General features: G+C 68.6%; 83 protein-coding genes, 2 tRNA genes, 3 rRNA genes and 3 pseudogenes (2 of these 91 only partly in view). 26 read left to right on the top strand and 65 right to left on the bottom strand.

The window, feature by feature from the left end:
* The 3 genes from ftsR to secA2 form a co-directional block, all read right to left on the bottom strand.
* On the bottom strand, positions 1-302 hold the start of the coding sequence (ftsR, locus tag CFREN_RS07470; RefSeq protein WP_035123683.1) for a transcriptional regulator FtsR. The gene continues 448 nt to the left of window position 1, outside the view; 302 of the gene's 750 nt are visible here — the first part of the coding sequence; the start codon lies at positions 300-302; its stop codon lies off the left edge, out of view.
* Positions 303-342: 40 nt separating this feature from the next.
* Entirely contained in the window at positions 343-771 is a 429-nt protein-coding gene (odhI, locus tag CFREN_RS07475; RefSeq protein WP_070522107.1) for an oxoglutarate dehydrogenase inhibitor Odhl, read from the bottom strand.
* Between the two features lie 83 nt (positions 772-854).
* Positions 855-3,131, bottom strand: a complete 2,277-nt coding sequence (secA2, locus tag CFREN_RS07480) for an accessory Sec system translocase SecA2 (RefSeq protein WP_209652791.1) — start codon at positions 3,129-3,131, stop codon at positions 855-857.
* 167 nt (positions 3,132-3,298) lie between these two features.
* Between secA2 and rraA the strand changes: the two genes are divergently transcribed.
* Entirely contained in the window at positions 3,299-3,775 is a 477-nt protein-coding gene (gene rraA / locus CFREN_RS07485; RefSeq protein WP_035123760.1) for a ribonuclease E activity regulator RraA, read from the top strand.
* Positions 3,776-3,777: 2 nt separating this feature from the next.
* Positions 3,778-4,467 (top strand): glycoside hydrolase family 25 protein, encoded by a 690-nt coding sequence (locus tag CFREN_RS07490; RefSeq protein WP_209652789.1) that lies wholly within the window; start codon positions 3,778-3,780, stop codon positions 4,465-4,467.
* Here the strand turns inward: CFREN_RS07490 and CFREN_RS07495 are convergent.
* From CFREN_RS07495 to CFREN_RS07505, 3 genes are all read right to left on the bottom strand, one after another.
* A complete protein-coding gene (locus CFREN_RS07495) occupies positions 4,464-5,027 on the bottom strand; it encodes a DinB family protein (protein WP_209652787.1) in 564 nt (187 codons plus the stop codon). The two genes, CFREN_RS07490 and CFREN_RS07495, sit on opposite strands and share 4 nt — an antisense overlap.
* 337 nt (positions 5,028-5,364) lie before the next feature.
* Positions 5,365-5,441 (bottom strand) — tRNA-Pro (locus CFREN_RS07500).
* Positions 5,442-5,495: 54 nt separating this feature from the next.
* Positions 5,496-8,216 carry a DEAD/DEAH box helicase gene (locus CFREN_RS07505; RefSeq protein WP_209652785.1) on the bottom strand — a complete coding sequence of 907 codons (2,721 nt, stop codon included), beginning with the start codon at positions 8,214-8,216 and terminating at the stop codon, positions 5,496-5,498.
* A gap of 80 nt (positions 8,217-8,296) precedes the next feature.
* Here CFREN_RS07505 and amrB point away from each other — a divergent pair, with 80 nt between their 5' ends.
* Together amrB and amrS are read left to right on the top strand one after the other, a co-directional pair.
* Complete coding sequence (gene amrB / locus CFREN_RS07510; RefSeq protein ID WP_209652783.1) at positions 8,297-9,838, top strand: AmmeMemoRadiSam system protein B; 1,542 nt, start codon at positions 8,297-8,299, stop codon at positions 9,836-9,838.
* Positions 9,835-10,989 carry an AmmeMemoRadiSam system radical SAM enzyme gene (amrS, locus tag CFREN_RS07515; protein WP_209652780.1) on the top strand — a complete coding sequence of 385 codons (1,155 nt, stop codon included), beginning with the start codon at positions 9,835-9,837 and terminating at the stop codon, positions 10,987-10,989. The genes amrB and amrS overlap by 4 nt, the downstream gene beginning before the upstream one ends.
* Positions 10,990-11,023: 34 nt before the next feature.
* On the opposite strand, the gene CFREN_RS07520 is transcribed toward amrS, so the two are convergent.
* The 5 genes from CFREN_RS07520 to CFREN_RS07540 form a co-directional block, all read right to left on the bottom strand.
* Entirely contained in the window at positions 11,024-11,998 is a 975-nt protein-coding gene (locus CFREN_RS07520; protein ID WP_209652778.1) for a PASTA domain-containing protein, read from the bottom strand.
* Between the two features lie 180 nt (positions 11,999-12,178).
* The gene (der, locus tag CFREN_RS07525; RefSeq protein WP_209654633.1) at positions 12,179-14,422 is read right to left on the bottom strand and encodes a bifunctional cytidylate kinase/GTPase Der; all 2,244 of its coding nucleotides are present in this window, start codon (positions 14,420-14,422) and stop codon (positions 12,179-12,181) included.
* An 83-nt stretch (positions 14,423-14,505) separates the two neighbouring features.
* Complete coding sequence (locus tag CFREN_RS07530; RefSeq protein WP_224369705.1) at positions 14,506-15,396, bottom strand: pseudouridine synthase; 891 nt, start codon at positions 15,394-15,396, stop codon at positions 14,506-14,508.
* 150 nt (positions 15,397-15,546) lie between these two features.
* Positions 15,547-16,272 carry an ATP-dependent dethiobiotin synthetase BioD gene (bioD, locus tag CFREN_RS07535; protein ID WP_209652774.1) on the bottom strand — a complete coding sequence of 242 codons (726 nt, stop codon included), beginning with the start codon at positions 16,270-16,272 and terminating at the stop codon, positions 15,547-15,549.
* A complete protein-coding gene (locus CFREN_RS07540) occupies positions 16,269-17,576 on the bottom strand; it encodes an adenosylmethionine--8-amino-7-oxononanoate transaminase (protein WP_209652772.1) in 1,308 nt (435 codons plus the stop codon). The genes bioD (CFREN_RS07535) and CFREN_RS07540 overlap by 4 nt, the downstream gene beginning before the upstream one ends.
* Before the next feature lie 100 nt (positions 17,577-17,676).
* Between CFREN_RS07540 and CFREN_RS07545 the strand changes: the two genes are divergently transcribed.
* On the top strand, positions 17,677-19,224 hold the full coding sequence (locus CFREN_RS07545) for a peptide MFS transporter (protein WP_244979518.1): 1,548 nt from the start codon (positions 17,677-17,679) through the stop codon (positions 19,222-19,224).
* Here the strand turns inward: CFREN_RS07545 and bioD (CFREN_RS07550) are convergent.
* Positions 19,202-19,879 (bottom strand): ATP-dependent dethiobiotin synthetase BioD, encoded by a 678-nt coding sequence (bioD, locus tag CFREN_RS07550; RefSeq protein WP_209652770.1) that lies wholly within the window; start codon positions 19,877-19,879, stop codon positions 19,202-19,204. The genes CFREN_RS07545 and bioD (CFREN_RS07550) overlap by 23 nt on opposite strands.
* A 180-nt stretch (positions 19,880-20,059) precedes the next feature.
* Complete coding sequence (scpB, locus tag CFREN_RS07555; RefSeq protein ID WP_209652768.1) at positions 20,060-20,617, bottom strand: SMC-Scp complex subunit ScpB; 558 nt, start codon at positions 20,615-20,617, stop codon at positions 20,060-20,062.
* Positions 20,618-20,656: 39 nt separating this feature from the next.
* Between scpB and CFREN_RS07560 the strand changes: the two genes are divergently transcribed.
* Positions 20,657-22,294, top strand: coding sequence for an aspartate:alanine exchanger family transporter (locus CFREN_RS07560; RefSeq protein ID WP_209652766.1), 1,638 nt, complete (start codon positions 20,657-20,659; stop codon positions 22,292-22,294).
* A gap of 82 nt (positions 22,295-22,376) precedes the next feature.
* Here the strand turns inward: CFREN_RS07560 and CFREN_RS07565 are convergent, their stop codons facing one another.
* The 7 genes and pseudogenes from CFREN_RS07565 to CFREN_RS07600 all read right to left on the bottom strand — a co-directional run bounded on the left by CFREN_RS07565 (position 22,377) and on the right by CFREN_RS07600 (position 31,225).
* On the bottom strand, positions 22,377-22,883 hold the full coding sequence (locus CFREN_RS07565; protein WP_342356254.1) for an ATP-binding cassette domain-containing protein: 507 nt from the start codon (positions 22,881-22,883) through the stop codon (positions 22,377-22,379).
* Entirely contained in the window at positions 22,766-23,731 is a 966-nt protein-coding gene (locus CFREN_RS07570) for an ABC transporter ATP-binding protein (protein WP_209652763.1), read from the bottom strand. The genes CFREN_RS07565 and CFREN_RS07570 overlap by 118 nt, the downstream gene beginning before the upstream one ends.
* A 100-nt stretch (positions 23,732-23,831) precedes the next feature.
* Positions 23,832-24,548 carry an energy-coupling factor transporter transmembrane component T gene (locus CFREN_RS07575; RefSeq protein WP_290250648.1) on the bottom strand — a complete coding sequence of 239 codons (717 nt, stop codon included), beginning with the start codon at positions 24,546-24,548 and terminating at the stop codon, positions 23,832-23,834.
* Positions 24,545-25,191: pseudogene (locus CFREN_RS12830) on the bottom strand (MptD family putative ECF transporter S component). Before CFREN_RS12830 ends, CFREN_RS07575 begins: the two are co-directional and overlap by 4 nt.
* A 42-nt stretch (positions 25,192-25,233) precedes the next feature.
* Positions 25,234-26,958, bottom strand: a complete 1,725-nt coding sequence (locus tag CFREN_RS07590; RefSeq protein ID WP_246580206.1) for an ABC transporter ATP-binding protein — start codon at positions 26,956-26,958, stop codon at positions 25,234-25,236.
* A 17-nt stretch (positions 26,959-26,975) separates the two neighbouring features.
* A complete protein-coding gene (locus CFREN_RS07595; protein WP_209652759.1) occupies positions 26,976-28,763 on the bottom strand; it encodes an ABC transporter ATP-binding protein in 1,788 nt (595 codons plus the stop codon).
* Entirely contained in the window at positions 28,760-31,225 is a 2,466-nt protein-coding gene (locus CFREN_RS07600; RefSeq protein ID WP_209652757.1) for a thioesterase domain-containing protein, read from the bottom strand. The genes CFREN_RS07595 and CFREN_RS07600 overlap by 4 nt, the downstream gene beginning before the upstream one ends.
* A gap of 796 nt (positions 31,226-32,021) precedes the next feature.
* On the opposite strand from CFREN_RS07600, the gene CFREN_RS07605 reads away from it, so the two are divergent.
* Entirely contained in the window at positions 32,022-33,545 is a 1,524-nt protein-coding gene (locus CFREN_RS07605) for an MFS transporter (protein ID WP_209652755.1), read from the top strand.
* 95 nt (positions 33,546-33,640) lie between these two features.
* On the opposite strand, the gene CFREN_RS07610 is transcribed toward CFREN_RS07605, so the two are convergent.
* From CFREN_RS07610 to infC, 37 genes and pseudogenes are all read right to left on the bottom strand, one after another.
* A complete protein-coding gene (locus CFREN_RS07610; protein ID WP_420889138.1) occupies positions 33,641-34,468 on the bottom strand; it encodes a segregation and condensation protein A in 828 nt (275 codons plus the stop codon).
* 75 nt (positions 34,469-34,543) lie between these two features.
* Positions 34,544-35,416, bottom strand: a complete 873-nt coding sequence (locus CFREN_RS07615) for a ParA family protein (protein WP_246580207.1) — start codon at positions 35,414-35,416, stop codon at positions 34,544-34,546.
* Between the two features lie 92 nt (positions 35,417-35,508).
* Positions 35,509-36,462 (bottom strand): site-specific tyrosine recombinase XerD, encoded by a 954-nt coding sequence (locus CFREN_RS07620; protein ID WP_209652753.1) that lies wholly within the window; start codon positions 36,460-36,462, stop codon positions 35,509-35,511.
* The gene (locus tag CFREN_RS07625; RefSeq protein ID WP_209652751.1) at positions 36,443-37,189 is read right to left on the bottom strand and encodes an NUDIX domain-containing protein; all 747 of its coding nucleotides are present in this window, start codon (positions 37,187-37,189) and stop codon (positions 36,443-36,445) included. Before CFREN_RS07625 ends, CFREN_RS07620 begins: the two co-directional genes overlap by 20 nt.
* Positions 37,190-37,199: 10 nt before the next feature.
* Positions 37,200-38,174 (bottom strand): copper transporter, encoded by a 975-nt coding sequence (locus CFREN_RS07630; protein WP_209652749.1) that lies wholly within the window; start codon positions 38,172-38,174, stop codon positions 37,200-37,202.
* Between the two features lie 14 nt (positions 38,175-38,188).
* Positions 38,189-39,373, bottom strand: coding sequence for a putative cytokinetic ring protein SteA (gene steA / locus CFREN_RS07635; protein ID WP_209652747.1), 1,185 nt, complete (start codon positions 39,371-39,373; stop codon positions 38,189-38,191).
* A gap of 83 nt (positions 39,374-39,456) precedes the next feature.
* Complete coding sequence (recN, locus tag CFREN_RS07640) at positions 39,457-41,196, bottom strand: DNA repair protein RecN (RefSeq protein WP_209652745.1); 1,740 nt, start codon at positions 41,194-41,196, stop codon at positions 39,457-39,459.
* Positions 41,197-41,203: 7 nt separating this feature from the next.
* The gene (locus tag CFREN_RS07645) at positions 41,204-42,121 is read right to left on the bottom strand and encodes an NAD kinase (protein ID WP_083291100.1); all 918 of its coding nucleotides are present in this window, start codon (positions 42,119-42,121) and stop codon (positions 41,204-41,206) included.
* Positions 42,122-42,135: 14 nt separating this feature from the next.
* Positions 42,136-42,972 carry a TlyA family RNA methyltransferase gene (locus tag CFREN_RS07650; RefSeq protein ID WP_070518961.1) on the bottom strand — a complete coding sequence of 279 codons (837 nt, stop codon included), beginning with the start codon at positions 42,970-42,972 and terminating at the stop codon, positions 42,136-42,138.
* A complete protein-coding gene (locus tag CFREN_RS07655) occupies positions 42,965-43,222 on the bottom strand; it encodes a hypothetical protein (protein ID WP_209652743.1) in 258 nt (85 codons plus the stop codon). Before CFREN_RS07655 ends, CFREN_RS07650 begins: the two co-directional genes overlap by 8 nt.
* A gap of 8 nt (positions 43,223-43,230) precedes the next feature.
* Positions 43,231-44,274, bottom strand: coding sequence for an HAD-IIA family hydrolase (locus tag CFREN_RS07660; RefSeq protein ID WP_070518959.1), 1,044 nt, complete (start codon positions 44,272-44,274; stop codon positions 43,231-43,233).
* Positions 44,275-44,353: 79 nt separating this feature from the next.
* Complete coding sequence (locus CFREN_RS07665; RefSeq protein ID WP_209652740.1) at positions 44,354-45,544, bottom strand: tetratricopeptide repeat protein; 1,191 nt, start codon at positions 45,542-45,544, stop codon at positions 44,354-44,356.
* 191 nt (positions 45,545-45,735) lie between these two features.
* Positions 45,736-46,680 carry a ribonuclease H family protein gene (locus CFREN_RS07670; RefSeq protein WP_209652738.1) on the bottom strand — a complete coding sequence of 315 codons (945 nt, stop codon included), beginning with the start codon at positions 46,678-46,680 and terminating at the stop codon, positions 45,736-45,738.
* Between the two features lie 72 nt (positions 46,681-46,752).
* Complete coding sequence (locus CFREN_RS07675) at positions 46,753-47,598, bottom strand: Rv0361 family membrane protein (RefSeq protein ID WP_209652736.1); 846 nt, start codon at positions 47,596-47,598, stop codon at positions 46,753-46,755.
* 268 nt (positions 47,599-47,866) lie between these two features.
* Positions 47,867-47,983 (bottom strand): 5S ribosomal RNA (gene rrf, locus CFREN_RS07680).
* A 166-nt stretch (positions 47,984-48,149) separates the two neighbouring features.
* Positions 48,150-51,230, bottom strand: a 23S ribosomal RNA gene (locus tag CFREN_RS07685).
* 370 nt (positions 51,231-51,600) lie between these two features.
* Positions 51,601-53,121: ribosomal RNA gene (locus tag CFREN_RS07690) — 16S ribosomal RNA — on the bottom strand.
* Together the 16S, 23S and 5S rRNA genes form the textbook arrangement of a ribosomal RNA operon.
* A gap of 641 nt (positions 53,122-53,762) precedes the next feature.
* Positions 53,763-55,037 carry a tyrosine--tRNA ligase gene (gene tyrS, locus CFREN_RS07695; protein ID WP_209654627.1) on the bottom strand — a complete coding sequence of 425 codons (1,275 nt, stop codon included), beginning with the start codon at positions 55,035-55,037 and terminating at the stop codon, positions 53,763-53,765.
* A 110-nt stretch (positions 55,038-55,147) separates the two neighbouring features.
* Complete coding sequence (locus tag CFREN_RS07700; RefSeq protein WP_070522509.1) at positions 55,148-55,825, bottom strand: DNA-3-methyladenine glycosylase; 678 nt, start codon at positions 55,823-55,825, stop codon at positions 55,148-55,150.
* 11 nt (positions 55,826-55,836) lie between these two features.
* Positions 55,837-56,010, bottom strand: a complete 174-nt coding sequence (locus tag CFREN_RS07705; RefSeq protein ID WP_070522507.1) for a Trm112 family protein — start codon at positions 56,008-56,010, stop codon at positions 55,837-55,839.
* Between the two features lie 11 nt (positions 56,011-56,021).
* Positions 56,022-56,702 carry a hypothetical protein gene (locus CFREN_RS07710; protein WP_070522505.1) on the bottom strand — a complete coding sequence of 227 codons (681 nt, stop codon included), beginning with the start codon at positions 56,700-56,702 and terminating at the stop codon, positions 56,022-56,024.
* On the bottom strand, positions 56,689-58,308 hold the full coding sequence (locus tag CFREN_RS07715) for a VWA domain-containing protein (protein WP_070522501.1): 1,620 nt from the start codon (positions 58,306-58,308) through the stop codon (positions 56,689-56,691). The genes CFREN_RS07710 and CFREN_RS07715 overlap by 14 nt, the downstream gene beginning before the upstream one ends.
* A 26-nt stretch (positions 58,309-58,334) precedes the next feature.
* On the bottom strand, positions 58,335-59,561 hold the full coding sequence (locus CFREN_RS07720; RefSeq protein ID WP_209652734.1) for a hypothetical protein: 1,227 nt from the start codon (positions 59,559-59,561) through the stop codon (positions 58,335-58,337).
* Positions 59,562-59,633: 72 nt separating this feature from the next.
* Complete coding sequence (gene argH / locus CFREN_RS07725; protein ID WP_209652733.1) at positions 59,634-61,088, bottom strand: argininosuccinate lyase; 1,455 nt, start codon at positions 61,086-61,088, stop codon at positions 59,634-59,636.
* Positions 61,089-61,184: 96 nt separating this feature from the next.
* Entirely contained in the window at positions 61,185-62,384 is a 1,200-nt protein-coding gene (locus CFREN_RS07730) for an argininosuccinate synthase (protein ID WP_070522493.1), read from the bottom strand.
* Between the two features lie 41 nt (positions 62,385-62,425).
* Entirely contained in the window at positions 62,426-62,908 is a 483-nt protein-coding gene (locus tag CFREN_RS07735; RefSeq protein WP_035119575.1) for an arginine repressor, read from the bottom strand.
* Positions 62,909-62,914: 6 nt separating this feature from the next.
* Positions 62,915-63,886: an ornithine carbamoyltransferase gene (gene argF, locus CFREN_RS07740; protein ID WP_209652731.1), complete on the bottom strand. Its 972-nt coding sequence runs from the start codon at positions 63,884-63,886 to the stop codon at positions 62,915-62,917.
* Positions 63,887-64,001: 115 nt separating this feature from the next.
* Positions 64,002-65,219, bottom strand: a complete 1,218-nt coding sequence (locus CFREN_RS07745) for an acetylornithine transaminase (protein WP_209652728.1) — start codon at positions 65,217-65,219, stop codon at positions 64,002-64,004.
* A gap of 196 nt (positions 65,220-65,415) precedes the next feature.
* A pseudogene (gene argB / locus CFREN_RS07750) lies at positions 65,416-66,310 on the bottom strand (acetylglutamate kinase); the annotation flags it as partial.
* A gap of 15 nt (positions 66,311-66,325) precedes the next feature.
* Positions 66,326-67,507, bottom strand: coding sequence for a bifunctional glutamate N-acetyltransferase/amino-acid acetyltransferase ArgJ (gene argJ, locus CFREN_RS07755; RefSeq protein ID WP_209654625.1), 1,182 nt, complete (start codon positions 67,505-67,507; stop codon positions 66,326-66,328).
* A gap of 44 nt (positions 67,508-67,551) precedes the next feature.
* Positions 67,552-68,595: an N-acetyl-gamma-glutamyl-phosphate reductase gene (gene argC, locus CFREN_RS07760; protein ID WP_209652726.1), complete on the bottom strand. Its 1,044-nt coding sequence runs from the start codon at positions 68,593-68,595 to the stop codon at positions 67,552-67,554.
* A 150-nt stretch (positions 68,596-68,745) separates the two neighbouring features.
* Entirely contained in the window at positions 68,746-71,247 is a 2,502-nt protein-coding gene (gene pheT, locus CFREN_RS07765; protein ID WP_209652724.1) for a phenylalanine--tRNA ligase subunit beta, read from the bottom strand.
* A gap of 35 nt (positions 71,248-71,282) precedes the next feature.
* A complete protein-coding gene (gene pheS / locus CFREN_RS07770) occupies positions 71,283-72,332 on the bottom strand; it encodes a phenylalanine--tRNA ligase subunit alpha (RefSeq protein WP_209652722.1) in 1,050 nt (349 codons plus the stop codon).
* A 213-nt stretch (positions 72,333-72,545) separates the two neighbouring features.
* Positions 72,546-73,367, bottom strand: coding sequence for a TrmH family RNA methyltransferase (locus CFREN_RS07775; protein ID WP_209652720.1), 822 nt, complete (start codon positions 73,365-73,367; stop codon positions 72,546-72,548).
* A 28-nt stretch (positions 73,368-73,395) separates the two neighbouring features.
* Positions 73,396-73,779 (bottom strand): 50S ribosomal protein L20, encoded by a 384-nt coding sequence (gene rplT, locus CFREN_RS07780; protein ID WP_070522567.1) that lies wholly within the window; start codon positions 73,777-73,779, stop codon positions 73,396-73,398.
* An 89-nt stretch (positions 73,780-73,868) separates the two neighbouring features.
* Entirely contained in the window at positions 73,869-74,063 is a 195-nt protein-coding gene (rpmI, locus tag CFREN_RS07785) for a 50S ribosomal protein L35 (RefSeq protein WP_035119589.1), read from the bottom strand.
* A 125-nt stretch (positions 74,064-74,188) separates the two neighbouring features.
* A complete protein-coding gene (gene infC, locus CFREN_RS07790) occupies positions 74,189-74,740 on the bottom strand; it encodes a translation initiation factor IF-3 (RefSeq protein WP_035119595.1) in 552 nt (183 codons plus the stop codon).
* Positions 74,741-75,220: 480 nt separating this feature from the next.
* On the opposite strand from infC, the gene CFREN_RS07795 reads away from it, so the two are divergent.
* The 3 genes from CFREN_RS07795 to CFREN_RS07800 all read left to right on the top strand — a co-directional run bounded on the left by CFREN_RS07795 (position 75,221) and on the right by CFREN_RS07800 (position 79,113).
* On the top strand, positions 75,221-76,339 hold the full coding sequence (locus tag CFREN_RS07795) for a YeeE/YedE family protein (RefSeq protein WP_209652719.1): 1,119 nt from the start codon (positions 75,221-75,223) through the stop codon (positions 76,337-76,339).
* A 109-nt stretch (positions 76,340-76,448) separates the two neighbouring features.
* Positions 76,449-76,676, top strand: coding sequence for a sulfurtransferase TusA family protein (locus CFREN_RS12870; protein WP_070522562.1), 228 nt, complete (start codon positions 76,449-76,451; stop codon positions 76,674-76,676).
* A gap of 184 nt (positions 76,677-76,860) precedes the next feature.
* Positions 76,861-79,113 (top strand): DUF2339 domain-containing protein, encoded by a 2,253-nt coding sequence (locus CFREN_RS07800; protein WP_209652717.1) that lies wholly within the window; start codon positions 76,861-76,863, stop codon positions 79,111-79,113.
* Positions 79,114-79,920: 807 nt separating this feature from the next.
* Here the strand turns inward: CFREN_RS07800 and uvrA are convergent.
* The gene (gene uvrA / locus CFREN_RS07805) at positions 79,921-82,776 is read right to left on the bottom strand and encodes an excinuclease ABC subunit UvrA (protein WP_209652715.1); all 2,856 of its coding nucleotides are present in this window, start codon (positions 82,774-82,776) and stop codon (positions 79,921-79,923) included.
* A gap of 172 nt (positions 82,777-82,948) precedes the next feature.
* Here uvrA and CFREN_RS07810 point away from each other — a divergent pair, with 172 nt between their 5' ends.
* The 3 genes from CFREN_RS07810 (at position 82,949) to CFREN_RS07820 (ending at position 87,211) form a co-directional block, all read left to right on the top strand.
* On the top strand, positions 82,949-83,674 hold the full coding sequence (locus CFREN_RS07810; protein WP_070522551.1) for an MBL fold metallo-hydrolase: 726 nt from the start codon (positions 82,949-82,951) through the stop codon (positions 83,672-83,674).
* Positions 83,675-83,785: 111 nt separating this feature from the next.
* Positions 83,786-84,655, top strand: coding sequence for a DoxX family protein (locus tag CFREN_RS07815; protein ID WP_209652713.1), 870 nt, complete (start codon positions 83,786-83,788; stop codon positions 84,653-84,655).
* 246 nt (positions 84,656-84,901) lie between these two features.
* Positions 84,902-87,211, top strand: a complete 2,310-nt coding sequence (locus tag CFREN_RS07820) for a HelD family protein (protein WP_246580208.1) — start codon at positions 84,902-84,904, stop codon at positions 87,209-87,211.
* Positions 87,212-87,364: 153 nt separating this feature from the next.
* On the opposite strand, the gene CFREN_RS07825 is transcribed toward CFREN_RS07820, so the two are convergent.
* Both CFREN_RS07825 and uvrB read right to left on the bottom strand, forming a co-directional pair.
* Entirely contained in the window at positions 87,365-87,805 is a 441-nt protein-coding gene (locus CFREN_RS07825) for a universal stress protein (RefSeq protein WP_070522544.1), read from the bottom strand.
* A 306-nt stretch (positions 87,806-88,111) separates the two neighbouring features.
* On the bottom strand, positions 88,112-90,226 hold the full coding sequence (uvrB, locus tag CFREN_RS07830) for an excinuclease ABC subunit UvrB (RefSeq protein WP_070522542.1): 2,115 nt from the start codon (positions 90,224-90,226) through the stop codon (positions 88,112-88,114).
* Between the two features lie 165 nt (positions 90,227-90,391).
* Between uvrB and CFREN_RS07835 the strand changes: the two genes are divergently transcribed.
* Positions 90,392-91,474, top strand: a complete 1,083-nt coding sequence (locus tag CFREN_RS07835) for a hypothetical protein (protein ID WP_083291564.1) — start codon at positions 90,392-90,394, stop codon at positions 91,472-91,474.
* A gap of 30 nt (positions 91,475-91,504) precedes the next feature.
* On the opposite strand, the gene CFREN_RS07840 is transcribed toward CFREN_RS07835, so the two are convergent.
* On the bottom strand, positions 91,505-92,788 hold the full coding sequence (locus CFREN_RS07840) for a hypothetical protein (protein WP_209652711.1): 1,284 nt from the start codon (positions 92,786-92,788) through the stop codon (positions 91,505-91,507).
* A 69-nt stretch (positions 92,789-92,857) separates the two neighbouring features.
* On the bottom strand, positions 92,858-93,991 hold the full coding sequence (locus tag CFREN_RS07845) for a YeiH family protein (protein ID WP_246580209.1): 1,134 nt from the start codon (positions 93,989-93,991) through the stop codon (positions 92,858-92,860).
* 70 nt (positions 93,992-94,061) lie between these two features.
* Between CFREN_RS07845 and CFREN_RS07850 the strand changes: the two genes are divergently transcribed.
* Positions 94,062-95,057 (top strand): LysR family transcriptional regulator, encoded by a 996-nt coding sequence (locus tag CFREN_RS07850; protein ID WP_209652706.1) that lies wholly within the window; start codon positions 94,062-94,064, stop codon positions 95,055-95,057.
* Between the two features lie 52 nt (positions 95,058-95,109).
* On the opposite strand, the gene coaE is transcribed toward CFREN_RS07850, so the two are convergent.
* On the bottom strand, positions 95,110-95,976 hold the full coding sequence (gene coaE, locus CFREN_RS07855) for a dephospho-CoA kinase (protein ID WP_209652704.1): 867 nt from the start codon (positions 95,974-95,976) through the stop codon (positions 95,110-95,112).
* A 660-nt stretch (positions 95,977-96,636) separates the two neighbouring features.
* Between coaE and CFREN_RS07860 the strand changes: the two genes are divergently transcribed.
* Positions 96,637-97,863 (top strand): IS30 family transposase, encoded by a 1,227-nt coding sequence (locus tag CFREN_RS07860; RefSeq protein ID WP_141742971.1) that lies wholly within the window; start codon positions 96,637-96,639, stop codon positions 97,861-97,863.
* A gap of 144 nt (positions 97,864-98,007) precedes the next feature.
* On the opposite strand, the gene rpsA is transcribed toward CFREN_RS07860, so the two are convergent.
* On the bottom strand, positions 98,008-99,465 hold the full coding sequence (gene rpsA, locus CFREN_RS07865) for a 30S ribosomal protein S1 (RefSeq protein ID WP_035122564.1): 1,458 nt from the start codon (positions 99,463-99,465) through the stop codon (positions 98,008-98,010).
* Positions 99,466-99,646: 181 nt separating this feature from the next.
* Here rpsA and CFREN_RS07870 point away from each other — a divergent pair.
* The 3 genes and pseudogenes from CFREN_RS07870 to CFREN_RS07880 form a co-directional block, all read left to right on the top strand.
* Positions 99,647-100,381 (top strand): annotated as a pseudogene (locus tag CFREN_RS07870) (class I SAM-dependent methyltransferase); the annotation flags it as partial.
* A 194-nt stretch (positions 100,382-100,575) separates the two neighbouring features.
* Complete coding sequence (locus CFREN_RS07875; protein WP_070522530.1) at positions 100,576-103,338, top strand: PD-(D/E)XK nuclease family protein; 2,763 nt, start codon at positions 100,576-100,578, stop codon at positions 103,336-103,338.
* Positions 103,335-106,514: a UvrD-helicase domain-containing protein gene (locus CFREN_RS07880; RefSeq protein WP_209652702.1), complete on the top strand. Its 3,180-nt coding sequence runs from the start codon at positions 103,335-103,337 to the stop codon at positions 106,512-106,514. The genes CFREN_RS07875 and CFREN_RS07880 overlap by 4 nt, the downstream gene beginning before the upstream one ends.
* Before the next feature lie 48 nt (positions 106,515-106,562).
* Here CFREN_RS07880 and polA read toward each other — a convergent pair whose 3' ends face one another.
* On the bottom strand, positions 106,563-109,292 hold the full coding sequence (gene polA / locus CFREN_RS07885; RefSeq protein ID WP_209654621.1) for a DNA polymerase I: 2,730 nt from the start codon (positions 109,290-109,292) through the stop codon (positions 106,563-106,565).
* 280 nt (positions 109,293-109,572) lie between these two features.
* Here polA and CFREN_RS07890 point away from each other — a divergent pair, with 280 nt between their 5' ends.
* From CFREN_RS07890 to CFREN_RS07920, 7 genes are all read left to right on the top strand, one after another.
* Positions 109,573-110,193, top strand: coding sequence for a TetR/AcrR family transcriptional regulator (locus tag CFREN_RS07890; RefSeq protein ID WP_141742973.1), 621 nt, complete (start codon positions 109,573-109,575; stop codon positions 110,191-110,193).
* Positions 110,194-110,350: 157 nt separating this feature from the next.
* Positions 110,351-111,352, top strand: a complete 1,002-nt coding sequence (locus CFREN_RS07895) for a DUF368 domain-containing protein (RefSeq protein WP_083291288.1) — start codon at positions 110,351-110,353, stop codon at positions 111,350-111,352.
* Positions 111,353-111,406: 54 nt separating this feature from the next.
* Positions 111,407-111,480: transfer RNA gene (locus CFREN_RS07900), tRNA-Leu, on the top strand.
* A 208-nt stretch (positions 111,481-111,688) separates the two neighbouring features.
* Positions 111,689-112,459, top strand: a complete 771-nt coding sequence (locus CFREN_RS07905) for a hypothetical protein (protein WP_209652700.1) — start codon at positions 111,689-111,691, stop codon at positions 112,457-112,459.
* Between the two features lie 122 nt (positions 112,460-112,581).
* Positions 112,582-113,862, top strand: coding sequence for an NAD(P)-dependent malic enzyme (locus tag CFREN_RS07910; RefSeq protein ID WP_083291289.1), 1,281 nt, complete (start codon positions 112,582-112,584; stop codon positions 113,860-113,862).
* A gap of 11 nt (positions 113,863-113,873) precedes the next feature.
* A complete protein-coding gene (locus CFREN_RS07915) occupies positions 113,874-114,770 on the top strand; it encodes an ABC transporter substrate-binding protein (protein WP_070520442.1) in 897 nt (298 codons plus the stop codon).
* Positions 114,767-115,343 carry the 5' portion of an amino acid ABC transporter permease gene (locus CFREN_RS07920; protein ID WP_035122556.1) on the top strand. 401 nt of this gene lie beyond the right edge of the window, so the window shows 577 of its 978 coding nt (coding positions 1-577); it begins with the start codon at positions 114,767-114,769; its stop codon lies beyond the right edge, outside the window. Before CFREN_RS07915 ends, CFREN_RS07920 begins: the two co-directional genes overlap by 4 nt.

Consider the following 115,343-nt stretch of genomic DNA (forward strand, 5'->3'; position numbering starts at 1 on the left):
CCGGCGTCGATATTGTCCAGCTGCTCCTTGATGACCTTCAGCGGCAGGTAATTGTCGCGCTGGACGGTGAGGATGTAGCGGAGCCGGTCGACGTCGGCACGGGCGAAACGCCGGTACCCCGACTGGCTGCGGGACGGCGAAATGAGGCCCTCGGACTCGAGGAAACGGATCTTCGACACCGTCACGTCCGGGAACTCCTGCTGGAGCTCCGACAGAACGGCGCCGATGGACATCTTCCCCGCGGAACGGGTCCGCGGGGAAGTTGCCCCGGAGTCGGGGGCGGAAGCGGGAACTGCTGCCACGACGTGGTACTTCCTGGTGGTTTTGCTTCGGGCTGGGGGTTTACTTCGGGGACGTGAGGAAGACCAGACGGAACTTGCCGATCTGGACCTCGTCGCCGTTGGACAGGACGGCCGAGTTCTTCGGCTCGCGGTTGACGTAGGTGCCGTTGAGCGATCCCACGTCGACGACCTCGAAGGTGTCGCCCTCCATGCGGAACTCCGCGTGGCGGCGGGACACGGTGACGTCATCGAGGAAGATGTCGCTGTCGGGGTGACGACCGGAGGTGGTCACCGGCTGATCCAGCAGGAAACGCGAGCCGGCGTTGGGGCCGCGCTTCACCACGAGCAGCGCCGAACCTTCGGGCAACCCCTCCACGCCGGGCACGGCGGGATCCTGGCCCGCGCCGGACTCCATCTCCTTGAGCAGGTCGGCGCGGAAGACCGAGGTGGTCTCGACCGAAGCCTCAGGCTTGCCGGTGTTGTTCGTCATTGCACATCCTCCGGATAATCGTCCGATTTCCTGTAACGCCATAAATCATAGCCGTTGGGGCGGACCCATGTGGTGCGACTCCCTCAACGGAACAAGGCCGCAACCGCCCCGATCGCCGAGTCGCCGCCGGACAACGGGTTGTCGTTGACCATGTACGTCCAGGTCGAACTGGGTCGGCCCATTCCCTCGGCGTCCAGGTCGACGCCGTCGGCGGTGATGGTCACCTCGCGGAAACTCTCCGCCGCCCGATCGACCGCCTCGGCGGCGAGATTCTTGAACGCCGCGATCGCCGCGCGGTGGAACTCGTCGATGGGGCTTTCCTTCGCCAACGCGCGCAAATGCACCGACTCCCGCAGGTCGTCCAGGTCCGCCAGATGCTCCGACCACCCCAGGTCCAGGTGGTGCAGCGCGATCTCGCGGGCGGCGACGACGGCGACGTCTTCGGGCACGTCGGCGAGGATCTCCTTCGCGCGCTCGGGCTCGCGCTCCGACAGCTCCCGCCACGCGAGATCCGTGGTGAGCAGACGCTCGCGACGCTCGTCGAGGATCGCCCGCTGGTCGCCGATGAGCTTGTTGTACTTCCACGTCGTGGCGTGGATGGACAGCATCGTCGCCTCGGTGACGCGCTGGGCGCGATCGACGAAGGCGGCGGCACGGGCGTCGCGGATGCGGCCGTCGGCCTCCGGCGTGACGGTGAGCTCCTCCCCGGCCCCGCCTTCGACCACCATGTCGTCGTCGAGGGCGACGAAGAACACGCTGGAACCCGGATCCCCCTGGCGGCCGGCACGTCCGCGCAGCTGGCCATCGAGACGGGCGGTGCGGTGCCGGGCGACGCCGATGACGCACAGGCCGCCGAGCTCGACGACCTCGTCGCGGTCGGCCTCGTCGCCGCCGCCCAACCGGATGTCGGTGCCGCGGCCGGCCATCTGCGTGGACACGGTCACCCGCCCCGGGGCACCGGCCTCGGCGATGACGGCGGCCTCCGCCTCGTCGTTCTTGGCGTTGAGCACCGCCGCCTCAATGCCGCGTTCGGCCAGCGCGTCCGCCAGCCGCTCGGACTCCGCGACGTCGCCGGTGCCCACCAGCACCGGGCGGCGGCGCGAATTGACCTCGATGACCTCGTCGACGACGGCGGCGAACGCGTCTTCGTGCGTGGCGTAGATCCGGTCGGGTTCATCGTCGCGGATGCAGGGTTCATTCGGGTCGACCACGGAGACGCGCATGCCGTAGAACTCGCGGAACTGGTCGCCGGCGGCGACGGCGGTGCCGGTCATGCCGCAGGTGATGTCGTAGCGGCCGATCAACTGCTGGATGGTCAGCGTGTCCAGCACGCGACCGCCGCCGGAGACGTCCAGGCCCTCCTTGGCCTCCACCGCCGCCTGGAGCCCGTCCGGCCAGCGCTGCAGGTCGGCGATGCGGCCCCGCGAGGAATCCACCAGCGCCACCTTGCCGTCGCGGACGATGTAGTCCACGTCGCGGCGCAGCAGTTCCCGGGCGTGCAGGGCGACGTTGACCTGCACGAGGGTCGTCGAGACGTTGTCCTCGTCGTAAAGCGATTCGATGCCGAGCAGCCGCTCGACCCGCGCCGCGCCGATGTCGGTGAGAAACACGTTGCGGCGCCCGGCGTCGACGGTGAAGTCATCGCCCTTGACCAGCCGACGGACGATGTCGGTGATGCGACCCGCCGGAGCATCCCCCTCCGCCGAACCGGCCAGGACCAGGGGAACCAGCGCCTCGTCGACGAGCACCGAATCGGCCTCGTCGACGATGGCCACGCGCGCCGGCTGCTGCACGCGGTCGGCGACGTCGATGGCGCAGCGATCGCGCAGCACGTCGAAACCGAGCTCGTTGACGGCGATGAACACCACGTCGGCCGCATAGGCACGGCGCCGGGCCGCGGCGTCGTCGGACTCGTGGACCGACGCGGCGGTCAGCCCCAGAAACTCGAAGATCGGCCCCATCCACTCGGCGTCGCGGCGGGCGAGATACGAATTCACCGTCACCGAATGCACGCGCTCGCCGCGCAACGCGAACCCGGCGCCGGCCAGCGCACCGGACAGGGTCTTGCCCTCGCCGGTGGCCATCTGCACCACGTCGCCCTCCAGCAGACGCAGCGCGCCCTGCAGCTGGACATCGAACGGACGCAGACCGATGGCGCGTTCGGCGACCTCGCGCAGGCAGGCCAGAAGCTCGGGCGCATCATCGCGATTGTCGCGGGCACGGGCCACCAGGTCGGCGTCGGAAAGCCCCTTCAGCTCGGGCTCGAGCTCCGCGGCCCGCGCCACCAGCGACACGCTGCGCTTCTGGTCGCGGCTCTGCTTGCCGCCGAGTGCCTTCCAAAACCAGTTCATTCCGGCCACGTGAGCCTCCATCCGCTCGACATCCGCGCGACGACGACCGCGCGACCGACGCACCCGGCACGGGTCCTTACTCCGCCCCACCCTAACGCACCCCGCGGATCGGCCGGTCTGGCAATCTTGGGGGGAAAGACACCCGACGACTCAACGATGAGAAAGTGGAGGCCACCATGGGCGACGCCCAGTTCATCCCCACCGCCGACCTGGTCGACGAGATCGGCGCGCACGTGCGCAGCTGCGATACCCAGTTCCGCGACATCGGCGGCAAGCGCGAATTCTGCGGCCGCATTTCCACCGTCCGCTGCTTCCAGGACAACGCGCTGCTCAAGGCGGTGCTGTCGGAGGACTCCGACGGTGGCGTGCTGGTCATCGACGGTTCCGGTTCGCTGCACACCGCCCTGGTCGGCGACGTCATCGCCGGGCTGGGCCGCGATCACGGCTGGGCCGGCGTCATCGTCCACGGTGCGGTGCGCGACTCGAAGCTCATCGGCGAGATGGACTTCGGCTGCAAGGCGCTGGGCACCAACCCCCGCAAGTCCACCAAGACCGGCTCCGGCGAGCGAGACGTCGTGGTCAGCTTCGGCGGCGTCGATTTCGTGCCGGGCGACATGGTCTACGCCGATTCCGACGGCATCGTGGTGCGGTAGGCATGCGCGGCGTCGGCACCGGTTTCGTCACCGGCGTCGACGTCAGCCAGTGGCAGGATGGGCTGCGCCTGTCGCGGGCGGCGGAGGCCGGGCACCGGTTCGCGATCGTCCGCGCCTGCGACGGCACGTACCCCGACCCGGTTTTCGCCTCGCACGTCGCCGACGCGCGGGCGTCGGGGCTGGTCGTCGGGGCGTATTGGTATGTGCGCCATCCCCGGGAGGGGACGTCGTTCCGGCAGCAGGCGCGGGTCGTCGCGGGCCAGCTCGGGTCGGTTTACGGTTCCTTGCTTGACGACGCCCCGGCCGTCTGGCTCGACGTCGAAACCGCGCCGCATCGCCTCGACGCCGATGATGTGGCGGAGGCGGCCCGGGCGCTGGACGAGGTTGGGGTGCGGTGCGCGGGGATTTACACGACGCGGTCCTACTGGCGTCTGCGCAGCTTCCCCGACATCGGCGGTGGACTGTGGTTGGCGCAGTGGCCCGACGACGTCCGCGATGTCTCGGAGGTCGGCGACGACCGTGGCGAGGGAGCCGCCGGGTACCCGGGCGACGATCACCGGGCGTGGCGGCCCTTCCGGGGCCGAACCCCCGACCTGTGGCAATTCACGGATCGGGGGTCGGTGGCGGGGTTCGACGTCGACGTCAACGCATTCCGCGGCGATGTCGACGACCTCAAACGGCTGCTCGCCTAGTTGGCAGCCGAGACGGACCACTGCGGGTCGCGGCCGATGAACGCCATGAGACGATCAACCGGATCGTCGGAGTCGGTCTCCACGGCCGGGCCGAAGTGGCCGGACTCCCGGAGGCCGTCGCCCATCGCGGCCAGGCCCTCGCGCACGCCGGTGGCGTAGGGGCCGGAAAGGTGAATCTCGACGTCGGCCGAGCGGGCGAGGTCCCACGTGTGCATGAAGATGTCCGCCGTGTACAGGCGGTCGATGGCCTCGTCGAGACGCATGCCGGCGAAATCGCCGGACTCGATGATGGCCCCGGCCCGGTCACGGTCATCGAGAATGGCCTGCACCTCGACGGTGCGCAGACGCCAACGCTCGGCGAGACCGCGCGACGGAATGTCCGACAGGGTCGGGCCACCCCAGGACTCGAGCGCCGCCGGGAACCAGGCGAGCAGGTGCTCGACGATGTCACCGGCCGTCCACTCCGGCACGGGAGTGGGCGCGCCCCACTTGGTGACGCGGTCGGCGACGGCGGCGAAGTCGCGCGCGACGTTTTCGTGGCGGGTAGAGATCTCGGTCAACTGTGCCTCCTATGATCGCCGGGACGGGCTGGTGCGTGACCGGTCGCGATGGGTGCCGCGGCCGCTATCCGCGGTCTGTTCCGACGTATTTCCCCGCCGGGCGGCGGGTGGATGGTTACGAAGAATAGCGCTAACGATAGCCATTCCCGTCGGCTTTTCCGAAACGCCGCACCTGTAAACCCGTCGATCGTTGTCATATCAAGGGAACAGACGCCGATTTCGATGTGGCGCCACCCCGGCCGTCCGCGCCCCTCCCGTCACGGCACCGACGACGAAAAACCCGGTGGAGATGATCTCTCCACCGGGTCGCAGTCGTGACGTACTGCAGTCGAAACGCTGGTCGGACTGACAGGATTTGAACCTGCGACCCCCTCACCCCCAGTGAGGTGCGCTACCAAGCTGCGCCACAGTCCGCCGCTGCCGTTCAACGGCAACTGCCACAGATTACAACATTGTCGGCAGTGTGGGCTAATCCGCAGGTCGTGGCGGGTTTGCCGGAGTCTCCCCCGCCAACCGTTCCCGCTCCGCCGCGATGATCTCGCGGGCCAGCTCCGCCTCGGACACGTCGTACGCCTCGGGTGCGGCGTCGGCCGTGGTGGACACCCGCACCAGCTCGTCGAAAAGCTGCATTTTGCGGGCGAGAATCTCCACGATCCGGGCGTCGACGGAATCCTCCAGCAACAACCTGTGCACCTGCACCGACTCCAACTGGCCCATCCGGTGCGCGCGGGCGATGGCCTGCCACTCCGTCGTCGGCTTCAACTGCGGCTCGCAGATGACCACCACCGACGCGGCCTGGATGTTCAGGCCCACGCCGCCGGCGACGATCTGCGACACCAGCACCGCACCACCATCGGCGGCGGAGAACTCGTCGACCAGCTCCTGGCGCCGCGCCGCGGGCACATCGCCCGTCAGCGGCCCCACCGCGACCTCCCCCAACTCGCCCATCACGGCGTCGAGCACGTCCCGGAAATGCGAAAACACGATCACCCGGCGACCGTTGTCGCGCGCCTCCCCGGCGATGTCGACCAGCCGCTCCATCTTCGCCGACCCCGCGCCCGCCGCAAATGCCGCCCGGCGCATGGCCATGAAGTTCCCCTCGTCGACGGCCGTGCGGTAGGCGGCCTCGTCGGCGTCGGTGGCCTCCACCCAATCGTCGACTTCCACCAGCGCGGGCAGCTCGTCGAGCACGTCCGCCTGATTGCGCCGCAGGTAGACGGGCGCGACCAGCTCGCGGAACTTCGCCGCCGGCAGTTCGGCCTCCCCCTCCAGCAGGTCGGGACGCAGGTAGCGCACCAGCGTCCGAAATTCGTCGATGCGATTTTCCAGCGCCGTACCCGTCAGCAGGATCGCACCGTCCACCTGCCCGATCACCTCGGCCAGCAGTTGGGATCGCTTCGCCCCGGGGTTCTTGATGTAGTGCGCCTCGTCGACGACCACGCACGCCAACCCGGGGCACGCCAGCACCCGGTCCCGCACCGCGGCCAGGGTCCCGTAGGTGGTCACGGCGACTCCCCCTCGCACCAGCCATTCGTCGACGGCCAGATCGCGCGCCTGCCCGTGCAGACGGTGGGCCTCCAGCCGCGATTTCGATTCGATCTCGCGCATCCAGTTCGACACCACCGCCGCCGGGCACACCACCAGGAAATGCGTCTTATCCCGGGCATGCAGGTGCGTCAGCGCCGCCAGCGCCTCGATGGTCTTGCCCAGGCCCATCTCGTCGCCGATGAGCACCTTGCCCTGCACCAGCGCGAACCGCGCCGCGAAATCCTGGTACCCGCGCAGCGACGCCTTCAGGTACCCGGTGTCCAGGTCCATGCCGCGAATCGCCGCGACGATCTCCTCCGGCAGGTCGCCGTGGACCCGGTCGCCGTCGTCGGGCAGCAACCCCAGTTGCGCGGCCAGCGCCTGGTAGTCGGCGGGGCGGGCGCGGAAGTCGGCCCACAGCTCGTCGTCGGGGGCGTCCGGTGCCACGCCCGCGTCCTCGTCGGCCGCCGCGGCATCCGCGCCGACCTGCTTTCCGACGGCCCCACCGAGCGCCCGCGCCAGCCTCAGGACCCGTGCGACCGCACCGCGAAACTCGGGGATGCCGTGGCCGGGGGTCGGGAAGACCATCACGTCGCCCACGCCCGGGGCCATCACCGGCGCCAACGCCCCCAACGCCACCGCCGCCGCGGATCCGTCCGGGCCGCGCAGGGGGCCGCGAGTGATCTCCCATCGTCGCAACGCCCGCAGGACGTCGGTGGCCTGCGGCGTGGGCTGCGCGGGATCCAGGTGCAGGGGTTGATCGTCCATCGTCTGTTGCCGCAGCGTCTGCGCCGCTCCCAGCAACTTGCGGGCCGAATCCGCGCCGATGCCGGGCACCTCCGTCAACGACGCACCGGCCCGCAGCACCGCGCCGACGGTGTGCAAACCCGCCTCCTCGATCGGGGCGATGCGCAGCCGGTCGCGGGTGACGTCGCGCAACGCCGACACGTCGAGCCCCGCCAACAGTTCGTCGGTGGCCACGGTGCGCAGGCGCTCGCCCGCCGCGATGGCCGCCAGACGCGCGGTGCGCTCCGCCTCCAATGCGCCGGACAACGTCGACAACGCACCGGGCAGGGCGGCGACGTCCGCGCCGGACACCAGCTCCGGTTCGCCGAGGTCATCCGGCAGTCCGTCGGAAAGCACCGCCATGACGCCCACGTCCGGGTACATCAAGTCGGTGGGCACCAACTGCGGCGCCGCGCCGGCCGCCTCCTGCTCCAGCCTGTCGAGCAAGGTCGGCACGTCGCGCCGCCGCACCCGCTCGACGACATCGCGCAGATACGCCACCGCCCGATCGGCCGTGGCGCGCGCCTCCGCCCGCGAGAAGAACCGCCGCCATCCCTCGGCCGCCCACGTCTCGCGCACGGCCGTCGCGGCGGGCCCCGCCAATTCCTCGACGAGCCGGGCCTCCTCCACCCCGATGCCGGCCAACCACCGGTGCCGCACGATCTCGCCCGAGCGCAGCAGCGCCGCGCCGTCGACCGGCAGCACGCGCCACGCGACCTCACCGTCGATCTTCACCGGCACCGTCCGGGAGCACAGCTCCGACGCCGCCTGCCCGGCGGACGCCGCGATCCGCGCCCTCCCGTCGAGCACCCGCGCCGCCTGCCCGGACCAGCGGCGGACAAGGTCGATCGACTCGCGTGCGGCGGGAGCATTCATGCCGCCGACTCTATCGCCCGGCGCGGATCACCCGCGTCCGCGACCGGACGTACCCTGGAGGCATCGGAGGTGCCCCCCCCATGTTCTCCCACCGACAGCCACACCCGGCCGACCCGATGGTCCGCCCCGCCGCCGTCGCCGGAATGTTCTACCCCGCCGACCCGACGGCGTTGCGCACGCAGGTCGAACAGTTGCTTGCGACGCACTCGTCTGCGCTTGACGACGGCCCGCCGCCCCGCGCCGTCATCGCCCCGCATGCCGGCTACGTCTATTCCGGAAAAGTCGCCGCGTCTGCGTATTCGCTGCTCCGCCGGGCGCTGGCCGACGGTCGTTTCCGCCGTGCCGCGGTGATCGGCCCCGCCCATCGCGTACCCGTGCGCGGCGTCACCGATGCCGGGGTGTCGGCATTCGAGACTCCGCTGGGCGCGGTGACCGTTCCGGACGGGCTGCTGCCCACGTTGCGCGCGCGACTGGCCGACACGTTCCCCGATCTGCTGGTGACCTCGCCCGGCGTCCACGCCCACGAGCACTCCGTCGAGGTGCACCTGCCGTTCCTGCAGGTGCTGGCACCGCAGCTGCCCGTGTTGCCGCTGGTCGCCGGCGATGCCACGGTGGCGGAGATGACCGAACTCGTCGCGGCGATCCTGTCCGACGACGACACGCTGCTGATCGTCAGCTCGGACCTGTCCCACTTCCTGCCCGTCGACGACGCCGTGGCCGTGGATTCCGACACCCTCGACCGGATCGTCGCCCTGAAGGCCCCGCTGCCGCCGAGGTCGGCGTGCGGCGCCATCCCCATCAACGGTCTGCTCGGATTCGCCCGGCGCGCCGGGTGGTCGGCGGAGGTGGTCGATCGGGCGACGTCGGCGGATGCGCCCGACGGCGACCCGCACCGCGTGGTGGGCTATCCGGCCGTGCGCTTCGACCCCCTCGGCCCGCGGCTGCCCGCCTATGCCCGCGCGGTGCTCGAGCACCGGTTGGCCGGCGGCCCCGACCCGTCCGACCCCGCCGCCGGGTTCGCCGATCTCATCGGCCACCCGTGGTTGTCGGACGACGGCGCGTCCTTCGTCACCCTCACCGTCGACGGGCGGCTGCGCGGCTGCATCGGGTCGCTTTCGGCCACGCGGCCGCTGGGCGCGGACATCGCCGCCCACGCCGTTGACGCCGCCCTGCGCGACCCCCGCTTCCCCGACGTCACCGCCGAGGAGCTGCCGGACATCCGCATCGAGGTCTCCGTGCTCTCGGCCCCCGAACCCGTCGCCGCGTCCTCCGAGGCCGAGGCCATCGCGGCGCTGCGCCCCCACGTCGACGGGGCGATCCTTGCGGGTACCCCGCTCGACTCCGCCGACCCCGCCCGGTCGGGCATGGGCGCGTTCCGCATGCGCCTCGACCCGCCCCGCCGCTCCCCGAGCAGCGGCACATTCCTGCCCCAGGTGTGGGACCAGCTGCCGGACCCGACGGAGTTCATCCGCCATCTCAAGGCCAAGGCCGGTCTCGTCGCCGGACCCCGCGACACCGGGTGGGGCGCCGACTGGCGCCTGAGCCGGTACACCGTCGATTCGTGGGAGGAACCGGCCTCGCCCGAGCAGGGCGTCGCCTTCGGGGAGGGCGAACCGCGATGACGTCGGCGTCGTCAAGCATCGAACCCGGCCCCGGCCCCGACGTGCCGGGCACCCACCCCGCCCGGTGGGGCCGCGTCCTCGACGACGGACGCGTGCAATGCCTGCTGTGCCCGCGCGAATGCCGCATGCGCGCCGGGCAACGCGGCTTCTGCTTCGTCCGCGGCAACAACGGCGGACGGCTCGTGCTGGACACGTGGGGCCGGTCGTCGGGTTTCTGCCTCGACCCGATCGAGAAGAAGCCGCTCAACCATTTCCTGCCGGGCACGTCGGTGCTCAGCTTCGGCACCGCCGGCTGCAACCTGGGGTGCAGGTTCTGCCAAAACCACGAGATCTCCACGTCCCGGCACGTCGACACCCTCACCGACGTCGCGGAGCCCGAGGACATCGCCGACGCCGCCGTCGCCTCCGGTGCCGCGTCCGTGGCGTTCACCTACAACGATCCGGTGATCTTCGCCGAATACGCCATCGACATCGCCGCCGCCTGCCGTGACCGGGGCGTGCGCACCGTCGGCGTGACCGCCGGGTACATCTCGCCCACCGCCCGCGACGCCGCCGACTTCGCGCGCGAGGACTTCTTCGGCGCAATGGACGCCGTCAACGTCGACCTGAAGGGTTTCACGCCGGAGTTCTACCGGCGGCTGACCGGCGCGGACCTCCACGTCGTGCTGGACAATCTCGCGTGGCTGGCGGAAACGGACACGTGGTTGGAGATCACCACGCTGCTCATCCCCGGCCACAACGACTCCGACGCCGAGATCCGGGCGATGGCCGACTGGATCGTCGCCAACCTCGGCCCGGACGTCCCCCACCATTTCAGCGCGTTCCACCCCGACAACCGCATGCGCGACGTGCCCCCGACTCCGCCGTCGACGCTGCGCCGGGCCCGCGACATCGCCCTCGACGCCGGCGAGCGTTTCGTCTACACCGGCAACGTCCACGACAAGGACGGCGACACCACGTTCTGCCCCGGCTGCGACGCGCCGGTCATCGTCCGCGACTGGTACCGCATGGTCGATTACCAGCTCGTCGCCGACGAGTCGGGGCGTGGGGCGTGCCCGCAGTGCGGCACGGCGATCCCGGGGCTTTACGACGCCGACGGGCCCGGCGATTTCGGCCCGCGGCGCATTCCCATCCGCATCGCCGGAGGCTGATTCGCCCCGCCGCCCGGGCGCGTGGCCGCGGCGGTCACTCCAACGTGATGGTGATCGGCTGGTCCGTCATCGTCGAAGTACCGGCCGGCGGGTCGATCGAGGCGACGCGGCCGGTGAGCGACACCACCGAATTGGTCGGATTGCCGTTGGCGTCGACGACGGAGATGTCGCTGAAGCCGGCGCGGCGCAGGGCCAGCTCGACCTCGGCCGGGGACTTGCCCACCGCCTCGGGCACCGTGGCCTCGACGACCTCGCCGCCCTCCAGACCCGGGATCGCCGGCGGGGTTTCGCGCAGGCTGCTGATCTCGTCGCGCAGGCGATCGATTTCGTCGCGCACCGCATCGGAGGTTTCCGTCGGCTCCTCCTCGGTGGTGAGCGTCTCGGAGGTCGACGTCGTCGGCTCCGGCGGCGGGGTCGTCGTGGTCGGCTCGGTGGCCTCATCGTCGCCGGACAGGAAGCGGAACATCAACGCCACCAGGATGACGATGGCGATGATCGCCGTCACCGCGATGATCGTCGCACCCTTGCCGATGCCGCCGCGCCGATCGTCTCCGTCGCGATCCCGGTACTCGCGGCCATCCCGGTCACCGCGCTCGCCGTAACGATCGTCGTAGCCGTCCCGGCCGTACTCGCCGTAGCTGCCGTCCTGGCCGCCGCCGAAGGACTGGGGCCCACCGGCCGCACGCGGGTCGATGCCGCGCTCCTCCGGCGTCAGCGGCGCCCAGTACTGTCCGGACTCCTCTCGCCCGCCCTGCCCGGCGGCCGGGCGACCGATGTCGAACCTGGTGGCGTCCCCGCCGCGGGCACCGCCACCGAAATCCGCGTCCGGGTCGTAGCCGGAATCGCCGGCATCGCCGCCGGTGCCCCGGCCACCGCGCCCCGCCGAACCGAAGTACTCGGTCGACTGGTCGTCGCGGCCGCCCCAGGCGCGCCGGGTCGGCTCATCGCGGCCGATGAACTCGGTGCGGCCGTCGTCGAAGGGATCACGCCCGTGTCGGTTGCCGGACATCGCTCATCGTCTCCTGATCATGCGGGGCGCCCGTCGCGCCCCATCCGTTCAGATCCCACAATGCACGCACCCCGACCCCGGACGCAATCGACCGACGCGGCGGGCAACCGGGGACTGTCCCGGTTGCCCGCCGCGTCGGTTATGGGCGGCCGCCAAAGGTCCCGGCCGCCCACGTGCCGTCTACTTGCGGCCGCGCTTTTCGCGGACGCGCACCGCGATGCGCACCGGCGACCCCTCGAAACCGAACTCCTCGCGGAGGCGTCGCTCCAGGAAGCGACGGTAGCCGTGCTCGAGGAAACCGGTCGTGAACAAAACGATCACCGGCGGGCGCGTCGACGCCTGGGTGGCGAAGAGCACGCGCGGCAGACGACCACCGCGCAGCGGCGGCGGCACCTCCTGCAGGACGGTGCGCAACCAGTTGTTCAGGCGGCTGGTGGGGATGCGGCGATCCCACGAGTCCAACGCCTCCAGCATCGCCGGTTCGAGCTTCTGCAGCGCCCGGCCCGTCTTCGCCGAAATGTTGACGCGGCGCGCCCACGGCACGTGCGACAACTGCAGATCGATTTCGCGCTCGAGCAGGTCGCGGCGGTCCTCGTCCATCAGGTCCCACTTGTTGTAGGCGACGACCAGCGCCCGGCCGGAGTCGAGGATCATGCGCAGCACGCGCTGGTCCTGCTCGGTGATCGGTTCGGACGAATCGACGAGGAAGATGACGACCTCGGAATTGTCAATCGCCGAGCGGGTGCGCAGCGACGCGTAGAACTCGTGGCCCTGTGCGGTCTTGGTCTTCTTGCGGATGCCGGCGGTGTCGACGAAGCGCCACACGTCGCTGTCCAACTGCACCAGCGAGTCGACCGGGTCGACGGTGGTGCCGGCGATGTCGGAGACCACGGCGCGATCTTCGCCGGAGATCTTGTTGAGCAGCGACGACTTGCCCACGTTGGGCTTGCCGACGATCGCCACTCGGCGCGGGCCCTGCGGCTGCGCCTGCGCGCGCGGCACGTCGGGGAACGACCGGACGACCTGGTCCATGACGTCGGCGTTGCCGCGGCCGTGGAGCGCCGACGTCGGGTGCGGCTCGCCCAGGCCCAGCGACCAGAACTCGGCGACGTCGCCGAGCTGCGAGTCGGATTCGAACTTGTTGGCCGCCAGGATCACCGGCTGGTCCGCTCGCTGCAAGCGGCGGGCCATCATCTCGTCGGTGGCGGTGACGCCGACGGTGGTGTCGACGACCATGATGATGACGTCGGCGGTTTCCATGGCCGCCTCTGCCTGCCGCGCGATGGAGGCGTTGAGGCCCTTGGCGTCGGGGTCCCAGCCGCCGGTGTCCTGCACCCAGAAGCGGCGGCCGGCCCAGTCGCCGAGGTAGCTGATGCGGTCGCGGGTGACGCCGGGGAAGTCCTCCACGACTGCTTCGCGACGGCCGATGAACCGGTTGACCATCGTCGACTTGCCCACGTTCGGGCGGCCGACGATGGCGACGGTCGGCAGCGCCTCCTCCTCGTCGGTGGCGCCGCCGAGAACGGAGAACGCCTCCTCGAGGTCGGCCCAGTCCTCGTCCTCTCCGAGTTCGCCGGCTTCGGCGCGGGCGATGGCCTCGGCGATGACGGTCTCGTGGTCGGCGATGGCCCGATCGAGGCCCGCCTCCGGGTCCTCGTGTGCGCCGTCGAGGTCGGCGCGGATGTATTCGGTGCCGGTGGAGTCGTCGGCCAGCGGGTCACCGTCGACCGAACCGGGGTAACCGGCTTCCACGACGTCGAGGATGTGGTCGACGACTTCCTCGATGTCCATGTCGGAGGTGTCCAGCACGACGGCGTCGTCGGCCGGACGCAGCGGGGAGGTCTTGCGCGAACTGTCGAGCTCGTCGCGGCGCACGACGTCGGCCAGCACGGTGTCGTAATCGGCTTCGCGGCCGGCGGCGATGTCCTGGTCGTAGCGGCGGCGGGCGCGGACTTCGGCGGCGGCGGTCATGAAGACCTTCGCGGGCACGTCGGGAAGCACCACGGTGCCGATGTCGCGGCCCTCGACGACGCAGCGGCCGGCCTCGGCGGCCAGGCGACGCTGCAGTTCGACGAGGTTTTCCCGCACGGCCGGGATCGCCGACACCGCGGAGACGTTGCGGGTGACCTCGGGGCCGCGGATCTCGCCGGAGACATCTTCGCCGTCGAGGATGACCTCCGTCGAACGCGGGTCGTCGCTGATGGTCAGCGGCAGATCGGCGGTCGCCGCGACGACGGCGTCTTCGTCGGCGGGGTCGATGCCGCGGCGCAGGACCCACAAGGTGGCCACGCGGTACATCGCGCCGGTGTCCAGGTACTTCGCGCCGAGGTGTTCGGCGACGGCCCGGGACACCGTCGACTTGCCCGTGCCGGACGGCCCGTCGATGGCCAGCAGCAGGGCTTCGTCGGCGGTGGAATCGTTCATGGTGCGCCCGTCCTCGTTCGCGGTGGTCTCCGCGGTGCCCGCGGTGGTGTTGGGGTTGGTGTTCTGGTTGTCGACTCCGGCCACTACAGTCCCACCGCCTTGTACAGGGAGGCGAGCTCGGCGCGGTTGAGGGCGCGCAGCGCACCCGGGGTCTGCTCGCCCAGCTGGACGGTGTGGATCTTGGTTCGCACCAGGCGTTCCACCGGGAAGCCGGCGGTCTTGAGCATGCGGCGCACGATGTGCTTGCGGCCCTCGTGCAGCTCGACGCGGATGATGGAGCGTCCCTGCCACACGTCGATGATCTGGGCGAAGTCTGCCTTGGCGGGGCCGTCGTCGAGCTCGATGCCATCGGTCAGTTCGCGGATCAGCTTGTTGTCCGCCTCGCCCTTGACCGTGGCCATGTAGGTCTTGGTCACGTTGTAGCTGGGGTGCATCAGGCGGTTGGCCAGCTCGCCGTCGTTGGTCAGCAGCAGCAGGCCCTCGGTCGCCGCGTCGAGGCGGCCGACGTGGAACAGGCGCTGGCCGGCGGAGACCCTCTCGCCGACGATGTCGCCGACGCAGGGCCGCCCCTGGTCGTCGCTCATGGTGCACTGCACGCCGCGCGGCTTGTTCAGCACGAAGTACTGCATGTCCTCGTTGACCACGACGCGGGAACCGTCGACGCGGATGACCGCGGTGTTCGGGTCGACGCGCACGCCCTGGCGGGTGATGATCTTGCCGTCGACCTCGACGCGGCCTTCGTCGATGAGTCGTTCGGCCATCCGTCGCGACGCGACGCCGGCCTGAGCCAGCACCTTCTGCAGGCGCACGCCCTCGCCCGCACCGGAGTTGCCGGCGCCGCGTTTGCGGTCGACGTGCTGGTGGCGGGCGGGGCGGGCCTGGGAGACGTAGTAGTCGGCGGCCTTCTTGTGCCTGTCGGCGGCGGGCGGCTGGTTGTCGTCCGGTGTGCCGTCTCGGCGAGCGGTGGTTGACACGGGTGTCCTCGATCCGTTGAGCTGTGCGGGTTTCGTATCGGGCGGATGTCCGCCGACGAACGTCGCGGGGCTCCGGAGAGCGGAAATCCCATCACGCATGGCGGATGGGACATGTGTCGGGGCGCCCCACGGCGATGTCCGCGTGCCAGCCTACCCCACCAGGGCGCTTCTGCCCGATTCGGTGAACCAGCCCGCAGCGGCCGCCAGGAATTCCTCCCGCCCGAGGGCCCCGGATCCTTCCGGCACGCATCCGAGCACGTCGACGCCGGTGAGGTGGGGCAGGTCCTCGAGGTTGGTGGCGACGATGGGGTCGTCGCCCGCGGGAAGCGATCCGCCGACGAGCCCGATGACATCCATGCCGCGGGCGCGGGCGACTTCCACGGTCAGTTCGGCGACGTTGAGGCTGCCGAGCCCCAGCGACGTGACCACCACGGTGTTCGCGCCGGGCAGGTGCGCGACCAGTTCCGGCAGCCCCCATTGGCCGGCGTCCCCGGGGCCGTCGGCGCCCAACCTCACGAGCAGACCGCCGGCCCCTTCGACGAGCACGGTTCGATCCGGCCCGTCGAGCGCCGTGATCCGGGCGACGACGTCGTCAAGCACCAGCGGCGCCATCCCGGCCCGGCGCGCGGCCGCCAGCGGCGCCATCGGCTCCGGGTATCGGGCGAATCCATGCAGGTCGGTCACTCCGGTCAGCCGCGCGACGTCGTCGAGGTCCCCGCCCTGGCCCGCGCCTTCACCGGTCCCCGGGTATCCGGTCTGGGCGGGCTTGACGACGACCACCTTCCCGCCGTGCGCGCGCAGCACCCCGGCGATCGCGGCGGTGGCGATGGTCTTGCCGACGTCGGTGCCGGTGCCGGTGATGCACAGGATGGTCATGCGTTTTCCTCTCGGACGATCGCGTCGATGGCGCGGCAGATGGCGGCGACCTCGTCGTCGTCGCAGATGTACATGGGCATGGTGTAGACGAGCTTTCCGAAGGGCCGCAACCACACTCCGGCGTCGACGCAGGCGGCGGTGGCTCGGGCCATGTCGACGGGTCGGTCCATCTCCACCACCCCGATCGCCCCGAGCACACGGACGTCGGCGACGCCGGGGCGGCCGCGCAGGGGTTCCAGGCCCGCGCGCAGGGCCGCCTCGATGCGGGGCACGTCGTCGCGCCACCGCCCCTCGGCGATGATGTCCAGGTTCTCCGCGGCGATGGTGCAGGCCAGCGGGTTGGCCATGAACGTCGGGCCGTGCATGAGGCCGCCGCCCTCGCCGGCGGAGATCGCGGAGGCGACCCGACGGGTGGTCAGCGTCGCCGCCAGAGACAGGAACCCGCCGGTCAACGCCTTGCCCACGCACAGCACATCCGGTGTCACGCCCGCGGCGGCGGTGGCGAACAGGTCGCCGGTGCGTCCGAACCCGGTGGCGATTTCGTCGGCGATGAGCAGCAGCCCGTGGTTGTCGCAGATCTCGCGCAGCCCGGCGATCAGCTCGTGGTCGTGGAAACGCATGCCGCCGGCCCCCTGCACGACGGGTTCGACGATGACGGCGGCCACGGTGTCGTCGACGAGCGAATCGAAGCGGGACAGGTATTCCGCCCGCACCTGCTGCGAAGATCCGCGCGGCGGCGGAACCGGGGCGAAGACCTGCGGCGCCCACGCCCCGGCCCACAGGGAGTGCATGCCGCCGTCGGGGTCGCAGACGCTCATCGGGGCGCGGGTGTCGCCGTGGTAGCCACCGCGCCAGGTCATCAGCCGCGTGCGTTCGGGGTGGCCGACGGCGCGCTGGTATTGCAGCGCCATCTTGATGGCCACCTCCACCGACACCGAACCGGAATCGGAGAAGAACACCGCATCCAGGGCGGGGTCGGTCATCGCCAGCAGACGGCGCGCCAACTCGACCGCCGGGGCGTGGGTGAGCCCGCCGAACATGACGTGGGACATCGTCGCCGCCTGCCGTTGGGCCGCCGCGACCAGACGCGGGTGCGAGTGTCCGTGGCACGCCGCCCACCAGCTGCTCATGCCGTCGATGAGTTCGCGGCCGTCGGCCAGCGTCAGCGTCGTTCCGGCCGCCGACGCCACCGGCAGCGCCTGCACCGGGTTGGGCATGGGGCCATAGGGGTGCCAGACGTGGGCCGCGTCGAAGGCGGCGAGGTCGGCGGCTGGGTGCTGCGGGCTGGTGCTGGCGGTGGTCATGCATCGTGACGTTAGCGCCGAAAACGAAAAACGAACATTGTTCAGGGGTACCCGCGGGGGATGATTTGCCATCGAACGCTCTAGTCCGGACGATAACCCCATGACCAGCACCGGACAGCGTTCAACTGGCGTGCTTTCACCACCGGAGACACCGAAGCCCTGCCCACCGGGAATCGCCCGCATCGCCCTGCCCGCCATCGTCGGCGTCGAATTGTGGGAGCGATTCAGCTTCTACGGCATGCAGGCGATCATGGCCTACTACCTGTACGACACCGTCACCGACGGCGGCCTCGGCCTGTCCACCACCACGGCGACGGCACTGATGGGCGCCTACGGTTCCCTCGTCTACCTGTGCACCATCGCCGGCGGCTGGATCGCCGACCGCGTCCTCGGTGCAGAGCGCACCCTGCTGGCCGGCGCGTGGACGCTCGTGGCGGGCCATCTGTCGCTGGCGCTGCTGCCCGGCGGCGCGGGCGTCGCCGGCGGCCTGGTCCTCGTCGCAGCGGGCTCCGGTGCGCTGAAGACGTCGGCGATCACCATGCTCGGCCGCGTCCGCGCCGACGATGACCGCCGCCGTGACTCCTACTTTCAGCTGTTCTACCTGGGCATCAACGTCGGCGCGCTGCTCGGCCCCCTGCTCACCGGCTGGTTGTCCACCCGCCACGGGTATCACATCGGCTTCGGCGCCGCGGCCGTGCTCATGACCATCGGTCTCGTCCATTATTTGCTCGGCCGACGCCGTCTTTCGGGGTCCTGGCTTGACGACGCCCGCGTCGCCGTCGAAAAGCCCTCCCTCCCCATTGCCCGGAGCCACCTGGCCGGGATCATCGGCGCAGTGTTGGCGGCCATCGCCGCACTCGCGGCACTGACCGTGTCCGGTGCGCTGCCGCTGGAGCACTTGGCCACCGTCATGCTCGTGGCCACGCTGGCGGCGACCATCGTGCTCTTCGGGCAGATGCTGGCGGACCGCGGGCTCGGTGCCCGCGAACGTTCCCGGGTCCTGGCGTTCCTGCCGCTGTTCATCGCGTCGGTGGCGTTTTGGGCGATTCTCAACCAGACCTTTGGCGCACTGGCCGTATATTCCGACGTACGCGTCGACCGCATCATCGGCGGCGGCGCGGGCGGCTGGGAAGCCCCGGCGGCGTGGGCGCAGTCGCTCAACCCGATCTTCATTCTCACGCTGTCGGCGCCGCTGGCCGTGCTGCGCCTGCGCCTCGGCGACCGCATGCCGGGCCCGGCGGCGCAGATCACCGGCGGCACCGCCCTGGCCGGTGTGGGCGTCATGTGCCTGCTGCCCTTCACCGGGCACGCCGCGGGCACGGTGCCGCTACTCGCGGTGATCGCCGCCTACGGGATCATCACCCTCGGCGAACTCCACGTCGGGCCCGTCGGCATGTCCGCAGCGACATCATTGGCCCCGGCGAAATACCGGACGCGCTTTTCCGCGCTGTTCTTCATGACCATGGCAATCGGCACCGCCCTGGCGGGTGTCCTGTCCACCGGCTACGACCCGGCCAATGCGTCAGCCGAGCGCACCTACTTCCTCACCCTCGGCCTCTCCGCCATCGCCGTCGCCGTCGTCGCCGCCATCGCGGCCGCACTGGTAGCCCTGTGCGCCCGGAAAACTACTCGGTCGTCGTGCCGCTGAACCAGCCCACGGCGCGGCCGAGGAATTCCTCGCGGTCCAGGTCGGCCGCGCCCTCCGGAAGCCAGGCCAGGACGGGCAGGCCGGTGATGATCGGCACCTGCTCGACAACGCATTCGGCCACGGCGTCGGGCTGATCGGAGATCGAGCCGCCGATGATGCCGGTGATCTCCAGGCCGCGGGCGCGGCACGCCTCCACGGTCAGTTCGACGTGGTTGAGGGTGCCCGGGGCGGTCGCCGTCACGATGGTCACCTTCGCGCCGAGCTCCTCGGCCAGCTGCGGCAGCGCCCAGTTGGAGATCCGCGCCAGCACGCCGCCGGTGCCCTCCACGAAGACGGGACGGCCGTCGGCGGCCAGATCGCGCAGCCGGTCGGCGGTCTCCTCCAGGTCCAGCTCCTGGGCGCCGATGCGGCGGGCGGCGAAGGCCGGCGGCAGGGCGTCGGGGTAACGGGCGAATTCGTGGACGTCCTCGCAGCCGGTCAGGCGCCGGATGGTCTCCAGGGCGCCCTTGCCCTCGGGCTCGCCGGTCTGGGCGAGCTTGACCACGATGGGCTCCTCCCCGGCCGCCATCGCCTGGGCGACGAGGGCTGCGGTGGCGGTCGTCTTGCCGACGCTGCGCCCCGTGCCGGTGATGATGTGGATGCCCCTGAAGTGCATGAGGAGGAGTGTTCCTTTCTCTTTCGCGGGAACCGGCGCGCCGGATGCGCCCATTCGCCAGACAAAATTCACCCGAAATCTCATCAACGACAATATCCGGCATTCACCGTCGGACTGAATCCGGGGTTCACCTGACGACCAAGATCACATTTCCGGGGTGCCCCCACCCCGCCCGGCGGGTCAGGGCAGGTCCGGTTCGTCGATGAGATCGATGTCGGGCAGCAACGGCGCGAGGTCGGGCAGTTCGTCGAGCGAGGCGATGCCGAGCTGTTCGAGCAGCAGGTTCGTGGTCACGTACAGGTGCGCGCCGGTCGACGAGTCCTCCCCCGCCTCGGCGACGAGCCCGCGGGCCAGCAGCGTGCGCATGACGCCGTCGACGTTGACGCCGCGCACCGCCGACACCTGCGCGCGCGTCGCCGGCTGGCGGTAGGCCACGACGGCGAGCGTTTCCAGCGCCGCCCGCGACAGTTTCGTCTGGGTGCCGTCGAGCAGGAACGCCTCCACCGCATCCGAATACGCCGCCCGCGTGTACAGGCGCCACCCGCCCTCGACTTCGCGGAGATCGAAGCCCGATCCGCGTGCGTCGAATTCGTCGCGCATCTGGGCCAGCACTTCGCGGATCGCCGCCGGCTCGACGTCGAGCGCGCGAGCGAGGTCCATCGGGGTGACCGGCGTGTCGATGACGAGCAGCACGCTTTCGACGGCGGCGCGCAACGGGTCGATCTGGGGCAGGTTCATGGCGGCAGTGTATCCGGCGATGGCTCTGCTCTGGTGATCGTGCTCGCATTCGTGGCTTCCGATGGACTGCTCGCTCTGGCTGTCTTCCTCACCGCCGGATTCGCGATAGGGCGCATCCGGGTCGCGGGGCTGAGCCTCGACTCGGCGGCGATCCTCTTCGTCGCCATCGGCTTGTCGACGGCCAATCCGGGCATCCAGATGCCTCCCCTCCTGTACCAATTCGGGTTGGCGCTGTTCGTCTACTGCATCGACTTTTCCGCGGGGCCCGCGTTCTTCCGGGCGCTGCGCAGCCGTGGCCTGGCGCTCAACGTCATCGTCGCGGTGGTGCTGGTCGGGCTGACGGCACTGGCGTTCGCGCTGGTGACGTTCTCCCGCGCCGAAGTCATCGCCGGCGCCGGCATGTTCGCCGGTGCGATGTCGTCGACGCCGGGCATGGCCGCGATCCTCGCCGCGGTGCCGGAGCTGTTGCCGCCGGGCGCGGACCCGGAATCGGCGTCGGAGGCGGTCGTCGGCTATTCGCTGGCGTATCCCGGCGGCGTGCTGGGCATTATCATCGTCGCCGCCGTCGGCGCTCGGCTGCTGCGCGTCGACCACGTCGCCGACGCCAAGGCCGAGGGCGTGCTCGCCGAGAAGCTCCACTACATCGGCATCCGCATCGGCCCCGGGCGGGAGCTGACCGTGGCCCAGGTACCGGAGTTCACCGGCGCGAAGATCATCACCACCCGCGTGGCGGACCTCGGCGCCGACGGCGAACCGTCCAACCAGCGCCTGGCGGAACCCGACGACGTCCTGGCCGAAGGCTGCTCCATCATGGTCAACGGGACGGCCGAGGAGCTGGACAAGGCCGTCGCAAAGCTGGGCGAGCGCATAGAGATGGACCCGCACGAGTCGGATCTGCAATACACCCGCATGGCCGTGTCGAACCCGGATGTGGCGGGCAGGACGATCGGCGAGCTGCGCATCCTGGAGGACCACGGCTTCACCATCGCGCGCCTGCGCCGCGGCGACGCCGACGTCGTGCCGACGAACGACGACCGCCTGCAGCTGTCCGACCGCGTCCGCGTGGTCGCACCGAAACAGCGCATCGAGTCGATCCGGGCGTTCCTCGGCGACTCCGAAAAGTCGCGCCCCACGCCCGATCTGCTGCCGCTGGCGCTCGGCCTCGCACTGGGCCTGCTGCTCGGCGCCATCCCCATCCCCATGCCCGGCGGCGGCACCCTGTCGCTCGGCTTCGGCGGCGGCCCGATCATCGCCGGCCTCGTCTTCGGCGCGCTCGGCCGGACCGGGTCGGTGCGGTGGCAGCTGCCGTACCACGCGACGAAGACCCTCGAGGGCTTCGGCATGGCGCTATTCATGGCGGGCGTCGGCACCACCGCGGGCGCGGGGTTCCGTTCCGCATTGACCGATCCCACCAGCCTCCTGTACATCGGGTTGGGCCTGGTGGTGACGCTCGCCAGCGCGATCGCGACCGTGGCGCTGCTCATGGTGTGGCGCAAGCTCACGTTCGACGAATCCATCGGCGTCGCCGCGGGCATCACCACCAACCCGGCGGTCATCGCGTACCTGAACACCGCCTCGGGCACCGACCTGGCCGCCCGCGGGTACACGACGGTGTATCCGGTGGCGATGGTGGGCAAGATCGTCGCCGCACAGGTGCTGATCATGATGTTGCTGTGACGGTCGTGATACTGCGGCGATGATCATGATGCCGCGCGTTCGGCCGCGGACGTTCCCGCCGCGGCCGAACGAGCGGCGAGCCCTAACCCGGGGTGAGGGGGAACTCGAAATCCCCGACCATGTCCACCAATTCGCGATCGTGGGTGACCAGGACGACCACCGCGCCGCGGTCCGCGCAACGCCGGATCACGCCGGCCATGCTCTCCATCGCCCGCAAATCCAGGCCCGAGGTCGGCTCGTCGAAGATGATCACATCGGCCCCGCGCCCTTCTTCCCCGCCGACCACGGCCGTCGCCACGGCGAGGCGCTGCCGCTGCCCGCCGGAAAGGCTCAACGGGTGGCGTTCCCCCATCCCCTCGAGTCCGAGCTCGTCGAGAATCGCCGCGGCCTCCTCCGCAGACGGTTGTGCGCGGCCCAGGGAAAGCTCCTCGGTGACCGAAACCCCGAAAAGCTGGCGGTTGACGTCCTGCATCACAGCCGAACAGCGGCGGCGCCGTTCGCGGCGCGACAACGCCTTCCCGTCCAGAACCACGGTCCCCTCGGCGCGGCACAATCCCACCAGCACCTGCACGAGCGTCGACTTTCCCACGCCATTCGGACCGGTGACGCAGGTGATCGCACCGCGTGGGGCAGTCGCCTCGTCGATCGTCCACAGCCGCCGGCCATCGCGCACCGCCGACAAAGCGCGCAGCTCCAGGCCGCCCGCATCCGCCGGGGCGGGGGAGGCGCCGGCAACGGATCCGAAGCGGGGGCAACGAGGCTGCGCAACCCCGCGTCACGGCGCTCGCCTTCGCCCATTTCCCAGAACTCGGCCGCGGGACAGTCGGCCACCACCCGCCCGCGGTGCAGCTGGACCACGCGATCGACCAGGCCGCGAAGATAATGCAAACGATGCTCGGCAACGAGGATCGTCGCACCGGCACCCTTCAGGTGGGCCAGAGCTTCGGCGACCGCCTGGGTGGAGGCGTCGTCGAGATTGGCGGTCGGCTCGTCGAGCAGGAACAGCCTGGGCCGCGAAACCACGGCAGACGCCAGGGCGACCCGCTGGCGCTCGCCTCCCGACAGCTCCCCCATCCGCCGGTCGAGCAGGTGGGCGAGGTCGAGGAGATCCACCGCGGCATCGATGCGCCGCAGAATCTCCTCCCGCGGCACGCCCTGGTTGGAAGCGCCGAAGGCGATCTCCGAAAGGACGTCGGTGGCGAAGAACTGGGTGCGGGGGTTCTGGAACACCGTGGCGGCCACTCGTCCCGCTTCGGCCAATTCGACCTCGGCCGGCTCCAATCCGTCGACCTTCACGTCGCCGCCGATGCGCGTGGGGCGAATGTGCGGGATGAAACCGTTGAGCGCGTTGACGAGAGACGACTTCCCCGAGCCGGAACCTCCGGTGACGAGCACCATCTCACCGGGTCGCACCCGGATGTCGATCGACTCCAGCAACGTTGCGGTGACCGCTTCCGGGGTTGCCCGACGGCCGAACCCTGCGCCCCGGCGGGCTCGCCCGGCGCTTCGACGGTGATGCTGAGATCTTTGACCTCGATCATCCGATTTTCTCCTTCACCGCCAACGCAACGACCACCGCGACGATCACCATCGCCACGACGTCGGGGAACCCCACGCGCAACTCCACCACCGATGTCGGCCTCCGCCGGGAACCCAGGCCGCGCAGCAGGGCGGAGGCGGAAAGTTCGTCGCCCGTGCGCAGGGACGTGGCCACCAGCGGCAGCACCGCGTGGCGCACCGCGATGATGGGATGCAACAGCAGCGATGCCCCGGAAGAGACGACTCCGCGAAGCACCAGATTGTCGCGGATCGTCCTCGCGTCGTCGACGACGACGGGGAGGAAGCGGACGGCCACCGCCGAGGGCACGGCGAGGATGCGCGGCACTCGGGCCCAACCCAGGAACGCCTGCAGAGCACCGGTGGTGATGCCGCGGATGACCGCCCAGGCGATGACGCTGACGACGGCGAAGCGGTACGTGAAGCTCATGGCGAACAGCAGCACCGTCAGGACCTCCGAGGCCGTGCCCTCCGCGGCGGGCAGGACCACATGGCCGAGGAGCAGCACCAGCGCTTCGGCCAGGCCCATGACGATGGCCACGACTGGCCGCAGGGCGGCGATCAGGCAGATCACCGCGACCACGGCACCGGTGATCTCCATCAACTCGGTTCCGACGGTCAGCAGGGCGGCGTCGACGACGACTAGCCCGATCAGGGCCACCCTCGGATCGAGCTTCTCGATCGGCGTGGCTCTCACAGACCCGCGCGGGAGAAGTAGGACCGCAGCGCCCGCTGCCCCAGCCATCCGCCGAACAGGGCGGCCACGAAGCAGGTCGCCGTCAGCGCGAGCACCATCGGAGTCGACAGGAATTCGCCGAAGGCCCGCGCCCACTCGGCGTTGGCGCCCTGCGTGTAGCGGGCGAGGATGTCGTCGCGCATGAACAGCAGCGGTAGGACATTGCCCATCGGATAAATGCCGAAGAACGCGTACCCCACGATGGTGCGTTTCGGATCGGAGTAATTGCCGCTGCGGATGATCAGATCGGAGATCAAACCGAAGACCAGCGCGAACAGCACCGACACCAGGTGTGGCCGAAGAGGGTGAAGATCAGCGCCAACAGCGTGGCCATGACGGTCACCAGGCCGAAGTGATTGATTCGCCGGATGAACAGGGCGAAGGGGATGCCGATGATGATGACGGCGAGCACGGCGCCGAACGGCTGGATCTGCGGCCCGAATACGCCGATGACGTTGCACAGGAAATTGATGACCGCGATGATCACGGTGAATACGCCGACGGCGACGAGTTCGCTGCCCGTAGACGCTCCCTTCGCCGATTCCCGATTGACGTCGTTTTTCGTTGACATTGCACTCCTTGAGTCCGTTGCTTCTTTTGGCATAGGTGGTTCCTTGGAATCTTAACTACTTGACTATAGTTATGCTTAGCCTTGCCTTTCCACGCCGATGTTCCAGTGGCCGGCATCCTCGCGCAGCGACCAAAACCGCCGGTAGCGCTCATCCGACGCCGCCAATTCATCGTGGGTGCCCGACGCGGCGATGCGGCCGTCGGCAAGCAGAAGAATGCGGTCGGCGCCGCGGATCGTCTCCAGCTGGTGGGCGATCACCACGACGGTCGCGTCACGGGACAAATCGTCCAGGGCAGCGGTGACGGCACGGCGGGTCGACGGGTCCAGGGCGCTGCTCGGTTCGTCGCACAGCACCAACGGCGCCCGCCGCAGAAGCGCGCGGGCAATGGACACGCGCTGACGCTCACCGCCGGAGAGCAGCTGGCCGCCCTCCCCGACGCGCGTCCGCCAGCCATCGGGCAACCGGTCGGCGATCTCGGTGACGTGCGCGCGGCGGGCGGCGTCGAGGATCTCGTCGCGGGAGGCATCTTCCCTCCCCAGCGCGATGTTGGCCCACAGGGTGTCGTCGAAGAGGTACACGTCCTGGAAAATCATGGAAACGTGCCGGTAGAGATCTTCGGTGGCCATATCGCGCACATCGACCCCACCGATGCGCACCGCTCCCCCGTCGACGTCCCACAGGCGCGCGATGAGGCGCATGAGCGTCGTCTTGCCCGAACCCGATGCCCCCACCAGTGCCGTGGAGGAGCGGTCCCCGATGCGGGCGCTGACGCCGTCGAGGACGAGGGGGGCGTCGTCGCCGGTCCCATAGCCGAAGGTGACGTCGTCGAACTCGATGTCGGCGGTCGGCGGGAACGCGGTCGGCTGAGCCGGCTCCGGCATGGTCGGGGTCTCCAACAGCTCGCGCACATCGTCGATCTCGGCCTCGGACTGGTGCAGCGCGGTCTGCAGCGACGACACGATCCGCAACGGACCGGCCGCCAGGGTGACCAGGCCGACGAGAACCACCGCGCGAACGGGATCGGAACCGCCCGCGGCGGTCCACACCGCCAGCGCCGCGACGCAGCCCAGCACCGTCTGGATGACGAACCCCTGAAGCACCATTCCTCCCAGGGACAGCCACAGGGCGCTGCGACCGGCGGCCCGCTGCTTTTCGACGGCTCGCGTCAGCGGCGGATAGTCGTCGGCGATGCCCGCGGCGCGCAGCACCTGCTGCCTGCTCGCAAACTCCAGTAGCTGCAGGTCGGTATCGGTGCGCACCCCGCGCACTCGCTCTTCCCCGGCCGATTCCCACTTTGACGCCAACCCCGACGTCAACCACAGAACGGGGGCGGAGAGGGTCATCGCGAGGCCGATCCGCCAGTCGATGAACAGGGTGAGGATCGCAATGGTCGCCGGCATGGCGATATGGCCCACCAACGGCACCAGGACATCCATCGCCGCCGTCGCCACGAACATGGTCCCGCGCACGGCGGTGTGCGAGGCGCGGCCCTGCGCCTCGGGGCTGAACCAGCTCAGCGGCAGGTGCACCAGACGGCCGCCGAGACCCCGGTGCATCGACCGGATGATCCCGAGGGATCCGGCGACCCCGGACCAGGTGGCCACGCCGACGAGCACCGCATGGATCAGCCACACGACGGCGAGGACGATCAGAGCCCGCACCGCGTCCGACCAGTCGCCGCGGAACACCGCGGTGAGCACCGGGATGATGCACAGGACGGTGACGCCCTGGGCGATGCCGGACAGCAGCCCCCAGATCACCGAACGGATGAGGAGGATCCGGTCCGCGCCCCCGGACAAGGCAATAAGTGCGCGTATCATTCCATGTCCTTCCACATGCGGGCGTAGAGCCCGTCTTCGGTAAGAAGTTCATCGTGGGTGCCCTGCTCGACCAGCCGCCCGCCGTCCATGACCAGAATGCGGTCCGCATCCTTGACGGTCGTCAGCCGATGGGCGATGACCAGGACAGCGCGCCCGGCGGTGAGCCGGTTCAGCCCCTCCTGCACGGCGGCCTCCGATTCGGGGTCGGTCGCCGACGTCGCCTCGTCGAGCACCAGCACCGGGGTATCGGCGAGCAGGGTGCGGGCGATCGCCACACGCTGCGCCTCGCCGCCGGAAAGACGCGCGTCCTGCCCGACCACCGAGTCGTAGCCGCGCGGCAGCTCCTCGATGCGGTCGTGGATGTTGGCGGCACGGGCGGCATCGCGGACCTGGTCGTCGGTCGCGTCGGGGACGGCGAGGCGGATGTTGTCCGCGATGCTGATCGACAGCAGCTGCGGATCCTGGAACACCGTCCCCACGGTCCGGCGCATCACTTCCGGATCGATGTCGCGCACGTCCACTCCGCCGATGCGCACGGTGCCGGAGTCGGGGTCGCGGAAACGGGCGGCCAGCGCGGCCACCGTGGATTTGCCGGAACCGGATGGGCCCACCAGCGCGGTGACGCCGCCGGCGGGGATGGTGGCAGTCACCCCAACGACGGCCGGGTTGCCGGGATCATAGGCGAACGTGACATCCGCGAACTCCACCGCATTGCCGTCCGGCCGGACGGGGACGTCGGCGGCCGGCAACTCGTCGGCGTCGAGTATCTCGCAGATGCGGCGGGCCGCGTCCATCGCCTGCTCGAGCGCACGGTTGCTCGCCGCCACCGGCTGCATGGCCGCGGGCAACAGCATCGCGATGATGGTCACGACCAGCAGATCGGAGGGTCGGCTCCAGCCGGCGTGGACGAACCACAGGCCGAAGGCGACCTCGATGACGCCGGCCGTCGCGGCGGACAGGAAGACCACCGCAACCGAATGGGCGCGCATCTGCGGGCGGATCATGTCGGAGAACTCGCGGAGGAAACTCTCGGATTTTTCGGTGAACCGGCGCGACCCCTGTCCCGCCTCGCCGAAGATCTTCAAAACGGCGATGCCGTTGACGTATTCGACGATGGTCTCCGACACCCCGGCGAGCCCTTCATGGATCCTGTCCATCACCTGGGCGTTCGACCGGGGCGCCAGTGCGGCGTAGGCGACGGCGTACAGCACCGCGGGAACCACCGCCACCAGGCCCAGGCGCCAGTCCAGGATGAAACACACCACCAGGCTCGCCAAAGGAGTGCACACGCCCGCGACGAGCTCGACGATGGTGTGCGCGACGAGCTGATGCAGCGAGTCCACGTCATTTTGGATCAGCTGGCGGACGCGGCCCGATGATCGCTCGTCGAACCAGCCGAGGGGCAGCCGCGCCAGCTTCGCCGCCAACCCGAGGCGCAGACGCGCCTGCAGGTCGACGTCCGCGATGTGGGAAATCAACAGGGCGACCGCTCCGAGTGTGATCGACGACCCCAACGCGATGAGGAACAGGAAAAGCGGTCCCTTCGAGGCATCCCAGTCCGCACCGCCGCTCACCAGCCTGACCGCGAGCTCCGCCAGCGCGAGGAACTGGACCGCGGACAGCACCGAGCCGAGAATCTGCAGCACCACCGCCACCACGATCCATGGCAGAACCGGTTCGATGGTGCGCAGGGTGACCGCACCCGCCGATGCCGTGTCTTCCCTCTGCCCGGTTCTCTGCTCCTCCTGCACCCGCTCGGCCGTCGCCGCTTCAGGCGTGCTCATGGAAGAACCTCCTTCATCTGTCGTTCATCGTTTCGAGTCTTGTCGTCGACGTTCTTTTCGCCGACGGATCGGTGCCGCACCGTGCGCGATGACGCCAGCGCGATCATCCGGCAGAGCACGGCCAGGTCCTTGTGCTTGAGGTGGTGGAAGTGATCGCCGGGCACGGCGACGGGCCCGATGACCCGGGATGCCCACGCCTGCCAACCTCTCATCGCCGCCTTGGGGAGGTCGTCATCCGAAACGCCCCTAACGGTAATGATTGTCGTTTTCATGACTACCACCGGGGGCGGCGACGCCACGTAGGTTTCGATCAACCGGTAGTCCTCTTTGATGACCGGCAGCAGCAGCGCCGACATTTCCGGATCCTCCATGACCTGGGCGGTCGCATCGTCGAGGCGGCTGAGTTCATCGAGCAGGACCGCATCATCGGATTCGTGCAGGCACCCGCCGCCGGCGTGTTCCGGCGCCGCTTGCCCGCTGGCGACCAGGACGGGCAAGCGCTCACCGGGATGCCGACGGTGAATTTCCCGGAGAGTCTCCACCGCCACCGTTGCACCGAGGGAGTGCCCCGCCAACACCGCGGGCATCGTGCCCATGTCCTCGATGGCGTCGGCGACTTCGCCGGCCAGGCACTGGATCGTGCGCGGATGCGCGGCGCCGATGCGGCGGTCGCGGCCCGGGTAGGTCACGCCCAACCCGGCCACCGGCGCGCCGGCACCGGAGAAAACCCGGGCCCACTTCGCGTACTGGCGCGGGCTGCCACCCGCGTGGGGGAACACCAGAACCGACGGAAGATCCGCAGCCGCACCCGAGCCGGGCAAGGGAACCATCGTTCCGTTCACGACTTCACCTCCGGCGGATCGATGTGCGCGGAATCCCGCGAGTCGATCCGTTCCGGCGCCGGCAGTTGAGCGGAAACGTCTTGCCACCAGCGCAGCACGCACAAGCAGCGACGGTTGTGTTCCAGCATGTCGCGTGCCCGGGCACCGTCGCCGGTGAGCATGGCCGCCGCAGACCGCACGGCCTCCGGCCAAACGGCGTCGACGACGGCACCCCACGTCTCGGCTTCCGGCACCCGATCGGAGGAGCCCCATTCCCGGGCGACGTCGCCGAGCGGGTCCGTGAGCCGCCCGTCGCGCGTATGGGGACGCTGCTGCCAGCGGGGCGTGCGCGCTGATCGGAAGGTACGCCGCCCCGAGGTACAGAACGGCGAGCACGGCGGTGATCTGATCGCGGCCCTTGGGCAGCCGGATTCCCACGAAATCACCCGGTTGGACGGTGTCGGCGAGTTCATCGGCCAGCGCCAGGGCCGCCCGGTGCAACTCGGCGTAGGTGAGGGGGTCACCGTTTCCGGGATCGATGACCGCGGTGGCGTCGGGAGCCTGCTCGACTCGTTCGAGGAAAGGAGCGTGGAGCAGAGCATCGGGTGCGGCCGCAGTGCCGTTGAGGGCCCGACGGCGTGCGGCGGTGTCCCCCGCCACCCGGATGACGTCGTCGAGGGGCAGCGCAGCGAGGGCGGCGGCGTCGGTGTCGGGTGCCGCTTCGGCGAGCGAGCGCAGTGCCCCGAAGAACGCCGAAAACAGCTCCTCGCCGACGGTGCCGGCGTATGCGCCGTCCCGGACGTCGAGGGCGACCCGGACTTCGTCGGCGGTCAGCCGAAGGACCTGGAGGTCGCATAGGACCTGCGGAGTCACGGACCCGGTGTGGGCGAGGTGCCCGAATACATCGCCGACTTCGGGCGACAGCAGAACCTCTTCACTGCCGCAGGTGAGTACGACCGGGAGTATCCCCGGGTGGTCATCTCCCCTGCTCCGCGCCTGCCGCAGTTCGTCGTCCAAGTCGAGGCCGGCGCGGATGCGACGGCGAATTTCCTCCGTTGCGCCACGGGCCGCTTCGCCCAAGGTGATGCCCGGTGACGTCGCGCAGCGGGTGATCCAGGCCCTCGTACGGTCGAGGACGTCATCCGGGGTGGCTCTCTTGTCCATCCCAGGCATGACGATCGAAAGGCGTTCGGCAGGATCCCACAAACCGAGTGCATGCCGGTATATGGCGAGGAGCAATCCCGGTCGACTGGCCCCCGCAGCTTCCGCGATGCGACCGAGCCGTTCCCATTGCGGGATGCCGAGTGCGCCGGAGTGGCGGGTGACGCTCCGGCCGACGCCATCTGCCCCACCGTCATTGCCCGGGGCGGGCAACGCCGGCGGCAGCGGCAGCGCATCGGCGACGGTCGTGTCGAGTGCGTCGCCGTCAGTCTTCGTCGCATTCCTCGCGTTCTTCGCGTTTTTCGCGTTCTTCGCACGGTCTCGCTCGTATTCGCGTTCCCGTTCCGCGATGGCGCCGAAGGTCAGCCAATCCGGGGCGAGGTCTTCGTCGGCGGTGATTCGCCCGGCTCCGGCGTACGCGGCATACGCGGCGGCGAGGTCGTTGACGATCACACCCACCCCACCCAGATCGGCGGCCACGAGGGATATCGCAATGTGAATTACTTCGCCGGTTCCGACATATCCGATGTCGATCCAGCCGAGCTCCCCCGTTGCGTAATCAGCTTGCCTCAGCAAGATCTCGGAACGCTTTTCGCTGCAAATGTTATCGATGTTCACCGCAGCATTGCGGCCATTTTCCGCCAAACCATCCACATTTGGCCGATCATCGATGGATATCGTCAACGGAAGCGAATCATCGCCATTCGAACGGGAACTCCAATGAGACCCGTCGACGATGACGGACCGCATCACGGGATGCCGCTTCAACGAAGCAACCGCCCGCCGCAGCGCCTCCGGATCGAGCGGACACGACTTCGCGGTACCCGGCCGCCCCTCGCCCAACTCTCGACGGAACTCGAACAGCGCCAGACAATCGACACCCCCATAGGGCTGTCCGGGGTCACGTCCCCGGAGGTAGGAGACCTGTATGGGAGTCAGATCCCGCACGTCGCGAAGTTCCGGCACACCACCCTCCCCCTCAACGGGCGTCTCGGCACCGCTTGCGATCATCCCCTCCCCGCCTTCAGATTCCCGCCCGTTCGTCGCCACGCTCATGCAGTCTTGCTGCGACTCGTTTTCATTACGGCCAATACCCCTTGCTTACATAATAAGGGGAGGCTAGCCTATATTCCACACAGGCGCAACACCCGGATTCGCGAAAGCGCCCACCATCCGGAAAGCCAACCAACAATTCGCAGGGGCGAACTCCGCCCCACTCCGCGTTTCAATTTTCATTGCGTTCCCCATCAATACGACCATCCCGGGAAGGAAGTTCATGAGCTCCAGATGGATCACGGCCGTAGTGGCACTATCGGCCGCCATAATGACGCTGGACATGACCGTCGTCGCCATTGCGCTGCCCGACATCACCGGAGACCTATCGGCCAACCTCTCGGATGCACAGTGGATCGTCAACGGCTACGTCCTCGTCTTCGCCGCGCTCCTGCTGGGGGTCGGCGCATTGTCCGACCACATGCCCCGGCACCGCCTCTTCATCGCAGGGCACGTCATCTTCGGCCTCGCTTCGTTGCTTTGCGCGGCCGCGCCCACCACCGACTGGCTGATCTTCGGGCGCGTCGTCCAGGCGATCGGCGCCACCATGGTCTTCGCCACCTGCATGCCGATCATCGCCGACGCCCACGTGGGCGACGAGGCCGGCCGCGCCCGTGCCGTCGGCGCATTCATGGCCGCCGGTGCCGGCGCCGCAGCCCTGGGCCCCCTGTTCGGGGGCCTCGTCGTCGGCGGTGGCGGTTGGCGCTGGATCTTCGCCATCAACCTGCCCGTGAGCCTCATCGCCATCGTCGCCATGATGCTCATCCGCCGTCACTCCCCCGACACGCCCCGCAACTCCGCGAAAGTCTCGTGGTCGTCCACCGTTCTCGTCGCCACGGGACTGTTCGCCCTGAACTACGCGCTCGTGTCCGGCCCGAAGGACGGCTGGGCGTCCGCCACGGTCATCATCGCGGCCATTGCCGCAGTCGCGCTGCTCGCGGCCTTCGTCATCCTCCAGTTGCGCCTCGGCGACGACGCGCTGCTTGATCTGCGGCTGTTCAAGGTGCCCTCGTTCACCGCCGCGATGATCCTTTCGTTCACCGCGCGGCTCGTGACCTTCGGCGTTCTGCCCTACCTGGTGTTCTGGCTTTCCGGCGTGCAGGGCCGCACCGCCATTCAAGTGGGCCTCGTCTTGCTCGCCCTCGCCCTGCCGATGGTCGTGGTGGCCGCTCCGTCCTCCGCCCTGGAGAAGACCGGCAAGCTCAATCTCGTGACGGGTGCGGCCATGGTCATCACGGGCGTCGGACTGCTGTGGCTGGGCCTGATCATGGACCCGAGCCTCACCTGGAAGACCTCGATCTTCCCGCTGCTGGTGATCGGAATCGGCGCCGGCGTGGCCATGCCGCACATGATGAACCTCGCGCTCGCGGTTGCCCCGGCCGACCGTTCCGGTGCCGCCACGGGCGCCACCAACACGGCATTCCCGCTTGGCACCGCCGTCGGCGTCGCCATCTTCGGCGCGGTCCTTTCCTCCCATGTCGACAAGCTCGATTGGGCACCCGAGCAGGTTCGCGAGGCCGCATCCGAGGGGCGCCTCGACATCCTGGCGAAGGTGCTCGACGGCGCCCAGCTGCAGGACGCCATCGACATGTTCACGGCCGGTCTCTCGGTCGTCCTGCTCATGGCCGCGGGGTTCTCTGCGGTGTGCGCCGTCATCTGCTTCGCCGCCATCCGCAACCGCGATCGGATCGGGGATGGGGCCCCCGCCGACGCGGACGATGCGGAACCGGTTCATGCCCGGAGATGACGGTGCCGTGGGGCGTCAGCCAGGCCGCTGGGTTCTGTCAAAGGGGTGATGGATTCCCACCGCGGGTTCCCGGCCGGCATCGGCCAAAAGCCGCCCTACTCCCAGTTCGCCGCGGCCACCACGGCCGGGTCGACGTCGAGGCCGGTCCAGGCGACGTTGATCTCCCCCAGCGCCTCCTCCTGTTCGGTGTCGATGGCCTTGGCGCGGTAGAGCTCCAGCAGCGCCAGGAACCGGCCGACGACCTCCATCGACACCCGGCATTCCGACGTCAGCTGCGAAAACGTCAGCCACGTGCCCTCGCCGGCCAGCCGCAGCGCATCGAGGATCCGCCCGGCCTGCTCCGGGACGGACACCGCGACCTGGTGGATGTGGCCGATGCCGACCTCCTCCGGCGGCTTCGGACGCATGACGACAGCGGCAAACTCGGCGAACTGCCGGGCATCCATGTCGATCTCCACCGGCGGCAACAGCCCCTCGAACCCCGGGTCCGGCCCCGTGGCGCGCGGGTAGCGGTGCGGGGCGACGCGCGCCCAGTCGGCGAACAGATCCGCCACGCGGCTGTACGCCCGGTACTGCAGCAGACGCGCGAACAGCAGGTCGCGGGCCTCGAGCAGCGCCAGATCCTCCTCATCGTCGACGTCGCCGCGCGGCAGCAGACGGGCGGTCTTCAGATCCAACAGGGTCGCGGCGACGACCAGAAACTCGGTGATCTCATCAAGGTCACCGACCGCATCGAGGCTGCGCGTATACGCGATGAACTCATCGGTCACCGCCGCCAACGCCACCTCGGTGACGTCCATCTTCTTGCTGCCGATCAACTGCAGCAGCAAATCGAACGGCCCGGTGAAGTTGGCCAGCGCCACCCGGAACCCGGTGAGCTCCTCCTGCACCGCCCCACCCGGAAGCACCTCGGCGCCCGCCACGTCATCCGCCACGGTGCCCGCGACCCCCGGGGCGCCCGGCCCGGACGTCGGCTCGTCGGAAAGCAAAGGCGCCCCTTACCCGCCGGTGCGCTCGATGACCTCGCGCGCCAAATTGCGGTACTGCTCGGCGCCCGGGGACTTCGGGGCCCACTGCGTGATCGGCTCACCGGCCACGGACGTCTCCGGGAACCGCACCGTCCGGGTGATCACCGTGTCGAAGACGGTGTCGCCGAAGACCTCGATGAGCCGCTCCATCACCTCACGCGCATGCAGCGTGCGGCGATCGAACATGGTCACCAGAATGCCCAGCACCTCGAGATCGAAATTCAGGCGATCGCGGACCTTTTCCACCGTGTCGGTCAGCAGCGCCAGACCGCGCAACGAGAAGTACTCGCACTCCATCGGAATGATCACGCCCTGCGCGACGGTGAGCGCATTGACCGTCAGCAGTCCCAGCGACGGCTGGCAGTCGACGATGATGAAGTCGTAGTCGCGGCGCACCGGACGCAGCGCACGGCCCAACGCCTGTTCGCGGCCGACCTCGTTGACCAGCTGAATCTCCGCGGCCGACAGGTCGATGTTCGCCGGCACCAGATCCAGGCCCGGCACCGACGTGTGGTGGATGGCGTCGCGGACGTCGGCTTCGGAGTCGATGAGCAGGTTGTAGACCGTCAGATCCAGGTCCTCGTGCGGGATGCCCAGACCGGCCGACAACGCGCCCTGGGGATCCAGGTCGACGAGCAGCACCCTGCGGCCGAACTCCGCCAGCGCGGCACCCATGTTGATGGTCGACGTCGTCTTGCCGACGCCGCCCTTCTGGTTGCACATCGCCAGAATCGTCGCCGGCCCGTGGGACTCCAGCGGCTTCGGCTCCGGCAGCTCACGCAGCGGACGGCCGGTGAGGCCCACCCGCATGCCATCGTCGTCGAACAAGCCCGACTCAGCCACCGTCAACCCCTCTTCCTTGACCTATGGAGATCGGTGTAACCACCGATCAACGCCGGGAGCACACGCTCCCCTCGCGACCACTGTACCGGCGCTCACCGCGCCCGCGGGTGAGCACCCGCCCAAACCCTGCGGAGATTATCCGCGGTGACCATCGTGTAGATCTGCGTCGTGGTCACCGACGCATGCCCCAGCAACTCCTGCACGGAACGCACGTCAACGCCGCCCTCCAACAGGTGCGTGGCGAAACTGTGCCGCAACGTATGCGGCGACACCCGCCCGGCCAACCCGGCGCGCTCGGCGACCGACGCCAGGATGTTCGCCGCCGACTGCCGCGACATCCGGCGCCCCAGCGAGTTGATCAGCAACGCCGGCCCCGAATTCGCCCGCGCCCACCCGGGGCGCCCGCGCACCAGCCAGGCGTCGACGGCTTCGATGGCGGGCCCTCCGACCGGCACGATGCGCTCCTTGCCGCCCTTGCCGCGCAGCAGCACCAGCCGTTCCTCCCGGTCGAGGTCGTCGACGTCGAGTCCCGTCACCTCGCTCACCCGCGCACCGGTCGAATACAGAAGCTCGACCAAGGCCCGGTCGCGGACGTCGGCGATCTCGGCGGCATCACCGACGGGGATCGCCTCGATCAACCCGGTGACCTCGTCCACGCTCAAGGCCTTGGGCAAGGCGCTGCCGCGCTTCGGCGGTGCCACGGCCGCGGCCACGTCGACGTCGACCTCGCCCTCGCCGAGCGCGAACTTGTGCAGCCCGCGCACCGCCGACAGCGCCCGCGACACCGACGACGCCGCCATCGGCGCCTGCCCCGCATCGGCGTCGCCGCGCGACAGGTGCGCCACGAAAGCCCCGACGTCGGTCTCCGTCACCGCCCGCAGATCACCGCGGCCCAGCCCATCGAGGAAATCCAGGTACTTGGCCAGGTCCCGCCGGTACGCGCCGAGCGTGTTCGCCGACACGCCGCGTTCGACGGCCAGATGATCGAAAAACGCCTCGGCCACCCCGCGCGCCGGGCCCGCCGTCTCAGCGTCGGCCGTCGGCATCCGCATCCTGCTTCGAATCCCGCTGCGGCACCTGCTTCAGGTCCGCGTCCGGGCCGAGCGCCTCGGCCCGTCGCTCCGCGAGCCGGGTGGGGCGGATCGTAAACGGCACGTCGGCTTCACGACGGTCCCTCCCCTCCGACAAGGTCACGTGGGCGGCCAAAATGCCGGCGACGGCGATGGAGTTGGTGACCTCGCCGCGCAGGACCATATCCGCCGCCTCCGCCAGGTCGACCCAGGACTCGGTCATGTCGGCTTCCTCGTCTTCCGGAGCCGGGCGATCGACGCTGGACAGTCCCTCGGCGAGGTACACGCGCACGGACTCCTCCGCGAAACCCGGCGAGGTGTAAATGTCGGTGAGCAGTGACCACCGCTCGGCGGCCACGCCCGCCTCTTCCGCCAGCTCTCGGCGGGCGGCGACGAGCGGATCCTCCCCGGCTACGTCGAGAATGCCCGCCGGCAATTCCACCAGGCGTTCCCCCGCCGACTGCCGCCACTGCTGCAGCAGGCAAATGCGGCCGGCGCCGTCGCGCGCCACCACCGCCACCGCGCCGAAATGCTCCACGATTTCGCGGGCGGCGACGCGGCCGCCCGGCATGCGCACCTGATCCCGCCGCAGAGCGATGATCGGCGCCTCTACGAGGATCTCGGAATCGACGACGTCGAAGGAATGGGAACCGGCGGACGACGCCGCCCGGGCCCCGGAGGGGGAATCGGCCGTGGATGTCATGACTACTTGCCTACTCCGGTTCGGCGGTTTCCGCAGGCTCTTCCGCGGGCTGGTCGGCGGGCGCTTCCGCGGGCTCCCCGGCGGGTGCTTCCCCGGCCGAGGCGGCACCGGCGCCCTTGCGCTCGACGATCGCGCGCACCACGCCCACGCGGCCGGCGGCGTCGCCGATGGCGGGCTGGGTGGCCACCGAACCGGCGGCGTCGGACGACTCCAACACTTCGATGACGCCACCGTCGCGGGCTGCCTCGGGATCCCCGGCGACGACGACCGTGCCGTCGGCCGACAGCGCCTCGGCGAAATCGGCGAGGATGCGCGATCCCGCGGCCGCATCCTCCCCTTCGCCGGTGCCCGCCCCGGTCACGACGACGATCGCCGCAGTCGGACGCATCGTCCCGTCCTCGTACTCGATGAAGCCCGCGTCACGCAGCGACCCCAACAGCAGACGACGGTCGGCGACGCTGGCGCGCTCGCCGGCGTCCTCGCCGAGCAGCAGCACCGGCGACAGCGCCTGACCCGCCTGGAAACCAGGGTCACGGCGATCGACGTCGAGCGTCGTTCCCGCCGGCAACGCGCTGGTGGCGACGTCCTTGAGCTCATCGGCGCCCTCGGCGGACAGGAACTTCGACGTCACGCCCAGCCGCGTCACCTCCGGCGCACCCGCATCCCCCAGCAGCGCCTCCATCGCGTCCACCGCCGCCGCATCCGCATCCGGGGTGGTCACGAGCAACACGGGAACGTCGGAAAGCGAACCGTCGACGACCTGGGCGGCGACATCCTCGACTACGGCGTTGGCCGCATCGGCGCGGACGTTCGCGGCGTCACGTTCGACGATGGCGGCGTCGCGTTCCTCGGCGGCCTGCCCGCCGCCCCACTCGATGCCGCCCTCCGGCGCCAGCACGTAGGCGCCCAGCGCCGACCCCGCCGCAACGCCCAGCGCCGCCCCCGCGACGCCGACGCTCCACGCACCCGACCGCTTCTTCGCCATCGTCTACTCCCGCCCTACTTGAACAGGCCCTGGAACCACAGGGCGATGGAATTCCACGTGTCGATGAGGTTCTCGCTCACCGACCCGTCGCCGGCGGTGCCCGCGATGGCGATGATGACCGCCAGCGCCACGATGATCGCCAGCAGAGCCCACATGATGCGCAGGCCACCGCCCTCGACGCGGTACAGGTCCGCGACGACGTCGCCGTTGACCAGCTTGTCGCCCGCCTTCAGACGGCTGAGCAGGGCCGACGGCAGCGACTGCTGATCGGCCCCGGCGTAGACGTCACCCTGGTCCAGCGACGAACCGGCGGTGACGATCATCGACGCGCCGTGGTGGTCGGCCAGCACCAGCGCCAGGTCGGTGGCAGAATCCGACAGCGCCGGGAAGGTCATCGCGCCGATGCCCAGGTCCTGGATGTGCTCCAGGCCGTGGGCGTGGCCGTCGGGGTCGGCCGGGAGGATGACGCGGGCGCCCGAACGCAGCGTGTCCGCCTCGATTCCCGCCGGGTCGCCGATGATGAGGTCCGGCTCGTACCCCTGCACCACCAGCGTGTCCGCGCCGGCGTCGACGCCGATGAGCACCGGGTCGAACTCGCCGATGAAGCCCTTCAGGTTCTTCAGAGTCCGTTCGTGGCCCTCGCCGCCGCTGACGATGAGCACCTTGCGGCCGTCGAGCTTCGTCTCGACCTCCGGGATGCCCAGGCCGTCGACGTACAGCGGGGCCTCGGTGGCGGCGAACTCGACGAAGTTGCCGGAAAACGCCTCGAGTCGGTCGACCATGCCCGTCCGGGCCTCGTCGAAGTCGGCGGAGATCTTGTCCATCGTGACCTCGTCGCCGGCGGCCACGCGCCGGTCGCCGAGGTACAGCTTGCCCTCGTACAGGCGGTGGGGCTTGCCGTCGCGCAGCTTGGACGACTCCGCCAGTTCGACGTTTTCGACGAGAACCACGTCGGCATCGAGAAGCATCTGCGGTCCGAAGTTGGGCACGGCGCCGGTGGTGAACGCACCGGTGTTGAGGACGGCCTTCGCCTTGGAATCGATGATCCGCTGGGCGAGGACCCGAGTGATGTCGGGCGCGTCGATGACGATGATGTCGCCGTCGGCGAGCTTGTTCAGCGCGCGGTCGGAGCGCAGGCAATCGCGGACGGTGCCGGTGATGCCCGGTTCGTCGGCGGTCTTCTTCGAGAACAGACTCATGGGCCACAGTGTGCCGCCGGGCGGGCCGCGTTCGGTGGAGGCGCGCCGCAACGAGGTGCAGTCGGCCTCCGCACGGGTGCGGTCTACCGGGGCTTCTTGTCGCTCTGGGCCTTCTCCAGCAGATCGGTGGCGTGGGCGCGGCCGGACTCGGTGCCGTCGAGGCCGGCCATCATCCGGGCGAGTTCCTCCACGCGCCGCTCCCGGTCCAGGGCGGCGACCCCGGAGACCACTCCGTCCTCGGCGACGTCCTTGGCCACGTGCAGGTGAGTGTCGGCGTAGGCCGCGACCTGCGGCAAGTGCGTGACGACGATGACCTGGTTGTGTTCTGCCAACCGCGCCAGGCGACGGCCGATTTCCACCGCGGCCCGTCCGCCGACGCCGGCGTCGACTTCGTCGAAGACCAGGGTGCGGCCACCGTCGCCCTCGGCGAGGACGACTTCCAGGGCCAGCATGACGCGGGAGAGTTCGCCGCCCGACGCGCTGCCGGCCAGCGGGCGGGGTTCGGCCCCCTTGTGCGCCGACAGCAGGAAGGAAACGTCGTCGGCGCCGGACGGCCCGAAGGAACCGGCCTCGGAAACCTCCACGACCAGGGACGTCATCGGCATGGCCAGGCCCTTGAGTTCCGCGGTGACCCGTTCGCCCAATTCGGCGGCCAGCGTCGTGCGGATCGTCGTCAGCTTCTTCGCCGCCGCGCGGACCTTCTTCTCCAGCGCGGCGACGTCGGCGGCGAGCTTGTCCAGCGCCTCGCCGGAGACGTCGAGCGTGCCGAGCTTGCGCCGCGCCTTGTCCCGCCAGGCCAGCACGCCGTCGATGTCCGGGGCGTACTTGCGGGTCAGGTTCCGGATCTCCGCCTGCCGGGCCAGCAGTCCGTCCAGCGACTCGGTCTCCTCCGGCAACGACTCGAGGTAGGTGCCCAGACCCGCGGAGACGTCGGTCAGGCCACTGGTGATCTCGCCGAGACGTTCGGCCAGGTCCGTCAGCTCGGAATCGCCGGAGCCCGCCAACGCGTGCTGCGCCCGGCCCAGCAAATCGGCCGCGCCCTCTTCATCGTCGGCGGCGGCACCGGCGGCCGCCCCGATGGCGCCGGGGCCGTCGATGGCCGCCCACGCCACGGTCGCCGCCTCGCGCAGACCGTCGAGATCCTGCATGCGGCGGATGGTCTCGGTCAGCTCCACGTCCTCGCCCGGCTCCGGGTCGACCGCGTCGATTTCCTCCAGCGCGAACGTCAGCTGGTCGGCGCGCATCGCCATTTCGCGGCGCTTCGACGTGCGCTCCTCCAAATCCTTCGCCGCCGCACGCCACTGGCCGCGCACCTCGCGGTAGGCCTCGAGCAGCGGCGCCACCCGATCCCCGCCGAGCCGGTCGAGGGCCGCGATCTGCTCCCCGCCGCCGAGCAAGCGCAGCTGGTCGTTCTGGCCGTGAATGGCCAGCACCGCACCGGCGATGTCGGCCAACGACGCCGCCGGGGTGCCCCGGCCGCCGATCCACGCGCGCGAACGCCCCTTCGCCGACACCTGACGCGCCAGCAGGATCTCGTCGTTTTCGTCCCTTTCGCCCCCGCAATCGTCGAGGATCCGGTCGACGTCGTCGGCAAGCGGACCCGCGAGGTCCGCCGTGGACACCCTGCCCTCGACGACGGCCTTGTCCGCCCCCGTGCGCACGCGACCGGCGTCGGCGCGGCCGCCCGACAGCAGACGCAGGCCCGTGACCACCATGGTCTTGCCCGCGCCCGTCTCGCCCGTGAGCACCGTCAGCCCCGGGCTGAACTCCACGGTCGATTCGGGGATGACGCCGAGGTCGCGGATGGTCAGCTCCGTCAGCATCGTCGAATCACCGCCTCGGGCCCCGCCATCCCGTCACCGGCAGGCGGAACTTGTGCACCAGCCGATCCGTGAACGGCGCCGAATCCAGGCGGACCCACTTCACCGCCTGCTCGCCGCGGGTGATTTCGATGCGGCTGCCCGCCGGCATCGGAATCGGCCGGAACCCGTCGAGCACCGCCTGCGCGGCGCTGGTCTGCGGATTCGTCTCCACCGCCACCGTCGAATGCGGCGACACCACCATCGGCCGGTCGAACAGGGCGTGGGCGTTGTTGGGCACCACCAGGATCGCGTCGAGCTCCGGCCACAGCACCGGGCCGCCCGCCGAAAAGGCGTACGCCGTCGAGCCGGTCGGCGTGGAAATGAGCACGCCGTCGCAGCCGTAGGAGCTCACCGGGCGCTGATCGACCTCCAGCACGACGTCGAGGACGCCGCGGCGATTGAGGTTTTCGATGCTGACCTCGTTGAGCGCCCAGCCCGTGCCGATGACCCGGCCATCGTTGTCGCGGACCGTCGCCGTCACCGTCATCCGGTCCTCGACGCGCCAGCTGCGGTCGATGACCCGCTGAATCGCCTCGGTCATCGACTCCTGCTCCCACTCGGCCAGGAAGCCGACGTGGCCCATGTTGATGCCCAGCACCGGCAGATCCATCGAATGGGCGATGTCCGCCGCCCGCAGGAACGTGCCGTCGCCGCCGAGCACGAGCACCAGCTCGCACCCCGACGCGGCCTGCGGCGAATGTCCGAACCGCGGGTACCGGCCCAGCACCGGGTGACGCAGCAGCGTCGCCGGATCATCGCCGGCCAAAACGCGCACGCCGATGCCGGCGCGGTCGAGCAGCTCCGCCGCTTCGGCGGCCATCTCCAGGTTGGAGCTGCGCCCCGAATGCGGCACCAGCAGCACCTGGCGGTCCCGGTCCTCCGTCATCGCGGACCTTTCCGTCATCGGGGCCCCTCCTCCACGGCGCGATCGATCATCTCATCCAGCTTTTCATCATCCACGTCGGATGCGCCACCATCCTTGACCAGCCACAGGAAATACTCCACGTTGCCGGACGGGCCGGGCAGCGGGCTGGCGACGACGCCGCGCACCGACAGCCCCAGCGTCCGTCCGAAGCGGGCGACGTCGCCGACGACTTCCTTGCGCAGCTGCGGGCTGCGGACCACGCCGCCGGAGCCGAGGCGATCCTTGCCCACCTCGAACTGCGGTTTGACCATCGGCAGCAGGTCCGCCCCGTCGACCAGGCTGTCGACCAGCGCCGGCAGCGTCAACCGCAGGGAAATGAAGGACAGGTCGCCGACCATGACGTCGGCCGCACCGCCGATCATGTCCGCGGTGAGGGTACGCACGTTCGTCCGGTCGAGGACCGTGACGCGGGCGTCGTCGCGAAGCCTCCAGATCAGCTGCCCGTAGCCGACGTCGACGGCGATGACTTCGGCGGCGTCGCGGCGCAGGCACACGTCGGTGAAGCCTCCGGTCGACGCGCCGGCGTCGATGACGCGACGCCCCGCCAAGCTCAGCCCCTCCGGTTCGAACGCGGCGAGCGCACCGAGCAACTTGTGGGCGCCGCGCGAGGCCCAGTTGGCGTCGTCGGCGTCCTCGCTCACCCGGATGGAAATGTCCCCGGTGACCGCCGTGGCCGGCTTCGTCGCCGCCATTCCGTTGACCGTGACGCGCCCGTCCTTGATCAGCTCGACGGCATGCTCCCTCGACCGCGCGATCTTGCGGCGCACCAGCTCCGCGTCCAGCCGGCGTTTCGGGGTCGATCCCTTAGCCACGCGACGCCCCTTCCCCGCCCAGCGCCTCCTGCAGCAGGGCGTGCGCACGTTCCAGGTGCGCGGCGCGGTCGGCCGGGGTCGGCGCGGGCGCGTCGAGGGCTTCCCGTACGTGACGACGAAGCCGGTCCGGGTCGACCGCCCCGCCGGCCAGAGCGGCGGCGGCGTCGTTGGGCGTGGGGCCCGGCCGGGGACCCGAAGAGCCGGGGCCGGGCACGGGGCCGGGCTTCGGGGTCTGTCCGGAAACGGCCATCTCCTCCATCACCGCCACGCGGCGACGGCAGCGGCGGCCGCATCCGAGGTGGTGCGCACCCCGGTGACCGGAGCGGTCGACGGCGCACCGTCGACGTCGAACCAGGCGACCGAAGCGGCGGTGAGCAGCGCGGCGACCGCGGCCTGAGCAGGATTGTCCAGACGGGCATCCGAGGCGTCGCCGCCGCCGATGACGATGACGCCCGGGTCCTCCGGATCGCGCTCGGCGGTGAAACCGGCCTGCGGACGCGGTTCGGCGTGCTCCGCCGGGGCGACCAGGGCGCCCATGTCGGCGCCGATGACGGTCGGCCGTTCCTCCGGGATCGCCGACAGCGTTTCGTGGTGGCCGGAAATGCCGGTGACGGTCATCAGGGTGTCGTAGCCCGCGGCGTTGCCGCCGGCGATGTCGGTGTTCAGGCGGTCGCCGATGACGATCGGCCGCTGCGACCCCAGGCGGGCCGCACCACGGTGGAACATCGGCGGCTGCGGCTTGCCCGCGCTGCGCGGCTCGACGCCGGTGGCCGACACCACGGCCGCGACCATCGACCCGTTGCCCACCAACAGGCCGCGCTCCATCGGCAGGGTGGTGTCCAGGTTCGACGCCAGGTAGGTGGCGCCGCGTGCGATGGCGAGCGCGGCCTCCGACAACATCGCCCAGTTGGTGTCGGGGTTGTGCCCCTGGAACACCGCCGCCGGCTCGTCGTCGGCGGAGTCGACCAGCTCGTAGCCGGCCTCGGTCGCCAGGTCGCGGAACGACTGCGCGCCCAGCACCAGCACCTTCGAACCCTCCGGGATGATTCCCCCGGCCATTTCGATGGCGGCCTGCGCCGAGGTCATGACGTCATCGCCGGTGCAGTCGTACCCGAGGGAACGCAGCTGCTCGGCGACGGTTTCCGGGGAGCGCGAGGCGTTGTTCGTGACGAACAGCATCGGCAGTCCGGCCTCCGTCAACGCCTCGAGGGCTCCGGGGACGGGGCGGCCGCCCTCGTAGATCGTGCCGTCGAGATCGAGCAGGGCGGCGTCGTAACGTCCGGCAAGCAATTCGGTGCTCATGGGAAAACCTCGGTCCAATCCAAGTGGGTTCGGTTCTGGGTGGGTTCGGTGCTGGTCTGCGTCGGTCACTTTCCCGGTTCTACAGCTCGGCCACGCGTTCGCGGGAGTCGAGGAGCTCGTCCGGGTCGAGCTCGGCCGAACGGTTGAACCACTCGCGGGCCTCGTCGGTGCGGCCGGCCTCCGCCAACGCATCGGCGTAGGCGTAGAACAGGCGAGCGCCCTCGAAGTCCTTGCGGTTCGGATCCAGGTTCTGCGCCTCGAGCTCGATGATCGCCGAATCCAGATCACCCATGTCACGGCGCGCCCCGGCGACCACGATGGCCAACTCGGTGCGCGAGTCGTCGTCAAGCAAACGAACCTCGTCGGTCCGGCTCAGCTCGATGGCCTTCTCCGGACGGCCCAGGCCACGCTCGCAGTCGGCCATGACCGCCAGCAGACCCGCGCCACCGGAAATGCGGCGTGCGGCGCGCAGCTCCGCCAACGCCTCCTTCCACTCGCCGGCGTGGTACGCGGCGACGCCATTGGTCTCGCGGACGACGCCGACCCGACCGGCCCGGTCCTTCGCCGCGCGGGCATGGCGCAACGCCAGCTTCGGGTCATCGGCCATGAGCGTCGCGGCCATGATCATGTGGCGGGCGACGGTGTCGGCGTTGTCCTTGGCCAGGCTCTTCAGATCCTGACGCACCGACGGGTCGAGCTCGTCGGCCTTGACGTCATCGGGAATCGACGGCTCGTTCTGGCGCGCGACGATGCGCTCCTCGCGGAAACCCGGACGCTGCGGGCCGGTGCGCGGCGCACGCTTCTGATCCGGCTGGAAACGACCGCCCCGGTTGGAACGGCGGCGCGGGCCGCCCTGTCCGCCATGGCCACCCGGGCCACCGCGACGGGCATCCCGACGGTCGCCGCGCGGGCCACCGCCACGACGCTCCCCCTGGCGGTCGTCCCGGCGATCATCGCGGCGCCACTCCCGGCGGTCGCCGCGCTCGCCGCGGTAGTCGCGGTTGTCCCGGTTGTCGCGGTCGTTGCGACGGTCATCGCGACGCTGCCCGCCCCGATCGTCGCGACGCTCATCGCGGCCGTCGCGGTTGTCCCACCGCCGGCCGCCCTGACCGCCGTGCCCCGGACGCCCGCCGCGGCCACCCTGGCCCCGGCCTCCCTGACCACGCCCGCCCGGGCGGCCACCGCCGCGGCCGCCGCGGAAACCACCGGGGCGGCCGCCCTGGCCTCCGCGGCGCTCACCGTCGGGACGCGAACCTTCGTTCTCGGCCATGTTGCAGGAAGCTCCTCACGCGATTGCCGCTTTCGCGCCACGGCGTCGCCCGGTCGGGGCGATCCACCGCGCGAAAGCGGATGAAAGTCGAACATTGACGAATCAAGCGGCGCTTCACCATGCGAAGAGGGGCCCATGCCCCGGCACCGCGTTCAACGGCCCAGGCTACCAGCCGCGGCCGCGCGCACCCCTCACGCGTGGACCGAAAGATGGTGCGCCACGAGCACCGGGTCGCCGGAGATGTCCCACGTCGACGTCGCCGTCCACCCGCCGCCGCGCGTCACCGCCACTCCGGTGGCGCCGACGACCGTGATCTCCGGCCGCTGCGAGGCGAAATCCGCCGGAAACGCCGCGTCCATCTCGGACGGCACGATCACTGCGCGCTTGGTCAAAAAGGCCAGTCGAGCCTCGTCGCCGTCGCGGGCCCTTCCGGCCGCGCGCACGAGCGTCCCCTGTGCGGTGCGAACCGCCGTCATGGCTTCTGCTGCCGGGTCGGCGGCGACGTCGAAAAGCCCGGCCTGCCCCGCATCCGAGGCGGCCTTGCCCGCACCGCCCGTGCCGGAGCCACCGCGGGCCGTGCGTGACGACGACTCCGTGGACGCGGCCCGCCCTTCCTTCCCGGAAGCGGCCGCAGGCCCGCCGGCCATGATCAGCTCCGCACTCGTCGTGGCCCCCGGGAACCCCGGACCCTCGTTGACCGGCTCACCGGCCTGGAAGGACGTCGCCGCGGCGCGCGCACGCTCATCGGCGGCTTCGTTCATCTCGTGGCCGGCGTGCCCCTTCACCCACTCGAAATGGACGACGCGGCCCTGCATCAGCTCATCGATGACGGACAGAATGTCCACGTTGAGCACGGGCTTTCCATCCCGCTTCTTCCAGCCCTTGCGCTTCCACCCCGGCATCCACTTGGTCACCGAGTTGATCACGTACTGCGAATCGCACAGGATTCGAAGTTCTTCATCGGCGCGGTGCGACGTCGACGCGAGCAAGTCCGCCACGGCCATCAACTCGCCGCGGTTGTTCGTGCTCTTCTTCCACCCGCCCGCGGCCCACGTGTCGTCGTCGATGTACCAGGACCAGCCGGCCGGACCCGGATTACCAAGGGCCGAACCGTCGGCAGCGGCGATGATAGTCATGGCTGCCGATTGTAACGACGCCCACCGGCCCGGATGTCACCGAGGCCCGCGGGCGTCGTCACCGGCGAACAATCACCAGACGTCGTAGTCGTCGAGAATGCTCGAGAAGTCGTCGAACATGTCCGAGAAGTCGCCGAAGTCATCGAAGATGTCGGACATGTCGCCGAAATCATCAAAGGCCGAGAAGTCAATGTCCGGATCGCAGATCTTCCACTCGCCGTCTTCCTTCGCCATCTTCAAAGCGGACGAACCGGAACCGATCTCCGCGGCCGTACGGTCATCGTTGGTGAAGGTCACGTCGTCGGGCTCGTAGCTCTCCGCCTCGAGCTCCGAAGCAATGAACTCATCGCCGAACGCACCGAACGAATCCTGGAACTTCTGGATGTTCTCGTCATCGGCGCGGTAGGCCGTGCACATCAGCGCATTCCATTCGACGAGATTGTCCGACTCGAGGATCGTATTCGCGGAATCGTTGGCGGCCTCGGCGACGGCCTTCTTTTCCGCCCGTTCGGAGCCCCCCAGGAAGAAGAAGGCGACCACACCGATGATGGCGATCAGTGCCACGGCGCCGACGCCGCCGAGGATCCACGGGGTCTTGGAGCCCGAAGATCCGGATCCCGAACCGCCGGGCGTACCGCCGGCGGCACCCTGCGGGGCACCGTATCCGCCGCCGGCGCCGAATCCGGACTGCATCCCCTGATCCCACTGCGGGGACTGACCGCCGCCCCAGGACTGACCGCCGTTGCCGGCGCCGCCGGCCTGGTTGCCCTGTCCGCCACCGCCGTAACCATAGGGGTTCTGACCGCCGCCACCGGGCTGCCCGGACTGTCCACCACCGGGCTGGCCATAGGGGCCGGATTGCCCGAAGGATCCACCCTGCCCGTAGGGGCCACCCTGCCCGAAACCGGAGTTATTCATTACCTCTCCCAAAGTATGCGTACAACGGCTACAGCCTACAGGCAGCGACTGCAGGTGGCGTACCGAACCAACGGTGGGCGCCCACGTACCCGAAAAACGCCCCAGTCCCGCCGTCCCCTGCAACCACGTGGTGCGTGGTCCCCGCCAACCCCCAAAAAAGGACCGGCAGCAACCACACCCCACACAATAAAAAAAGAGGGAGTCTCCCCCGCCACCACCAACCCCACGGGCAGGCGACAACGAAGGAAACTCCCTCACACAAGTTATTGGCCGGCAGTGACCTACTCTCCCACACCCTCCCAGGTGCAGTACCATCGGCGCAGGTGGGCTTAGCTTCCGGGTTCGGAATGGGACCGGGCGTGACCCCACCGCTATAACCACCGACACGATCTACGGGAACACACCAACCACACACCAACCACCACACACACGGGTGGCCGGCAAGGGTCGGGGGTGCTGTCCCAGACGCTGGATAGTGGACGCGAACCAAAACTCTTGGTCCTTCTCGTTACGTAGAAAATGTCAACCGCACACCCCACAACAATGGGATGCGTGTGTTGTTGTTTGGTCTATTAGTACCGGTCACCTCAACACGTCACCATGCTCACAGTTCCGGCCTATCAACCCCGTCATCTACAGGGGACCTCAAACGAAACCTGATCTTGGAACAGGCTTCCCGCTTAGATGCTTTCAGCGGTTATCCCTTCCGTACGTAGCCAACCAGCAATGCTCCTGGCGAAACAACTGGCACACCAGAGGTACGTCCGTCCCGGTCCTCTCGTACTAGGGACAGCCTTCCTCAAGTTTCTACGCGCGCGGCGGATAGAGACCGAACTGTCTCACGACGTTCTAAACCCAGCTCGCGTGCCGCTTTAATGGGCGAACAGCCCAACCCTTGGGACCTACTCCAGCCCCAGGATGCGACGAGCCGACATCGAGGTGCCAAACCATCCCGTCGATATGGACTCTTGGGGAAGATCAGCCTGTTATCCCCGGGGTACCTTTTATCCGTTGAGCGACACCGCTTCCACAAGCCGGTGCCGGATCACTAGTCCCTACTTTCGTACCTGCTCGACCTGTCAGTCTCACAGTCAAGCTCCCTTGTGCACTTACACTCAACACCTGATTGCCAACCAGGCTGAGGGAACCTTTGGGCGCCTCCGTTACTCTTTGGGAGGCAACCGCCCCAGTTAAACTACCCACCAGGCACTGTCCCCAACCCGGATCACGGGCCAAGGTTAGATATCCAATACGATCAGAGTGGTATTTCAACAACGACTCCACCCCAACTGGCGTTGAGGTTTCACAGTCTCCCACCTATCCTACACAAACCGAACCGAACACCAATACCAAGCTATAGTGAAGGTCCCGGGGTCTTTTCGTCCTGCCGCGCGTAACGAGCATCTTTACTCGTACTGCAATTTCGCCGGGTCTGTGGTTGAGACAGCAGGGAAGTCGTTACGCCATTCGTGCAGGTCGGAACTTACCCGACAAGGAATTTCGCTACCTTAGGATGGTTATAGTTACCACCGCCGTTTACTGGGGCTTAAATTCTCCGCTTCGACCCACAAAGGATCTAACAGGTCCTCTTAACCTTCCAGCACCGGGCAGGCGTCAGTCCGTATACATCGACTTACCCGTCTTCGCACGGACCTGTGTTTTTAGTAAACAGTCGCTTCCCTCTATTCTCTGCGGCCACGCAACGCCGTCCGCCGCAACGGGCATAGACATCACGCGGCCCCCCTTCTCCCGAAGTTACGGGGGCATTTTGCCGAGTTCCTTAACCACAGTTCACCCGATCGCCTTAGTATTCTCTACCTGACCACCTGTGTCGGTTTGGGGTACGGGCCGCACAACCACTCGCTAGAGGCTTTTCTCGGCAGCATAGGATCACCAACTTCCCCACAACGGGTACGCATCACGTCTCACCACTATCGCAGCCCGGATTTACCTGGACTGCCGGCTACACGCTTACACCACCATCCATCAGGTGGCACGGCTACCTTCCTGCGTCACCCCATCACTTGGCTACTACCAGATCAGGTCCCCTGCATCCACAACCAGACACCACCCGAAGGTGATGAAAGGACGCTTCAGGAGGGTTAGTATCACTGATTCACCATGGGCGCGATTGCGCGGGTACGGGAATATCAACCCGTTGTCCATCGACTACGCCTGTCGGCCTCGCCTTAGGTCCCGACTCACCCTGGGAGGATTAACCTGGCCCAGGAACCCTTGGTCATCCGGCGGAGGAGGTTTCCACTCCTCATTCGCTACTCATGCCTGCATTCTCACTCGCGTCCACTCCACCACAGGTCACCCCGCAGCTTCACAGCCGAACACGACGCTCCCCTACCCAGCAACAAAAAAGTCACTGCCGCGGCTTCGGCGGTATGCTTGAGCCCCACTACATTGTCGGCGCAGGACCACTCGACCAGTGAGCTATTACGCACTCTTTCAAGGATGGCTGCTTCTAAGCCAACCTCCTGGTTGTCTTCGCGATCCCACATCCTTTTCCACTTAGCATACCCTTAGGGGCCTTAGCCGGCGATCTGGGCTGTTTCCCTCTCGACTACGAAGCTTATCCCCCGCAGTCTCACTGCCGTGCTCTCACCTCACCGGCATTCGGAGTTTGGCTGATGTCGCTAAGATGATAGTCCCGCTAAACCAACCAGTAGCTCTACCTCCAGGAGGAAACACACGACGCTGCACCTAAATGCATTTCGGGGAGAACCAGCTATCACGGAGTTTGATTGGCCTTTCACCCCTACCCACAACTCATCCCCTCAGTTTTCAACCTAAGTGGGTTCGCGCCTCCACAGAGTCTTACCTCTGCTTCACACTGGCCATGGGTAGATCACCCCGCTTCGGGTCCAGGACACGCCACTGACAACACACTAGTTAGTATTCGCTTTCGCTACGGCTACCCCACACGGGTTAACCTCGCGACGTGCCGCTGACTCGCAGGCTCATTCTTCAAAAGGCACGCCATCACCCCACAAGGAGGCTCTGACGGATTGTAAGCACACGGTTTCAGGTACTATTTCACTCCCCTCCCGGGGTACTTTTCACCATTCCCTCACGGTACTATCCGCTATCGGTCACAGAAGGTATTCAGGCTTACCGGGTGGTCCCGGCAGATTCACAGCAGATTCCACGAGCCCGCTGCTACTCGGGGACAAACGCAACCAACAGACCATGGCTTTCACGTACCGGGCTCTCACCGTCTACGGCAGGCGATTCCACGCACTTTCCGCTAACCACAACCAATGCTGGCGCACAGCTGGCAGACCATGCACACGTAAACCCCACAACACCACACACGCAACCCCTGCCAGGTATCACACGCATGCGGTTTAGCCTCATCCGCGTTCGCTCGCCACTACTAACGGAATCACAATTGTTTTCTCTTCCTACGGGTACTGAGATGTTTCACTTCCCCGCGTAACCACCAACCAGACTATGAATTCATCTGACGGCGACCGCCCACAACGACGGCCAGGTTTCCCCATTCGGACACCCTCGGATCAACGCTTAGTTGGCAGCTCCCCGAGGCATTTCGCAGCCTCTCACGTCCTTCATCGGCCTCCTGATGCCAAGGCATCCACCGTGTGCCCTTACAACACAACACACAAACGACCAAACAGAATAAACTGTTATGGAACAAATCTACAGAAAAATCAAGATGCTCGCGTCCACTATCCAGTTCTCACACAACACCACCAGAAACCCACACAACCACACCAACTGCGGCCAGCAGGCAACCAGCGCCCCAAGGAAAAACAAACCACCAACCCCACACACCAACCACCAGGTTGACGCACAAGGCAGCAGACGGTGTCTTCCCAGACACCCGACAGCGCACCGACATACCCTTGCAAACACTTTGTGTCAAAGACCGCACCATGCGGCCGGCAAGCGTCCACCCAAAAAACGCGACCCCCACCAGCGTCCACAGGACAACCAGCACAAGGGGCCGACTTAACAAAACAAACTCCTTAGAAAGGAGGTGATCCAGCCGCACCTTCCGGTACGGCTACCTTGTTACGACTTCGTCCCAATCACCGATCCCACCTTCGACAGCTCCCCCCACAAAGGGTTGGGCCACTGGCTTCGGGTGTTACCGACTTTCATGACGTGACGGGCGGTGTGTACAAGGCCCGGGAACGTATTCACCGCAGCGTTGCTGATCTGCGATTACTAGCGACTCCGACTTCACGGGGTCGAGTTGCAGACCCCGATCCGAACTGAGACCGGCTTTAAGGGATTAGCTCCACCTCACGGTATCGCAACCCACTGTACCGACCATTGTAGCATGTGTGAAGCCCTGGACATAAGGGGCATGATGATTTGACGTCATCCCCACCTTCCTCCGAGTTGACCCCGGCAGTTTCTCACGAGTCCCCACCATCACGTGCTGGCAACATAAGACAAGGGTTGCGCTCGTTGCGGGACTTAACCCAACATCTCACGACACGAGCTGACGACAACCATGCACCACCTGTATACGAGCCACAAGGGAAACCACATCTCTGCGGCGATCCCGTATATGTCAAGCCCAGGTAAGGTTCTTCGCGTTGCATCGAATTAATCCACATGCTCCGCCGCTTGTGCGGGCCCCCGTCAATTCCTTTGAGTTTTAGCCTTGCGGCCGTACTCCCCAGGCGGGGCGCTTAATGCGTTAGCTACGGCACAGAAGTCGTGGAAGACCCCTACACCTAGCGCCCACCGTTTACGGCATGGACTACCAGGGTATCTAATCCTGTTCGCTACCCATGCTTTCGCTCCTCAGCGTCAGTTACTGCCCAGAGACCCGCCTTCGCCACCGGTGTTCCTCCTGATATCTGCGCATTTCACCGCTACACCAGGAATTCCAGTCTCCCCTACAGTACTCAAGTTATGCCCGTATCGCCTGCACGCCCGGAGTTAAGCCCCGGAATTTCACAGACGACGCGACAAACCACCTACGAGCTCTTTACGCCCAGTAATTCCGGACAACGCTCGCACCCTACGTATTACCGCGGCTGCTGGCACGTAGTTAGCCGGTGCTTCTTCTCCATCTACCGTCAGAAAACCTTCGTCGATGGTGAAAGGAGTTTACAACCCGAAGGCCGTCATCCCCCACGCGGCGTCGCTGCATCAGGCTTCCGCCCATTGTGCAATATTCCCCACTGCTGCCTCCCGTAGGAGTCTGGGCCGTGTCTCAGTCCCAATGTGGCCGTCCACCCTCTCAGGCCGGCTACCCGTCGCCGCCTTGGTAGGCCATTACCCCACCAACAAGCTGATAGGCCGCGGGCCCATCCCACACCGAAAAAACTTTCCACCACACCCTCACGATGCGGTCCTATCCGGTATTAGACCCAGTTTCCCAGGCTTATCCCGAAGTGCGGGGCAGGTCACCCACGTGTTACTCACCCGTTCGCCACTCGTGTACCCCAGCAAGCTGGGGCCTTACCGTTCGACTTGCATGTGTTAAGCACGCCGCCAGCGTTCGTCCTGAGCCAGGATCAAACTCTCCACAAAAGCTATTTCAGTGAAAAGCTCAAAACCGGCAAAAACAAACGACAAACCAACCACACTCGGCTGGCCTGGCATTCATATCCGAAAAAACAGTGCACCCACCCCGACAGGGTGAAGGAGCAGGCACACCAAACAGGTTGAAAAGAAAGAGCAACCAGAAACTCCTGGCACTCACCAAATCAACACAAAATAAAGTACATCGGCACACTATCGAGTTCTCAAAAAACACACGCACACCCACAACAACCAGGCACACCCAGCGCCGCAAGCAGCAAGAAGGAATCTTAAACCACCCGCCCCACCGAAGTCAAACTCGGCGCAACCAGAAGGTAAATTCCCCGCAAACACCCCGCCCGACCAGCACCCTTGCAGGCACCAACCCGGCGTCTCGCTTGCCCCGGTAACACTACACACGACCACCACGGACACCAAAAGTCCTGGTCACTGCCTGCTTCTCGGCCATCTTGCCTCCCACATGGCCGTCGTAAAGCCCCAAAGCATCACGCAAACCGCTCAAGGGCGCACTTCGCACGCCACGCTCCCGCACGAAAAAAGCCCGCCACCCCGGATTCGGCTCCGGGATGACGGACACGATGCATGCACCTCGACGCGCGCTTCTTCACCACGCGCCATCGATGCGTTGGTCAGCGGTGGATGCGCACGCCGGCGAAGTTCTTCTTGCCTCGGCGCAGCACCAGCCACGTGCCGTGCAGCAAATCGGAATCGGCGGGCACCCACTCCTCGTCGGTGATGCGCTCGTTGTTGACGTAGGCGCCGCCCTCCTTGAGGGTGCGTCGCGCCTCGCCCTTCGACTTCGCCAGGCCCGATGCGACCAGCAGATCCACCGCGGTATCCGGCTCACCGGCGTTGACGTCGGCAACCTCGGTCTCCGACACCGCCGCGGCCAGCGTCGCCTCATCCAAGTCGGACAACTCGGCCCGGCCGAACAACGCCTGCGCCGCCAGCTCCACGGCCTTGCGGGCATCCTCGCCGTGCACCAGGTCCGTCATCTCCTGCGCCAGGCGACGCTGAGCCTCGCGCTTGAACGGACGCTCGGCGACCGCGACCTCGTACTCGGCGATCTCCTCGCGGGTCAGGAACGTGAACCACTTCAGGTAATCGATGACGACGGAGTCGCCGGCGTTGATGAAGTACTGGTACCACGCGTACGGGCTGGTCAGCTCGGCGTCGAGCCACAGCTTGCCGCCGCCGGTGGACTTGCCGAACTTCTTGCCCTCCGCGTCGGTCACCAGCGGCACGGTCAGCCCGTGGACCTTCTCGCCGTCGAGGCGACGGTTCAGGTCGACGCCGGAAACGATGTTGCCCCACTGATCCGAACCGCCGATCTGCAGGCGGCAGTCGTGGGTGCGGCGCAGGTGCACGTAGTCGTTGGCCTGCAGCAGCATGTAGGAAAACTCGGTGTAGGACATGCCGTCGTTTTCCAGGCGACGCTTGACGGTGTCGCGGTCGAGCATCGTGTTGAGCGAAAAGTTCTTGCCCAAGTCACGAAGGAACTCGATCACCGAGATCTTCGACACCCAGTCGTAGTTGTTGACCAGCAGGCCACGGCCCGGCTGATCCTCCTCGATGATGTCGACGAATCGGCGCAGCTGCTCCTCGATCTTCGCGACGTTGCCGGCGATCTCCTCTTCGGTGAGCATGGAACGCTCGCCGACGTCGCGCGGGTCGCCGATCATGCCGGTGGCGCCACCGGCCAGGGCGATCGGGCGATGCCCGGCGTCCTGGAAACGCTTGAGCATCACCAGCGGAACGAGGTGGCCGGCGTGCAGCGACGAACCCGTCGGATCGAAGCCCACATACGCGGTGATGGGCCCCTCCTCGACCAGGGCGCGCAGGGCGTCCAGGTCCGTCGACTGCGCGATGAGGCCGCGCCATTCCAGGTCTTCGATGATGTTCATGTCGGTCACGCGGAACATCCTAACGTGCCGGAACGCGGCGGGCGTGGCGGGGTCGACCCGCACGGGCGCGTCCCCACGTGGGCGCCGCCGCACCAGGTCCGTCCCGTTGCTCAGGCCAGTCCGTCGGCTTTGGCATGACGACGATACGCCGACACCCCGGGCTCGCCGGGCAGCCAGAATCGCCACGGGCGTTGCGACGCCGCCCTCAATCCCACGCGCGGACCGGAGCGCAGCTCGACATTTCGCAGCTCGGCATCTCGCATCTCAGCATCGGCCACCGGCGCCCGCTCCCCCGCACCGAGCTGCACGCGCGAGGAAGGATCGAAGAGGTCCAGCCCATAGTCGCCCAAGTCAATGCCGAGGGCTTGCCCCAGGTTTCCCGGCCCCCGCGCCAGGTCCCGCAGCACCGGGCTCTTCCGTGCCAGATTCCCGCGCGCCGCGCTCCGCCTCCGCCTCGCGACGTCCTCCCCCTCCAGGATCTCCGCACCTCGCAGCAGAACTCCGCCACCGACTCCATCGGGGCCGGCCGTCACGTTCGCGCAGAAATGAATGCCGTACGACCGGTACACGTACAGGTGCCCTGCGGGCCCGAACATGACGCGGTTGCGCGGGGTCACGCCGGGCCACGTGTGCGCCCCCGGGTCGGGCCACGGCGAATCAGCCGGCCCGCCGTAGGCCTCCACCTCCGTGATCCGCGCCCGCAGACCATCGCCGGGAACGACGAGAACCCGGCCGAGCAGCGCTTTCGCGGCGTCGGCCGGGTGCCCGGACAGGATCTCCCGGTTCAGGGACCCGCCCGTCACCGGGGCCAGTCGACGGCCTCGTCGGAAAGCATCACGGGGATGCCGTCCTCGATCGGGTACGCGATGCCCAGGCGCTCGTTGACCAGGACGGACTCGTCCTCGAGATACGTCAGCGGCCCCTTGTCGCGGGGGCAGGCGAGGATGTCCAGCAACTTCGGATCGAGGCTCATGACGATCGATTCTACGACGTCCACGACGACGGGACGCCATCGTCGTCGTCCGGCACGTCGGGGCGGGGACCGAAGCGCAGCTCCATCTCCAGCCGTTTGCGCTCGAGTTCACGTTGTTCGGCGTCGGCGACGGTGTCGGCGTCGGAGTTGATCCGGTCGACCTGGTGGGCCAGCAGGTCGAGCAGGTCCACGATGTCCTCGGTGGCGGCGAACCTGCGGTCGGGGGCGATGGCGAGGTAGCCGTCGACGACTTCGGGCAGGTCGGAGTTGATGATCTGCGCCACGACGGACCTGTGGTGCGGCATCGATTCCAGCCGCGGCCAGTTGCCCAGCGCCTCGACCAGCCCCGCGTGGACGACGACGATTTCGTCCCGCACCTCCCGCGGCAACGGCGACGTCGACCAGCCCTCGATGCGGCGGCGCAGGTCGCGGCCCAGCTCCTCCGGGCTCTTTCGCTTGACGACGGCCGGCCGGGCATCCGACGACTCCAGGGCCCCGGTGCCGTCGGGGGTCCGTTCCGCCGGGGTCAGCAGCACGCCGACACCCCATGCGGCGGCGGCAGCCACCGGCCAGAAGGCGCCGAAACCGACGGCGAGATGGCCGACGATGACGAGCACCGCCAACACCATGCCGACGATGTTGCGGCGGGAGGCGAAGAAGCCCCCGGCGCCGCCCGAACTACTGGTAGCCACGAATTTCCTTGAACGCGGCATCCAGATCACCGTTGAGGGCGTCGAAGACCTCACCGCCGGTGGCCTTGGCCAGCTCCTCCATTTCACCGACGTTGGCTTCGCCGTAGAGGATCACGAAGACCGGGATCGCCTGGCGCTCCTTCGGCAGCGAACGGTAGTGGGCGAGGAACTCGCCCAACCCCGGGCCATCGGTGACTTCGCCGTCGGTCATGAGCACGATCGACGGGATTCCGGCGTCACCGACGTCGATGGTGTCGTAGGCGTCGATGAGCGCACCGTAGATGGCCGTGCTGCCGAACGGTTCCAGCCGACCGATCGCATCGAGCAACTCGGTGCGCGGGCCGGGGTCGGCCGCGGAAAACCGCACCGTCGTCGATTGCCCGGGCTGCGAGGCAAAGGGCAGCAGGCTGATCCGCTCGCGGTCGCGGAAACCGACCTCCGACGTCGACGTGCGGGCGCTGCCGTCGACCAGCGACGTGAGCGTCGCCTGCAGGGAGCGCATGCGCTCACCCTCCATCGAACCGGAGGTGTCGAGCACAAACGCCGTGTCACCCGGCCTGCGCAGCTCGTTGTGGTACGCCCGGACCAGACGGTCCGTCACCTCCTTCGATCCCGGGAAGGGAAGTTCGATGAGAAGATCGTCCGTCAGCTCCGGGGCGGGATCGGACCGGTCGGCGGGTCGTCGGAAGGAATCCCGCACGACGTCCGGGTTGGCCCGCAGCCACTCGACGATCGACTCCACCCGCTCGCGGGCCTTCGCATCCGCCGGCTCCGCCAGCGCCGACAGCGGATAGTCCGCGCTGACCACGCCGTCGGCAGGCACGATGATCTCGACGTCGAGCCCGTCGGACTTCAGGTCGTGGAGGACCGACTCGTAATTGATCATCGCGTCGGCGCGGGTCGGGTCATCCCGGAACGTCTCCGCCAGCCACCCCGACGAGCCCGAGGTGAGGGTCTGGCCCTCGAACAGGTCGCGCAGCTGCGGGGCGACGCGATCGACGTCCTCGGCGGTCAGGGCGTTGCCCGTGTCGGCCACGGCGGTCGCGACCGACACCAGCGCCGAAAAACCCGAATTCGACGTGCCCGGGTCGGTCATGGCGATGGTCAAATCGCCCTTCGACGTCGCCTCCGCGATCTCCGCCCACGTCGGGGCCGTCGAATCCCAGCCCAGCTCGCGGGCCTTCGCCGACCGTACGCCGAAGGCCACCGGAGACGTGGCGATCTTCTCCGCGCCCACGAGCTTGTCGTCCGCGCCGATGAGCTCGGCGTACCGGTTGGTGGCGAACCACGTGGCGTCATAGCGGCCATCGAACTCGCCGGCGCCCAGTCGCTCGGAGTTGTCCAACGTGCCGCCGGGGAAGTCCATCACGACGTCGAAACCGAGATCCTCCGACGCCCGCTCCATGACGGGTTCGAGGTCCGCCAGCTCCGTGGCCGCGGCGATGTGGATCGTGCCCCCGGCCAGCGAGGAATCCGGCTCGAAGTCGGCGCCGGCCCCACCGGAACCCGCCCCTCCCCCGTCGCCGCCGGAGCAGGCGACGAGGAACAACGCCGTCAAGGCCGCCACGACCACCGCGAACGAGGACCTCCAACGCGAAACATCCATGATCGATTCCTTCCCGTGTGTCCGGTTCATTCGCCCACCGGCGCATCGGCGGCGGCACCGGCATCCTCCTCGGCGGCGCTCGGTTCGCCGCGCCCGCCCAACTCCTCGCCGAGGCCCGTCAACAGCGCCTCGAGCAGATCGAAACTCGGCGGATCGATGACGGAGACCAACTCCGGCGGCGCAGGCGCCCCCTTGTCCGCGAGCACCTCGTCGAAAACGCTCCTGGACTGCGGACGGAAACCGTGCTCCGCCGCCAACCGCTGCAGGTCGGGATCCTCGGCGAGCAACCGAGCCACCTCCGCGCCGTCGGAATTCAGGCCGATGACCGTGTGCTTCGACTGGATCGTCGGATCCGGGTAGGCCAGCACCATGTCGTCGCGGATCGACTCTTCGGCGTTCATCTGCCGCTCGAGGAACTGCGACTCGTAGATCATCACCATCGGCTTCGCCCCAATGCCCTGCGACAGGTAATCGGCGAAGGGCCCGGCGGAGGACGATTCGGTGAATCCCTGGCCCGCCAGCAGCGGTGCGATGCGCTCGACGGCGGCGTCGACCTGGCCGCGGTCCGCGACCACGGCGCCGTCGTTGCCCGCCCACGACAGGATGGACGCGTACATCGCCGCCGAATTCGACGTGCGGGCGTCGGTCGTCGACATCTGCACCGTCCGCGGCGAGGGGTAGGCGCCGTCGCCCACGTCACGCCACCGGGTCCCCTCCTCCGCCAGGCGCAGGTACTCCGTCATGTCGATGTACCAGTGACCGTCTTCTTCGCGAGCGACGCCCTCGGCGGCGAGGACGTCGACGATCGGCCGGAACGTGGCCACGGCCATCGGCGAGTGGAACGGGGTGGTCTCCGCCTCATGCGGATTCTCCTCCGCGATGCGCTTCGCCGCGGGTGCCGACGAGGGGAACGCGAAGTCGAATTCGTCGAGATCGACGCCGGTGGCGATCGTGCGCGAACCGGCCGCCTCGACCGTCACCTCCAGGCCGTGGTCGGCGAACACCTCGCGGACGGCGGGATCGCGGAAATACTCCAGCTTCTCCCAGCCCACGACGCCGGCGACCAGGCGGAGGTCTCCCCCGCCCCCGAGGCCGCCCGATCCCGGGCCCCCGCCCGGAGAATCCTCCGACAGGCCGGGAACGGACACCCACCCGCGGCCCACTGCGACCGCGAGCACGCCCACGACGACGAGGATCAGCGCCACGACCCGGGCGCCCGTTTTCCGCGCGCGCGGAGCAGAAGCAGAGGACATGAAAAGAGACTAAGGGATCAAAACGACCCCCGCAGGGTGAGCGCCGTTGACCGGCGCTCGAGCACTCGTAACCTAGGACGAGCGCACCGGCGCCTCCGCCCACGCGCGACCGTCGGCCGACGCCGAACGCACCCGACCGAGCTGCTCGGCCACGCGCACCCCGGCGGTGCCGCCGCGGGTATCGCGCGACGCCACCGCACCATCGATGGTGAGCACCTCGCGCACCTGCGGGGTCAGCGACTCGTGCACCCCGGCGAGCTCGTCGTCGGAAAGCTCGTGCAACCCCACGCCGCGGGACTCCGCGATGCGCACGCACTGCCCCGACGCCTCGTGCGCGACGCGGAACGGAACGCCCTGGCGCACCATCCACTCCGCGAGATCGGTGGCCAGCGTGAAACCGGCCGGGGCGAGCTCGCGCATCCGATCCTCGTGGAACGTCAGCGTGGCCACCAGGCCCGTCATGGCCGGCAGCAGCAGATTCAGCTGCGCGACGGAATCGACGATCGGCTCCTTGTCCTCCTGCAGGTCACGGTTGTACGCCAACGGCTGCGCCTTCAGCGTCGCCATCAGACCCGACAGGTTGCCGATCAGACGACCGGTCTTGCCGCGCGTGAGCTCCGCGACGTCCGGGTTCTTCTTCTGCGGCATGATCGACGACCCCGTCGACCACTCGTCGGCAAGCGTCACGTAGCCGAACTCCGGGGTGCACCAGGCGATGATCTCCTCCGCCAGACGGGACATGTCCACCGCGATCTGGGCCAGCACGAACGCCGTCTCCGACGCGAAGTCGCGGGAGCTGGTCGCGTCGATGGAGTTGTCCGCCGCCGAATCGAAGCCGAGCTCCGCGGCGATGGCCTCCGGGTCGAGGTGCAGCGACGAACCCGCCAACGCACCCGAGCCGTAGGGGCTCACCGCCAGACGACGATCCAGATCCCGGATGCGCTCGACGTCCCTCAGCAACGGCTGCGCGTGGGCCAGCAGCTGATGACCCAACAGCACCGGCTGGGCCGCCTGGAAGTGCGTCTTGCCCGGCATGATCGCATCCGGATGGGCCGCCGACTGGTCCGCCAGGGCGTCGACCAGGTCCAGCACGCAGGCCGCGATGTCGCGCACCGCATCGCGGACCCACATGCGGAACAACGTGGCCACCTGGTCGTTGCGGGAACGCCCCGCCCGCAGACGGCCGCCGACCTCGGGGCCGACGCGGTCGATGAGCCCGCGTTCCATCGCACCGTGGACGTCCTCGTCGGACTCCTCCGGGCCGAACGCGCCGGACGCTACGTCGGCGCCCAACTCGTCCAGGCCCTTCAGCATGGTGGCCAGGTCGTCGTCGGTGAGCAGGCCCCGCGCATTGAGAACCTTCGCGTGGGCCTTCGACGCCAGCACGTCATACGGGGCGAGCACCCAGTCGAAGTGCGTCGACTTGCTCAACGCCGCCATGGCGTCGGCGGGCCCGCCGGAAAAACGGCCTCCCCACAGCGAACCCTCGTTGGTGCCGTGCTGCTCGACGGCGGACTGCTCGGACATGTCGGTGGTGCTCCTCATCGGTGATGGAATGCTGCCGCCCGGCACCCGAAACCGGGGCCGGGCAGCTGCGCGGTTCTGGTCGTGCGACGCGCGGTCTTACAGGTTGAAGTCGCGCTTGGCGGCCATCTTCGACGACAGGCCGTGCAGCTCGACGAAGCCGCGGGCCAGGGTCTGGTCGAACGTGTCGCCCTCGTCGTAGGTGGCCAGGTTGAAGTCGTACAGCGACGAGTTCGAACGACGGCCGTTGACGTTGCAGTTGCCGGCGTGCATGGTCATGCGGATGTCGCCGGACACGCCCTTCTGGGACTCCTCGATGAAGGTGTCCAGCGCACGCTTGAGCGGCGAGAACCACAGGCCGTCGTACACCAGCTCGGACCACTTGGCCTCGACGCCGCGCTTGTAGCGGGCCAGCTCGCGCTCGACGGTGACGTCCTCCATGGCCGCGTGGGCGGTCATCAGGGCGATGGCGCCCGGGGCCTCGTAGATCTCGCGGGACTTGATGCCCACCAGACGGTCCTCGACCATGTCCAGGCGGCCGACGCCCTGGGCGCCGGCGCGGCGGTTCATCTCCTCGACGGCCTCCAGCATGGTGACGGGCTTGCCGTCGATGGCGACCGGCTTGCCGTCCTCGAAGGAGATGATGACCTCGTCCGGGGAGTTGAAGTTGAGGGTCGGGTCCTCGGTGTAGGCGTAGACGTCCTTCGTCGGGGCGTTCCACAGGTCCTCGAGGTAGCCGGTCTCGATGGCGCGGCCCCACAGGTTCTGGTCGATGGAGAACGGCGACGACTTCGACTGCTCGATCGGGATGTCGTTCTTCTCGGCGAAGGCGATGGCCTTGTCGCGGGTCCAGGCGTAGTCGCGGGCCGGGGCGATGATCTTCAGGTCCGGGGCGGTGTTGGAGAAACCGACCTCGAAACGCACCTGGTCGTTGCCCTTGCCGGTGCAGCCGTGGGCGACGTGGGTGCCGCCGTGATCCTTGGCGGCCTGCGCCATGTGCTTGACGATCAGCGGACGCGACAGAGCCGAAACCAGCGGGTACTGCTTCATGTACAGGGCGTTGGCCTTGATGGCCGGCAGGCAGTACTCTTCGGCGAACTCGTCACGGGCGTCGACGATGACGGACTCGACGGCGCCGGCGTCCAGCGCACGCTGGCGGATGGACTCCATGTCCTCGCCGCCCTGGCCCACGTCGATGGACACGGCGACGACCTCGGCGCCGGTCTCCTGCTTCATCCACTCGATGGCGACGGTGGTGTCCAGGCCGCCGGAGTAGGCGAGAATGACCCGATCAGTCATGTGGGTTCGCTCCTTCTTGGGGGTGTTGATTCTTGTCGATTCTACTGCCCGGCGTCGCCGGACAAACGCCGGGCCAGGTCCGCCCCGGTGAGGGGCTCCCGCGCCAGGCAGAAAATGGTGTCGTCGCCGGCGATCGTGCCGGCGATGTCGGGCAGGCCGGCGCGGTCGATGACGCTGGCCAGGTACTGCGCCGCCCCGGGCGGGGTGCGCAGCACCGCGATGGTTCCGGAGTGGTCGGCGGCCACGAGCAGTTCGTCGAGGACGCGCCGCATGCGGGCGACCGCTCCCCTGCCGGCGTGGATGCCGTCGGAGTCGCCTTCGAGGACGTAGCGGGCGGCCCCGTCGTCTTCGCGGATCTTGCGCGCCCCGAGTTCGTCGAGGTCCCGGGACAGCGTCGCCTGGGCGATGTCGATGCCCTCCGCGGCCAGCAGGGTGGCGAGCTCCATCTGGCTGGAGATTCGCCGCCGGCGCAGCAGGTCCGCGATGCGGGCCTGCCGTGCGGTGCGGGAACCGGGGATGGTCATGGTCGCCTACGCTTCCCCGCCGGCACCGGCGGCGCGGCTGTGCTCCAGCAGCCAGGTCAGCAGCGCCTTCTGGGCGTGCATGCGGTTTTCCGCCTCGTCGAAGACGACGGAGGCCGGGCCGTCGATGACGTCGGCGGTGACCTCGTTGCCGCGGTAGGCGGGCAGGCAGTGCAGGAAGATCGCCCCGTCGGCGGCCTTGGCCATGAGTTCGGCGTTGACCTGGTACGGCAGGAAGGGGGTGCGGCGGTCCAGGCCGTCGTCTTCCTGGCCCATCGACACCCAGGTGTCGGTGAGCACGATCTCGGCGCCGGCGATGGCCTCGTCGACGTCGGCGGTCACGGTGACGGTCGCGCCGGTGTCGGCGGCGATCTTTTCGGCGCGTTCGACGAAACGGGCCTCCGGCTGGAAGCCCTCGGGCGCGCAGATCGTCACGTCGAGTCCGGCCGTCGCAAAGCCGACGAGGTACGAGTTGGCCATGTTGTTGGCGCCGTCGCCGAAGTAGACCGCCTTGCGGCCGGACAGTCCGGCCTGGCCTTCGTCGGGGCAGACGTTTTCGATGATGGTCTGCAGGTCGGCGAGGATCTGGCAGGGGTGGAACTCGTCGGACAGCGCGTTGATCACCGGGACGGTCGCGGTGTCGGCCATGGCTTCGAGGCCGGCCTGGGCGTAGGTGCGCCAGACGATGGCCGAGTTGAAGCGCGACAGCACCGCCGCAGTGTCCTGGTAGGTCTCGCCCTTGCCCATCTGGGACGCGCCGGAGTCGACGACGATGGCGTTGCCGCCGAGCGCCGCGATGCCCGCGTCGAACGAGAAGCGGGTGCGGGTCGACGTCTTGTCGAACAGCACGGCCACGGACTGCGGCCCCTCCAGCGGGCGGGTCCCGTACGGGTCCGCCTTGAGTTTCGCGGCCAGCGCGAGGACCTCCGCCTGCTCGGCGGGGGTCAGGTCGTCGTCCGCGAGGAAGTGTCGGATGGTCACCGTCCCACGGCTCCTTTCTGCGTTGTTCGTGCCTTTGTTTCGTGCTTTACGACGGTCGGCCGTCGGGCCAGCCGTCGTCTTCCCCAGGTGGGGTCCGCCGCCGATTCGGCGGTGGTCAGGCGTCGTCGCCTTCGGCCTGCTTTTCGTCGAGGGCCGCCCGCGCCTCGGCCAGGCACTGGCCGACGAGCTCGACGGCCCGGTCGATTTCCCCGTCCGTCAGGTTCAGCGGGGGCACGACGCGGATGACGTTGGGCTGCGGGGCGTTGAGGATGACGCCGTTGCGGTAGCCCGCGTCGACGGCGCCCTTGGCCAGCGGGCCGTCGAGGACCAGGCCGAGCATGTAGCCGCGGCCGCGGACGTGGTCGACGCCGTCGAGCGAGGCCAGTTTCCGGGCCATGATCCGGCCCTTCTCCGCCACGCGGTCGATGAGGCCCTCCGACTCCAGGGCGTCGATGACGGCCAGCGCCGCCGCCGCGCACACCGGGTTGCCGCCGAACGTGGTGCCGTGGGTTCCCGGGGTGAACAGCTTCGCGGCTTCGCCGTGGGCGATGACCGCGCCGAGCGGCAGTCCGCCGCCGAGGCCCTTGGCCAGGGTCATGACGTCGGGCACGATGCCGGAGTGCTGGTGGGCGAACCAGGCGCCGGTGCGGCCGATGCCGGTCTGCACCTCGTCCACGATCATCATGACGCCGTAGCGCTCGGTCAGCGCCCGGACCTGCTCCAGATAGCCCTCCGGCGGCGCGACGACGCCCGTCTCGCCCTGGATGGGCTCCATGATGACGGCGGCGACGCTGAGCGGGTCGGACTCGATGGTCTTGGTCAAAAACTCGATGTCGCCGTAGGGCACGAACTCGACGCCGGCGGGCATCGGCTCGAACGGCGCGCGCTTGTCGGGCTGGCCGGTCATGGCCAGGGCGCCCATCGTGCGGCCGTGGAACCCGTGGTTGGTGGCGATGATGCGGCGGCGACCGGTCAGCCGCGCCAACTTGAACGCGGCCTCGTTGGCCTCCGTGCCGGAGTTGCAGAACATCACGCGGGTGTCCTCCGCGCCCCAACCGGTCAGCTCGATGAGCTTCTCGGCCAGTTCCAGCGGCGGCTCGGAGCCGAAGATGTTGGACACGTGGCCGAGTTCGGCGATCTGCTTCGACACGGCGTCGACGATCGCCGGGTGGCCGTGGCCGAGTGCGTTGACGGCGATGCCGGAGAGCAGGTCGAGGTACTTCTTGCCCTCGGAGTCCGTCAGCCACGGCCCCTCGCCCTTGACCAGCTCGATGCGCGGCGTGCCGTAGTTGTCCATCATCCTGGCGGTCCAGGCGTCGGTGAAGGCGGTCATCACACGTCTCCTTCGCGGTCGGTGTCGGTGTTGTCGTCGGCGGCGGACGTGTCGGACAGGTCCGCGGCCGCGTCGGCGGCGGCGCCGGAGGACCGGGCCACGCGGGCGGCGGCCGCGGTGGCCTGCGCCCCCTCCGGGTCCTCCGTGGCGGCGCGCAGGGCGCGGGCGCCCGGATCGTCGCCGAGCGTTCCGTCGCCGGGCCGCACCATCGTGCCGATGCCGCCGGAGGTGAGCAACTCCAGCAGTACGGAGTGGGGCTGGCGGCCGTCGATGACGTGCGCGGCCTTGACGCCGTTGTCCACGGCGTGGAGGCAGGACTCCATCTTCGGGATCATGCCCGCGTCGAGTCCCGGGACTATCTCGCGCAGGTCGTTGGCGGAGATCTGCGAGACGAGCGATCCCTTGTCCGGCCAGTTGGTGTACAGGCCCTCGACGTTGGTCAGGATGACCAGGCGTTCGGCTCCCAGCGCCGCGGCCAGGGCGCCGGCGGCAGTGTCGGCGTTGACGTTGTAGACCTCGCCGTCGCAGCCCGGGGCGATGGTGGACACGACCGGGATGCGGCCCGCATCAATCAGATCGAACAAGGATTCCGACTTGACTTCCACGATGTCACCCACGAGACCAATGTCCGTGGGCACGCCGCCGACGTCGACGAGCCGCTTCTCGGCGGTGAAGAGTCCGGCATCCTCGCCCGAGGTGCCCACGGCCAGCGGGCCGTGCGCGTTGATCAAGCCCACGAGCTCCCGGCCGACCTGACCGAAGAGCACCATGCGCACGACCTCCATGACCTCCGGGGTGGTGACGCGGAAGCCTCCTCGGAACTCGCCGTCCAGGCCGAGTCGGCGCAGCATCGAGGAGATCTGCGGGCCGCCTCCGTGGACGACGACCGGCTTGATGCCGACGGTGCGCAGGAACACCATGTCCCGCGCGAACGCCGCCTTGAGGCGGTCATCGGTCATGGCGTTGCCGCCGTACTTGATCACGACGACCTTGTCGCGGTGGTGCTGCAGCCACGGCAGGGCCTCGGCCAGCACGTGGGCGCGGTGTTCCGGGGTGAGGTCCTCGGTGAGATTTCCGCTGAAGGGACTCATGGGTGGCGGCCTTCCTTACGTCGAGTACGCCGAGTTGATGTGCACGTAATCGTGCGAGAGGTCGGTGGTGCGCACCGTCGCCGATCCCCCGTCGCCGGTGCCCAGGTCGACTTCCACGTGAATGTCGGAGCCGGACAGGTCGACGTCGCGGGCGTCGGGGGTGCCGCCGGTGTCGCGGCAGACGACGTGCCCGTTGAAGGACACGGTGATGTGCTCCGGGTCCATGGCCACCGGGGCGACGCCCACGGCGGCGAGCACGCGGCCCCAGTTCGGGTCGGAGCCGAACATCGCGCACTTGAACAGGTTGTCGCGGCCGATGATGCGCGCGGCGACCAGGGCGTCGTCTTCTCCGCCGGTGCCTGTGACGGTGATGGCGACGCGCTTGGTCACGCCTTCGGCGTCGCCCTGCATCTGCGCGGCGATGGAGTCGCAGACGGCCAGCACGGCGGCGTCGAGCTCCTCCTGGGTCGGCACGTACCCGGAGGCGCCCGAGGCCAGCAGCAGCACGGTGTCGTTGGTGGACGTAGAACCGTCGATGTCGAGTCGGTTGAACGTCTTCTCGGAGGCGGCGGCCAACGCGGCGTGCGCCATCTCCGGCGTGATGTCGGCGTCGGTGGTCAGCACGCCGAGCATCGTGGCCATGGACGGGCTGATCATGCCGACTCCCTTGCCCATCGCCCCGACGGTGAAGCCATCTGCGCGGCGGACCGCTTGCTTGTCGACGAGGTCCGTCGTCATGATCGCGGTGGCCGCGGCGCGCCCGGCGACGTTGTCGCCCGAAAGGCCGCCGACCAGCGGCTCAATGCCGCCGAGGATCGTGTCCATCGGCAGGCGATCGCCGATGAGGCCCGTCGAGCACACGGCGATGTCGGTCACGGGCACCCCGAGCTCGTCGGAAAGCGACTCGCACGACCGCAGGGCGTCCTCGACGCCGGGGCGACCGTTGCAGGCGTTCGCGTTACCCGAATTGAGCAGCACGGCGGTGATGGAACCGTCCTCGATGTGATCCCGGGTGACGGTCACCGGCGCGGCGACGACGCGGTTGCGGGTGAACACGGCGGCCGCGGTCTTCTTCGGGCCGTCGTTGACCACCAGGGCCATGTCCGGCTTGCCCGAGGCCTTGATGCCGGCGGTGATGCCGGAGGCGCGGAACCCCCGCGGGGCGACGACGCCGCCGCACTCGGGGCCGAACTCCACGGTCCCGCCGACGGTGGCGTCGGCGACGGAAAACTTCTCGGCGGTCACGGCGCAACACCCGCCAGCGGCAGGCCGGCCGTCTCCGGCTGGCCGATGATGAGGTTCATGCACTGCACGGCGGCGCCGCCGGTGCCCTTGGTCAGGTTGTCGATGGCCGACGTGATCAGCAGGCGACCGGCGCGCTCGTCGACCTCGACCTGCACCTGCACCAGGTTCGAGCCGATGACGGACTTCGTCTGCGGCTGAAGGCCCCCGGCGAGCAGCTGGACGAAGGGCTCGCCGTCGAACGCGGCGACGTAGGCCTCGCGGGCCGACTCCGTGGTCACTCCGGCATCCGCCAACGGCGCGGTGGCCGTGGTGAGGATGCCGCGCGACGTCGGGGCGAGCACCGGCGTGAAGCTGACGTTGACGTCGTCGGCGAAGACGCCGAGGTTCTGCCGGAACTCGGCGGTGTGCCGGTGGCGGCCCGCGGTGTTGTACGCCTTGAGGTTGCCCATGACCTCCGAGCCGAGCATCGGCACGGCGGCCTTCTTGCCCGCCCCGGACGTGCCCGTGATGGACACGACGGAGAAGTCGGGCTCGACCAGGCCCGCCGCCAGCGACGGGTACAGCGCGATGGAGGCGCCCGTCGGGAAGCAGCCGGGCACGGCGATGCGGTTGGAGCCCGCGATCTTGTCGCGCTGGCCCGGAAGCTCCGGAATGCCGTAGGCCCACGTCCCGGCATGCGGGGAACCGTAGTAGTGCTCCCACTCGGCGGCATCGGACAGCCGGAAATCGGCTCCGCAGTCGATGATGGTGACGTCGTCGCCGAGCTGCTCGGCGATGGCCGCCGAATGACCGTGCGGCAAACCGAGGAAGACGACGTCATGGCCGCCGAGGGTGTCGGCGTTGGTGTCCTCGATGCGGCGGTCGGCCAGCGGCGCGAGGTGGGGCATGATGTCCCCCACGCGGGCGCCGGCGTTGGAGGCGCCCGTCAACGCGCCGATGGTCAGTTCGCCGGACAGGTGAGCGGGGTGCGAAAGGAGCAGCCGGAGGATTTCCCCTCCGGCGTAACCCGTCGCTCCCGCGATCGCCACTGAAATGCTCATGCGGCCATTCAACACGGATATTCACTCCGATGCAAGATATTCATCGCATCGGCGTGCCGTGCCGCATGACCGCAGGGGCGTGCGGGCCCGGGGCGATCTGTGCACGGGCCGCCCGCGCCCGGCCCCGACGGCCGCAGGGGCGACGCGGAGCTAGCCGCGCAACTCCGCGTCGTGCCGCTGCTTGGCCAGCTCGATGGCGGCCAGGCGCCCCTCGGAGGCCTCGTCCTCGGTGAGCGTGCGGTCCGTGGCGCGGAAACGCAGCGAGAACGTCAGGGAACGACGCCCCTCGCCGAGCTGCTCCGAGCGGTAGACGTCGAAGATGCGGATCGACTCGAGCAAATCGCCGGCGCCCTCGCGGACCGTGGCCTCGACGGCCGAGGCCGGGACCTCGTCGGAGACGACCAGCGCCAGATCCTGGTGCACGGCCGGGAAGGGGCTGAGCACCGGCGCGGGCAGGTGCTCCTCCAGCGGCAGCGCATCCAGGTTGATCTCCAGGGCGCACGTGCGCTCGGGCAGACCGGCGGCGGAAATGACCTTCGGGTGCAGCTCGCCGGCGTAACCGACGACGCGACCGTCGACGCTCAGCTCGGCGCAACGGCCCGGGTGCCACGGCAGGTGCTCGGCGTTGCGGATCTCCAGCTCGACGTCGGCGGCGCGGGCGATGATGCGCGCGGCCTCGATGGCGTCGGCCGCGGAGTAGGCGCGACCCGGCCCCCACGGAGTGTCCAGCTCGATCTGGCCGCAAGCCACCGCGGCGACGTGCAGCGGCTGCTCCGGCAGGGATTCCCGCAGAACGCGCAGCTCCTCGGCGTCGGGCAGGCCGGCGGTCGACGGCATGGGCGAACGACCGTCGCCGCGGACCACGCTGACCTGCTCCACGCCGTACAGCGCCAGATCCACCTGGCCGCGGGACACGTTGCGGCGCAGGGAATCGAGCATCGCCGGCAGCAGGGTGGTGCCCAGCTGCGCGCGATCGCTCTCCAGCGGGTTGATCACCTTCACGGTGTTGCGGCGCGGGTCGTCGGCGTCGAGGCCCCACACGTCGAAGACGTCGTTGGCGGTGAACGGGGTCGGGAGGATCTCCAGGTACCCGTTGTGGGCCAGCGCGTGACCGACGTTGCGGCGCAGCTGCTGACGCGGGGTCAGACCGCGGCCGGCCGGGGCCACCGGCAGGACCACCGGGATGTCCTCCAGGCCCTCGAGTCGCAGGACCTCCTCCACCAGGTCAGCCGGCATGGTCAGGTCGGGGCGCCACGTCGGCGGGGTCACCAGGAGCGTGTCGCCGTCGGAGGAGGCCTCCACGGAGCAGCCGACCTCCTCGAGACGGCCGATGACCGTCTCGCGGGAGTACTCCACGCCGGCCACCCGCGACGGACGGTCGGCCGGGAACTCGATGGTCGCCGGCTGCGGCACGTCTCCCACGAGGGTGCGGCCCGGCTCCACGGCGCCTCCGCCAAGCTCGGCGAGCAGGCGGCACGCCAGGTCCAGCGACGGCTCGACCAGGGCCGGGTCGACGTTGCGCTCGAATCGGCGCGACGACTCCGACGACAGCTTGTGACGGCGGCCGGTGCGGAACACCCGCAGCGGCGACCAGATGGCAGCCTCGAACAGCACGTCCGTGGTGCCGTCGGCGATCTCGGAGGTCAGGCCGCCCATCACGCCGGCCAGGGACTGGATGCCGGAGTCGTCGCAGATGACGACGTCCTCGGGATCGAGCTTGCGCTCGACGTGATCCAGCGTGGTCAGGGTCTCCCCCGCCACGGCGTTGCGCACCGTCAGGCCACCGGAGATCGCACCGCCGTCGAAGGCGTGCATCGGCTGGCCCAGCAGCAGCATGACGTAGTTGGTGATGTCCGTCGGCAGGTTGACGCTGCGCTGGCCGGCGAGCAACAGGCGGCGGCGCATCCACCACGGAGTCGTCGCCTTCGGGTCGACGCCGGTGACGCGACGCAGGCCGAAGCGCACGGCGTCGGTCTCCGGGCGCACCTCCAGATCCAGGACCGACCCCTCCGCCGCAATCGGCTCGACGTCGGCGGGATCGGCGAACTCGACGTCGAACGCCGAGCAGATCTCGCGGCCAAGACCGCGCACCGACAGCGCGTAACCGCGGTCCGGGGTGACGTTGACCTCGAACAGCTCGTCGTCCAGGCCGAGGAAGGCCCGCGCGTCGGCTCCGATTTCCACGTCGGCGTCGTCAAGCACCGACTCCGGCAGCGCGATGATGCCGGCGGACTGCGCCGTCAGCCCCAACTCGGCCTCCGAGCACAGCATGCCGGCGGAAATCCGCCCGTACGTCTTGCGCGCGCCGATGGCGAAATCGCCCGGCAGCACCGCACCCGGCAGCGCCACGACGACGATGTCACCCTCGGCGAAATTGCGGGCGCCGCAGATGATGCCCTGCCGCTCGCCGGTGCCGTTGGCCTCGCCGACGTCGACCATGCAGAAGCGGATCGGCTTCTTGAACTCGGTCAACTCCTCGATCTCGGCGACGCGGCCGAAGACCAGCGGACCGGTGACCGGAGGCAGGGGCTCATGGCCCTCGGTTTCGAAGCCGACGCGGACGAAACCTGCGTCGATCTCATCGGGCGTGACGGACCAGCCGGGATTGGCCGCGGCGACGACGTCGGTGACCCAGGACTGCGGGATGAACATGGAAGCGATTCTCCTTCGAGTGGTGGGTGTGCCGATTAACCGCGGATGCCGAACGGCTGGGTGAAGCGAACGTCGCCCTCGACCATGTCGCGCATGTCGGACAGTCCGTTGCGGAACTGCAGGGTGCGCTCCAGGCCCATGCCGAACGCGAAGCCCGAGTACTCCTCCGGGTCGATGCCCGAGGCGCGCAGGACGTTGGGGTTGACCATGCCGCAGCCTCCCCACTCGATCCAGCCGGCGCCGCCCTTCTTGTTGGGGAACCAGACGTCGACCTCGGCCGAGGGCTCGGTGAACGGGAAGTAGTTCGGGCGCATGCGGGTACGGGTGTCCGGCCCGAACAGTTCCTTGGCCATGTGGTCGAGGGTGCCGCGCAGGTGGCCCATGGTCAGGCCCTTGTCGATGGCCAGCCCCTCCACCTGGTGGAACACCGGAGTGTGGGTGGCGTCGAGCTCATCGGTGCGGAACGTACGGCCCGGGCAAATGACGTAGATGGGCAGGTCGCGTTCCTGCATGGTGCGCACCTGCACCGGCGACGTGTGCGTGCGCAGCACCTGCCGCGACCCGGCCGGGGCGATGTGGAAGGTGTCCTGCAGCGTGCGCGCCGGGTGATCGGGCAGGAAGTTCAGGGCGTCGAAGTTGAAGTACTCGGCCTCGACCTCCGGCCCCTCGGCGATCTCCCAGCCCATGCCCACGAAAATGTCGCCGATCTGCTCCGACAGGATGGTGATCGGGTGCATGCCGCCGCGCTGGCCGCGGGTGGTGTCGACGGTGACGTCGATGCGCTCCTCGACGAGCCGACGCGCCGCGTCCTCTTCCTCCAGCACCGCCTGGCGCTGCGCGAATTCCTTCTCCACCGCGCCGCGCACCACGTTGACGCGGCGTCCGACGTCCTTGCGCTCGGCCTTCGGAATCGAACCGAGGGCGCGGCGGGCCTGCGGGATCGGGGCGTCGTCGCCGAGATGCGCGCGGCGCGCCTCGGCGAGCTGGGCCAGGTCGGAGGCCTCGGCGAACGCGGCCTTCGCGGCGGCGGCGGCGGCGTTCAGCGCTTCCTCGGACAGATCGATGGAGGTGGGGGTGTCGCTCACGTCAGGTGCCCATTTCTTCGTCGGCGGGGACGACGGGGCTGGCGCACGCTGGGGCGCGCCGACCCCGTTCTTGACAACGGGCAATCATAGCCGCTCCCCCGGAGCGGCACCGTCACCGCCCGGGCCGACGCCGTCACCGTTGCTTCGTCACCGCGTCGTCATTGCTTTACGACGGTCGGCGTGACGCCACGGCGCCCGGTGCACCCCGGCGGGCTACTGGCCCCGGGCCGTCTCCCACAGGCACATCGCCGCGGCGGTCGCCAGATTGAGTGACTCGGCGCCGCCGCGAATGGGAATGGACACCCGAGCGCCCGCCCCCGCCAGGACGTCGCCCGGCAAACCATGGGCCTCGTTGCCGAACAACCACGCCACCGGACCCGTCGGCAGCTCATCGCGGCCCAGGACCACGTCGGCGTCCATCGTGGTGGCCAACGTCGTAAAGCCGGCCTCGGCCACCGCACGCAAGACCGCATCCACGTCACGCTCGCGGGCCACCGGCACATTGAATACCGACCCCGCCGACGAACGCACGACCTTGCCGCCGAGCGGATCGACGGAATCGCCGGCGAGGATGACGCCCCCGGCGCCGAGCGCGTCGGCCATGCGGATGATGGTGCCCGCATTGCCCGGGTCATTGCATTCGACGGGCACGACGAGCACGCCCGACTCGACGCCGGCTGCGATGGCGCGTTCCATCGGCGACAGCGCCGCATCGGAGGCGCACACGGCGAACAGGCCGGCGGTGGTGACTGTCTCGGACAGCGACGCCGCCGCCGAATCATCGATGACCGACACCGGGCGCCCCGAAGCCACCGCCTCGTCGAGCAATTCGCGGTGACGATCGATCGCCGAGTCGGTGGCGAAGACCTCGACGACCGCACCCGCCCGCAGCGCCGCATCGACGGAATTGAAACCCTCCACCAGAAACCGCCCCGCCTTGCGACGGGCCGCGGCCCGGTGGAGCTTCGAAGCCGAAACGACCCGCGGAGTCCTTGCGGTGAAGGTCTCCACGGGTCGTCGGAAGTCGTCAGCCATGACGACGAGAGTACGCGAGAGCGAACGCCTACTTGGCGGCCGGGGCGTTGACGTCCTCCGGCAGCGCGGCCTTGGCGGTCTCGACCAGGGCGGCGAAGGCGGCGGCGTCGTTGACGGCGAGCTCGGCCAGGTTCTTGCGGTCGACCTCGACACCGGCCAGGGCCAGGCCCTGGATGAAACGGTTGTAGGTCATGCCGTTGGCGCGGGCGGCGGCGTTGATGCGCTGGATCCACAGCTTGCGGAACTGGCCCTTGCGCTGACGGCGGTCGCGGAACTCGTAGGTCTTCGAGTGGAGCATCTGCTCCTTGGCCTTGCGGTACAGGCGGGAGCGCTGGCCGCGGTAGCCCTTGGCGGAATCGAGAACTTCGCGACGCTTCTTCTTGGCGTTGACGGACCGCTTCACACGTGCCACGTTGATACTTCCTTACTTATCTGACGGATGTTGTGTTCGTTATCCGGTCCCCGGCGCCCTGGCCGGGGATCACGGGCAGTGGGAGGCGCTTACGCCTTGCCCAGGAGGCGCTTGATGCGCTTCTCGTCGGCCTTGGCGACGTCGGTGGTGCCCTTCAGGCGGCGGGTGCGGGTCGAGGGCTTGCCCTCGAGAAGGTGGCGGCGGTTGGCCTGCTCGCGGCGGAGCTTGCCGGCGCCGGTGACCTTGATGCGCTTGGCGGTGCCCTTGTGGGTCTTCTGCTTCATGGTGTTTCGCGTCCTTTTCGAAATCTTGTTGTCCGGAATCGTCGCGACGCCCGTTTTCGGGGCGCGGTGGTCCGCCCGGGGATGCCTGCCGCATCCCGGTTCGCGTCATTCCGGCCGTTGGCCGGCTACTTCTTGTTGCCCTTGCGGACCGGCCCCAGGACCATCGTCATGTTGCGGCCGTCCTGCTTGGCGCGCGTCTCGACGATGCCGTGTTCCTTGACATCCTCGGCGAGGCGCTCCAACAGGCGGAAACCGAGCTCCGGGCGCGACTGCTCGCGGCCGCGGAACATGATGGTGACCTTGACCTTCGACCCCTTGTCGAGGAAGCGGACCACGTTGGCCTTCTTCGTCTCGTAGTCGTGATCGTCGATCTTCGGCCGGAACTTCTGTTCCTTGACCACAGTCTGCTGCTGGTTCTTGCGAGCTTCCCGGGCCTTCTGGGCCTGCTCGTACTTGAACTTTCCGTAGTCCATGATCTTGCAGACCGGCGGCTTCGCGTTGGGCGCGACCTCGACGAGGTCGAGATCGGCTTCGTACGCGAGCTTGCGGGCGTCATCCGTGCGAACGATGCCGACCTGCTCACCACCGGGTCCGACGAGTCGGACTTCGGGAACTCGGATTCGCTCGTTGATGCGAGCTTCAGCGCTGATGTGGCCTCCTAGGTAGTGCCTGTACATTTCGGTGCCGAACCGCCGGAAGCAAATGTACGAGGGAAGCCACGCGAGGCGACCCGGGAAACGGGCCACGACGCCTTCCGATGTTGACGGGCGCGCGGGCCGCATCGGCCTTCTTCGCCCCATCGGGTCGACCCCGGCGCAACCATGGTTCTTCGGCGCACCCAGGGTGGGATTCTCTCCTCTTCGCTACCAAGGCGATGGCGCAATGAAGCGCCGCCGCTTGGCGGTCGTACGGACGAAGATAGCACGGGCTCCCCCGATCAGCCAAAACACAAGCCGGCGAGTCGCACGCCAAACTCCTTTGAGCCAGCATGAATAAAAGATAGACAGATCGGACTAGACAGACTTGTTCGTCTGCATGTAACGTGGCCGCCGCGCCTGACCCACGCATGAGCGTCGGCAAGCGTTTTCAAGTATTTCGCCCTCCCCGGACCGGCGCCGAGCCAGACCGGGAAACGATGAACAGGACGGTGCATTCGCATGCTCCTCACGGGAGCGGTCCTCGGGACCATCCTCGGTTACGTGCTCCAGCGCGGACGCTTCTGCGTCACTGGATTCCTCCGCGACCTCTGGCTGACCAAGTCCATGCGCGGCTTCACCGCCCTGATGCTCGTCATCGCGGTTCACGCCGTCGGCTACTGGGCGCTCGCCGGCGCCGACGTCATCGCACTGCGCGACCAGGGCTTCGCCCCCGTCGCCTCCATCGTCGGCGGCCTCATCTTCGGCTACGGCATGGTCATCGCCGGCGGATGCGCCACCGGAACCTGGTACCGCGCCGGCGAAGGCCTCGTCGGCTCGTGGCTCGCCCTCGTCGCCTACGCCGCCACCGCCGCCTTCATGAAGATCGGCCCCCTGGCCGGATTCACCGACGCCGCCCGCGACCACACCATCGGCACCGGCACCATCCACGGCGACCTCGGCGTCCCCGTGTTCGTGCCGCTCATCGCCCTGGTCGCCGTCACCGCCTGGCTCGTCTACCGCGAGGCCTCCAAGCCCAAGATCGACATCCCCGGCCTGCCCCCGCGCAAGACCGGCCTGGCCCACCTGCTGGCCGAGAAGCCCTGGGGTCTGTTCACCACCGCCGCCATCGTCGGCGTCATCGGCGTCATCGCCTGGCCGCTGTCGCAGGCCACCGGCCGCAACTCCGGACTGGGCATCACCACGCCGTCTGCCCACCTCGTCGGCTGGTTCGGCACCGGCGACGCCGAATACATGAACTGGGGCACCCTGCTGGTGCTCGGCATCATCGTCGGCTCCTACATCGCCGCCAAGGCCTCCGGCGAGTTCCGCGTCCGCGTCCCCAACGCCCAGATCGCGCAGCGTTCCGTCGGCGGCGGCGTGCTCATGGGCGTCGGCGCCGTGCTGGCCGGCGGCTGCACCGTCGGCAACGGCATGGTCGCCACCGGCCTGTTCTCCTGGCAGGGCTGGGTCTCGCTCGCCGCGATGGCCCTCGGCGCGGGCCTGGCCGCACGCATCTACCTGATGCGCAAGCCCCTCCTGCCCGAGTCCCTGCGCGCCGCGTTCTCCCGCACCGGCACCACGGACGCCGCCGACGAGACCGCCGTGTCCGACGCCGATACCGCGAAGGTCAACGCCTAAGCGCCTCGGAGGCGATGCGCCCGCAAACCCGCAAGCGGCTCACCGGCGGCGCAAGGCCCCACCGACCACGAGAATCAGCATTTCCGCTCTTCCCCCGAAAGGAACCACCATGGCCACCCACGTTCTCGAGACCAACGGCGAAGTCTGCCCCTTCCCCCTCATCGAAGCGAAGCAGAAGATGGAGGAGCTCAACACCGGCGACGAGCTCGTCATCGGCTTCGACTGCACCCAGGGCACCGAGTCCATCCCGCGCTGGGCCGCCACCGAAGGCCACGGCGTCAAGGACTTCAAGGTCGTCGGCGACGCCGAATGGTCCATCACCATCGTGAAGAAGTAGACGTCGTCGTCAAGCAGCAGAAGCCACGTGCGGGCGTGACGACGGCGCACCCGCCCGCACACGCCGCCACACGGCGGTGACACCCGCCCCGGAACGACTCCGGGGCGGGTTTCGCATATCCCCCCGGCCTCGACCGCGGAAATACGCGGGGCGTGGTTAAGGACGCGAACGTATTGTCGTGATCATGAACACGCCAGACGACCGCAACCGTCGCCTCGCCGACGCACTCGCGGACCTCGCCGACGCCGCCGACCGCGTCGCTGCAGTGGCGAAGGACCTGCGCGGCGACCTGCAGATGACCGATGGCACGCCCGGAACCGACGGCACCACCGCAGCTGCGGCGGATGCCACGGGCGCCGCTCCCGGCGACTCCGACGCCGTCGCGGATCCAGCGAGCGCGCGGGGCGCCGAGTCCAGGCCCGAGTGGTCCCTGCCGCCGATGCCACCTGGGCCGCAGCGGCAGCATCCCCTCGCACGGAGCCGCACCGCGGGTCCAGCGCCCGGGCAGCCGATGCCGACGCCGACGCCGCAGCAGCCGGTGGCGGGCCAGCCGCCGCAGCAGCCGCCATTGCAGCCGTCGGCACCGCAGCCACCCCAGCAACCGTCGCCGTTGGGGCCCCAGCAACCGTCGCCGTTGGGGCCCCAGCAGAGTCTCCGGCCCCAACGATTCTTCCAGCCGCAGCAACCGCAGCAGCCGCAGCAACCCCCGACTCCCTTCGCCGCTCGTCCGCCGGAACTGATCACGCCCCGGCGCCAAACCCGCGATCACCCATGGTGGGAGGACGAGAAGATCGTCCTGAGGGTCACCGCCGGCGTCGGCGCCTTCATCACCGTGTCGGGCATCATCCTTCTGGTCGCCTTCGCCATCCAGTCCGGCCTGCTCGGGCCGCTGGGTCGCGTGATCCTGGCGTACGCGTTGGCGACCGTCCTCGCGGTCACCGCCGTCGTCGTCCACCGCAAGGACCCCGACAACGCCGGCGTGACCGCAGCGGGATCGGCCGCCGTGATCACTGCCCACGTCACCACCGCGACACTGGTCCAGGGACTGGAATGGTGGCCGAACTGGCTCGGCACGCTGGTGCTTCTCGGCGTGATGGGACTGGGCTTCCTCGCCGCTCGGGTGTGGAATTCCGTCGCCTTCCTCATGGTCGGGTTCGTCGTAACGTACCTGGCCGCGTTCGTTACCGTGTGGCCGCGTTCCGACGACGCCGACCCGTACGCCGTCCTACCGGCACTCTTGATCCCCTCGCTCGTCGTGGCGTGGGTCTGGCGCGACCGTCCCAAGCGCAGCATGGTCTCGAAGAACGCCGCCGGGTTCTACCTCGTCGGTTCCATCGTGGTGCTGGACTCCACCGAGCCCGGCTGGCTGGGGGCTGCCGCGTTCATCGCCATCGGCATCGCCATCGCGGTGCCGGAGTTCCTCGACGACACCGTCATCGAGGGGCACACCCTCGTAACCCCTTCCGCCGGCGCAGACCCGGCCGCACCGGCACCCCACGCGACCACCCCGGGAAGCACCGGCCTCCAGCTGGCGACCCTGTACGCGCTCGCATGGCCGACGGTGATCATCTTGTCGATCGTCGGCCCCGGCGAGAAGTTCTCCCTCACCGTCGCGCTGCTCCTCGGATTGGCCATCGGCGCCGCCGGATTCGGCCCGTGGAAGGACCGCTCCGATCCGCGAATGAACACCCTCCGCTGGGCCGGTTTCATCACCGCGGCCTGGCCCGCGCTGCACCTGGGCATCGTGGACAACCACGAAACGTGGACCCGACTGCCGGCACTGCTCGTCGCCGCCGCGTTCGTGTGGACGTACGTCTTCCGCCGGTCCACGTTGGGACGGCGCCTGATGCCGCTGTGGGTCGCGGTCGCCCTGCTGTGCAACGGTCCGGCTCTGGTGCTGACCATGTTCGCGCCGTCCTACCTCATCGAGCACAGGTTCCAGCTCGGCGTCCTCGACGCCCCGAACGTCGTCCTGTCGGCGTTGCTCCTCGGCGTCATCGCCCTGGGCCTCATCGCGATCACCGTCGCCCACCGCGAACACGCGGGCAACTACGAAAAGACGGCCGGCCTGGTTGGCCTGCTGCTCACCGCGGTGCCCGTCATCATCACCCTGACGTCGGCGGGCGTGCGCTTCAGCCTCGCCCACGTCCTGCTGTCCATCGGCTGGATGGTCGCGGCCGCATGGCTGATGCTCGCCCCCAAGCGACTCAACGTCGACGCCAACATGGCCGCGTCCCTGGTCATCGCCGGCGTCGCGGTGATCAAGCTGGTCTTCTACGACATGCAGGCGATGACGGGTCTGACCCGCGTGTCCGCGTTCCTGCTGTGCGGCCTGGTGATGCTCGGCATGGTCGTCGCCCGCAGCCTCCGCGACAAAAAGGCGGATCGGGCGGACCGGGACGCCCGCCCGGTCGACGTGGAACCCGCGGACCGCTAGTTCCCGCGCCCCGGAGACTGCCCCGCGCCACAAAACCACGGGGTCGTCATCGATCCCGTGGTTCAGACCCCGTGGTTTGTCGTGAGAGTGGTGGCCCCGTGGTTTGTCGGCCCCCTTTGGGCCGTTTCAGGCTTTGCGACGGCCGTCGTCAAGCACATCCTTCTTGGATGGTCGCCTGCGACCCGGCGGATGGAGACCGCGTGAGAAACAACCGGAAGGAGTGAGACCCGGCGGAAGGAGTGCGACCCGGCGGATGGAGACCCGATGGGGGCGCCGAGAAGGACCTGAATACGACAAATGCAGCCTCACGCCCAGTGAACGCCGATAAAAGCCCAGGGCGCGAAACCGAGAGGCTGCATTTGTCGTCTAACTGCTGTGTCCCGGTAGATTGCGAACGTTTCCTACCGGGCCATCACCACATCCGGCGATAGCACCACATCCGGCGGTAGCCACGGTCAGACAAATAGAGGAAAGGCCAACCCTGCAAAAAGAAGGAAGGCCGTCCCTGTGATCGTCTTGGGCCCCACACTCAAAGGCCCCGGAAACGACCGTCCATGATGCCCCGGCGACTGCCCCGCGCAACAAACCTCGGGGTCCAAACTGCGGGGTCGGCCAACACATTCTCAAACCACGGGGTCCAAACCACGGGGTCGGTAATTCTTCGGCCCTAAACCACGGGGTGGGCACCGACCCCGTGGTTTGGCATTCGGGTGGTGCGCCCGCGCGCGTTATCCCCGTAGCGCTGCCGAAACGTGATCGGCTGGAGTCCCCGGTGGTCGGCGCTCGCAACCTACCGGGACACAACAGCTAGGCCTCCAGCAACGGCTTGAGGTAGTGACCCGTGTGAGACGCTTCGACCACGGCGACGTCCTCCGGCGTGCCCTGCGTCACCACGGTGCCGCCGCCGTCGCCGCCCTCGGGCCCCATGTCGATGATCCAGTCAGCGGACTTGATCACGTCCAGATTGTGCTCGATGACGATGACCGTGTTGCCCTTGTCCACCAGGCCCTGCAACACGAGCATGAGCTTGCGAATGTCCTCGAAATGCAGGCCCGTCGTCGGCTCGTCGAGGATGTACACCGTCCGACCGTTCGACCGCTTCTGCAACTCGGCCGCCAGCTTCACGCGCTGCGCCTCACCACCGGACAAGGTCGTCGCCGCCTGCCCCAGGCGAACGTAGCCCAGACCGACGTCGACCAACGTGTTCAGGTACCGGGCGATGGACTGGATCGGCTCGAAGAACTCCGCCGCCTCCGAGATCGGCATGTCCAGCACCTCGGCGATGTTCTTGCCCTTGTACTGCACCTCGAGCGTCTCGCGGTTGTAGCGGGCGCCGTCGCAGACCTCGCACGGGACGTAGACGTCGGGAAGGAAGTTCATCTCGATCTTCAACGTGCCGTCGCCGCGGCACGCCTCGCACCGGCCGCCCTTGACGTTGAAGCTGAAGCGCCCCGGCTTGTAGCCGCGCACCTTCGACTCCTGCGTTTCGGCGAAAAGCGTGCGGATCTTGTCGAACACGCCCGTGTACGTCGCCGGATTCGACCGTGGCGTACGACCGATCGGAGACTGATCGACCTGGACGAGCTTGTCCAGCTGATCGAGCCCTTCGACGCGGGTATGCCGCCCCGGCACCTGGCGGGCGCCGTTGAGCTCGTTGGCCATGACCTTGGCCAGAATCTCGTTGACCAACGTCGACTTGCCCGACCCCGACACACCCGTGACGCAGGTCAACAGGCCCAGCGGGAAGGTGACGTCGACGTTCTTCAGGTTGTTCTCGCGCCCGCCGCGCACCGTCACCAACCGATCGAAATCGACCGGGCGACGCTTCTCCGGCGGCAGGATCTTCCGCTTGCCCAACAGGTACTCGCCGGTGATGGAATCGGCGGCGTCGAAAATTCCGTCCGGCGTCCCCGAGTAGACGATCTCGCCGCCGTACTCGCCGGCGCGTGGTCCGATGTCGACGAGCCAGTCGCCCTCCCGGATCGTGTCCTCGTCATGCTCGACGACGATGAGCGTGTTGCCCAGATCCCGCAGCTTCTTCAACGTCTGGATCAGACGGTGATTGTCCCGCTGGTGCAGGCCGATCGACGGCTCGTCGAGGACGTAGAGGACGCCGGCCAGGCCGGAGCCGATTTGGGTGGCCAGGCGAATGCGCTGGGCTTCGCCGCCGGACAGCGTTCCGGCGGAGCGGGCCAGCGACAGGTAATCCAGGCCGACGTCGAGCAGGAACCGCAGCCGTGCCTGCACCTCGCGCAACACCCGGCCGGCGATCATCTCCTCGCGCGCACCCAGGGTCAACGCATCGAGGAACGCCGAACAATTCGCCACCGACATGTCCGTCAGGCCGGCGATCGACTTCTCTCCGAAGCCCTCCGCCTCCAACGTCACGGACAGGATCTCCGGGCGCAGGCGGGCGCCGTTGCACGCCGAACACGGGACCTCGCGCATGTAGCCCTGGTAGCGCTCCTTCTGGGACTCGCTGTCCGCCTGCTCCAACTTGCGGTGCAGGTAGGGCATGACGCCCTCGAACGGCGCGGTGTACTGCCGGGTTCGGCCGTAGCGGTTGCGGTATCGGACGCTGACCTTGTGCTTCGACCCGCGCATCAGGGCCTTGCGCTGCGCCTTCGTCAGATCCTGCAGCGGCGTGTGCGGGTCGAAGCCCATGGCGTCGGCCAACCCGGTGACGAGCTTTTCGAAGTACTTCTTGTTCAGCGTCCGGTTCCACGGCTCGATCGCCTCGGTCACCGGCTTCGACGGGTCCGGCACGATGAGGTCCTCGTCGACCTCCAGCTTCGTGCCCAGACCATCGCAGGACGGGCAGGCGCCGTACGGGGAGTTGAACGAAAACGACCGCGGCTCGAGCTCCTCGATGTCGATGCGGTGGCCGTTCGGGCACGAGATGTTCTCGGAAAAACGCCGCATGCGATTCGGGTCGTCGTCGTCAAGCCCGACCGCGTCGATGACGACGACGCCGTCGGCCAGCCGCAACGCCGTCTCCACGGAATCCGCCAGACGCTGCTTCTGCGTCGCCTTGACCTGCAACCGGTCCACCACGACGTCGATGTCGTGCTTGACCTGCTTCTCCAGCTTCGGCGGATCCGTCAGCCGGTGCATCTCGCCGTCGACGACCACGCGCGCGTACCCCTCGGAGGCCAGCTCGGCGAACAGGTCCACGAACTCGCCCTTGCGGGTGCGCACCACCGGCGCCAGCACCTGGAACTTCGTGCCCTCCGGCATCGCCAGCACCTGGTCGACGATCTGCTGCGGCGTCTGCGACGAAATGACCTCGCCGCAGGTCGGGCAATGCGCCGTGCCCGTGCGCGCGAACAACAGGCGCAGGTAGTCGTAGACCTCGGTGATCGTGCCCACCGTCGACCGCGGGTTGCGGTTCGTGGACTTCTGGTCGATGGACACCGCCGGCGACAGGCCCTCGATCAGCTCGACCTCGGGCTTTTCCATCTGCCCCAGGAACATGCGCGCGTAGGAACTCAGCGACTCGACGTACCTGCGCTGCCCCTCCGCGAAGATCGTGTCGAACGCCAACGACGATTTGCCCGACCCCGACAATCCGGTGAAAACCACCATCTTGTCGCGGGGCAGGTCGAGGTCGACGCCCTTGAGGTTGTGCTCCCGGGCACCACGGACGATGAGCCGTTCGGCCAACGCACGCACCTTTCTTTTGTCGGTCTTCTGACGGTCTTATGCCGGCATCCGTCGGTTGACGGCGGAACCCCGCGCTCGTCGCGGCCCCGCATCCCCCGCGATGATACATCACTCATACATTCGTTCGAACGGATCGCGGCGGGATCGGTCAACCACGGCTACCCTGGCGGCCATGACAGCACACGACGTCACCATCAACGACGATTACACCGGCGACCTGTCCCGCAACGAGGTCCAGCGCATCCGCGTCGGCGCGATCGACGTCTACAAGACGTCGGTCGGCGACATGGACAACAACTGCCACCTGCTGGTCGACACGAGGGCTCCCGAACGTTCCTTGCTTATCGACGCCTGCGCGGAGGCCGAGCATCTGAAGAACCTGTGCGACGCGGTCGGCGCGACGGTGACGACCATCGTCACCACGCACTCCCACGGCGATCACGTGCAGGCGCTGCCGGAGCTGGTCGAAGCATGGGGCGCGGAGCACGTGACGTCGACGCTCGATTCCCCGGACATCGACGTCCCCGCCGACCGTCTGCTCGACCAGGGCGACGTGATCACCTTCGGCGACGGCGCGACGCTGGTCGCGTTCATCCTGCGCGGCCACACCCGCGGCGGCGTGGGCCTGGGCCTCGACGGCGGCGAACCGTCGAACGCCGCCGACGACGACGTCTCCGACGATTCCCCGATCCACCTGTTCGTCGGCGACTCCCTCTTCCCCGGCGGCGTGGGCAAAACCACCAACCAGGAGAACTTCTCGCAGCTGCTCCAGGACGTCGAAGAGCGCATTTTCGACGCCTACCCCGACGACGCCGTCGTCCACCCCGGTCACGGTTCGGATACGACCGTGGGAGCCGAACGCCCCCACCTGGAGGAATGGCGCAACCGGGGTTGGTGAAACCCCGGCGGGAGATCGAACGCCGCGTAGACTCGACGTATGGGTCGCCGAACCGTTCACACCGGCCCGGCCCGACCGTGACAGACACGACAACCAGGAGTTGACCAGAAAATGATCCGCAAGCTCGCCCGTCCGATGCTGGCCTCGGTCTTCATCGCAGATGGCGTGGACACCCTCATGAACCAGCAGGACCACGTGGAGGGCGCCAACGAGGTGACCAAGCGACTCCGCACCGTCGTGCCCGCCGAGTACCTCTCCTTCCTGCCCAGCAACCCGAAGACCTCGGTGCAGATCGTGGCGGGCACGAAGGTCGCCGCCGGCACCATGTACGCCCTGGGCAAGGCCCCGCGCGTCGCCGCGACCGCCCTGGCCCTGGTCCAGGTGCCCACCGCCCTGGCCCGCCACTCGTTCTGGGAGACCCAGGAGCCGAAGGAACGCAAGGCCCGCAAGACCGGCTTCCTCACCGACGTCGGCCTGCTCGGCGCCCTGTTCCTGGCCACCGCCGACACCGCCGGCAAGCCGGGCCTGGCCTGGCGCGCCGAGCACGCCGGCAAGCAGGTGAACAAGAAGGTGCAGGCGGCGCTGCCGACCCAGTCGGAGACCGAGAAGCGCACCGAGGAGATCAAGGGCACCGCCTCCGAGTGGCTGGAGAAGGCCCAGGACTTCGGCGCCGATCTGCAGGACAAGTCTGAGGTCGCCTTCCACCGCGCCGAGGACTACATCGCCGACAACAAGGGCGACTGGAAGGACTCGCTGCAGTCCTTCGCCGAGGATGCCCGCGACACCCTCGCCGGTGCGGCCGACACCGCCCGCGAGTCGCTGTCCGACGCCGCGGACACCGCCCGCGAGTCGCTGTCCGACGCCGCCGAGACCGCGGAGAAGGAGACCAAGAAGTCCCGCAAGCAGGCCCGCAAGCAGCTGAAGAAGTCTCGCAAGCAGGCCCGCAAGCAGGTCAAGAAGGCCCGCAAGAACCTCAAGTAGGTCACCCGCCGCATGCGGGGCCCGGCTGCGGGCCACTTCCGCGTAGACGATCGGCCCGTCCACCACGTCAGGTGGGCGGGCCGTTTCGCGTCTTGAGTGTGCATCGGGCCCCACGGGGGTCGTCGTCAGGCCGGATCGTCGTCACGCGGGGTCGCCGTCACGCGGGCTCGTCGTCACGCGTCCCGGTGGAAACGGCACGGGCGTGGCGTAAGATGGCGCTTTCCCCCGACCACGATTGGAGCGCACGTGCCGCACCCGGATCTGCCCGCCGAGCAGGAACATCTCGACGAGGTGTACGCGCATCTCGACGCCGCGCGGCGCCGCGACCAGGATGCCCTGCGCACGGTGATGCTCGACGACGACCCGGAGCCGCAGGCCCGCGTCGAGCGGGAGGTGGAGTACCAGCGGCTGCAGGCCAACCTGGAGCGGTACCGGCACGCCGAGGTGGGCCTGGTGTTCGGGCGCATCGACGTCGCCGACGACGAGCCCGACAATCCCGTGCCCGGCGCCCCCGAGCTGGATCGCCGGTACATCGGACGCATGGGGCTTTCCGACGCCGACGACGATTACCGTTCGCTGTTGATGGATTGGCGCGCTCCGCAGGCCCGTCCGTTCTACCTGGCCACCACCGCGCATCCGGAGGGGGTGACCCTGCGCCGTCACCTGCGCACCCGCGGACGCACCGTGCGGGCCATCGACGACGAGCGGCTGACGGGCGCCGATGCCGCGACCGGGACGACCGGGGTGGCGGACGCGCGGGGCGGCGACGCCGAGGGTCCGGTCGAACGACGCATCGAAGACGGCGTCGGCGGCGAGGCGGTGCTGCGCGAGGTCATCGATTCGGCGCGCACCGGCCACATGCGCGGCATCGTCGAAACGATCCAACGCGAGCAGGACCTGATCATCCGCGACAACGGCCGCGGCGCCATGGTCGTCCAGGGCGGCCCCGGCACCGGCAAAACGGCCGTCGCCCTCCACCGCGTGGCGTGGCTGCTGTACACGCACCGCGATCAGCTGGCGAAGACCGGCGTGCTCATCCTCGGGCCCAACACGACGTTCCTGGAGTACATTTCGCGGGTCCTGCCCAGCCTCGGCGAGACCGGCGTGGTGCTGCGGACCATCGCCGACCTCTACCCCGGCGTATCCGGAACGGGCGCGGAATCGCAGGCCACCCGCGAGGTGAAGGGGTCGGCGGAGATGGTGCACATCCTGCGCCAGGCGGTCCGCGACCGGCAGCCCGACCCCGACGCCGACGAGACTGTGACGCTCGACGGCGTCGAATTGACCATCACGCCCGCGATGGTCCGCGCCGCCCGCACCCGCGCCCGGCGCTCCCGCAAGCCGCACAACCTCGCCCGCCCCCTGTTCCGCGAGCATCTCCTCGAGTCGCTGGCGCGCGCGTTGGCCGACCGCATCGGCGCTGATCCGCTGGGCGGAGAAAACCTGCTGTCCATCACCGACGTCGCGGATCTGCGCGACGAACTCGACGCCGACGAGGTCATTTCCGGGCTTCTCGACGACATGTGGCCGGAGCTCACCCCCGAGCAGCTGCTCGTCGATCTGCTCGAGTCCGAAGACCGCATCGCCGCGGCCGCCGTCGAGTACGACGACGCCACCCGCGCCGCCCTGCTGCGCGAGCCGGGCACGCCGATGGGCCCGTCGGATCCGCCGTTGCTGGACGAGCTCGCCGAATTGCTCGGCGGCGTCTCCGACACCGGCGACGAGCGCGAATGGTGGCGGCGACAGATCGAGGAAGCGCAGGACGCGCTGGACATCCTCACCGGCTCGGCGCACCAGGAGCTCGACGACGAAACCGACGCCGAGATCCTCATGGCCTACGACCTCATCGACGCCGAGGCGTTGGCCGAACGCCACCGCGACCGCGACGTGCGCAGCACCGCCGACCGTGCCGCCGAAGACCGCGAATGGACGTACGGGCACGTCATCGTCGACGAGGCGCAGGAGCTGTCGGTCATGGCCTGGCGCATGATCCGGCGCCGCTCCCCCAACGGCTGGATGACCATCGTCGGCGACATCGCCCAAACCGGTTCGCCGGCCGGCGCGGAAAGCTGGGACGACGCCCTGGGCCCGATCATCGGCGATCGCTGGCGCATGCATCGCCTGACCATCAACTACCGCACCCCGTCGGAGATCATGGACGTCGCCGCCGACGTCCTGTCGCGCATCGCGCCGAACGCGGAGCCGCCGCGTTCGATCCGCTCGACCGGCCGCGCCCCCGTGCGCACCGGCAGCCTGTCCGACGCCCTCGCCATCGTCCGCGACGCATCCGACGACGCTCGCCTCACCGCCGTCATCGCCCCGGCCGCACGCGTCGAGGACATCCGCGCGCGGGTCGAATGCCCCGTCCACGACGTCGACTCCGCCAAGGGACTGGAATTCGACGAAGTCATCCTCGTCGACCCCGACGCGATCGTCGCCGAATCCCCCCAGGGCCTGCAGGACCTCTACGTCGCGCTCACCCGCGCCACCCAGGGCCTCACCGTCGTCGCAGACGGGCAACCCGAATCGCTGCCGCCGCTCGACCCCGCACGCTGAGCGGCCCCTCGGGCCGGCAGGGCTTTGCGACGACCGCCGGAGCCTGCGCCGAGATGCGACACGACGAAACCCCGGCCACCCGAACGAAGGGCGACCGGGGTTTCGTCGTCACGCACGGGAAAAACTCCCGCAGACGTGGCCGAAAAACCTGGGTCAGGCGACCGTGTGGACGATCATGACGTCGCAGTCGGACTGACGCGCGACATCGGCCGGGACGGAACCCAGCAGACGGCCGGTCAGCGAGTTGATGCCGCGGTTGCCCACGACGAGCAGATCGGCGTTGCGGTCGTTGACCAGGGTCATGAGGGCCTCGACCGGGGAGCCGGCCTTGACCTCGGTCTCGACGTTCTTGGCGCCGGCGGCCTCGGCGGCCTTCTTGGCGGTGGCCAGGTTCTCCTGGGCCGGGTCATCGCCGAGCACCTGGACGGAGTCCTGGCGCAGCGTCGAGGAAGCGGCTTCCTGGTTCTCGTAGTACGCGCAGCCGATGACCAGGGTCGCATCGAACGCCGCGGCGATGCCCGCCGCGCGCTCGACTGCAAGAAGCGAGGACTTCGAGCCGTCGGTGCCGACGACGATGGTCTGGTAAGCGCTCATGAAAACTGCCTTCCGCAAAACTCGGTGGTGGTTCGAGATTGATTTTTGTCGAGATCGCCGCAGTGCGATCGAGGTGGTGCGAGGAACGTCAGGCCGGGCACGTCGGAAGCGCCGTTCGGGCCGTGTTCCTTTGCCCAAGACTAGCAAAATCGGGGCCAGGCGGATCGGGCATTTCCGACGGTGCGCGAATGATCATTCACTGATTTTCGGGCATCTGCGCACGTCATCACGCCTCTCGTCGAATGTGGCGGGCATCTCATGCGGACCCAAAAGTATCCCCCGCCACTAACCCCGTTCGCCCGGCGCCTACTCCAGCCCGGCCTCCTCCATGCCGCGCAGCTCCTTCTTCAGGTCGTGGATTTCGTCGCGCAGCCGGCCCGCCAACTCGAACTTCAGCTCGCGGGCGGCGGCGCCCATTTGGGCGGTCAGGTCGTCGATGAGCTTCTGCAGCTGCGCCTTCGGCATGCCCTCGATGCTCGCCCGTTCGGCCAGCGCCGCATCGGCGGCCGCGGCATCCCCGGCCGCCCCATCGCCGCCCTCCGACTGATTTTCGTGGACCTGGTCGAGGATGTCGGCGATCTTCTTGCGCAGCGGTTGCGGGTCGATGCCGTGCTCGGTGTTGTAGGCGATCTGCTTTTCGCGGCGCCGCTCCGTCTCCTCGATCGCGTTGCGCATCGAGTCGGTGATCGAGTCGGCGTACATGTGCACTTCGCCGGAGACGTTTCGCGCCGCACGGCCGATGGTCTGGATCAGCGATGTCGTCGAACGCAGGAAGCCTTCCTTGTCGGCGTCGAGGATGGCGACGAGCGACACCTCGGGCAGGTCGAGCCCCTCGCGCAGCAGGTTGATGCCCACCAGCACGTCGTAGTCGCCCAGCCGCAGTTGCCGCAGCAGTTCGACGCGCTTGAGCGTGTCCACGTCGGAGTGCATGTAGCGGACGCGGACGCCGTTTTCCAGCAGGTAGTCGGTGAGGTCCTCCGCCATCTTCTTGGTCAGCGTGGTCACCAGGACGCGTTCGCCCCTGTCTTCGCGCAGCCGGATTTCGTGGATGAGGTCGTCGATCTGCCCCTGGGTCGGTTTGACCACGACCTTCGGGTCGACCAGACCGGTGGGGCGAATGACCTGCTCGACGACTTCGCCGCCGGTCTGCCCCAGCTCGTAGGGTCCGGGCGTTGCGGACATGAACACCACCTGGCCGACGCGCGCGTCGAATTCCTCGAACGTCAGCGGCCGGTTGTCCAGCGCCGACGGCAGTCGGAACCCGAAGTCGACCAGGTTGCGTTTGCGGGAGGCGTCGCCTTCGAACATGCCGCCGATCTGCGGGACGGTCACGTGCGACTCGTCGATGATGGTGAGGAAGTCCTCCGGGAAGTAGTCGATGAGCGTCGCCGGCGCGGACCCGGCGGCGCGTCCGTCGATGTGGCGCGAGTAGTTTTCGATGCCGGAGCAGAATCCGACCTGCTGGATCATTTCCAGGTCGTATTCGGTGCGCATGCGCAGCCGCTGCGCTTCGAGGAGCTTGCCGCGGTTTTCGAAGTCGGCGAGCCGTTCGGTGAGCTCCATCTTGATTTCCTCGATGGCGCGTTCCATGCGTTCGGGCCCCGCGACGTAGTGCGTTGCGGGGAAGATCCGCAGTTCGTCGACTTGCTTGACGACGTCGCCGGTCACCGGATTGAGGTAGTAGAGCGAGTCGATCTCGTCGCCGAAGAATTCGACTCGGACGGCCAGTTCCTCGTAGGCGGGGATGATGTCGACGACGTCGCCTTTGACGCGGAAGGTGCCGCGGGTGAAGGCGATGTCGTTGCGCGCGTATTGGATGTCGACGAGCATGCGGAGGAATTCGTCGCGGTCGACTTCCTCACCGACGCGCAGGATGGCGGATCGGTCGAGGTAGGACTGCGGGGTGCCCAGGCCGTAGATGCAGGACACGGAGCTGACGACGACCACGTCGCGGCGCGACAGCAGCGCGGAGGTGGCGGAGTGGCGCAGGCGTTCGACGTCTTCGTTGATGGACGAGTCCTTTTCGATGAAGGTGTCCGTCTGCGCGATGTACGCCTCGGGTTGGTAGTAGTCGTAGTAGCTGACGAAGTATTCGACGGCGTTGTTGGGCAGCAACGACGACAGTTCGTTGGCCAGCTGGGCGGCCAGGGTCTTGTTGGGGGCCATGACCAGCGTGGGGCGCTGCATTTTTTCGATGAGCCACGCCGCAGTGGCCGATTTGCCCGTGCCGGTGGCGCCCATGAGCACCACTTCCCGCTCCCCCTTGTTCAGCCGTTCCGCCAGCTCGGCGATGGCCTGGGGCTGGTCGCCGGCGGGTTGGAACTCGCTGACGACCTCGAATTCGCCGCCGGCGCGCTCAATGTCGCCGACGGGGCGGAATTCGGACTGGGCGACGACCGGTTGTTCTGCGGGAAAGGCCATGGGGCCAGCCTACAGCGCCCGCAGTCCATCGCACATTCGTTCGCAGGCATAAAAAGGGCCCGGCAAGCGTTAACGCTCCTGGCGTCAGAGGCTACGATCCGGGCCCTTACCGCGTGACGCTCCTGGCGCCAGAGGCGGCTCACGGGCGACGCTACCATCGCCCACATGGGAGTCAAGCGCGACATCAGGTGGGTTTCCGAGGCACGTTTCAAGCCATACCGGGAAGAATGCGATAGCGATGACGATAAGGCGTGGCTCCTTTACGAATGGAACGCGAAGGTCGCTTCCGCACTCACCGAGTGCATACACCATGTGGAGGTTCTCTTCCGCAACTCGATCATGGAGCAACTCGAGAAAATCCACCCGCTCGCATATCCATGGCACCTCGACAACAAGACGATAAAGGATGTCGCAGCGAAACAGTCGCGCGATGCAACGTCAGCTGCCGAACCCGACGACATCATCGCCCATCTCAATCTGGGCTTCTGGAAAACTCTCCTTCAGGACAAGCCCACCGCGAACGAAGACCTTTGGCGACACCATCTTCGCAACGCCTTTCCCCACGTGCACACCGACCGCAAAACCGTGTTAAACGGCGTCGAGGATCTTTTCGAACTTCGGAACCGTTGCGCCCACCATGATTCGCTTCTTCGCTTCGATCCCAGCGTCGAACTCAAGAAGATCATAAAACTCGCCAGTTGGATCGACCCCGACGCGGCTCAGTGGATCGAAGAAATAGAACGAGTGTCGGACGCCGTTCGGGAGCGCCCGGTACCCCCGAAGCTTGACACTGCGGTCATCGGCCATCGCAACGACGAGGTCTACAAGATTTACGAGCAAGTTGGCGCACTCATCAACTCTGCAGATCGCAAGATCGCTCCCGTGACGTACATCGGGTTCTACCACGACAAAAGGATCGAAGCTGAGTTTCCCACAATCCTCGAGATTGAGGTCCCGAAAGCGTGGAGCACCAAAGAAGCCGCCCGCTTGAAGAAATCGACCGACGCGAAAGAAAAGCGACTCGGCAAAGTCATGTCTTGTGCTCTCAAGCATGGAATCGCCCCAGGAGGAAACTACGAGGTCTACCACCTGAGCCCGATTCGCAGTGACGAGACTTCGCGCACGAGATCGCGGAGCCCGATCCTTCACAATAAACACGGCCGGGGCTCGGGCTTCGTCAAAGGAGGGCTCCGCTGTTTTTCGCTGTCGACGCTTCTGCACGCGAGCGACACGACCGACCTCGCCTGACTCTTCACGGAGGCACGGGGCCTTCGTCCGTTACCCCTCGGTCACCACGAGCTCATCGGGGGTCTCCGGCAGTTCGGCGGTCAGCGTTTCCTTCTCGCCGGTGAGGTCCACGACGTGGATCGTCTTGGTGGCGGGGTCGGTGACGTAGGCGACGTCGCCGTTCACGGCGAGCGCGGGACGCGGGTCCTGCCACTCCTCGGACTCCTCCCAGGCGTCGATGACGTCGATGGTCTTGACCACCTTCGCCTGCTCGGGGTCGATGAGGTGCAGCTTTCCGTCGGTGCCCAGCACCACCGCAAGGCCGTCGTCATTCATGCCCAGGGAGCGGAAGGTGTAGGAGGTGCCCAGGTCGACGAGCTTCAGTTCTCCGGTTTCGGTGTCGATGATGGAGACCTTTTCGGGGCGCTCGAGCTCGCCGTCTTCGGCGGCCCCGGCATCCGACTTGTAGTCGCCGAGGACGTACTTCGACTCGGTGGAGCCGGCCTGGTTTCCGATGCGGCCGTACTCGTCGGGCGCCTTGACCTTGGTCACCTTGCCGTCGGCGTACACCAGGCCACCGTCGGAGCAACCGACGAAGATGCCGGCCGAGGACTCCTCGGCGCCATGCGCGCCGGGGCATTCCTCGAAGCGCTTGAGCTCCTTGCCGTCGGCATCGACCTGGGCGACGCCGGTGCGGTTGCCCTCGTCGTCGGCGATGGTGACCATGTACGTCCCGTCCTCCCCGAGTACCGCGATGCCGTGGTGGGCGGGGACGCGGAAGTGGTCGACGGCGTCCATGCCGGTCAACCGCACGGTGGTGACGTCGCCGGTCTCGTCGTCGAAAAGCACGGCGGTGTCGTCGCCGGCGACGACGTGGCCCGGCTTGGCCGCATCGACCCCGAATCCGGTGAACAGCGGGTCTCCGGCGTAGTGGTGGGAGTGGTCGCCATGCGGCTTGGAGTACGAACCCATGTCGAGGGCGCGGAAGCCCTCGTCGGTGGACACGAACACGTGGCGGCCGTCGCCGGCGGGGTTGAGGCGCAGGTAGCCATCGGCGGGCAGTTCGGCGAGCACCTCGGGCTCGTCTCCCCCGTCGAGGTCACCGGCGTCGAGAACCATGACGCCGCCGTCGTAGCTGATCGCCAGCCGCGCCTCGGCGTTGCGGGTTTCGGAGACATCGGCGGCGGTGGTCGCGGTGGTCACGGCCGGAGTGCGGGCCGCGTCCCCCGAGGTGCCCTCGGCGCCATCGGCGGCGACGTCGTCATCGGAGGAGCAGGCGGCGAGGAAGAGCGAGGCGGCGGCGAGTGCGCCGACCGCAATCTTGTTGTTGAACATGGATTGCATTAGAGCATTTGTTGCAAATGTTTTTCAACTGCGCGGCAGTCGCGCACCTCCCCGCGCCAATCAACCGGCGATGAGCACCCCCGCAATGCCGATGCCCGCAACGACGGCGGTAACCAGCGCCGCCATGGCGAACGGAGCCGCCCCGACCTTCCGGATCAGCGAGAACTTGACCCCGACCCCCAGCGCGAACATCGCGGCACCGAGAAACAGCTGCTCGGCGACGCCGGCGACGTCGATGACGCCCTGCGGAACGATCCCGGTGGAACGTACGACGACCATCGTCAGGAATCCCGCGACGAACAGCGGCATGATCGGCGGCAACGTCATTTCGCCGACCCCGCCGCTCGCATTCCCCTTCGTCCCCGGTTCCCCGGCGGAACCCGAGCCGGCGGCGAGAATGCGGCGCCGTTCACCGATCGAGATGGCGGCCATGACCGGTGCGAGCATGAGCACGCGGCCGAGCTTGATGATGACCGCCGCCCCCAGTGCCGGCCCGCCGATCGCCCCGCCGATGGCCACGACCTGGGCCACCTCATGGACCGACGCGCCGGCCCACATGCCGATGGTCATGTCGTCGAGCCCGAAAAGGTGCCCGAGCGCCGGCACCAGCGGAATCATGAGCGTGCCGAAGATGACCACGAGCGCCACGGCCGTCACCACGGATTCACGCAGCCCCGCACCGGAACCGTTTCCTCCGCCTTCCGCGGTGCCGTTGCTTTGCGACGACCGCCCCTCCCCGCTTTCGTCGTTCGCACCCAGCACGCCCGCCAGCGCCGCGACGGCCGCGGCCCCGCAGATGGAGAAGCCGCAGGCGATGAGCAGTCGCAGACGACGGTCGATGCCGAGCGCCGACCCGATGGCCACGCCGACCACGATCCCGCCGACGACCACGGCGACGACGGTGAGGATCATTCCCGCCCCCAGGTCGGCGACGTCGTGAAGCGACAGCCGCAGGCCCAGCAGGACGATGCCGATCCGCAGCACCTGCTTCGCGGCGACGGCGAGGCCCGGATCCACGGCGGCGGGCAAGCGAACCGCGTTGCCGACGACGACGCCGAGGATGATCGCGACGACCATCGGACTGAGCACCGAAAACGGCGCGGCCACCAGGTACGCCGCGCCGACCCCCGCCGCCGCGAGCGCCAACCCGGGCAGGACGTTCGACGGGGATGGCGCTGAGATTTTCAAGGACACCCCACAAGTGTCGGCCACCTGCGGGAAATCCGGTAGACGGCGAATCCGTCCGAGGGCATACGATTTTGATATGACCGTCCATCCGACCGCAGCCGACCGTCAGCCCGAGCTGGCCGCGATGCACTTCACCGCCCAACACCTCATCGGCCTGCGGTTGCTCGCCGCCGCCGACGAACTCGGAAGCCTGGGCGCTGCGGCGCGGGCCACGGACATGGCGCAACCCAACGTCAGCCGCGCCATCGCCGCCCTCGAAGACGCCCTCGGCGCGCCGCTCCTCGACCGCAACCCGCGCGGATCCACGGCAACGCCGCTGGGCAGGTCCGTGATCGCGGCCGCCGCTGCCCTCTTCGACGCCGCCGCCACGTTCCGGCGCGACGTCACGTCCCTCCTCGCCGACGACTCGACCCCGTTGCGGGTGTCGGCGAGCATGACCGTCGCCGAACACCTCATGCCGGGGTGGCTGGCGACGTACCGACGGCGGCATCCCGACACCGACGTCGGACTGAGAGTGCGCAATTCCGAGCGGGTCTTCGACGAGGTGCTCGCCGGCACATGCGACATCGGCTTCGTGGAAACGCCCCTGGCCCGCAAGGACCTCAACGCGACGGTGGTCGCCGACGATCACCTCGTCGTGGTCGTCGCCCCCGGGCACCCGTGGGCGCGGCGCGGCCGCAATGCCCCGGGCGCGACCGCGGATGAACCGGTGGCCGACGAACCCGCCCTCTGCCCGGTCACGGCCGCCGAACTCGCGGCCACTCCCCTCGTCCTGCGCGAATCCGGCTCGGGCACGCGGGCGTTCCACGACCGGGCGCTCGCCCCCTGGAACCCCGTGCCACCCGCCGTAGAACTCGGCAGCAACGCCGCCGTGGCCGCCACCGTGCGGGCCAGCGGTGAACCCGGGGTGCTCAGCGAACTGGCCGTCGCCGACGCGGTGGCCCACGGCGAACTTGTCGTCGTCGACGTCGACGAACGGCTCGATTTCCGCCGCCACATACGCGCGGTGTGGCGCGGAACCGGCGGCCCAGGCCCTAACGCGAGGGAGCTCATCGACATCGCGTCACGGTGAGAGAACCCGTCGGGCTGCTGTGGGGAACCCGTCGGGCACCGCCGGGGACCCCTCAGGCGCCGGCGACCCGGTCGTCGAAGTCCGGGGTCTTCTGGCGGACCAGCGATACCGGGTTGCCCGGGTCGAGGCTTTCCCAATGTGCGCCGACGTGCTTGTACGGCGCGTCGCCAATTTGCGGCTCACCGTCGAGGGTGAGCACCAGCCGGTTGCCGCTGAGCACGGTCCCGACGACGCCGACGCCGAACTGTCGCGTCACGCGGGCCACCTCACGGTCGATGCGGCCGGGCGGGCGCACCGGCTGCGGCTCCACCAGGCCCTCCATGCCGGTCATGGGCACCAGACGGGTGCGCCAAATCTTGTCGACCTGCGTGATCAGCGCCTGCTCGGTTCCGGAGTTGTCGATGACGACGTCGGCGGCCGCCAGCCGTTCCTCGTCGGAGATCTGCGCGGCGATCCGACGGCGAGCATCGGCCTCGTCGACGCCGCGACTCTCCACCAGCCGCTTGACCCGCACGTCCACCGGCGCATGCACCACGAGGACGATGTGGCAATCCGCCGCAAGATCGTTTTCCACCAGAAGCGGCATGTCGTGGACGACGATGTCCCTCGGCCCGGCCTCGGCGAACCGCTCGGCGGTGCGCTCCGCGATCCGCGGGTGCGTGATCGCGTTGAGCATCGCCGTCTTATCCTTCGACGTGAACGCCCGATTGGCCAACCTGCTGCGCAGCAGACGGCCATCGGCGTCGACGATGTCGGGGCCGAAAGCATCGACCAGCTCCCGAAGCGCCGGCTGACCGGGTTCGACGATCTCGCGGGCGATGGCGTCGGCGTCGACGATGACGCACCCCAGCTCGCGCAGTCGCCGGGCCACGGACGACTTTCCGCTGCCCATTCCTCCGGTCAATCCAACTTTCAACATGACCGCCACCTTAAGCCATGCGGCGGATCAGTGGCGTATCGGCACGCCACTTTCGCTTTGCCGCAACCCTTTTGAGAGTGATCAAATCGTTATTTGACGGCGACGCTTCCGCCTGCCGCCATCTGCGGCAACGTCCCGCCCCGGGCCCGTCGACCGGGTCGTCGTCACGCACGGACCGGACACGCGCCACGCACGCCGACGCATCCATCCGCCGGGCCCGCACTCCGGCTTGGGTTCTATCGGTCGTTGCAACACCCCTACCCACCAGGGGACCCAACGACCATGGCACCACGCCACCCGTTCTACTCACTGACGCCCACCGACCAACAGGCTCTTGCCCAAGCCCTGTCACAACCGGGAACTTCCATCCGCTCGGCGGCCCACACGCTGGGACTGCACTACCGGCATTGCCTCAACTTCGCCCACACCCATGGCCTGGTACCACCACGGCCAACACCACCGGCCGACACCATCAACCGGGCCGTCGACCGCGTTGCGGCCGGTTCCACCCTGACCCAAGCCGCCCGTGACTGTGGCATCAGCATCTCGGCGGTATTCAACGCCGCCCGCGCCGCCGGCGTCCACCAACCCCGCCCGATGCCTCGCGGTGCCGCAGCGACAACTCGCCGAGTCGAGTATCTAACGCTGCGTCTATCAGCACTGACCCGCACCGATGCCGCCGCAGCCTGCGGCATCAGCCCCCGCACCGCCTTGGACTTCGACAAAGGGGTAACCAAAACCGGTACCCGGCCGCGCACACGCTTCATCCCCACCGGCGCCGACGCCGCCCAGTACAACAGACTCATGACCACTTTGCTGACGCACCATGACGTCATCGAACCCGGCCGGCAACCCGATCCCGCCAATCACCCCACCATTGACCCGTATCACCGGATCCACCCGCGCTACCTGTCGCTGACTGAACGGGAAACCATCGCCGACCTGCGGCGGGAAGGATGGTCCATGCGGGCCATCGCCGGGCACCTGGGACGTAGCCCGTCGACGATCAGCCGCGAGTTAGCCAACAACCGCAGCGCCGACGGGCCCTACCGGCCCATCGCCGCAGCACGCAAAGCCGCGGCCCGTAGGCTTCGGCCCAAACAACCCAAAATCGCCGGTGACGCGATGCTGGCGCAGCTGATCCAAACAAAGTTGGATCTGCGGTGGTCCCCCGAACAGATCGCTGCATGGCTACGCCGGGCCTATCCCCACGCCAAGGAGTGGCACGTGTGCCATGAAACGATCTACCAGGCCCTCTACGTCCAAGCCCGCGGCGGGCTGAAAAAGCAAGTCGCCGCAGCGCTGCGCACCGGCCGCGCACGGCGAGTGCCCAACGGTGACCCGGCCCAGCGGCGGCGACGCTTCGTCGACGACATGGTCATGATCAGCCAGCGGCCCGCCGATGTCGAGGATCGGGCGGTGCCCGGGCATTGGGAAGGCGACTTGATCCTGGGTGCGGCCAACAAGTCCGCCATTGCCACGCTGGTTGAACGCACGACCCGCTACGTCATCCTGGTGCATCTGCCTGCCGGTCACGGTGCCACCGCCGTGCGTGATGGGCTCACCGCGGCGATCGGTTCGCTGCCCACGCACCTGCGGGGATCGTTGACCTGGGATCAAGGCTCGGAGATGGCCGGCCACAAGCAGTTCAGCGTCGCAGCCGAATGCCCGGTGTACTTCTGCGATCCGGCCAGTCCCTGGCAACGCGGTACCAATGAAAACACCAACGGCCTGTTGCGGCAGTACTTCCCCAAAGGAACTGACCTGTCGGCGCATTCGCCGGAGGACCTGGAGTTCGTCGCCCAGCAGCTCAACGGTCGTCCCCGGAAAACTCTTGGATGGGACACACCGGCTCAGCGGATGAGTGCTTTACTGGACGCGTCTTGATCCGCTGGTGTTGCAACGACTCCTAGAATCCGCCCGGTACACCGCTGAAACGAAAAGCCCCGGCCCCGCCCTCCGCGGAGGACGGGGCCGGGGCCCGACGATCACGGCCGGCGGATCAACCGCCGCACCGGATCAGCGACTCGCTCAGTTGCCGGACAGGCGGGCGCGCAGGGCGGCCAGCTGCTCGTCGGAGGCGAGGGTGCCGCCGGACTCGGCCGGAGCCTCGGTCGACGCCGGGGCGTTCTCCGAAGTCTCGGACGAGTAGTTCGACGGGGTCGCGGCGGCCTCGGCGGCCTGCGCACGGTGACGCTCGATCTGGGCGGCGTGCAGCTGGTGGTGGCGCTCCGCCTCGGCGTAGCGGGCCTCCCACTCGGCGCGCTGGGTCTCGTAGCCCTCCATCCACTCGTTGGTCTCCGGGTCGAAGCCCTCCGGGAAGATGTAGTTGCCCTGCTCGTCGTAGGAGTCGCCCATGCCGTACTTGGTCGGGTCGAACTCGTCGGTGAAGTCCTCGTCGGCCTGCTTCAGCGACAGGGAGATGCGACGACGGTCCAGGTCGATGTCGATGACCTTGACCATGGCCTCCTCGCCGACGGACACGATCTGGTCCGGGACGTCGACGTGGCGCTCGGCCAGCTCGGAGATGTGGACCAGGCCCTCGATGCCCTCCTCGACGCGGACGAACGCACCGAACGGCACCAGCTTGGTGACCTTGCCCGGGACGATCTGGCCGATGGCGTGGGTGCGGGCGAAGACGCGCCACGGGTCCTCCTGGGTCGCCTTCAGCGACAGGGAGACGCGCTCGCGGTTCAGGTCGACCTCGAGAACCTCGACGGTGACCTCGTCGCCGACCTGGACGACCTCGGACGGGTGGTCGATGTGCTTCCAGGACAGCTCGGAAACGTGGACCAGGCCGTCGACGCCGCCGAGATCGACGAAGGCGCCGAAGTTGACGATGGAGGACACGACGCCCTTGCGGACCTGGCCCTTCTGCAGCTGGTGCAGGAACTCGGAGCGGACCTCGGACTGGGTCTGCTCGAGCCACGCACGGCGGGACAGGACCACGTTGTTGCGGTTCTTGTCCAGCTCGATGATCTTCGCCTCGAGCTCCTGGCCGATGTACGGCTGCAGGTCGCGGACGCGGCGCATCTCGACCAGCGACGCCGGCAGGAAGCCGCGCAGGCCGATGTCCAGGATCAGGCCGCCCTTGACGACCTCGATGACGGTACCGGTGACCGGCTCGTCCTTCTCCTTGAGGTCCTCGATGGTGCCCCAGGCGCGCTCGTACTGGGCACGCTTCTTGGACAGGATCAGGCGGCCTTCCTTGTCCTCCTTGGTGAGGACCAGGGCGTCGATCTCGTCACCGACCTCGACCACCTCGTCGGGGTCGACATCGTGCTTGATGGACAGCTCGCGGGAGGGGATGACGCCCTCCGTCTTGTAGCCGATGTCGAGCAGGACCTCGTCGCGGTCGACCTTGACGACGGTGCCCTCGACGATGTCGCCATCGTTGAAGTACTTGATCGTGGAGTCGACGGCGGCGAGGAAATCCTCAGCGGTGCCGATGTCGTTGACGGCGACCTGAGGGGTGTTGGAGGTGGGCATGTGTTGGTTGCTCCGAAGCGGATAGGAATCGTGATGGACAAGGTCGATCCGGTTTACGCACCTCGTCGTCCCGGGACACCCGCACGGGCCCTCGTGGGGCCGTCGCGGACGGCTCGGGTCGGGAGATGGAGACGCCGGATCGGCAGGCGTACGCTGGTCGCGCACGCATACCGCGAACACGATACGCGTCGACCTGCACCGAATCAAGTTCCGTCGCAGGTCGGGCCCGGGTGTTGCGGGTGTGACGAATGGGGCGATGCTCCGCGAGGAACACGCTTCGTTGCTTGGCGACGCCGACGTGCTCGCCACCGCCGACGTCCTCGAGATCGGCTGCGGGTCCGCGCCGTGTTCACGTTGGCTGGCGGCCCACCGCCCTCCGAAGTCCCTGACCGCCTTCGACGTGTCGATGGGCATGCTCGACCACGGGGTCACGGCGGCGGCAGCCGGGAACTCCGGCGCGCGACCGGGGCGCGGGCCGTCGTCACGCACGAAAAGCCCGCGGGACATCACCGGCGTGAACCTGGTGCAGGCAGACGCCGCGGCGATGCCGTTTTCAGACGACTCCTTCGACATCGCGTTCTCCGTGTTCGGCGCCATCCCCTTCGTGGCCGATTCCGCCGGACTGATGCGCGGCGTCGCCCGCGTGCTGCGGCCCGGCGGACGATTCGTGTTTTCGGTGACCCACCCCGTGCGCTGGTGCTTCCCCGACGACCCCGGACCGGCGGGGCTGAAGGCGGGCATCCCCTATTTCCACCGGACGCCGTACGTGGAACGCGACGACGCGGGCACCGCGATCTACGTCGAACACCACCGCACCATGGGCGACCGGGTGCGGGACCTGGTGTCGGCGGGCTTCGTCCTCGAGGACCTCGTCGAACCCGAATGGCCCGAGGACCTCGACGTGACGTGGGGCCAATGATCGCCGCCGCGCGGGGCCGTCATCCCGGGGACCGCGATTTTCGTGACTCGATTGGCGGAGTAGGGCCGGGCAGGCGCGCGCCGGAACAGGGGCCGCGCAGGTGCACGCGGGAGACGGTGTCCGGGCCGTCCGGGGACACCTGTTCGAAAAGATTCCGGCTGCGATCCACGAGGTTTTCTACCATCGGCGGCATGGACATCACTTTCGGTTGGGGCCTCGACGGAGCCGGGTGGGAACAGCCCGGCGGCCGACGGGGGACGCGGGCCACGCTCGGGCACGCGACGGTCGGGCCGGCGGGTTTGACCGGGATCCTGCGCACGCGGCTGGGGCTGACGGCGCCCGAGACCGAGCATCCCCTGCGCATCGGCGCGTACCGCGATGCACTGGCGCAGACGTCGCGGCTGTGGTGCGGCAAGTCCTTCGACGTCGACCCGTGGGCCGTGGCCAAGAAGATGCTGGCCTGGCGCGACGAGCTCGTCGCCGTCGGCTGGGGTGGGGCGGCGGTGCCGGGCGGTTCTCCCCGGTTGGCCGATCTGGCGGAGGCGGAGGCGCTTTTCGACGCTCCGGGGGCGGCCGATTCGGTGCGCGAGGTCGCGGCGATGCTGCGCGGGCTCGTCACCGATGGCGTCGAGTGGCCGCCGGGCATCGACCGCTTGACCGTCCTCGGCTCGACGGAGGCGCTGCCGGCGCCGTGGCCGGGGATCATCGCGGACCTCGCGGCTCTCGGCGTGACGGCGGCCGAGGAAGACGCGCCGGCGGCGCTGCAACATCTGCGGGTGATCACCGCCGCCACGGAATGGGAGGCGGCGGAAACGGCCGCCCGAATCCTGTCGACGGCACCGGACACCGCGCTGGTGGCCACCCATCACACCGACGTCCTCGACCAGGAGCTCGCGCGGCGCGGTCTGCCCCGGCTCGGCGCATCGGAGGCGTCGGACCAGCGGGCCACGGCCCAGGTGCTGCCTCTGTTTCTGGCGGCCATCTGCGGGCCGATCGACGTCCACGCCATCGCCGCATTCCTGGACTTGGGCCTGACCACCACGGACTCCGAATCCGGCGCGGTGACCAAGCTCGGCGTGGTGCCCGCCGCCATCCGGCGGCCCCTCCTCGGGGCGCTGACCGCCCAACCCGGCGTCGGCGGACCGGCGTGGATGGCCGCACTGGAGGAAATCCGGGCGGACATCGCGGAAGACGCGGCGGCCGGGGAAACGGAGCGGGCGGCGCGCAACGAGGAGATCATCGCGACCCTCGACGCGTGTTTCCGCACCTCCCGCATCGAGTTCGCGGGCGGGACCTGCCCCACCGCCGCGATCATCGGGCCGCTGGAGTGGCTGGCGCGGCGGGTGCAGAGGCTCGGCGCCCGGTTCGCGGCACCCGAACTGCTCATCGCGGCGCAGTCCGTGTTCACCGCCATCGAGGTGCTCGGACAGGCATCCGACGTCGGGGAACGCGAGTTGCAGCGGATCGTCGAAGACTGCGGCACGCCCCAGACCTCTCCCCTGGCCGGTGCCGAAGCCTCCGAGCACCCGCGGCTGCCGTCGCCGGCGCTGCTGCGCATCCGCGGCCCCGTTCTGTGGTGGGGTGCAGTCGACGATGGTCGGGTGCACCGCCGCATTTGGACGCCGGCGGAAGTGCGGGCCCTCGCCGAGGCGGGCATCACCGTCCCCGACCCGGGGGAACTCGCCAGGCTGCGTTCCACCGCCGAGTTGGCCGGTCTGCGCCGGGCGGGCACCGTCATCGCCATCGTCCCGGATTCCATCGACGGCACCGCCACCGCACGGCACCCCGTGCTGGCGTTCGCCACCCACGACGTCACGGAGGCGGGCGCGAAGATCGAGGAGGTCGAGAAGACCGCCCACGAGCTCGTCGTCGACGGAACCTGGAAGTACGGCGACGCGTTCCTGCCGCTGCAGGTCCCCGAGCCACATGTTCCCGATGCCGAGGCGGTCAAGTCCGCCGCCGAGGTGCGCACCGTGCCCGCGGGCACCCACCTGTTGCCGGAGCGGCTGTCCTACTCGCAGATCGAAAAGCTGCTGATCCACCGCCTCGAGTGGTTGCTGTCCCATCCCCTGCGCATCCGCGAGGGCTGGGTGACCGACATCCCGACCGGCAACCGGATGATCGGAACGTTCCTGCACGCGATCGTCGAGACGATCGTCGAAGAGGATCTGGACGGCTGCTCCCGGGAAACCGTGCGCGTCTGCTTCGACCGCCTGCTGCCCCACTACGCCTCCGAACTCGACCTTCCGGGGAATGCGCGGTTGCGCCAGCAGGTGGAGACCGAGGCAGTGGACAACATCACCGAATTGTTCGGCACCCTGCGCCGCGGCGGAATGATCGTCACCGCCGCCGAAGCCCCCATCGAGCGTGCGCTGACGCTGAATTTGCGCGCCCCCGACCAGTCCGGCGAATCCGGGGCGGCCCACGCCCACGAGGTGACGATGGGCGGTTTCCGCGACCTCGACGCCGAAACGTCGGACGGCCGCACCGTCGTCATCGACATGAAGTACTCGGTGTCCCGCACCAAGTACCGGGATCTCATCAACGACGGGCGATCCCTGCAGCTGGCCACCTACGCATGGTCGGTCGCCGACGATCTGCCGCTGGACGGCATCGTCACCGCCTACTTCGAGCTGAAGTACGGACGCTTCGACTCCACCTCGCCGGAACTCGGCGACGGCGCCGAAGGCGGGTCCGCCCTCTCCCCCGACGTCCTGTGGCAACGGGCGGTGGCCTCCGTGGAAAAGGCCCTGTCCGAGATCATGTTCTCCGGCGTCGTCCGCGACGAGGGAAACGCGTTGATCAACGCGGCCGACGGAAAGCCACGCGAGTTGGAGAAGTCGTCCGCCAAGGCCGCGGAGGCCGCCGACGCCCAGAGCCTGTACCTGCCCGTGGATACCGCGAAATACGTGGACTACGGAATCATCACCGGCGTCGAGGCCGATCTGTCATGAGCGACGGGAATCAGACGAACACCATGAAATCGACCATCATCACCGCCAGCGCCGGCACCGGCAAGACCTATACGATCACGGGCAAGCTCGCGGACCGCATCAAGGACGGGTTGTCGCCGTCGGCCATCATCGCCACGACCTTCACCACGAAGGCCGCCGACGAGCTTTCGGAACGCATCCGCTCGAAACTGCTGGAATACGGCCTGGTCGAGCAGGCCCAGGCCATCGGTTCCGCCCTTGTCGGCACCGTCAACTCGGTGTCGGCGACGCTGTTGCGCGACTTCGCCATCGACGCCGGACTGTCCCCGGAGTTGGAGACCCTGACCGAGGATGCGGCGAGCCGAGCCTTCGAGCTCGCCTGCGACTCCGTCATCGCCGACGCGGAAAACACCCACCGCGGCCTTTTCCTGCGCACCGGTTACGACAGGCCCGTCGATGCCCACGAGTTCGACGTCCGCGAGTCGTTCGCCGCCACCGTCCGGGCCGTGGCCGACACCGCCCGCCAGAACCTCATCGCCCCCGAGGCCCTCGCGGCCGGCGCCGATGAATCCGTCGCCGATCTCATCGACGTCCTCGACCACATCACCGTCGAAGATGCCGACGACGAGCGCGCCGAGTGGGCGAAGCACGCGATCACGGCCTGCACTGCGGCCATCGCACACGACGCCTCGGCCGCGAAGCAGACCGCGACGTCGCAGAGAAGGCAGCGCATGTACGGGGATCTCGCGAAGAAGATGGGCGGGGACCTCGACCGCATCACGTGGAACGAGTGGGCGAAACTCGGGCACGTCACTTCGCCGAAGCCGATTGCCGCGGCCTTCGAGGACTTCGCCGACATCGCCGAGGACATCGCCGCCAATCCCGCCTACCGCGCGGACATGACGACCCTGACCCGCCTGGTGCTGATCACCGCGGCGGAGTGCCTGACGGCCTACGACGCCTACAAGAAGGAACTCGGCCTCATCGACTTCACCGACCAGGAGGTCCTGGCGCTGAACATCATCCGCTCGTCGGCGTCGGTGCGGGCGGCCATCTCCGAAACGTACGAGGTCCTCGTCGTCGACGAGTTCCAGGACACCAACCCGATCCAGCTCGCCCTCTTCTTCGAGCTGGGCAAGCTTGCGGGCGAGGTCATCTGGGTCGGCGATCCGAAGCAGTCGATCTACGGTTTCCGCGGTTCGGACCCCCAGCTCATGGCGGCGGCATTCGATGAACTGGCCATCGACGGAACCGTCGAAAAGCTCGACCGATCCTGGCGTTCCCACGAACTTCCCCTGGCCCTGACCAACGAACTGTTCTCCGCCGCCATGCCCGACGCCGATGTCCGGTTGAGCGTCGCCGAGCCGAAGAAGCGGGAACATGCCGGCGGCGACGTGCGCATCTGGCGGCCCACCACCGACAAGGGCACCTCGAACGCACCGTGGTTCGACGCGATCACGGCCGGCGTGGCCTCGCTCATCGACGAGGGCATCGCGCCCGGAAAGATCGCCGTACTCGCCCGGTCGACGGCCAACGTCGAGACGATCGTCGACAAGTTGACCACGGCGGGCATTGCCTGCAGCGGAGACAAAGCCGACCTGCGCCGCGCACGGGAGGGGCAGATCATCCGCGCGGCACTGGGCTTCCTGCTCGACGAAAGGGATACGCGCGCGCTGGTCGAACTCATCGTGCTGTGCGACGACCACGTCGCACATGACACCTGGTTCGAACAGCTCACCGCGGCCGACACCACCAAGGACTCGCGAGCCGACCTGCTCGCCGAATGGGCCCGCGACGACGCCCTCGCCCCGCTGCGCGAACTGCGCGGTGCGGCGGTCAACCTCACCCCCGTCGAATGCGTGCGGCAGGTCATCGACGCGCTCGACCTGCGCCGCCGCATCGTCGGCTGGACGCGGCCGTCGCGGCGCATGGGGTCCCTCGACGCATTCACCGGGTTGGCCCGCCTGTACCAGGATGAAACGCGCTCGGCGGGCGGGGCGACGTCGCTGTCCGGTTTCCTCGGCTGGTTCGACGCCCTCGAAGAATTGCCGCAGGCCGGTGGCGACGCCGATTCCGTCTACGTGGGCACCATGCACTCGTCGAAGGGCCTGGAATGGGACGCCGTGTGCGTTGCGGTGCCCAAGCCGAGGGATCGGTTCACCCCCGACGGGCACTGGGTTGCCTCCCGCAACGCGCCGACGCTGGAGGATCCGCTCGGCGAACGCCACCTGCGGTTCTGGCCGGCCGCCCCGGACAAGGCGACGCTCATCGTCGAAACGATGGCCGCCCAGCCCGTCCAGAAGGAGCGCGCCGCAGCCGAAATCGAGGACGCACGCCGTCTGGCCTACGTGTCGCTGACCCGTGCGGCCAAGCATTCGATCCTGTGCGCCCGTTCCGGGTTCGTCGACTTCGATGCCGTGCGGGGCACCGGCGTCACCATGGCCCTCGGGGATGCGAACGTGACCATCACCGACGCCGATGGCAACGAGGCGTTCGTGCCCGCCCGAATCGACACGATGGCGTGGGACGAGTCCGACGCCGCGCAACCGGCGCCGTCGCGCCACCGCCCCGGCCTCGACTCCCTGCGCGGACCGGCCCCCGTGGACCGTCTGGTCCCCGCCCGCGTGGCGCCGTCCTCGATCACCGCGACCGACGGGCAGAAGGACCGCGCGGCCGTCGTCGAACGCGCCGTCCTCGGTGCACCGCTCGTCTCCGGCGGCGGGCAGCATTGGGAGCGCGTCGGCGAAGCCGTCCACGGGTACCTCGGACTGCCGTTGACGATTCTCCCCGAGAACGTGCGCGCCGACGCGGCGACACGGCTCGTCGACGCGTGGGGCGTCGGCGCACACGTCGACGCCGACACGCTCGCCGACGTCGGCGACCGCTGGCTGTCCTGGCTCGAGGCGGAATACCCCGGGGCCACGATCCGCTCTGAGGTGCCGGTGACCTGGCGCAACGACTACCACCAAGTCCACGAGGGCTGGATCGACCAGCTGCTGGAACTGCCCGACGGCCGTGTGGTCCTCATCGACCACAAAACCTACCCGGGCGACGACCCGCTCGATCACGTGCGCGCCACGTACATCGGACAGCTCGCCGGCTACGCCGACGCGTTGGAGCTGGCCGGAGTGGGCCGCCCCGCAGAGATCCTCGTGCACCTGCCGCTCAAGGGGATGGTGGTAGCCATCCGGCCATAGTCAGCGGGCAGCGCCGAGGTCAGCGCCGACGGTGGTGGCCATCCGCCCCTAGTGCGCGGCCTCGTCCCAGTTCGCGCCCGCCCCGACGGAAACCTCCAACGGCACCTTCAGCTCGAAGGCGGCATCCATCTCGCGGCGCAGCATCTCCTCGATGACCTCCCGCTCGCCCGGGGCCACCTCCACGACGAGTTCGTCGTGGACCTGCAACAGCACCCGCGACTTCAGTGCGCCGTCACCCACAGGCTCCTCGGCGCCGGCGCCGCCCCGTCGCAAAGCATCGTCGACGCGGAGCATGGCCACCTTGATGATGTCCGCCGCCGTGCCCTGGATCGGCGAATTCAACGCCGCCCGCTCCGCCATGTCCCGGGCCATCCGGTTGTCGGAATTGAGGTCCGGCAGGTAGCGGCGGCGGTCGAGCAGGGTCGCCGTGTAACCGTCCTTGCGGGCCTGCTCCACGACCCCGTCCAGGTACGCGCGCACGCCGCCGAAACGCTCGAAGTACTCCTCCATCAGGCGCTTGGCCTCGCCCTGCGGAATGTCGAGTTGCTGCGCCAAACCGAACGCGGACAGCCCGTACGCCAGGCCGTAGGACATCGCCTTCACGCGGCGGCGCAACTCCGGGGTCACGCCGTCGATGGGCACGTCGAAGACCTTCGAGCCGACGTAGTTGTGCAGGTCCTCGCCTCGCCGGTAGGCGTCGATGAGCCCCTCGTCGCCGGACAGGTGCGCCATGACGCGCATCTCGATCTGCGAATAGTCGGCGGTGACCAGGCCCTCGTACCCCTCGCCGGCGACGAACGCCGACCGGATCTCGCGGCCGAACTCGGTGCGCACGGGAATGTTCTGCAGGTTCGGTTCCGTCGACGACAGGCGGCCGGTGGCGGCGACGGTCTGGTTGAACGTCGTGTGGATGCGGCCGTCCTCGCCGACGGCCTTGATCAGGCCCTCGACGGTGGATTTCATCTTCTGCGCCTCGCGGAACGCCATGAGCCGCTCGAGGAACGGGTGATCGTTGGTCTTGGCCAGGTTCTCCAGTTCCTTGGCCGCCGTCGAATAGCCCGTCTTGGTCTTCTTCGTCTTCGGCATGCCCAGCTGGTCGAACAGGACTTCCTGCAGCTGCTTGGGCGAGCCCAGGTTCAGCTCGGGGCGGTCGACGATCTCGCGCGCCGCGTCCTCCGCCGTCGACTGGGCCCGGGCGGCCTGATCGCGCAGGCTCTTCAGCTTGTCGACGTCCACCGCGATGCCGGCCCGCTCCATGCGCCCCAGGACCGGCGCGAGCGGAACCTCGATGTCGGCGTAGACGGCGTAGAGGCCGTTGTCGTCGAGTTCGGCGGCCAGCGCGCCCGCCAGGTCGTAGACCGCCGCGACGCGGTCGGCGTTGCCGGGGCCGGGTTCGTCGAGAAGCGTCAGCTGCCCCTCGGCCTGCGCGAGCGTGCGGTTCAGGTGGCGCTGGAGGATGTTGTCCAGCGAATAGCTGCGCTGGCTCGGCCGCAGCAGGTAGGAGGCCAGGAAGGTGTCGTGGATGACGCCGCCGAGCTCGAGTTCGTGGTCCCACAGCGCGTGCATGGTCGACTTCGCGTCGTGGACGAGCTTCGGGTGGTCGCCGGCGAGCCACTCCGCCAGCGCCTCCGCGTCGGCGGGGACGAGGGCGGCGGGATCGAGGACGACGGCATCGATCGACTGCGGGGCGGCGTCGGCGGAGGCGGCGGCACCGGCCGCGTCACCGTCGGCTTCACCGGATCCCGGCTGTTCCTCCGACTCCGACGCGGCGATGGCCAGCTCCCCGCCGGAATAGTCGACGGCCGCCGGGCCACGGCGGGAGCGCAGCCACGCGCCGAGGTCGCCGTCGTCAATCGTGACGACGGCGACCTGCGTGCCGGAGTCGCCCTCGCTCGCGGTCACGCCCGCCCCCTCGACGGCAAGCGTGCGGAAAACGCGGTCGCGCAAGGATTCTCCGAATTCGAGGCGATCGAAGAAATCGGCGATGCCCTGGGCGTTCGCCGGACGCAGCTCCAGCTCCTCCGGACCATAAGGCAAGGGAAGATCCTTGACCATCTCGGTGAGGTCGCGGTTCATCTGCACTGCGGCGACGCGTTCGCGGAGATTGTCGCCCACCTTGCCGCGCACCTCGTCGACCCGGTCGATGAGCTCCGCCAGGCTGCCGTATTGGAGGATCCACTTCTGCGCCGTCTTCTCGCCCACCCCCGGCACGCCCGGCAGATTATCCGACGGATCGCCGCGCAGCGCCGCGAAATCCGGGTACTGCGTCGGCGTCAGACCGTATTTCTCCTTCACCGCATCCGGCGTGAAACGGTGCAGCGTGGACACGCCGCGCATGGGGTACAGCACGGTCGTCGAATCGTTGACGAGCTGCAGCGCATCACGGTCGCCGGTGACGATGAAGGTTTCGAAGCCCTCCGGCAGGGCCTCCGTGGCCAAGGTCGCGATGATGTCGTCGGCCTCGTAGTTCTCCTTTTCCAGGGTGACGATGCCCATCTCCTGAAGCACCTGCTTCAGCAGCGGAACCTGGCCGCGGAACTCCTCGGGCGTCTTCTCGCGCTGGGCCTTGTACTCCGGGAACTTGTCCGTGCGGAACGTCTTGCGCCCGACGTCGAAGGCCACCGCGACGTGGGTCGGCTTCTCCTCCGCCAGGAGGTTCGACAGCATCGACAGGAACCCGTACACCGCATTGGTGTACTGCCCGCCCGTCGTTGAGAAGTTGTCCGTGGGCAACGCGAAGAAGGCGCGGAACGCCATGGAGTGGCCATCGACGAGCATCAGGGTTCGTTTCATGCCGACCAGTGTAGGAAACGGCGCCACCGCACCGCCGACGGCGATGACCACCGGCGCCGGACGGAGGGGCACGATACGCGCGGAGGGTGCAGCGAGCGCGGCGAGTGCGAGGCCCGCGGCGAATGCGGCGAGTACGCAACGGACGGCCGCCCCAGGGTCACTCCTCCCCCTTTTGGGCCCCGGGTGTCCCCCATTCACCACCGTCGATCGAAATACCCGGGGGTGCTTGTGGGTACGCGGACCCCCAAGCTTTAAGCTATTGATCATGGAAAGCGATACCTCACGACCCCGGCGCCAGAATTCCGCTGCCACCCGGGCTCGCATCGTCGAGGTGGCTGCGGACTACTTCACCCGCAAGCCCTTCGCGAAGGTCTCCCTGAAGGAGATCGCCTCGGAAGCGGGCGTCAGCGCGCCGTTGATCATCAAGTACTTCCGAACCAAGGAAGGCCTGCTCGAAGAGCTGATCAACTTCTCCCCGATGAAGGACCTCATTTGCGAGGCCGCCTTCGAAGACATCGGCGCGACGCTTGCCGACGACGCCATCAACGGCGACCGCTCCTCCACGGGCTCCCTCATCGCCCTGCTCATGGCCACCGCCGGCAGCCCGGCCGCGGTGAAGACGGTGACCGACCAATTCCAGGAGGTCATCGGCGGCGCCCTGTTCGATCGCATCCGCGACGAGGCCCCGGCCGTCAACGGCGACGAGGACGCCGAGCAGCGCTGCCAGTACGCGCTGGCCATGTACACCGGCCTGGGCACGGTGCTGGTCAGCTACGCCCGGGGCATCCCGTCGGAGGGAGCCGACGCCGTGAAGTCCTACGGCGCCCACATCCAGCGGGTGTTGGAAACCCCGACGGAGGTCCCGGTCGCCAACGCCGGGGACTGACCGCCCCCCACCCGCGCAGCACCGCGCCAGCCGTCCGCCGTCCACGTGAGCGTCACGGCACCGATCGCCCGATGACAGGGCCAGATCGCGGATGTGACGCGCACTACCCTTTGCCACCACCGGTTTTTCGGCGCCGACCCGGTAACATCCCGACGCGATGGATACCAACGACAACGCCCGCCCCTCCCGCAGCGACGGCGCGCACCACGCGTCCGCACAAGTGGACGGCCCGGCGACCACCACGAACCCCCGTCCCCCGACGGTCGGCGGCACCGTCGCCAACGTCGTCCGCGGCGGCCTCATCGGCCTGGCGGAGACGGTCCCCGGCGTGTCCGGCGGCACCGTCGCCCTGATCACGGGCATCTACGAGCGTTTGATCGCGTCGGCGAAGCACATCACGGAGATCCCGAAGGATCTGGCGACGAAGGGCGATTGGCGCGCGTCGGCCCGCAAGATCGATTGGTGGCTGCTGCTGCCGGTCGCCGTCGGCATGCTGGCGGCGGTTTTCTCCATGGCCGGCATCATGGAGTCCTTCGTCACGGATAAGCCGGTGGCGTCGAAGGCCCTGTTCATGGGCATGATCGCCATGTCGGCGCTCATTCCGTTCCAGGAGGTGCGCCCGGGTGCGCTGGACCGGCCGGGGGTGCGCGGCAAGGCGTTGGCGGTCTTCGTGCTCTTCGCGGTGGGCACGTTCTGGTTGACGTCGCTGCCGCAGTCCACCTCGTCGTCGGATCCGGCGCTGTGGGTGGTGTTCCTCGCCGCGTCGGTGGCGATTTGCGCGCTCGTTCTGCCGGGCGTGTCCGGTTCGTTCTTCCTGCTCGTGGTCGGTCTGTACGCGCCGACGATGGCGGCGGTCGACCAGCGCAATTTCGCGTACCTGGGCACGTTCATGCTCGGCGCGCTGGTGGGCATCGTCCTGTTCGTCCGTCTGCTGGAGTGGCTGTTGGCGCACAAGCACACGGTGACGATGATGGCGATGGCGGGTCTGCTGCTCGGTTCGCTGCGCGCCCTGTGGCCGTGGCAGGCCGAGGACGGTTCGATGCTGCGCGCCGGCGACGATTGGCCGATGGCCCTGGGACTGTTCCTGTTGGGGGCGTTCATCGTCGGCATCGTCGCGTGGGTGCAGCACCGTTTCTCTGAGCCGGAGTCGGTGCGCTAGTATTCTTCACGTTGCTTTGCGACGGCCCGCGCCGGGAGTGAAGCGACCTGGAGCGCCCCCGTAGCCCAATTGGCAGAGGCAGTGGATTCAAAACCCACACAGTGTGAGTTCGAGTCTCACCGGGGGCACGGATAATTCGACCCCGATCACTTGTCATTGCAGGTGGTCGGGGTTTTTCCTGTTGTCGGGATGGCCCTGCGCCCACCCTGGGGAGGTCCCGATCGCGCACGGCCGGCAAAGGCCGGGCGGCAACCGGGGCGCGACCGGATCCCGACCGGGGCGGTGACCTCGACCGATGCCCGCACAGGTCGCCGACGCCGTAGAGTGGACGGCACGATGCGGAACGACGACACGGGCAACGACGACCGAGGACACGACGACATGGGCGCAGCAGACGACTTCGACGTCGACTACTCCGGGCCCGCGCCGTGGAAGAGGATCCTCGTGGCGGTCGCCGTGATCGTCGGCGTCATCGCGTTCATCGCCGCCATCGTCTGGCGCGGGTGGCCCGGCGTCGCCATCGGCGCCGCACTGGCCGGCGGCATGCTCTTGCCCGCCGGATGGTGGTTGTGGCACGAACATCGCGAACGACGCGCGGCCGCCGACCCCGAGGCGCCCGCCGCGGTCCTCGACCGGCGCTGGCGGTTCATCGCCCCCATCGCCGTGATCCTGCTCGCCGTCGGGTCCGTCCTCGCCTTCGCGCTGCCCGCCCCCGACGACGACGCCCCGCCCGTCGAAGAGGAGACCACCAGCCACCGGACTCCGCCGAAGCCCTCCTCGACGTCGAAGTCCCGATCGGCACCCCCGCGCACCACGACGACCTTCACGGAGACGACGACCACGCCGACATCGTCGGAAAGCTCGGAGCCCGACACGTCGACGTCGTCAAGCACCCGGCCGAGCACCGGCGAGTCCGGCACGACCACCGAACCCACCACCGCGCCGACGCAGTCGCCCGAGCCGACCACCCAACCGCCCGAGCCGACGACTCCGCCGACGCAACCGACCACCCAACCGACGCAGCCCACGCAGCCGCCCCCGCCGACCACCCAGCCGACGCAATCCGACCCGGCGGCCGGGGCCGCCCTCGCCCCGCTTCCCCAATAGCCGGTCCGCCACCGGCGCCATCCCCGATCCCGGATGCCGCGGCCGCCGGCGCGTCCATTAGGCTGTCTAAAACGAACCGACGGGCGAAAGGCGCCCGGCCGATCAACGAGGAGCCGACGCAGATGGCCAGCGGCAAGGGCAGCAACAGCAGCGAGACCAGCAGCGACCACCCCAGCGACGAGCACGCCGTCCACGACGACGTGCGCGCCGACGTCACCGCCGGCGAGTCCCCCGCCGCCCCCGTCACCACCGACGAGATTTTCAAGGCGCACGAGGGCGGCAAGCTCATCACCGCCTCCACCTTGCCCCTGGACTCCACCCGCGACCTGTCCATCGCCTACACCCCCGGCGTCGCCCAGGTCTGCGAAGCCATCCACGATGATCCCAAGCTGACCCGCACCTACACGTGGACCGGCAACAACGTCGCCGTCATCTCCGACGGCACCGCCGTCCTCGGCCTCGGCGACATCGGACCGCGCGCAGCCCTGCCCGTCATGGAGGGCAAGGCCCAGCTGTTCGGCCGCTTCGCCGGAATCAACGCCGTCCCCATCGTCCTGGACACCACCGACCCCGACGAACTGGTCGACACCATCGCCCGCCTCGCCCCCTCCTTCGGCGGCATCAACCTGGAGGACATTTCCGCGCCGCGCTGCTTCGAGGTGGAGCGACGCCTCGACGACAAGCTCGACATCCCCGTGTTCCACGACGACCAGCACGGCACCGCCATCGTCATCACCGCGGGCCTGCGCAACGCCTGCAAGCTCACCGGTCGCCGCCTCGAAGACCTGAAGGTCGTCATCTCGGGCGCCGGCGCCGCGGGCGTGGCCACCACCCGAATGCTGCTGTCCGCCGGAGTCAGCGACATCGTCGTCGTCGACTCCCGCGGCATCATCCACGAGGGCCGCGAGCCCCTCAACGAGGTCAAGGCCACCATCGCGGAGCTGACCAACCCGCGCGGCCTGCAGGGGACCATCACCGACGCCCTCGTCGACGCGGACGCCTTCATCGGCGTGTCCGCCGGCCACCTCACCGCCGAGCAGGTGGCGAAGATGGCCGACGGTCCGTTCCTGTTCTCCCTGGCCAACCCGAACCCCGAGATCCCCCAGGACATCGCCCTGCAGTACGGCTCGGTCGTGGCCACCGGCCGCTCCGACTACCCGAACCAGATCAACAACGTGCTGGCGTTCCCCGGCATCTTCAAGGGCGCGTTGGCCGCCGGCGCCACGCGCATCACCAAGTCCATGAAGCTGGCCGCCACCCGCGCCATCGCCGCCGTCGCCGCCGAGGATCTGCGCCCCGACTACATCGTCCCGTCGCCGCTGGATCCCCGCGTCGCCCCGGCCGTCGCCGCCGCCGTGGAAGTCGCCGCCCGCAATGATTCGACCTCGGGGGCCTCCCGCTAGACTCTTCTCACATGAGAAGATCCCTCGCCGCCGCCGCGGCCACGCTGGCGGCCGCACTGACGCTGGGGTTGACCGGCTGCGTCACCAACGACGAAGGCGGTCACCCCGACGGGTGGGAACCGGTGTCCCCGGACCCCGTGCCCGAGCTCGCCGAACAGGTGCCGGAGGATATCCGGGCCCGCGGGACGATTTCGATCGGCACCAATCCCCCGTTCGCCCCGCTGGAGTTCAAGGACGCGAAGGGCGAGATCATCGGTTTCGACCTGGACCTCGCCCGCGCCGCCGCGCGGGTGCTCGACCTGGACCTCGTCGTCCGCGAGCAGGACTTCACGCTGATCCTGCCGTCGATTTCGGCCGGCACGGTCGACTTCGGAGCCTCCGGGTTCACCAGCAACGAGGAACGTCGCCAGACGTACGACTTCGTCGACTACCTGGACACGGGCCTGCAGTGGGCCCGTCCGGCCGGTTCCGACGTCACCCCCGACGACGCCTGCGGGCTGGAGATCGCCGTCCAGCGCGGCACCGTCGCCGAAATGGAGGATCTGCCCGCCCGCAGCGACGCGTGCGTCGAGGAGGGCAAGGCGCCGATCAAACGCCTGGCCTACCAGGACGCCGGCACCGCGGCGACGGCGGTGGTGCTCGGCCGCGCCGACGCCATCGCCGCCGACTCCCCCATTTCCGCATGGGCCGTCGCCCGCGCCGACGGGAAGCTGGAGATGGCCGGCGACATCTACGACGGCGCTCCCTTCGGCTGGCCGGTGCCCAAGGGATCCGAGTTGGGCCCGCTGCTGGCCGACGCGTTGCAGCACCTCATCGACACCGGTGAATACGAGCGAATCCTGACCATGTGGGGGCTCGACGACGGCGCCGTGGACCAGGCGCGCATCAATGGAGAGGACATCCGATGACGGAGACGACGAGCGGCGCCCGCCGCGAGCCGACCGAGCGCGAGCTCGACGCACCGATCAAGGCGAAGCCGCTGCCGCATCCGGGCAGGTGGATCGGTGCGGCGATCCTGTTGGCGTTGGCCGCGTGGTTCGTCATCGGCGCCGCGCGCAACGAGGCGTACCACTGGGACGTGTACTTCAAGTACCTGCTGGACACCCGCATCGCCACGGCGGCGCTGCACACGCTGGCGTTGACGGTGCTGGCGATGCTCATCGGCATCGTCGGAGGCGCGCTCATCGCCGTGCTGCGCATGTCGGAGAACCCGGTGCTGTCCTCCATTTCGTGGGTGTACCTGTGGATCTTCCGCGGCACCCCGGTGTACGTGCAGCTGGTGTTCTGGGGCCTGTTGGGCACGATCTACAGCTCGGTGAACGTCGGTTTCGCCGAGATCGATCTGCAGTCCGCGCTGCAGAACACGTTCCTGCTCGCCGTGCTGGGCCTGGGCCTCAACGAGGCCGCGTACATGGCCGAGATCGTCCGCGCCGGCATTCAGGCGGTGCCGGAGGGCCAGACGGAGGCGTCGAAGGCGCTGG

The sequence above is a fragment of the Corynebacterium freneyi genome (assembly GCF_030408835.1).
In the GTDB taxonomy this organism is placed as follows: Bacteria; Actinomycetota; Actinomycetes; order Mycobacteriales; family Mycobacteriaceae; genus Corynebacterium; species Corynebacterium freneyi.

Bases quoted from the DNA above. Each gene is read 5' to 3' on its own strand.
- odhI (WP_070522107.1), bottom strand. From the start codon at position 771: ATGACGAACAACACCGGCAAGCCTGAGGCTTCGGTCGAGACCACCTCG.
- rraA (WP_035123760.1), top strand. From the start codon at position 3,299: ATGGGCGACGCCCAGTTCATCCCCACCGCCGACCTGGTCGACGAGATC.
- CFREN_RS07490 (WP_209652789.1), top strand. From the start codon at position 3,778: ATGCGCGGCGTCGGCACCGGTTTCGTCACCGGCGTCGACGTCAGCCAG.
- CFREN_RS07505 (WP_209652785.1), bottom strand. From the start codon at position 8,216: ATGAATGCTCCCGCCGCACGCGAGTCGATCGACCTTGTCCGCCGCTGG.
- amrB (WP_209652783.1), top strand. From the start codon at position 8,297: ATGTTCTCCCACCGACAGCCACACCCGGCCGACCCGATGGTCCGCCCC.
- amrS (WP_209652780.1), top strand. From the start codon at position 9,835: ATGACGTCGGCGTCGTCAAGCATCGAACCCGGCCCCGGCCCCGACGTG.
- CFREN_RS07520 (WP_209652778.1), bottom strand. From the start codon at position 11,998: ATGTCCGGCAACCGACACGGGCGTGATCCCTTCGACGACGGCCGCACC.
- der (WP_209654633.1), bottom strand. From the start codon at position 14,422: ATGAACGATTCCACCGCCGACGAAGCCCTGCTGCTGGCCATCGACGGG.
- bioD (WP_209652774.1), bottom strand. From the start codon at position 16,272: ATGACCATCCTGTGCATCACCGGCACCGGCACCGACGTCGGCAAGACC.
- CFREN_RS07540 (WP_209652772.1), bottom strand. From the start codon at position 17,576: ATGACCACCGCCAGCACCAGCCCGCAGCACCCAGCCGCCGACCTCGCC.
- CFREN_RS07545 (WP_244979518.1), top strand. From the start codon at position 17,677: ATGACCAGCACCGGACAGCGTTCAACTGGCGTGCTTTCACCACCGGAG.
- bioD (WP_209652770.1), bottom strand. From the start codon at position 19,879: ATGCACTTCAGGGGCATCCACATCATCACCGGCACGGGGCGCAGCGTC.
- scpB (WP_209652768.1), bottom strand. From the start codon at position 20,617: ATGAACCTGCCCCAGATCGACCCGTTGCGCGCCGCCGTCGAAAGCGTG.
- CFREN_RS07595 (WP_209652759.1), bottom strand. From the start codon at position 28,763: ATGAGCACGCCTGAAGCGGCGACGGCCGAGCGGGTGCAGGAGGAGCAG.
- CFREN_RS07605 (WP_209652755.1), top strand. From the start codon at position 32,022: ATGAGCTCCAGATGGATCACGGCCGTAGTGGCACTATCGGCCGCCATA.
- CFREN_RS07620 (WP_209652753.1), bottom strand. From the start codon at position 36,462: ATGCCGACGGCCGACGCTGAGACGGCGGGCCCGGCGCGCGGGGTGGCC.
- CFREN_RS07625 (WP_209652751.1), bottom strand. From the start codon at position 37,189: ATGACATCCACGGCCGATTCCCCCTCCGGGGCCCGGGCGGCGTCGTCC.
- CFREN_RS07630 (WP_209652749.1), bottom strand. From the start codon at position 38,174: ATGGCGAAGAAGCGGTCGGGTGCGTGGAGCGTCGGCGTCGCGGGGGCG.
- steA (WP_209652747.1), bottom strand. From the start codon at position 39,373: ATGAGTCTGTTCTCGAAGAAGACCGCCGACGAACCGGGCATCACCGGC.
- recN (WP_209652745.1), bottom strand. From the start codon at position 41,196: ATGCTGACGGAGCTGACCATCCGCGACCTCGGCGTCATCCCCGAATCG.
- CFREN_RS07645 (WP_083291100.1), bottom strand. From the start codon at position 42,121: ATGACGGAGGACCGGGACCGCCAGGTGCTGCTGGTGCCGCATTCGGGG.
- CFREN_RS07655 (WP_209652743.1), bottom strand. From the start codon at position 43,222: ATGGCCGTTTCCGGACAGACCCCGAAGCCCGGCCCCGTGCCCGGCCCC.
- CFREN_RS07660 (WP_070518959.1), bottom strand. From the start codon at position 44,274: ATGAGCACCGAATTGCTTGCCGGACGTTACGACGCCGCCCTGCTCGAT.
- CFREN_RS07665 (WP_209652740.1), bottom strand. From the start codon at position 45,544: ATGGCCGAGAACGAAGGTTCGCGTCCCGACGGTGAGCGCCGCGGAGGC.
- CFREN_RS07670 (WP_209652738.1), bottom strand. From the start codon at position 46,680: ATGACTATCATCGCCGCTGCCGACGGTTCGGCCCTTGGTAATCCGGGT.
- CFREN_RS07675 (WP_209652736.1), bottom strand. From the start codon at position 47,598: ATGAATAACTCCGGTTTCGGGCAGGGTGGCCCCTACGGGCAGGGTGGA.
- tyrS (WP_209654627.1), bottom strand. From the start codon at position 55,037: ATGAACATCATCGAAGACCTGGAATGGCGCGGCCTCATCGCGCAGTCG.
- CFREN_RS07705 (WP_070522507.1), bottom strand. From the start codon at position 56,010: ATGAGCCTCGATCCGAAGTTGCTGGACATCCTCGCCTGCCCCCGCGAC.
- CFREN_RS07715 (WP_070522501.1), bottom strand. From the start codon at position 58,308: ATGGATGTTTCGCGTTGGAGGTCCTCGTTCGCGGTGGTCGTGGCGGCC.
- CFREN_RS07720 (WP_209652734.1), bottom strand. From the start codon at position 59,561: ATGTCCTCTGCTTCTGCTCCGCGCGCGCGGAAAACGGGCGCCCGGGTC.
- argH (WP_209652733.1), bottom strand. From the start codon at position 61,088: ATGTCCGAGCAGTCCGCCGTCGAGCAGCACGGCACCAACGAGGGTTCG.
- CFREN_RS07730 (WP_070522493.1), bottom strand. From the start codon at position 62,384: ATGACTGATCGGGTCATTCTCGCCTACTCCGGCGGCCTGGACACCACC.
- CFREN_RS07735 (WP_035119575.1), bottom strand. From the start codon at position 62,908: ATGACCATCCCCGGTTCCCGCACCGCACGGCAGGCCCGCATCGCGGAC.
- CFREN_RS07745 (WP_209652728.1), bottom strand. From the start codon at position 65,219: ATGACCGCCTTCACCGACGCCTGGACCGCCAGGATGATGGACAACTAC.
- argC (WP_209652726.1), bottom strand. From the start codon at position 68,595: ATGAGCATTTCAGTGGCGATCGCGGGAGCGACGGGTTACGCCGGAGGG.
- pheT (WP_209652724.1), bottom strand. From the start codon at position 71,247: ATGTTCATCCCGCAGTCCTGGGTCACCGACGTCGTCGCCGCGGCCAAT.
- CFREN_RS07775 (WP_209652720.1), bottom strand. From the start codon at position 73,367: ATGGCTGACGACTTCCGACGACCCGTGGAGACCTTCACCGCAAGGACT.
- rpmI (WP_035119589.1), bottom strand. From the start codon at position 74,063: ATGAAGCAGAAGACCCACAAGGGCACCGCCAAGCGCATCAAGGTCACC.
- infC (WP_035119595.1), bottom strand. From the start codon at position 74,740: ATGTACAGGCACTACCTAGGAGGCCACATCAGCGCTGAAGCTCGCATC.
- CFREN_RS07795 (WP_209652719.1), top strand. From the start codon at position 75,221: ATGCTCCTCACGGGAGCGGTCCTCGGGACCATCCTCGGTTACGTGCTC.
- CFREN_RS12870 (WP_070522562.1), top strand. From the start codon at position 76,449: ATGGCCACCCACGTTCTCGAGACCAACGGCGAAGTCTGCCCCTTCCCC.
- CFREN_RS07800 (WP_209652717.1), top strand. From the start codon at position 76,861: ATGAACACGCCAGACGACCGCAACCGTCGCCTCGCCGACGCACTCGCG.
- CFREN_RS07810 (WP_070522551.1), top strand. From the start codon at position 82,949: ATGACAGCACACGACGTCACCATCAACGACGATTACACCGGCGACCTG.
- CFREN_RS07815 (WP_209652713.1), top strand. From the start codon at position 83,786: ATGATCCGCAAGCTCGCCCGTCCGATGCTGGCCTCGGTCTTCATCGCA.
- CFREN_RS07825 (WP_070522544.1), bottom strand. From the start codon at position 87,805: ATGAGCGCTTACCAGACCATCGTCGTCGGCACCGACGGCTCGAAGTCC.
- uvrB (WP_070522542.1), bottom strand. From the start codon at position 90,226: ATGGCCTTTCCCGCAGAACAACCGGTCGTCGCCCAGTCCGAATTCCGC.
- CFREN_RS07835 (WP_083291564.1), top strand. From the start codon at position 90,392: ATGGGAGTCAAGCGCGACATCAGGTGGGTTTCCGAGGCACGTTTCAAG.
- CFREN_RS07840 (WP_209652711.1), bottom strand. From the start codon at position 92,788: ATGTTCAACAACAAGATTGCGGTCGGCGCACTCGCCGCCGCCTCGCTC.
- CFREN_RS07850 (WP_209652706.1), top strand. From the start codon at position 94,062: ATGACCGTCCATCCGACCGCAGCCGACCGTCAGCCCGAGCTGGCCGCG.
- coaE (WP_209652704.1), bottom strand. From the start codon at position 95,976: ATGTTGAAAGTTGGATTGACCGGAGGAATGGGCAGCGGAAAGTCGTCC.
- rpsA (WP_035122564.1), bottom strand. From the start codon at position 99,465: ATGCCCACCTCCAACACCCCTCAGGTCGCCGTCAACGACATCGGCACC.
- CFREN_RS07875 (WP_070522530.1), top strand. From the start codon at position 100,576: ATGGACATCACTTTCGGTTGGGGCCTCGACGGAGCCGGGTGGGAACAG.
- CFREN_RS07880 (WP_209652702.1), top strand. From the start codon at position 103,335: ATGAGCGACGGGAATCAGACGAACACCATGAAATCGACCATCATCACC.
- polA (WP_209654621.1), bottom strand. From the start codon at position 109,292: ATGCTCGTCGATGGCCACTCCATGGCGTTCCGCGCCTTCTTCGCGTTG.
- CFREN_RS07890 (WP_141742973.1), top strand. From the start codon at position 109,573: ATGGAAAGCGATACCTCACGACCCCGGCGCCAGAATTCCGCTGCCACC.
- CFREN_RS07895 (WP_083291288.1), top strand. From the start codon at position 110,351: ATGGATACCAACGACAACGCCCGCCCCTCCCGCAGCGACGGCGCGCAC.
- CFREN_RS07905 (WP_209652700.1), top strand. From the start codon at position 111,689: ATGCGGAACGACGACACGGGCAACGACGACCGAGGACACGACGACATG.
- CFREN_RS07910 (WP_083291289.1), top strand. From the start codon at position 112,582: ATGGCCAGCGGCAAGGGCAGCAACAGCAGCGAGACCAGCAGCGACCAC.
- CFREN_RS07915 (WP_070520442.1), top strand. From the start codon at position 113,874: ATGAGAAGATCCCTCGCCGCCGCCGCGGCCACGCTGGCGGCCGCACTG.